Annotated in this window: 105 protein-coding genes and 7 tRNA genes (1 of these 112 running past the window's edge); 79 read left to right on the top strand and 33 right to left on the bottom strand. The window is 71.5% G+C overall.

The features are described 5' to 3' along the window. From ACZ6I3_RS30780 to ACZ6I3_RS30765, 4 genes are all read left to right on the top strand, one after another. Nucleotides 1-313, top strand: partial view of a quaternary amine ABC transporter ATP-binding protein gene (locus tag ACZ6I3_RS30780; protein WP_469419028.1) — the final stretch only. 779 nt of this gene lie to the left of the window's left edge; only the last 313 of its 1,092 coding nucleotides appear in the window; its start codon lies beyond the left edge, outside the window; the stop codon is at nt 311-313. After that, complete coding sequence (locus ACZ6I3_RS30775) at nt 306-2,921, top strand: ABC transporter permease/substrate binding protein (RefSeq protein ID WP_469419026.1); 2,616 nt, start codon at nt 306-308, stop codon at nt 2,919-2,921. Before ACZ6I3_RS30780 ends, ACZ6I3_RS30775 begins: the two co-directional genes overlap by 8 nt. 259 nt (nt 2,922-3,180) lie before the next feature. Continuing rightward, complete coding sequence (locus ACZ6I3_RS30770) at nt 3,181-3,750, top strand: helix-turn-helix domain-containing protein (RefSeq protein ID WP_469419025.1); 570 nt, start codon at nt 3,181-3,183, stop codon at nt 3,748-3,750. A gap of 7 nt (nt 3,751-3,757) precedes the next feature. Then, nucleotides 3,758-4,477, top strand: a complete 720-nt coding sequence (locus tag ACZ6I3_RS30765) for a helical backbone metal receptor (RefSeq protein ID WP_469419023.1) — start codon at nt 3,758-3,760, stop codon at nt 4,475-4,477. On the opposite strand, the gene ACZ6I3_RS30760 is transcribed toward ACZ6I3_RS30765, so the two are convergent. Beyond that, nucleotides 4,404-5,540, bottom strand: coding sequence for a TDT family transporter (locus ACZ6I3_RS30760; protein WP_469419021.1), 1,137 nt, complete (start codon nt 5,538-5,540; stop codon nt 4,404-4,406). The genes ACZ6I3_RS30765 and ACZ6I3_RS30760 overlap by 74 nt on opposite strands. Nucleotides 5,541-5,611: 71 nt before the next feature. On the opposite strand from ACZ6I3_RS30760, the gene ACZ6I3_RS30755 reads away from it, so the two are divergent. Continuing rightward, nucleotides 5,612-6,541 (top strand): LysR family transcriptional regulator, encoded by a 930-nt coding sequence (locus ACZ6I3_RS30755; protein ID WP_469419020.1) that lies wholly within the window; start codon nt 5,612-5,614, stop codon nt 6,539-6,541. Nucleotides 6,542-6,964: 423 nt separating this feature from the next. Here the strand turns inward: ACZ6I3_RS30755 and ACZ6I3_RS30750 are convergent, their stop codons facing one another. The 3 genes from ACZ6I3_RS30750 to ACZ6I3_RS30740 all read right to left on the bottom strand — a co-directional run bounded on the left by ACZ6I3_RS30750 (nt 6,965) and on the right by ACZ6I3_RS30740 (nt 9,984). After that, complete coding sequence (locus ACZ6I3_RS30750) at nt 6,965-7,642, bottom strand: gamma-glutamyl-gamma-aminobutyrate hydrolase family protein (RefSeq protein ID WP_469419107.1); 678 nt, start codon at nt 7,640-7,642, stop codon at nt 6,965-6,967. Between the two features lie 45 nt (nt 7,643-7,687). Then, the gene (gene eat / locus ACZ6I3_RS30745; RefSeq protein ID WP_469419019.1) at nt 7,688-9,136 is read right to left on the bottom strand and encodes an ethanolamine permease; all 1,449 of its coding nucleotides are present in this window, start codon (nt 9,134-9,136) and stop codon (nt 7,688-7,690) included. Nucleotides 9,137-9,249: 113 nt separating this feature from the next. Further along, on the bottom strand, nt 9,250-9,984 hold the full coding sequence (locus ACZ6I3_RS30740) for a FadR/GntR family transcriptional regulator (protein ID WP_469419018.1): 735 nt from the start codon (nt 9,982-9,984) through the stop codon (nt 9,250-9,252). Between the two features lie 98 nt (nt 9,985-10,082). Between ACZ6I3_RS30740 and ACZ6I3_RS30735 the strand changes: the two genes are divergently transcribed. The 4 genes from ACZ6I3_RS30735 to ACZ6I3_RS30720 are packed head-to-tail and all read left to right on the top strand — an operon-like array spanning nt 10,083 to nt 14,552. Beyond that, the gene (locus tag ACZ6I3_RS30735; protein WP_469419016.1) at nt 10,083-11,447 is read left to right on the top strand and encodes a glutamine synthetase family protein; all 1,365 of its coding nucleotides are present in this window, start codon (nt 10,083-10,085) and stop codon (nt 11,445-11,447) included. A gap of 8 nt (nt 11,448-11,455) precedes the next feature. After that, nucleotides 11,456-12,829, top strand: a complete 1,374-nt coding sequence (locus tag ACZ6I3_RS30730) for an aldehyde dehydrogenase family protein (protein WP_469419015.1) — start codon at nt 11,456-11,458, stop codon at nt 12,827-12,829. Then, nucleotides 12,826-13,614: a 3-oxoacyl-ACP reductase gene (locus tag ACZ6I3_RS30725; protein ID WP_469419013.1), complete on the top strand. Its 789-nt coding sequence runs from the start codon at nt 12,826-12,828 to the stop codon at nt 13,612-13,614. The genes ACZ6I3_RS30730 and ACZ6I3_RS30725 overlap by 4 nt, the downstream gene beginning before the upstream one ends. 23 nt (nt 13,615-13,637) lie before the next feature. Further along, a complete protein-coding gene (locus ACZ6I3_RS30720) occupies nt 13,638-14,552 on the top strand; it encodes a DUF2510 domain-containing protein (RefSeq protein WP_469419012.1) in 915 nt (304 codons plus the stop codon). 5 nt (nt 14,553-14,557) lie between these two features. On the opposite strand, the gene ACZ6I3_RS30715 is transcribed toward ACZ6I3_RS30720, so the two are convergent. After that, nucleotides 14,558-15,760, bottom strand: coding sequence for an amino acid deaminase/aldolase (locus ACZ6I3_RS30715; RefSeq protein ID WP_469419010.1), 1,203 nt, complete (start codon nt 15,758-15,760; stop codon nt 14,558-14,560). Nucleotides 15,761-16,746: 986 nt separating this feature from the next. Between ACZ6I3_RS30715 and ACZ6I3_RS30710 the strand changes: the two genes are divergently transcribed. Genes ACZ6I3_RS30710 through ACZ6I3_RS30700 form a run of 3 tightly spaced genes read left to right on the top strand, consistent with a single transcriptional unit; the run spans nt 16,747 to nt 20,229 of the window. Continuing rightward, the gene (locus ACZ6I3_RS30710; protein ID WP_469419008.1) at nt 16,747-18,240 is read left to right on the top strand and encodes a hypothetical protein; all 1,494 of its coding nucleotides are present in this window, start codon (nt 16,747-16,749) and stop codon (nt 18,238-18,240) included. Continuing rightward, entirely contained in the window at nt 18,237-19,439 is a 1,203-nt protein-coding gene (mycP, locus tag ACZ6I3_RS30705) for a type VII secretion-associated serine protease mycosin (protein WP_469419006.1), read from the top strand. The genes ACZ6I3_RS30710 and mycP overlap by 4 nt, the downstream gene beginning before the upstream one ends. A 58-nt stretch (nt 19,440-19,497) precedes the next feature. Further along, complete coding sequence (locus ACZ6I3_RS30700) at nt 19,498-20,229, top strand: SseB family protein (protein WP_391106779.1); 732 nt, start codon at nt 19,498-19,500, stop codon at nt 20,227-20,229. 1 nt (nt 20,230) lies between these two features. Here the strand turns inward: ACZ6I3_RS30700 and ACZ6I3_RS30695 are convergent, their stop codons facing one another. Next, a complete protein-coding gene (locus tag ACZ6I3_RS30695; RefSeq protein ID WP_469419005.1) occupies nt 20,231-20,587 on the bottom strand; it encodes a DUF1844 domain-containing protein in 357 nt (118 codons plus the stop codon). A 394-nt stretch (nt 20,588-20,981) separates the two neighbouring features. Between ACZ6I3_RS30695 and infC the strand changes: the two genes are divergently transcribed. From infC to ACZ6I3_RS30645, 10 genes are all read left to right on the top strand, one after another. After that, complete coding sequence (gene infC, locus ACZ6I3_RS30690; protein WP_469419105.1) at nt 20,982-21,650, top strand: translation initiation factor IF-3; 669 nt, start codon at nt 20,982-20,984, stop codon at nt 21,648-21,650. Between the two features lie 109 nt (nt 21,651-21,759). Continuing rightward, complete coding sequence (gene rpmI, locus ACZ6I3_RS30685) at nt 21,760-21,954, top strand: 50S ribosomal protein L35 (protein WP_003989075.1); 195 nt, start codon at nt 21,760-21,762, stop codon at nt 21,952-21,954. Nucleotides 21,955-22,049: 95 nt separating this feature from the next. Further along, a complete protein-coding gene (rplT, locus tag ACZ6I3_RS30680) occupies nt 22,050-22,433 on the top strand; it encodes a 50S ribosomal protein L20 (protein WP_004002577.1) in 384 nt (127 codons plus the stop codon). A 91-nt stretch (nt 22,434-22,524) separates the two neighbouring features. Continuing rightward, nucleotides 22,525-23,385 carry a TrmH family RNA methyltransferase gene (locus tag ACZ6I3_RS30675; RefSeq protein ID WP_469419004.1) on the top strand — a complete coding sequence of 287 codons (861 nt, stop codon included), beginning with the start codon at nt 22,525-22,527 and terminating at the stop codon, nt 23,383-23,385. A 54-nt stretch (nt 23,386-23,439) separates the two neighbouring features. After that, complete coding sequence (locus tag ACZ6I3_RS30670) at nt 23,440-24,591, top strand: sensor histidine kinase (protein WP_469419002.1); 1,152 nt, start codon at nt 23,440-23,442, stop codon at nt 24,589-24,591. Between the two features lie 129 nt (nt 24,592-24,720). After that, a complete protein-coding gene (gene pheS / locus ACZ6I3_RS30665) occupies nt 24,721-25,842 on the top strand; it encodes a phenylalanine--tRNA ligase subunit alpha (RefSeq protein WP_469419001.1) in 1,122 nt (373 codons plus the stop codon). Next, the gene (pheT, locus tag ACZ6I3_RS30660) at nt 25,842-28,355 is read left to right on the top strand and encodes a phenylalanine--tRNA ligase subunit beta (RefSeq protein WP_469418999.1); all 2,514 of its coding nucleotides are present in this window, start codon (nt 25,842-25,844) and stop codon (nt 28,353-28,355) included. The genes pheS and pheT overlap by 1 nt, the downstream gene beginning before the upstream one ends. 130 nt (nt 28,356-28,485) lie before the next feature. Continuing rightward, a complete protein-coding gene (locus ACZ6I3_RS30655) occupies nt 28,486-29,418 on the top strand; it encodes a PP2C family protein-serine/threonine phosphatase (RefSeq protein WP_469418998.1) in 933 nt (310 codons plus the stop codon). Nucleotides 29,419-29,666: 248 nt separating this feature from the next. Continuing rightward, on the top strand, nt 29,667-31,007 hold the full coding sequence (locus tag ACZ6I3_RS30650; RefSeq protein WP_469418996.1) for a transcriptional regulator: 1,341 nt from the start codon (nt 29,667-29,669) through the stop codon (nt 31,005-31,007). Between the two features lie 107 nt (nt 31,008-31,114). Then, entirely contained in the window at nt 31,115-31,660 is a 546-nt protein-coding gene (locus ACZ6I3_RS30645; RefSeq protein WP_391106758.1) for an NUDIX hydrolase, read from the top strand. Nucleotides 31,661-31,672: 12 nt separating this feature from the next. On the opposite strand, the gene ACZ6I3_RS30640 is transcribed toward ACZ6I3_RS30645, so the two are convergent. Beyond that, a complete protein-coding gene (locus tag ACZ6I3_RS30640; protein WP_184597347.1) occupies nt 31,673-31,930 on the bottom strand; it encodes a hypothetical protein in 258 nt (85 codons plus the stop codon). A 218-nt stretch (nt 31,931-32,148) separates the two neighbouring features. Here ACZ6I3_RS30640 and ACZ6I3_RS30635 point away from each other — a divergent pair, with 218 nt between their 5' ends. Next, entirely contained in the window at nt 32,149-32,379 is a 231-nt protein-coding gene (locus ACZ6I3_RS30635) for a hypothetical protein (RefSeq protein ID WP_469418994.1), read from the top strand. A 22-nt stretch (nt 32,380-32,401) separates the two neighbouring features. On the opposite strand, the gene ACZ6I3_RS30630 is transcribed toward ACZ6I3_RS30635, so the two are convergent. Continuing rightward, entirely contained in the window at nt 32,402-33,277 is an 876-nt protein-coding gene (locus tag ACZ6I3_RS30630; RefSeq protein ID WP_391106752.1) for a 3-hydroxybutyryl-CoA dehydrogenase, read from the bottom strand. 180 nt (nt 33,278-33,457) lie between these two features. Here ACZ6I3_RS30630 and ACZ6I3_RS30625 point away from each other — a divergent pair, with 180 nt between their 5' ends. Next, a complete protein-coding gene (locus tag ACZ6I3_RS30625; protein ID WP_469418992.1) occupies nt 33,458-34,687 on the top strand; it encodes a glycoside hydrolase family 10-like protein in 1,230 nt (409 codons plus the stop codon). A gap of 19 nt (nt 34,688-34,706) precedes the next feature. Here ACZ6I3_RS30625 and ACZ6I3_RS30620 read toward each other — a convergent pair whose 3' ends face one another. Then, nucleotides 34,707-34,907 carry a DUF1918 domain-containing protein gene (locus ACZ6I3_RS30620; protein ID WP_382833508.1) on the bottom strand — a complete coding sequence of 67 codons (201 nt, stop codon included), beginning with the start codon at nt 34,905-34,907 and terminating at the stop codon, nt 34,707-34,709. Nucleotides 34,908-35,000: 93 nt separating this feature from the next. Beyond that, nucleotides 35,001-35,918 (bottom strand): DMT family transporter, encoded by a 918-nt coding sequence (locus ACZ6I3_RS30615; protein WP_469418989.1) that lies wholly within the window; start codon nt 35,916-35,918, stop codon nt 35,001-35,003. Here ACZ6I3_RS30615 and ACZ6I3_RS30610 point away from each other — a divergent pair. The 3 genes from ACZ6I3_RS30610 (at nt 35,917) to ACZ6I3_RS30600 (ending at nt 38,501) form a co-directional block, all read left to right on the top strand. Next, entirely contained in the window at nt 35,917-37,353 is a 1,437-nt protein-coding gene (locus tag ACZ6I3_RS30610) for an aminotransferase-like domain-containing protein (RefSeq protein WP_469418988.1), read from the top strand. The two genes, ACZ6I3_RS30615 and ACZ6I3_RS30610, sit on opposite strands and share 2 nt — an antisense overlap. 40 nt (nt 37,354-37,393) lie before the next feature. Further along, nucleotides 37,394-37,834, top strand: coding sequence for a GNAT family N-acetyltransferase (locus ACZ6I3_RS30605; protein ID WP_469418987.1), 441 nt, complete (start codon nt 37,394-37,396; stop codon nt 37,832-37,834). A gap of 73 nt (nt 37,835-37,907) precedes the next feature. Then, nucleotides 37,908-38,501 (top strand): histidine phosphatase family protein, encoded by a 594-nt coding sequence (locus ACZ6I3_RS30600; RefSeq protein WP_469418986.1) that lies wholly within the window; start codon nt 37,908-37,910, stop codon nt 38,499-38,501. On the opposite strand, the gene ACZ6I3_RS30595 is transcribed toward ACZ6I3_RS30600, so the two are convergent. Then, nucleotides 38,483-38,923 carry a DUF6314 family protein gene (locus ACZ6I3_RS30595; protein WP_469418985.1) on the bottom strand — a complete coding sequence of 147 codons (441 nt, stop codon included), beginning with the start codon at nt 38,921-38,923 and terminating at the stop codon, nt 38,483-38,485. The genes ACZ6I3_RS30600 and ACZ6I3_RS30595 overlap by 19 nt on opposite strands. Before the next feature lie 137 nt (nt 38,924-39,060). Here ACZ6I3_RS30595 and ACZ6I3_RS30590 point away from each other — a divergent pair, with 137 nt between their 5' ends. Further along, nucleotides 39,061-41,544: an alpha-L-arabinofuranosidase C-terminal domain-containing protein gene (locus ACZ6I3_RS30590; protein ID WP_469418984.1), complete on the top strand. Its 2,484-nt coding sequence runs from the start codon at nt 39,061-39,063 to the stop codon at nt 41,542-41,544. A 67-nt stretch (nt 41,545-41,611) separates the two neighbouring features. On the opposite strand, the gene ACZ6I3_RS30585 is transcribed toward ACZ6I3_RS30590, so the two are convergent. Next, nucleotides 41,612-41,884, bottom strand: a complete 273-nt coding sequence (locus tag ACZ6I3_RS30585) for a DUF6215 domain-containing protein (RefSeq protein WP_469418983.1) — start codon at nt 41,882-41,884, stop codon at nt 41,612-41,614. Nucleotides 41,885-42,054: 170 nt separating this feature from the next. On the opposite strand from ACZ6I3_RS30585, the gene argC reads away from it, so the two are divergent. The 5 genes from argC to ACZ6I3_RS30560 are packed head-to-tail and all read left to right on the top strand — an operon-like array spanning nt 42,055 to nt 46,888. After that, a complete protein-coding gene (gene argC, locus ACZ6I3_RS30580) occupies nt 42,055-43,083 on the top strand; it encodes an N-acetyl-gamma-glutamyl-phosphate reductase (RefSeq protein ID WP_469418981.1) in 1,029 nt (342 codons plus the stop codon). Beyond that, entirely contained in the window at nt 43,080-44,231 is a 1,152-nt protein-coding gene (argJ, locus tag ACZ6I3_RS30575; RefSeq protein WP_469418979.1) for a bifunctional glutamate N-acetyltransferase/amino-acid acetyltransferase ArgJ, read from the top strand. The genes argC and argJ overlap by 4 nt, the downstream gene beginning before the upstream one ends. Beyond that, on the top strand, nt 44,228-45,136 hold the full coding sequence (argB, locus tag ACZ6I3_RS30570) for an acetylglutamate kinase (protein ID WP_469418978.1): 909 nt from the start codon (nt 44,228-44,230) through the stop codon (nt 45,134-45,136). The genes argJ and argB overlap by 4 nt, the downstream gene beginning before the upstream one ends. Then, a complete protein-coding gene (locus tag ACZ6I3_RS30565; RefSeq protein ID WP_469418976.1) occupies nt 45,133-46,332 on the top strand; it encodes an acetylornithine transaminase in 1,200 nt (399 codons plus the stop codon). The genes argB and ACZ6I3_RS30565 overlap by 4 nt, the downstream gene beginning before the upstream one ends. A gap of 7 nt (nt 46,333-46,339) precedes the next feature. Next, entirely contained in the window at nt 46,340-46,888 is a 549-nt protein-coding gene (locus ACZ6I3_RS30560; RefSeq protein WP_382837845.1) for an arginine repressor, read from the top strand. 163 nt (nt 46,889-47,051) lie between these two features. Here ACZ6I3_RS30560 and ACZ6I3_RS30555 read toward each other — a convergent pair whose 3' ends face one another. From ACZ6I3_RS30555 to ACZ6I3_RS30535, 5 genes are all read right to left on the bottom strand, one after another. Further along, nucleotides 47,052-47,855 (bottom strand): FAD:protein FMN transferase, encoded by an 804-nt coding sequence (locus tag ACZ6I3_RS30555; RefSeq protein WP_469418974.1) that lies wholly within the window; start codon nt 47,853-47,855, stop codon nt 47,052-47,054. Next, nucleotides 47,848-48,939 carry an FMN-binding protein gene (locus ACZ6I3_RS30550; protein WP_469418972.1) on the bottom strand — a complete coding sequence of 364 codons (1,092 nt, stop codon included), beginning with the start codon at nt 48,937-48,939 and terminating at the stop codon, nt 47,848-47,850. The genes ACZ6I3_RS30555 and ACZ6I3_RS30550 overlap by 8 nt, the downstream gene beginning before the upstream one ends. A gap of 40 nt (nt 48,940-48,979) precedes the next feature. Further along, complete coding sequence (locus tag ACZ6I3_RS30545) at nt 48,980-50,362, bottom strand: ferredoxin reductase family protein (protein WP_469418970.1); 1,383 nt, start codon at nt 50,360-50,362, stop codon at nt 48,980-48,982. Between the two features lie 137 nt (nt 50,363-50,499). Continuing rightward, nucleotides 50,500-51,198: a L,D-transpeptidase family protein gene (locus ACZ6I3_RS30540; protein WP_469418968.1), complete on the bottom strand. Its 699-nt coding sequence runs from the start codon at nt 51,196-51,198 to the stop codon at nt 50,500-50,502. A 189-nt stretch (nt 51,199-51,387) separates the two neighbouring features. After that, on the bottom strand, nt 51,388-52,341 hold the full coding sequence (locus ACZ6I3_RS30535) for a hypothetical protein (protein WP_469418967.1): 954 nt from the start codon (nt 52,339-52,341) through the stop codon (nt 51,388-51,390). Between the two features lie 227 nt (nt 52,342-52,568). Between ACZ6I3_RS30535 and ACZ6I3_RS30530 the strand changes: the two genes are divergently transcribed. The 5 genes from ACZ6I3_RS30530 to ACZ6I3_RS30510 all read left to right on the top strand — a co-directional run bounded on the left by ACZ6I3_RS30530 (nt 52,569) and on the right by ACZ6I3_RS30510 (nt 58,590). After that, a complete protein-coding gene (locus ACZ6I3_RS30530; RefSeq protein WP_469418965.1) occupies nt 52,569-53,762 on the top strand; it encodes an argininosuccinate synthase in 1,194 nt (397 codons plus the stop codon). 83 nt (nt 53,763-53,845) lie between these two features. After that, nucleotides 53,846-55,282: an argininosuccinate lyase gene (gene argH, locus ACZ6I3_RS30525; RefSeq protein WP_469418963.1), complete on the top strand. Its 1,437-nt coding sequence runs from the start codon at nt 53,846-53,848 to the stop codon at nt 55,280-55,282. Nucleotides 55,283-55,442: 160 nt separating this feature from the next. Then, nucleotides 55,443-56,414 carry an aldo/keto reductase gene (locus ACZ6I3_RS30520; RefSeq protein WP_469418961.1) on the top strand — a complete coding sequence of 324 codons (972 nt, stop codon included), beginning with the start codon at nt 55,443-55,445 and terminating at the stop codon, nt 56,412-56,414. Nucleotides 56,415-56,506: 92 nt separating this feature from the next. Next, nucleotides 56,507-57,058, top strand: coding sequence for a TetR/AcrR family transcriptional regulator (locus ACZ6I3_RS30515; RefSeq protein WP_469418959.1), 552 nt, complete (start codon nt 56,507-56,509; stop codon nt 57,056-57,058). Further along, nucleotides 57,055-58,590 (top strand): MFS transporter, encoded by a 1,536-nt coding sequence (locus tag ACZ6I3_RS30510; protein WP_469418958.1) that lies wholly within the window; start codon nt 57,055-57,057, stop codon nt 58,588-58,590. Before ACZ6I3_RS30515 ends, ACZ6I3_RS30510 begins: the two co-directional genes overlap by 4 nt. Before the next feature lie 61 nt (nt 58,591-58,651). Here ACZ6I3_RS30510 and ACZ6I3_RS30505 read toward each other — a convergent pair whose 3' ends face one another. Continuing rightward, nucleotides 58,652-59,326, bottom strand: coding sequence for a lysophospholipid acyltransferase family protein (locus tag ACZ6I3_RS30505; RefSeq protein ID WP_469419103.1), 675 nt, complete (start codon nt 59,324-59,326; stop codon nt 58,652-58,654). 386 nt (nt 59,327-59,712) lie between these two features. Between ACZ6I3_RS30505 and ACZ6I3_RS30500 the strand changes: the two genes are divergently transcribed. From ACZ6I3_RS30500 to ACZ6I3_RS30490, 3 genes are all read left to right on the top strand, one after another. Further along, on the top strand, nt 59,713-60,897 hold the full coding sequence (locus tag ACZ6I3_RS30500) for a glycerophosphodiester phosphodiesterase (protein WP_469418956.1): 1,185 nt from the start codon (nt 59,713-59,715) through the stop codon (nt 60,895-60,897). 74 nt (nt 60,898-60,971) lie between these two features. Continuing rightward, the gene (locus ACZ6I3_RS30495; RefSeq protein WP_469418955.1) at nt 60,972-61,466 is read left to right on the top strand and encodes an RNA polymerase sigma factor; all 495 of its coding nucleotides are present in this window, start codon (nt 60,972-60,974) and stop codon (nt 61,464-61,466) included. Between the two features lie 57 nt (nt 61,467-61,523). Then, nucleotides 61,524-62,018 carry a GNAT family N-acetyltransferase gene (locus tag ACZ6I3_RS30490; RefSeq protein ID WP_469419102.1) on the top strand — a complete coding sequence of 165 codons (495 nt, stop codon included), beginning with the start codon at nt 61,524-61,526 and terminating at the stop codon, nt 62,016-62,018. A 77-nt stretch (nt 62,019-62,095) separates the two neighbouring features. Here the strand turns inward: ACZ6I3_RS30490 and ACZ6I3_RS30485 are convergent, their stop codons facing one another. Then, nucleotides 62,096-62,512: a hypothetical protein gene (locus tag ACZ6I3_RS30485; RefSeq protein WP_469418954.1), complete on the bottom strand. Its 417-nt coding sequence runs from the start codon at nt 62,510-62,512 to the stop codon at nt 62,096-62,098. Further along, nucleotides 62,493-62,852 (bottom strand): hypothetical protein, encoded by a 360-nt coding sequence (locus ACZ6I3_RS30480; protein ID WP_469418952.1) that lies wholly within the window; start codon nt 62,850-62,852, stop codon nt 62,493-62,495. Before ACZ6I3_RS30480 ends, ACZ6I3_RS30485 begins: the two co-directional genes overlap by 20 nt. A 69-nt stretch (nt 62,853-62,921) precedes the next feature. On the opposite strand from ACZ6I3_RS30480, the gene ACZ6I3_RS30475 reads away from it, so the two are divergent. From ACZ6I3_RS30475 to ACZ6I3_RS30435, 9 genes are all read left to right on the top strand, one after another. After that, nucleotides 62,922-63,572 carry an HAD family hydrolase gene (locus tag ACZ6I3_RS30475; RefSeq protein ID WP_469418950.1) on the top strand — a complete coding sequence of 217 codons (651 nt, stop codon included), beginning with the start codon at nt 62,922-62,924 and terminating at the stop codon, nt 63,570-63,572. A 380-nt stretch (nt 63,573-63,952) separates the two neighbouring features. Further along, nucleotides 63,953-64,987 (top strand): methionine ABC transporter ATP-binding protein, encoded by a 1,035-nt coding sequence (locus ACZ6I3_RS30470; protein ID WP_469418949.1) that lies wholly within the window; start codon nt 63,953-63,955, stop codon nt 64,985-64,987. Then, the gene (locus ACZ6I3_RS30465; RefSeq protein ID WP_469418948.1) at nt 64,984-65,691 is read left to right on the top strand and encodes a methionine ABC transporter permease; all 708 of its coding nucleotides are present in this window, start codon (nt 64,984-64,986) and stop codon (nt 65,689-65,691) included. The genes ACZ6I3_RS30470 and ACZ6I3_RS30465 overlap by 4 nt, the downstream gene beginning before the upstream one ends. A gap of 80 nt (nt 65,692-65,771) precedes the next feature. Further along, the gene (locus ACZ6I3_RS30460) at nt 65,772-66,590 is read left to right on the top strand and encodes a MetQ/NlpA family ABC transporter substrate-binding protein (protein WP_469418946.1); all 819 of its coding nucleotides are present in this window, start codon (nt 65,772-65,774) and stop codon (nt 66,588-66,590) included. A gap of 141 nt (nt 66,591-66,731) precedes the next feature. Beyond that, nucleotides 66,732-67,364 (top strand): GNAT family N-acetyltransferase, encoded by a 633-nt coding sequence (locus ACZ6I3_RS30455; protein WP_469418945.1) that lies wholly within the window; start codon nt 66,732-66,734, stop codon nt 67,362-67,364. A 136-nt stretch (nt 67,365-67,500) separates the two neighbouring features. After that, nucleotides 67,501-68,721 carry a precorrin-6y C5,15-methyltransferase (decarboxylating) subunit CbiE gene (cbiE, locus tag ACZ6I3_RS30450; protein ID WP_469418943.1) on the top strand — a complete coding sequence of 407 codons (1,221 nt, stop codon included), beginning with the start codon at nt 67,501-67,503 and terminating at the stop codon, nt 68,719-68,721. A 367-nt stretch (nt 68,722-69,088) separates the two neighbouring features. Next, nucleotides 69,089-72,817 (top strand): nicotinate-nucleotide--dimethylbenzimidazole phosphoribosyltransferase, encoded by a 3,729-nt coding sequence (gene cobT / locus ACZ6I3_RS30445; RefSeq protein WP_469418942.1) that lies wholly within the window; start codon nt 69,089-69,091, stop codon nt 72,815-72,817. A 117-nt stretch (nt 72,818-72,934) separates the two neighbouring features. Next, nucleotides 72,935-74,176 (top strand): uroporphyrinogen-III C-methyltransferase, encoded by a 1,242-nt coding sequence (cobA, locus tag ACZ6I3_RS30440; RefSeq protein WP_469418940.1) that lies wholly within the window; start codon nt 72,935-72,937, stop codon nt 74,174-74,176. 64 nt (nt 74,177-74,240) lie between these two features. Continuing rightward, nucleotides 74,241-75,059: a TrmH family RNA methyltransferase gene (locus ACZ6I3_RS30435; RefSeq protein WP_469418939.1), complete on the top strand. Its 819-nt coding sequence runs from the start codon at nt 74,241-74,243 to the stop codon at nt 75,057-75,059. Between the two features lie 43 nt (nt 75,060-75,102). Here ACZ6I3_RS30435 and ACZ6I3_RS30430 read toward each other — a convergent pair whose 3' ends face one another. Then, entirely contained in the window at nt 75,103-76,572 is a 1,470-nt protein-coding gene (locus tag ACZ6I3_RS30430; RefSeq protein WP_469418937.1) for a serine/threonine-protein kinase, read from the bottom strand. Between the two features lie 195 nt (nt 76,573-76,767). Here ACZ6I3_RS30430 and ACZ6I3_RS30425 point away from each other — a divergent pair, with 195 nt between their 5' ends. The 4 genes from ACZ6I3_RS30425 to ACZ6I3_RS30410 all read left to right on the top strand — a co-directional run bounded on the left by ACZ6I3_RS30425 (nt 76,768) and on the right by ACZ6I3_RS30410 (nt 79,062). Next, nucleotides 76,768-77,007, top strand: a complete 240-nt coding sequence (locus ACZ6I3_RS30425) for a hypothetical protein (protein WP_229873124.1) — start codon at nt 76,768-76,770, stop codon at nt 77,005-77,007. 233 nt (nt 77,008-77,240) lie between these two features. After that, complete coding sequence (locus ACZ6I3_RS30420) at nt 77,241-77,438, top strand: hypothetical protein (RefSeq protein ID WP_469418936.1); 198 nt, start codon at nt 77,241-77,243, stop codon at nt 77,436-77,438. Nucleotides 77,439-77,747: 309 nt separating this feature from the next. Further along, nucleotides 77,748-78,683: a phosphotransferase family protein gene (locus ACZ6I3_RS30415; RefSeq protein ID WP_469418935.1), complete on the top strand. Its 936-nt coding sequence runs from the start codon at nt 77,748-77,750 to the stop codon at nt 78,681-78,683. Nucleotides 78,684-78,762: 79 nt separating this feature from the next. Then, entirely contained in the window at nt 78,763-79,062 is a 300-nt protein-coding gene (locus ACZ6I3_RS30410) for a TFIIB-type zinc ribbon-containing protein (RefSeq protein ID WP_193480248.1), read from the top strand. Nucleotides 79,063-79,121: 59 nt separating this feature from the next. Here the strand turns inward: ACZ6I3_RS30410 and ACZ6I3_RS30405 are convergent. The 5 genes from ACZ6I3_RS30405 to ACZ6I3_RS30385 form a co-directional block, all read right to left on the bottom strand. After that, nucleotides 79,122-79,193 (bottom strand) — tRNA-Val (locus tag ACZ6I3_RS30405). Nucleotides 79,194-79,236: 43 nt separating this feature from the next. Beyond that, a tRNA-Val gene (locus ACZ6I3_RS30400) sits at nt 79,237-79,308 on the bottom strand. Between the two features lie 26 nt (nt 79,309-79,334). Further along, nucleotides 79,335-79,406: transfer RNA gene (locus ACZ6I3_RS30395), tRNA-Val, on the bottom strand. 1 nt (nt 79,407) lies between these two features. Continuing rightward, a tRNA-Cys gene (locus ACZ6I3_RS30390) sits at nt 79,408-79,481 on the bottom strand. A 37-nt stretch (nt 79,482-79,518) separates the two neighbouring features. Beyond that, nucleotides 79,519-79,591 (bottom strand) — tRNA-Gly (locus ACZ6I3_RS30385). Nucleotides 79,592-79,768: 177 nt separating this feature from the next. On the opposite strand from ACZ6I3_RS30385, the gene ACZ6I3_RS30380 reads away from it, so the two are divergent. From ACZ6I3_RS30380 to ACZ6I3_RS30370, 3 genes are read left to right on the top strand one after another with little or no spacing between them, the layout of a single operon-like run. After that, a complete protein-coding gene (locus tag ACZ6I3_RS30380; RefSeq protein ID WP_469418933.1) occupies nt 79,769-80,812 on the top strand; it encodes a chorismate-binding protein in 1,044 nt (347 codons plus the stop codon). Continuing rightward, the gene (locus tag ACZ6I3_RS30375; protein ID WP_469418932.1) at nt 80,809-81,630 is read left to right on the top strand and encodes an aminotransferase class IV; all 822 of its coding nucleotides are present in this window, start codon (nt 80,809-80,811) and stop codon (nt 81,628-81,630) included. Before ACZ6I3_RS30380 ends, ACZ6I3_RS30375 begins: the two co-directional genes overlap by 4 nt. 53 nt (nt 81,631-81,683) lie before the next feature. Then, the gene (locus tag ACZ6I3_RS30370; RefSeq protein ID WP_469418931.1) at nt 81,684-82,508 is read left to right on the top strand and encodes a GNAT family N-acetyltransferase; all 825 of its coding nucleotides are present in this window, start codon (nt 81,684-81,686) and stop codon (nt 82,506-82,508) included. 19 nt (nt 82,509-82,527) lie between these two features. Here ACZ6I3_RS30370 and ACZ6I3_RS30365 read toward each other — a convergent pair whose 3' ends face one another. Further along, on the bottom strand, nt 82,528-83,055 hold the full coding sequence (locus tag ACZ6I3_RS30365) for a DsbA family protein (protein WP_469418930.1): 528 nt from the start codon (nt 83,053-83,055) through the stop codon (nt 82,528-82,530). Nucleotides 83,056-83,218: 163 nt separating this feature from the next. Here ACZ6I3_RS30365 and ACZ6I3_RS30360 point away from each other — a divergent pair, with 163 nt between their 5' ends. Together ACZ6I3_RS30360 and ACZ6I3_RS30355 are read left to right on the top strand one after the other, a co-directional pair. Continuing rightward, a complete protein-coding gene (locus ACZ6I3_RS30360; RefSeq protein ID WP_469418929.1) occupies nt 83,219-83,665 on the top strand; it encodes a hypothetical protein in 447 nt (148 codons plus the stop codon). 158 nt (nt 83,666-83,823) lie between these two features. Next, nucleotides 83,824-83,979, top strand: coding sequence for a hypothetical protein (locus ACZ6I3_RS30355; RefSeq protein WP_382837751.1), 156 nt, complete (start codon nt 83,824-83,826; stop codon nt 83,977-83,979). 52 nt (nt 83,980-84,031) lie between these two features. On the opposite strand, the gene ACZ6I3_RS30350 is transcribed toward ACZ6I3_RS30355, so the two are convergent. Both ACZ6I3_RS30350 and ACZ6I3_RS30345 read right to left on the bottom strand, forming a co-directional pair. Further along, nucleotides 84,032-84,592, bottom strand: coding sequence for a CGNR zinc finger domain-containing protein (locus tag ACZ6I3_RS30350; RefSeq protein ID WP_469418928.1), 561 nt, complete (start codon nt 84,590-84,592; stop codon nt 84,032-84,034). 317 nt (nt 84,593-84,909) lie between these two features. Then, on the bottom strand, nt 84,910-85,323 hold the full coding sequence (locus ACZ6I3_RS30345) for an SsgA family sporulation/cell division regulator (RefSeq protein ID WP_004002642.1): 414 nt from the start codon (nt 85,321-85,323) through the stop codon (nt 84,910-84,912). 191 nt (nt 85,324-85,514) lie between these two features. Here ACZ6I3_RS30345 and ACZ6I3_RS30340 point away from each other — a divergent pair, with 191 nt between their 5' ends. From ACZ6I3_RS30340 to ACZ6I3_RS30310, 7 genes are all read left to right on the top strand, one after another. After that, nucleotides 85,515-85,973: a TIGR02611 family protein gene (locus ACZ6I3_RS30340; protein ID WP_469418926.1), complete on the top strand. Its 459-nt coding sequence runs from the start codon at nt 85,515-85,517 to the stop codon at nt 85,971-85,973. A 78-nt stretch (nt 85,974-86,051) separates the two neighbouring features. Further along, a tRNA-Val gene (locus tag ACZ6I3_RS30335) sits at nt 86,052-86,123 on the top strand. Between the two features lie 990 nt (nt 86,124-87,113). After that, entirely contained in the window at nt 87,114-88,403 is a 1,290-nt protein-coding gene (locus ACZ6I3_RS30330) for an ABC transporter substrate-binding protein (RefSeq protein WP_469418925.1), read from the top strand. Then, complete coding sequence (locus ACZ6I3_RS30325) at nt 88,403-89,404, top strand: carbohydrate ABC transporter permease (protein ID WP_469418924.1); 1,002 nt, start codon at nt 88,403-88,405, stop codon at nt 89,402-89,404. The genes ACZ6I3_RS30330 and ACZ6I3_RS30325 overlap by 1 nt, the downstream gene beginning before the upstream one ends. After that, entirely contained in the window at nt 89,401-90,282 is an 882-nt protein-coding gene (locus ACZ6I3_RS30320) for a carbohydrate ABC transporter permease (RefSeq protein ID WP_469418923.1), read from the top strand. Before ACZ6I3_RS30325 ends, ACZ6I3_RS30320 begins: the two co-directional genes overlap by 4 nt. 7 nt (nt 90,283-90,289) lie before the next feature. Further along, nucleotides 90,290-90,880, top strand: coding sequence for a hypothetical protein (locus ACZ6I3_RS30315; RefSeq protein ID WP_469418922.1), 591 nt, complete (start codon nt 90,290-90,292; stop codon nt 90,878-90,880). A 142-nt stretch (nt 90,881-91,022) separates the two neighbouring features. Beyond that, nucleotides 91,023-93,764, top strand: a complete 2,742-nt coding sequence (locus ACZ6I3_RS30310; protein ID WP_469418920.1) for an exo-rhamnogalacturonan lyase family protein — start codon at nt 91,023-91,025, stop codon at nt 93,762-93,764. Between the two features lie 18 nt (nt 93,765-93,782). Here ACZ6I3_RS30310 and ACZ6I3_RS30305 read toward each other — a convergent pair whose 3' ends face one another. Beyond that, the gene (locus ACZ6I3_RS30305; RefSeq protein WP_469418918.1) at nt 93,783-96,191 is read right to left on the bottom strand and encodes an SCO7613 C-terminal domain-containing membrane protein; all 2,409 of its coding nucleotides are present in this window, start codon (nt 96,189-96,191) and stop codon (nt 93,783-93,785) included. 63 nt (nt 96,192-96,254) lie between these two features. Here ACZ6I3_RS30305 and ACZ6I3_RS30300 point away from each other — a divergent pair, with 63 nt between their 5' ends. Together ACZ6I3_RS30300 and ACZ6I3_RS30295 are read left to right on the top strand one after the other, a co-directional pair. After that, on the top strand, nt 96,255-96,701 hold the full coding sequence (locus tag ACZ6I3_RS30300) for an SRPBCC family protein (protein WP_469418917.1): 447 nt from the start codon (nt 96,255-96,257) through the stop codon (nt 96,699-96,701). Between the two features lie 39 nt (nt 96,702-96,740). Next, nucleotides 96,741-96,812, top strand: a tRNA-Val gene (locus ACZ6I3_RS30295). 66 nt (nt 96,813-96,878) lie between these two features. On the opposite strand, the gene ACZ6I3_RS30290 is transcribed toward ACZ6I3_RS30295, so the two are convergent. Further along, entirely contained in the window at nt 96,879-97,607 is a 729-nt protein-coding gene (locus tag ACZ6I3_RS30290) for an exonuclease domain-containing protein (protein WP_469419100.1), read from the bottom strand. A 169-nt stretch (nt 97,608-97,776) separates the two neighbouring features. Between ACZ6I3_RS30290 and ACZ6I3_RS30285 the strand changes: the two genes are divergently transcribed. The 4 genes from ACZ6I3_RS30285 to ACZ6I3_RS30270 all read left to right on the top strand — a co-directional run bounded on the left by ACZ6I3_RS30285 (nt 97,777) and on the right by ACZ6I3_RS30270 (nt 102,284). Further along, nucleotides 97,777-98,343 carry a DUF4365 domain-containing protein gene (locus ACZ6I3_RS30285; RefSeq protein WP_184597254.1) on the top strand — a complete coding sequence of 189 codons (567 nt, stop codon included), beginning with the start codon at nt 97,777-97,779 and terminating at the stop codon, nt 98,341-98,343. Next, nucleotides 98,340-99,587, top strand: coding sequence for a hypothetical protein (locus ACZ6I3_RS30280; RefSeq protein WP_469418915.1), 1,248 nt, complete (start codon nt 98,340-98,342; stop codon nt 99,585-99,587). Before ACZ6I3_RS30285 ends, ACZ6I3_RS30280 begins: the two co-directional genes overlap by 4 nt. A 93-nt stretch (nt 99,588-99,680) precedes the next feature. Beyond that, nucleotides 99,681-101,657 (top strand): threonine--tRNA ligase, encoded by a 1,977-nt coding sequence (thrS, locus tag ACZ6I3_RS30275; RefSeq protein WP_469418914.1) that lies wholly within the window; start codon nt 99,681-99,683, stop codon nt 101,655-101,657. 66 nt (nt 101,658-101,723) lie between these two features. Continuing rightward, a complete protein-coding gene (locus ACZ6I3_RS30270) occupies nt 101,724-102,284 on the top strand; it encodes an HIT family protein (RefSeq protein WP_184597249.1) in 561 nt (186 codons plus the stop codon). A gap of 62 nt (nt 102,285-102,346) precedes the next feature. On the opposite strand, the gene ACZ6I3_RS30265 is transcribed toward ACZ6I3_RS30270, so the two are convergent. After that, nucleotides 102,347-104,014, bottom strand: coding sequence for a hypothetical protein (locus tag ACZ6I3_RS30265; protein WP_469418913.1), 1,668 nt, complete (start codon nt 104,012-104,014; stop codon nt 102,347-102,349). Nucleotides 104,015-104,185: 171 nt separating this feature from the next. Continuing rightward, nucleotides 104,186-106,378, bottom strand: a complete 2,193-nt coding sequence (locus ACZ6I3_RS30260) for an elongation factor G-like protein EF-G2 (protein ID WP_469418911.1) — start codon at nt 106,376-106,378, stop codon at nt 104,186-104,188. A 217-nt stretch (nt 106,379-106,595) separates the two neighbouring features. Here ACZ6I3_RS30260 and pgsA point away from each other — a divergent pair, with 217 nt between their 5' ends. The 7 genes from pgsA (at nt 106,596) to ACZ6I3_RS30225 (ending at nt 112,513) form a co-directional block, all read left to right on the top strand. Then, nucleotides 106,596-107,345, top strand: a complete 750-nt coding sequence (gene pgsA / locus ACZ6I3_RS30255; protein ID WP_469419098.1) for a phosphatidylinositol phosphate synthase — start codon at nt 106,596-106,598, stop codon at nt 107,343-107,345. Then, nucleotides 107,342-108,250 (top strand): phosphatidylinositol mannoside acyltransferase, encoded by a 909-nt coding sequence (locus tag ACZ6I3_RS30250; protein WP_469418909.1) that lies wholly within the window; start codon nt 107,342-107,344, stop codon nt 108,248-108,250. The genes pgsA and ACZ6I3_RS30250 overlap by 4 nt, the downstream gene beginning before the upstream one ends. Continuing rightward, on the top strand, nt 108,247-109,410 hold the full coding sequence (locus ACZ6I3_RS30245; RefSeq protein WP_469418908.1) for a glycosyltransferase family 4 protein: 1,164 nt from the start codon (nt 108,247-108,249) through the stop codon (nt 109,408-109,410). Before ACZ6I3_RS30250 ends, ACZ6I3_RS30245 begins: the two co-directional genes overlap by 4 nt. 97 nt (nt 109,411-109,507) lie before the next feature. After that, nucleotides 109,508-110,053, top strand: coding sequence for a LemA family protein (locus ACZ6I3_RS30240; RefSeq protein WP_184597241.1), 546 nt, complete (start codon nt 109,508-109,510; stop codon nt 110,051-110,053). A gap of 131 nt (nt 110,054-110,184) precedes the next feature. Then, a complete protein-coding gene (pdxS, locus tag ACZ6I3_RS30235) occupies nt 110,185-111,090 on the top strand; it encodes a pyridoxal 5'-phosphate synthase lyase subunit PdxS (protein WP_215122607.1) in 906 nt (301 codons plus the stop codon). Between the two features lie 13 nt (nt 111,091-111,103). After that, a complete protein-coding gene (gene pdxT / locus ACZ6I3_RS30230; protein ID WP_469418905.1) occupies nt 111,104-111,712 on the top strand; it encodes a pyridoxal 5'-phosphate synthase glutaminase subunit PdxT in 609 nt (202 codons plus the stop codon). A 48-nt stretch (nt 111,713-111,760) separates the two neighbouring features. Continuing rightward, nucleotides 111,761-112,513 (top strand): YebC/PmpR family DNA-binding transcriptional regulator, encoded by a 753-nt coding sequence (locus tag ACZ6I3_RS30225; protein ID WP_469418903.1) that lies wholly within the window; start codon nt 111,761-111,763, stop codon nt 112,511-112,513. Nucleotides 112,514-112,646: the final 133 nt, after the last annotated feature.

The raw sequence follows: 112,646 nt of genomic DNA, 5'->3' as shown, positions 1-112,646 counted from the left end.
CGCCTCCTTCACCCAGGACGTCGACCGCTCCCGCGTCCTGACCGCGGGCGAGATCATGGACCCCTCGGTCACCGCCGACGCCCCCGGCTGCCACTGCCGGACCGCCGCGGCCGACACCCCCTTCACCGAGCTGTGCGCGATCAGCGCCGGGCTCTCCCACCCCGTCTCGGTCGTCGACCGGGACAACAAGCAGATCGGCGTCGTCCCCCGGCAGCGTCTGATCGGCTTCCTCGGCGACGAGCAGGACACCACCCCGCAGCCCTGCGACGCCCCGCAGGACAAGGGCGGAGAGAAGGTGACCGCCCGTGCCTAGGATCGAGCTCGGCAGCTGGGTCAACGACGGGGTCGACTGGCTCACCACCCACATGGCGTGGCTGTTCGACTTCTGCAAGACCGTCTTCCTCGGCCTCTACGACGGCATCAACGCCGTCCTCCAGGCACCCGAACCACTGCTCCTCGCGGGCATCTTCGCCGTGATCGCCTTCTGGCTGCGCGGCACGCTGGCCGGTGTCCTCACGTTCGCCGGATTCGCGTTCATCGACTCCCTCGAACTGTGGGAGAACGCGATGATCACCCTGGCGCTCGTCCTCGTGGCGACCGTCATCGCGCTCGTGATCTCCATACCCGTCGGCATCTGGGCGGCCCGCTCGGACCGCGTCAGCGGTCTGGTCCGGCCCGTCCTGGACTTCATGCAGACGCTGCCCGCGATGATCTACCTCATCCCGGCGATCCTGTTCTTCGGCACCGGCGCCCCCGCCGGCATCGTCGCCACGCTGATCTTCGCGCTCGCCCCGGGCGTGCGCATGACCGAGCTGGGCATCCGGCAGGTCGACAAGGAACTGGTCGAGGCCGCCGACGCGTTCGGCACCACGCCCCGCAACATCCTGCTGCGCGTCCAGCTCCCGCTCGCCCTGCCCACCGTCATGGCCGGCATCAACCAGGTCATCATGCTCGGCCTGTCCATGGCCGCGATCGCCGGCATGGTCGGCACCGGCGGCCTCGGCGGCGACGTCAACGAGGCCATCGGCCAGCTCAACGTGGGCCTGGGCTCCGAGGCCGGTGTGGCCATCGTGATCCTCGCGATCTACCTGGACCGCATGACCAGCGCCCTGGGCACCCAGGTCTCCCCGCTCGGCCGCCGCGCCGCCGCCAAGCTGCGCGCCGCCCAGGGGCTGAGGATCTGGTCCTACCGGCCCCGCCCGGTCGTCGCCGTGATCGGCGTCGTCGTCCTCGCGCTCGCCGCGGGCGGCATGGGTGTCTTCGGCAAGAACACCGACTCCACCGCCGTGGCGGGCGGCAAGAACGTCGGCCAGGGCAAGAAGATCAGCATCGGCTACATCCCCTGGGACGAGGGCGTCGCCTCCACCTTCCTGTGGAAGGAGGTCCTGGAGCAGCGCGGCTACGAGGTCGAGGCCAAGCAGTTCGACGCGGGCCCGCTGTACACGTCCCTCTCCCAGGGCGACGTCGACTTCCAGACGGACTCCTGGCTGCCCACCACGCACGCCCAGTACTGGAAGAAGTACGGCAAGCAGCTCGACGACCTCGGCGCCTGGTACGACAAGACGTCGCTGGAGCTCACCGTGCCCGCCTACATGAAGGGCATCGACTCCCTGGCGGACCTCAAGGGCAAGGCCTCCGAGTTCGGCGGCAAGATCACCGGCATCGAGTCCAGCGCCGGCGAGATGGCCCTGCTCAAGAGCAAGGTCCTCAAGGAGTACGGCCTCGACAAGGAGTACGAGGTCGTCGACAGCTCCACGCCGGCGATGCTGGCCGAGCTGAAGCGCGCCTACGCCCAGAAGAAGCCGATCGTCACCACGCTCTGGTCGCCGCACTGGGCGTACAACGACTACGACCTCAAGAAGCTCAAGGACCCCAAGGGCGCCTGGGGCAAGGGCGACGGCGTGCACACCCTGTCCCGCAAGGGCTTCGCGGACGACGACCCGACGGTCGCCGAGTGGCTGAAGAACTTCACGATGAACGAGAAGCAGCTCACCAGCCTCGAAGCCGAGATCAACAAGGCGGGCAAGGGCAACCAGCAGGAGGCCGTGCGTGCCTGGCTGAAGCAGAACCCGGGCTTCGCCGACAAGATGGCCCCGGTCGAGAACGCCGGCGGCAGCACGCCCGCCGAGGCGAAGCAGCCCCTGGACGTGGCGTGGTTCCCCTGGGACGAGGACATCGCCGTCACCTACCTGTGGAAGAACGTCCTGGAGCGGCGCGGCTACAAGATGAACCTGAAGCAGATGGACGTGGGCCCCGTCTACACGGGCCTGGCCTCGGGCGACATCGACCTCAACTTCGACGCCTGGCTGCCCTACGCCCAGAAGAACTACTGGGACAGGAACAAGGACCGGCTCAAGGACCTGGGCACCTGGTACGAACCGACCTCGCTGGAGCTCGCCGTACCGTCGTACGTGAAGGGCGTCGACTCCCTGGAGGACCTCAAGGGCAAGTCCGGCACCTTCAAGGGGAAGATCATCGGCATCGAGCCGGGCACCGGCGAGATGGACCTGCTGAAGAACAAGGTGCTGCCCGGCTACGGCCTGGACAAGGAGTACGAGGTCGTCGACGGCTCCACGCCGGCGATGCTGGCCGAGCTGAAGCGCGCCTACGCCAAGAAGGAGCCGATCGCCGTCACGCTCTGGTCGCCGCACTGGGCGTACAGCGACTACGAGCTGACCAAGCTGAAGGACCCGAAGAAGGCCTTCGGCGAGGGCAACACGATCCGCACCATCTCCCACGAGACGTTCCCCGAGGAGTACCCGCAGCTCACGAAGTGGATCAAGAACTTCAAGATGACCGAGGACGAGCTCGGCACCCTGGAGAGCGAGATCAAGAACCGCGGTCAGGGCCATGAGGAAGAGGCCGTCGCCGCGTGGCTGAAGGAGCACCCCGACATGGTGGAGCGCATGACGCCGCAGTGACCTCGCGGTGAGGCCGGATGCGGGGGGGGACGCGACACGAGCGTCCCGCCCCGCACCCGTTTCCACGAGCGGGATCCGGACAACCCTGTTCCTCCCGTAGGAGGAAATCCGTACGCTGCCCCGAGGGTGACGTCGATGTGACGGGCGCATGAAACGGTTTGCCGAACATGCGTAGGGTGCAGACAACTCAACAGAAGCAGTGCGCCGGGACACCGGCGCACGGGGACCGGATCGACGGGCGAAGGAGGGAGCCGGAGCGATGGGCGACCACAAAGAGCAGTCCCTTCGGGTGGGCGCGGCCGTGCGCCGCCGGCGCCGCGCGCTGGATCTCACCCTCGCCGCCGTGGCCGAGCGCAGCGGCCTGTCCGTCCCGTTCCTGAGCCAGATCGAGAACGACCGGGCGCGCCCCAGCCGAAGCTCCCTGGAGAAGGTCGCCGACGCCCTGCGCACCACCGCCGTGGAACTCCTCGCCGCGGCCGACCCGGCGTGCAGCGTGGACGTCGTCCGCGCAGACGGCGCCGGGCCGCTGCCCCAGCCCCGGACCCGGTCCCTGGTGCGCGGCCACCACCAGATGCACGCCTCCGAGTTCATCGGCGACCATGACGCGGGCCGTGAATTCCAGCACCGCAACGACCAGTTGATGTACGTCGCCGACGGGGCGGTGGAGATCGAGGCGGAGGGCCGCGCCTACCGGCTCGGCCGAGGCGACACGCTGTATCTCACCGGCGGCGTACGGCACCGCTGGCGGGCCACGGAGTCGGACACCCGCGTGATCGTCGTCGCCGTGGCGGAGCACATCGAGGCGGTCCGGGACCGGCCACGCCGGTGAGGGCGCCATGAGGGTCGTCTCGCTGGTCCCCTCGCTGACCGAGGCCGTCGCCCGGTCCGCGCCCGGCGCCCTGGCCGGCGCCACCGACTGGTGCACCCATCCGCCCGGTCTGGACGTCGTACGCGTCGGCGGCACCAAGAACCCCAAGACCGACCGGATCGTCTCCCTCGCCCCCGACCTGGTGATCGCCAACGAGGAGGAGAACCGCGAGCCCGACCTCGCGGCCCTGCGCGCGGCGGGCGTCGAGGTCCTCGTCACGGAGATCCGCGATGTGCCGGGAGCCTTCCGGGAACTGGCCCGGGTCCTGGACGCCTGCGGGGTGGCGGCGCGCCCGCGCTGGCTGGACGAGGCCGAGCAGACCTGGTCGTCCCTGCCGCGGCCGGAGACCCGCCTGACAGCGGTCGTGCCGATCTGGCGCCGCCCGTGGATGGTCCTGGGCCGCGACACCTTCGCGGGCGACGTCCTGGCCCGCCTCGGCGTCGACCACGTGCACGCGGCCCACCCCGACCGCTACCCCCGCATCCCGCTGGAGGAGTTGCGCGCCGCGGCGCCGGACGTCGTGATCCTCCCGGACGAGCCCTACCGCTTCACCGCCGACGACGGCCCCGAGGCCTTCCCCGGCCTGCCCTGCGCGCTCGTCAGCGGACGGCACCTCACCTGGTACGGGCCGTCGCTGGCCGAGGCGCCACGGGTGCTGGACCGGGCCCTGCGAGCAGTTCGCCCCTGAGCAGTCCGCGTACGGTGCCCGCGGCGGCGCTGCCCCATGCGACGACCAGCACCGCGTACAGGACGACCGCCGGCCCTTCGTAGGCCACGAGCCCGGTGTGCCGGCCCAGGGCCTCGGCGCCCGTGACACAGGTGCCGATCGGGAACGTGAACGACCACCACGTCATCGCGAACCGCATCCCGTGCCGCCGGGCGCGCAGCACATGGACCGTGGCGAGGCAGAACCACAGCAGCGCGAACCCCATCACGGGCACGCCGTAGAGCACGGCGAGCACACCGAAGCCCTGGCTGTACGGGGCCGGTACGACTCCGGGGGCGGTGTCCGCGAACGCTCCGACGGCGGTCGTCGACTGCCCGAGCGGTCCCAGCACCAGGAACAGGGTCGGGGTGAGGGCGAGGGGCAGCGGCCCTCCGGTGATCAGCCGCCCGAAGACGAGCGGCAGCATGACGAGCGTGGCGAGCAGACTGAGCCCGAACAGCGCGAAGCAGCCCAGCAGCAGAGTCTCCCGGGCCTGCCCCGGAGGCAGATGAGGAACCAGCAGCGGCCCGACGGCGGCCGACACCATGGGCGCGACCAGCGGCAGCAGCCAGACGGGGGTGGCCTGGCCCGGCTCGACCCGGTGCCGTACGGCCATCAGATACGGCACGGCGACCGCGGCGGCCAGCCCGAGAGCCGTACCGGCGACGAACAGCACGGCGTCGAGCGCGACGGCCGCCCGCACGCCGATCACGTCCCGGCCCACGGTGAGGGCACCGCCGCCCACGGCGAGCAGGGCCATGGCGAGACAGCCGTAGAAGGGGGCCGTCGCCGGGTCGAGGAGATGGGCGCGGGCCTGGTCCCGGTGGTGGGCCCAGTGCAGGGCACGGGCTCCGAGCAGGGTCAGGAGCAGGACGAACGCGAGGATCCAGACACCGGCGAGCACGGGGCGCAGCCCGGGGAGGTGCGAGGGCAGGGCGGCTCCGGCGGTGGCCACGACGGAGGTGCCCATGACGGTGGCGTACCAGTTGGGCCCGAGATGACGGACCGACAGTGGGTACGCGAGGGGCTGGGCTGCGGTGACCATGACTCTCACGGTCGGTGAGCCGGAGCCGTACCGCCAGGGAGTATGCCTCTATGGCGACATAAGCTGGGTTTATGAGCAACACGGATGAGCAGGCCGGTCCGTCCATCGGCGGTTCTCTGGCGCACCGGGTGCCGGATCTCGGCGCGCTGGAGCTGCTGTTGGCGGTGGCGCGGCTCGGCAGCCTCGGCGGGGCCGCGCGGGAGCTCGGCATCACCCAGCCCGCGGCGAGCAGCCGGGTCCGGTCGATGGAGCGGCAGCTCGGCGTGGCGCTGGTCGACCGTTCGCCGCGCGGGTCACGGCTGACGGACGCCGGTGCGCTGGTGACGGACTGGGCGCGGCGGATCGTCGAGGCGGCGGAGGCGTTCGACGTGGGGGCGCAGGCGTTGCGCGACCGCCGTGACTCGCGGTTGCGGGTGGCGGCGAGCATGACGATCGCCGAGTACCTGCTGCCGGGCTGGCTGCTCGCGCTGCGCGCCCAGCGGCCCGACACGGCGGTGTCCCTGCATGCCGGCAACTCGACGGTGGTGGCGGAACGCCTGCTGTCGGACGAGGCGGATCTGGGGTTCGTGGAGGGCTTGTCGGTTCCGACGGGGCTGGACTCGGTGGTCATCGCCCATGACCGGCTGATAGTGGTCACGGCCCCCGGCCATCCCTGGGCGCGTCGCCGACGGCCCCTGGCGGCGGGGGAGTTGGCGTCGACGCCGCTGATCCTGCGCGAGAAGGGGTCGGGGACCCGGCAGGTGCTGGACGCGGCGCTCGGGGGACTGGCCCGGCCGCTGATCGAGTTGTCCTCGACGACGGCGGTCAAGGCGGCGGCGGTGAGTGGGGCGGGGCCGTCGGTGCTGAGTGAACTGGCGGTGGGGGAGGAGCTGGCGATGCGGCGGTTGGTGAGTGTGCCGGTGGAGGGGGTGGCGCTGGCGCGGGATCTGCGGGCGGTGTGGCCCACGGGGCATCGGCCTACCGGTCCGGCCCGGGACCTGCTGTCGCTGACACGGGGATAGTTTTCTCGCCCCCGCCGCCCCTACCCGTCCCATCCTCAGGGGGCTCCGCCCCCTGGACCCCCGCTCGGCCTGAACGGCCTCGTCCTCAAACGCCGGATGGGCTGGGTGGGCCGGCCTGAACGGCCTCGTCCTCGAGCGCCGGAGGGGCCTGGGTGGGCTGAGCGGTCTCGTCGTCGAGTGCCGGAGGGGCCTGGGTGGGCTGAGCGGTCTTGTCCTCGAGTGCCGGAGGGGCCTGGGTGGGGCTGAGCGGTCTCGTCGTCGAGTGCCGGAGGGGCCTGGGTGGGGCTGAGCGGGCTCGTCCGTGGGTGACTGACGGGCTGGGGTGGGGGCAAGTCCGGCTTCTTGTCCGAGCGATTCGGGTGGCGGGTGGGCATAGGCCGGGGGTCCAGGGGGCGGAGCCCCCTGGGGCCGGGGCGTACCGGGTCAGCTCGCTGCCGCCGCTTCCACCAACGCCCGCATCACCCGCACGTCATCCCCCATCTCCGGGTGCCACTGCACACCCAGCACCCACCCCGGGTGGCTCGGCAGCTCCAGTGCCTCGATCGTCCCGTCCGCCGCGTGCGCCGACGGGACCAGTCCCTCGCCCAGCCGGTCCACGGCCTGGTGGTGATACGTCGGTACGAACGTCTCCTCCGGCACGACACCGCCGTACAGACTCCCCGGCACCGGCTTGACCGCATGCCCGCCGAAGACGCCCACGACCTCCGCATGCCCCTCGATGTGCTGGACGAGCGTCCCGCCGAGGGCCACGTTCAGCAGCTGCATGCCCCGGCAGATGCCGAGCAACGGCACCTCCGAAGCCAGCGCCGCGTCGATCAGGGCCAGCTCCCACGCGTCCCGCTCCCGCGCCGGCGGCCCGGTCCGCGGCTCGCGCTCCGCCCCGTAGCGGACCGGCTCGACATCCGGCCCGCCCGCGATGACGACCCCGTCCAGCCGGGCCACGACATCGGCCGCGTGCAGCGGGTCGTCGGGCGGAAGCATCGCGGCCAGACCGCCCGCCCGACGCACCAGCCGCGGGTAGCCGGACGGCAGCAGTGCCGCCTCCAGCTCCCACACGCCCCAGCGCGCACCGGACTCCAGATACGTGCTGATTCCGATCAACGGCCTGGACACGGAAACTCCCTCACAGTCGACGCTCGCTCCACCTCAGTCCCGTGACAACTCTGCCTCGGCCGCCGCCAGCGCCGCGAACTCCTCCTCCGGCGCCTTCGCCACCAGCCGCTTCCTGCTGTACAGGCCGAAGTACCCGACGGCGACGGCGTACACCACCAGCGCGATGACCGCCGCCGTCACATCCACCAGGAACGTGGCCACCAGTGCCGCACAGGCCAGCACCAGGGCGACCGAGGAGGTCACCACCCCGCCCGGCGTGCGGTACGGCCGCGGCAGCTCCGGCTCGCGGCGGCGCAGCACGATGTGCGACAGGGACATCAGCGCGTAGGAGATGGTCGCGCCGAAGACGGCGATGTTCAGCATGCGGGCGCCGTTGCCCGACACCGCGGCCAGCAGGAAGCCGATCGTGCCGGGCACCAGCAGGCCGAGGTACGGGGCCTTGCGGCGGCTGGTGAGGGACAGGAAGCGGGGCAGGTATCCCGCGCGGGACAGAGCGAAGAGCTGGCGCGAGCCCGCGTAGATCAGGGAGAAGAACGAGGCCACCAGGCCGGCCAGGCCCGCGTAGTTCACGATCCGGCTCAGTGTCGTCGCCTCGCCGCCCGGCTGCAGCGCCTCGACCAGCGGGTTGCCCGCCTCCTGGATCGCGGCGGAACCGCGTGCTCCGGCCGCCGCGAAGAACGTGATCACCGCCAGCACCACCAGGATGCCCATCGACCAGCGGATCGCCTTCGGCAGCGTACGGGCGGGGTCCTTGGTCTCCTCCGCCGCCAGCGGCACGCCCTCGACGCCGAGGAAGAACCACATGCCGAACGGGAACGCCGCCCAGATCCCGAGCAGGCCGAACGGCAGCCACGAGCCGGCTCCCGCGGCCGAGGCGTCGACCGGGATGTCGTCCAGCGACGCGAAGGAGAAGTCCGGCAGTGCCGCCAGCGCGAACACGATCAGGGCGGCGACCGCGATGCCGGTGACGACGAAGCTGAACCGCAGCGCCTCGCCCACGCCCCACAGATGGATGCCCAGGAAGATCGCGAAGCAGACCAGGTACATCGGCCAGCCGGACTCCAGGCCGAACAGGCCCAGCGACTCGACGTAGTCCCCGATGAAGATGACGATCGCGGCGGGAGCGAGGACGTACTCGATGAGGATCGCCGTACCGGTCAGGAAGCCGCCCCAGGGGCCCAGCGCGCGCCGGGCGAAACCGTAGCCGCCGCCCGCCGTCGGCAGGATCGAGGACAGCTCGGCGAGGGCGAAGACCATGCAGGCGTACATCGCGCCCATGAGCACCATGGCGATCGCGAGCCCGCCGAAGCCGCCCTCGGCCAGGCCGAAGTTCCAGCCCGAGTAGTCGCCGGAGACGACGTAGGCGACGCCGAGGCCGGTCAGCAGCACCCAGCCGGCGCTGCCGCGGCGGAGCGCCCGGCGCTCCAGATAGTCGTCCGCCTCCGAGGCGGCGGGTGGTGTGCTGGTTGGTTCCAGGGGCATGGGCCGACTCCCTCAATGGAAAGGATCCATACCTTTGCGGTGCCGGGTGGGCGATGGCAAGACCCGTGCGTTAATCGCCCGTAAATCCTCACCCCGCCGGAACACGGCCCGGCTCAGCCCAGGAACCCCCGTAGCAGTGCCGCCGTCCCGCCGCAGTGCTCGCGCATGATCTCCCGCGCCTGATCCGCGTCGCCCTCGATCACGGCCTCCACCAGAGCGGTGTGCTGCCGCTGGGAGTGCTCCAGGTTGCGCACGAGGAGCGGGATGCAGTCGAGCAGGTCGTTCACGCTCGCGCGCACGGCCGCGTACTGGGCCGTGAGCGTGGGGGAGCCGGACAGCTCGGCGAGCGTGAGGTGCAGCAGCGTGTCCAGGCGGCGGTAGTCGGAGAGCGGGGCGTCGTGCGTGCGCGCCAGGGCCTCACGGAGCCGCTCCGCCTGCTTCCCGTCCAGTCCGTGCGCCGCGCACAGCCCGGCCGCGCCGACCTCCAGCACCTCCCGGAAGCGCAGCACGTCCTCTATGTCGACCTCGGCGACCCGGCGCCGCAGCTCGTCCTCGCCGCCCGCGTCCGTACGCGGCAGCACGAACGTTCCGCCGTACCGGCCGCGCCGCGACTCGACGAGGCCCTGGTCTTGGAGCACCTTCAGCACCTCGCGCAGCGTCACCCGGCTGATCCCCAGCCGCTCCGCCAGTTCCCGCTCGGCCGGCAGCCGCTCGCCCCCCGCGACCAGGCCCAGCCGTACGACCTGGAGGATCTGCTCCAGTGCCTCCTCGAAGCCGTTGCCCGCGCGCACCGGCCGCAGCACCGGCGTCAGCCCGTCCCGCATCTCGCCCCCAGCTTCCTCCGGCATGTGGCCGTACCCCCTTCCCAAGCAATGGTTCTCCGCAATACCTTATGGCTCCCGGCGGATCCAAGGCAGCGGATCCAAGGAGCCTAGGAGGCCTTCCCGTGGCAGACCGCACACCCCCGCTGAGCGTCGAGGAGCTGCACGCCCTCGTCGCGGGCGGTGAGATCGACACTGTCGTCCTGGCCTTCCCCGACATGCAGGGGCGGCTCCAGGGCAAGCGGTTCGCCGCCCGCTTCTTCCTCGACGAGGTGCTCCAGCACGGCACCGAGGGCTGCAACTACCTGCTCGCCGTCGACACCGAGATGAACACCGTCGAGGGCTACGCGATGTCCTCCTGGGACCGCGGCTACGGCGACTTCGCGATGCACCCGGACCTGAGCACCCTGCGCCGCGTCCCCTGGAACGAGGGCACGGCCATGCTCCACGCCGACCTCGCCTGGAGCGACGGCTCCCCGGTGGTCGCCGCACCCCGCCAGATACTGCGCCGCCAGCTGGAGCGCCTGGCCGAGCTCGGCTACACCGCCCAGGTCGGCACCGAGCTGGAGTTCATCGTCTTCAAGGACAGCTACGAACAGGCGTGGGACGCCAACTACAGCGGCCTCACCCCGGCCAACCAGTACAACATCGACTACTCCGTCCTCGGCACCGGCCGCATCGAGCCCCTGCTGCGCCGGATCCGCAACGAGATGGCGGCGGCCGGCCTCACCGTCGAGTCCGCCAAGGGCGAGTGCAACCCCGGCCAGCACGAGATCGCCTTCCGCTACGACGAGGCCCTGGTCACCTGCGACCAGCACTCCGTCTACAAGACCGGCGCCAAGGAGATCGCCGCCCAGGAGGGCATGTCGATCACCTTCATGGCCAAGTACAACGAGCGCGAGGGCAACTCCTGCCACATCCACCTCTCGCTCGCGGACGCGGACGGCGGCAACGCCATGGCCGGGGACGGCGAGGGCGGCATGTCGGACGTCATGCGCCACTTCCTCGCCGGCCAGCTCGCCGCCCTCCGGGACTTCTCCCTGCTCTACGCCCCCCACATCAACTCCTACAAGCGGTTCCAGCCCGGCTCCTTCGCCCCGACCGCCGTAGCCTGGGGCAAGGACAACCGCACCTGCGCGCTGCGCGTGGTCGGCCATGGCCGCTCCCTGCGCTTCGAGAACCGGCTGCCCGGCGGCGACGTCAACCCCTACCTCGCCGTCGCCGGACTCGTGGCGGCCGGGCTGCACGGCGTCGAGCAGAAGCTGGAGCTGCCCGAGCCCTGTCCCGGCAACGCCTACACCGCCGACTTCGCCCACGTCCCCACCACCCTGCGCGAGGCCGCCGAGCTCTGGGAGAACAGCCCCGTCGCGAAGGCCGCCTTCGGGGACGAGGTCGTCGCGCACTACCGCAACATGGCGCGGGTCGAACTGGACGCCTTCGACGCCGCGGTGACCGACTGGGAGCTGCGCCGCTCCTTCGAACGTATGTGAGGCCCACCATGTCTTCCGAGCCCCTCCTGGAAGTACTGAACCCCGCGACCGAGGAGGTCGTCGCCGCCATCGCGGCGGCCGGCCCGGCCGACGTCGACGCGGCGGTCACCCTGGCCGCCCGGGCCCAGACCGTCTGGGCCGCCCTCGCCCCCGGCGACCGCGCCCGGCTGCTGCGCCGCTTCGCGGCCACCGTCGACGAGCACCTGGAGGAACTGGCCCGGCTGGAGGTCCGCGAGGCCGGCCACCTCATCGGCAACGCCCGCTGGGAGGCCGGCAACGTCCGTGACCTGCTGGACTACGCGGCCGGGGGAGTGGAGCGGCTCACCGGCCGGCAGATCCCGGTGCCCGGCGGCCTGAACGTCACGATCCTCGAACCGCTCGGCGTCGTCGGCGTGATCGCGCCCTGGAACTTCCCCATGCCGATCGCCGCCTGGGGCACCGCCCCCGCACTCGCGGCCGGCAACGCGGTCATCCTCAAGCCCGCCGAGACCACGCCCCTCACCGCGCTGCGCCTCGCCGAACTCGCCCTGGAGGCCGGCCTGCCCGAGCACCTCTTCCAGGTCCTGCCGGGGCACGGCGCCGTCGCGGGCGAGGCACTCGTCCGGCACCCCGGCGTCGCCAAGGTCGTCTTCACCGGCTCCACCCGCACCGGGACGCGCGTCGCCGCGCTCGGCGCCGAGCAGGCCAAGCCGGTCACTCTCGAACTCGGCGGCAAGAGCCCCAACATCGTCTTCGCCGACGCCGACCTCAAGACCGCCGTCGACCCCTTCTCGTTCCTCGACAACTCCGGCCAGGACTGCTGCGCCCGCACCCGCATCCTGGTCCAGGAGCCGGTGTACGACGAGGTCCGCGAGCTGCTCGCCGAGGCCCTGGCCGCCGTGGTGGTGGGCGACCCGGCCGACGAGAAGACGCAGATGGGCCCGCTGATCTCCCGGCAGCAGCTCGACCGCGTCCGGGGTTACGTGCCCGATGACGCCCCGGCCCTGCGCGGCAGCGCGCCCGGGGGGCCCGGCTTCTGGTTCCCGCCGACCGTGCTCACCGGCGAGAGCCCCGACTCGCCTGCGGCCTGCGAGGAGATCTTCGGCCCCGTCGCCGTACTGCTTCCGTTCACCGACGAGGCGGACGCCGTCCGCCTGGCCAACGACACCCCGTACGGCCTCTCCGGCTCCATCTGGACGAGGGACGTCGGCCGGGCGCTCCGCGTCTCCCAGGCGGTCCGCGCCGGCAACCTGTCCGTCAACTCCCACGCCAGCGTCCGCTACTGGACCCCGTTCGGCGGCTACAAGCAGTCGGGCGTCGGCCGCGAACTCGGCCCCGACGCCCTGGCCGCCTTCACCGAAACCAAGAACGTCTTCATCAGCACGGAAGGCCCCGCACAGTGACCCAGGCTCAGGAGAACATCTGCCGCCGGCTGGTCGGCCGTACCGCCGTCATCACCGGAGCCGGCAGCGGCATCGGCCTCGCCACCGCGCTCCGCCTCGCCTCCGAGGGCGCGCATGTCGTCTGCGGCGACGTCGACGAGGTACGCGGCAAGGCCGCCGCCGAAGAGACCGGCGGCACCTTCGTCAAGGTCGACGTCACCGACCCCGAGCAGGTCGAGGCCCTCTTCCGGACGGCGTACGACACCTACGGCAGCGTCGACATCGCCTTCAACAACGCCGGCATCTCCCCGCCCGACGACGACTCCATCCTGGAGACCGGCCTGGAGGCCTGGAAGCGCGTCCAGGAGGTCAACCTCACCTCCGTCTACCTGTGCTGCAAGGCCGCCATCCCCTACATGCGGCGCCAGGGCAAGGGCTCGATCATCAACACCGCGTCCTTCGTGGCGAGGATGGGCGCCGCCACCAGCCAGATCTCGTACACGGCCTCCAAGGGCGGTGTCCTGGCCATGTCCCGCGAACTGGGCGTCCAGTTCGCCCGCGAGGGCATCCGCGTGAACGCCCTGTGCCCCGGCCCGGTCAACACCCCCCTCCTCCAGGAGCTGTTCGCCAAGGACCCGGAGCGCGCCGCGCGCCGCCTGGTGCACGTCCCGGTCGGCCGGTTCGCCGAGGCCGAGGAGATCGCCGCCGCCGTCGCCTTCCTGGCCAGCGACGACTCCTCCTTCGTGAACGCCACCGACTTCCTCGTCGACGGCGGCATCGCGGGGGCGTACGTCACCCCTCTGTAGGCCTCTGGCTCTAGAGTGCCGGGATGAGCACGACGCCTCCGCCCGGCTGGTATCCCGACCCGCACGGCCCTCATCTGGAACGCTGGTGGGACGGCACGGCCTGGACCGAGCACCGCCGTGCGCCCGGGGGCGGCGCCGGCCCGGTACCCCCGCCCCCGGGCGGCGGCACCGGGCGTGCGAAGACGGTCGCCCTCGTCGCCGCCGGAGCGGTCCTGGTCGCGGCGAGCGTCACCGGAGCCCTGGTCCTCACCAGCGGCGACGACAGTGGCGCGGAGACGAGGACGGTTCCGACGGCCCCCGGCCCCACGGCGTCGGAGCCGTCGGAGCCGACGCCCGAGACGTCCGCCTCCGAGCCGTCCGCCGACGACCCGGCCGTCGTCGAGGACCAGCTCAACGGTGTCACCTTCCCGCTGCTCGACGGCTGGGTCCGCCCGCAGCACGTCGCCGAGCGCGACGTCGTCATGACGACGGACGGCACCTACGACTGCCCCGGCGACGGCACCGTCTGCCGCCACGGCCTCGTCTTCTCCCGCACGGTCACCGCGAACGACGAGAAGTCCCCCGAGGCCCTCGCCAAGGCGGACATCTCCGAGGCGGCCGAAGAGGCCTACGACCGCGACAGGATCGGCCGCAAGCCCTACGGGGGCATGGAATCCCACGAGGTCGTCAAGTCAGGCCCGGTCGCGGTGGCGGGCCGTGCCGGGTACTTCGTGCGCTGGCGTGTGCAGACCGCCAAGGGGCCGGGCGGCTACGTCCAGTCGCTCGTCTTCCCCTCCAGCGTCGGCACCGAGTCACCGGTCCTCGTCCGGTACGTCTTCGACGCGGGCGAGGACGGACCACCCCTCGCCGACATGGACCGCGTCACCAAGGGCATCCGCCCGGTCGGCGACGCGGACACGGGCGGCGGCGTCGGCAGCAGCATCGGCCCCTCGGACTGACGCGGTTACAGGAACGTGTGACCCTCGCCGCGGTAGGTCGGCACGGTCGCCGTCACCGCGTCGCCCTCGATCAGCTGCAGCTGGTCGAACCGCTCGCACAGCTCACCGGCCTTCGCGTGCCGGAACCAGACCTTGTCACCGATCAGCAGATCGTCGGCGGGCGAGCCGAGCAGCGGCGTCTGCACCTCACCGGCCCCCTCCTGCGGGTCGTAGCGCAGCCCCTCGGGCAGGTACGGCACGGGCGACCGGTCGGCCCCCGCGGCCCCGGAAGCGGGATAGCCGCCACCGAGCACGGTCACCACGCCCACCCCCGGCCGCCGTACGACCGGCTGGGCGAACAGGGCCGCCGGACGGCCGCTGAACGACGTGTAGTTGTCGAACAGCCGCGGCACGTACAGCCCCGACCCGGCGGCGATCTCGGTCACCGAGTCCTCCGCCGCCGTGTGCTGCACCGAGCCGGTGCCACCGCCGTTGACGAACTCCAGGCCCGGCACGACGGCCCGCACCGCGCGCACCACCTCCGCACGCCGCTCGGCGAGTTCACGCCTGGCGGCGGCCTGCATCAGCCGTACGGCACGGGACCGCAGCGGGCGCCCCGCCACCGAGTCCCCGACACCGGCGACGTGTCCCTCGTACGCCATGATCCCCACGACCTCGAAACCGGGCCGCCGGGCCACCGACCGGGCCACGTCCGCGACCTGCGCGGGGGAGTGCAGCGGTGAGCGCCGGGCCCCGACGCGCACCCGCCCGCCGAGCAGCCTCAGGGACGTGTCCAACTCCAGGCACACCCGCACCACTTCACGACCGCCGCCCCGCGAGGCGTCGATCAGATCGAGCTGGGCCACGTCGTCGACCATGACGGTGACGGCGGCGGCGAGCTTGGGATCACCGGCGAGCTCGGCGTACGCGACACGGTCGGCCGACGGGTAGGCGAGCAGCACGTCCTCGAACCCCGAGCGGGCCAGCCACAGCGACTCGGCGAGCGTGAAGGACATGATCCCGGCGAAGCCGTCCCGGGCCAGGACGCGTTCCAGCAGCGCCCGGCATCGCACGGACTTGCTGGCGACCCGGACGGGCTTGCCCCCGGCGCGACGGACCAGATCGGCGGCGTTGGCGTCGAAGGCCTCCAGGTCCACGATCGCGAGAGGGGCGTCGAGATGGGCTGTGGCCCGGTCGTAACGGGCCCGGTCGGCGGCGCGCGCAGTCATGAACGCAGCCTGCCAGACTGGATTACCGCAGGGTAGGGGGACGTTCCGGGCAGATGCCCCGGGGTCGTGGACTGGTTCCCGTTCGTGCAGGAACAAGCCGTAGAGTGACGCGCACGTACGGCGGAACGAGCCGGCCGGGAATCCGCGCCGGGATGACGCTCCGTCCGTACGGGTATGTGTGCCCGGGACGATTCCGTGCCGGGCCTCGGGCAGGACGCCACCGGCCCGCGCAGAACGCAGCGGCCCGGGCGCGAGGAAACGGGGGGTGCATGAGCACGGAAGCGCGGCGTGCCTCCTTCCCACCGCGTCCCCCGCACCCCCCGGGAAACAAACCGTCCGACGCAGCCACGGACCACGACGCCCCGTCGGGTGCGGACGGGCCCGAGTCCCCTGACACCGGCCGGCCGCCCGCGACGTGGCGCGAGGACTCGACCTCGGTTTCACCGCGGCCCTCCCCGGCACGAAACCCCGACCGGGCCGAGCCCGCCACCGGGCGTGTGTCGCCGGGTGATGGTGCTCCGGGGCCGCGTGGATCTGCTCCGGCGGAAACGGACGGGCGTGGGCGCTCTGGTGCCGGTGGCTCGGCGGCGGGGTCGTTGCGGCCGCCCTCGGGGCGGGACACCGACGCGGCCGACGGGCGTGTGTCGCCGGGTGGCGGTACGTCGAGGCCGCGTGCGTCGGCTTCGGCTTCCGCGGCGGGGTCTTCGCGGCCGTCCGCGGGGCGGGACACCGACCGGCTCGGGTCTGCCGTTGCCGGGCAGCGTGGTGTGTCGGACGGGCGCGGGTTCTTCGGTGCCGGTGGCCCGGCGACCGATGCCCAGGGGCCCTCCTCGGCGCGTGAGGCGGCCTCGACGGGCTCTGCCGCCGAGGACCGGGCCACGTCCCGCGGGCGTATCAGCACGGGTGGCTCATCGGCGGGAGGCGGCACCGGTCCCGGAACGGCGGCCCGAGGCGACGGCACGGCCGGTCCGCGCGGCCTTTCCGGCATGGGCGGCTCATCGGCAGAGGGCGGCACCGGTGCCGGAACGGCGGCCCGAGGCGGTGGTGCGGCGGGTCCGGGTACCTCCGGCTCCGGTGGCGGCTCGAACGGGCGCCCTCGCTTCCCGAGCCTCGGCGCCACCGCGCCCGAGCGCACCGAGGCCACGACACCGCCCCCGCCGCTCGCCTCCGCCCGCTTCCCGGACACGCCGCCCGGCGTCCGCACCGAGACCCGGCCCGAGTCGAACAGGCCGTCCACCCCGCCCGGCACCCCTCCGCGACCACGTCACCTGCCGGGCTCCTCCGGCCGGCCCGGGCCGCTCCCCACGCCACGCCGTACCGGCGCCCCCGCCGAGAACGCGGCGGAGACCACCCGACGCCTGCGGCCGATTCCCGCGGATCCGGCACCCGCCGAAACCCCCGGCCGTCCCGGCCCCGTACGCCCCGGCACCCCGCCACGCCCCACCCGTGAGCCACAGGCCGGCGCGGGCCTGCTCGCCGGCGCTGATGCCGGTTCCGGTGCCATGCCCGGGCTGCGCATGCCGCCCGCGCCCACCCAGCGGCCCCGCCCCGCGACCCCGGCCCCTCCGCCCCCGGAGTCCGCCCGCGTCTCTCCCGACCCGGCCTTCTCCTGGAGCGCGAGCGCCCCCCTGACCCCCAGCGGGACACTCACCGGCGCCCGGCCCGTCGTGTCGTTCGGTGAGCCCGAGGGATACGACGGCGACGCCCGGCCCCGCCCGCTCGGCCGCCGCGGCGCGTCGCAGGCCGCCGCGGCCGCCGCCTGTCTCGTGCTCGGGCTGGGACTCATCTCGGGTGCGGCCACCGGCAGCTGGCTCGTCGGTGACTCCGGCGAAGAGGGCTCGCGCAGCACCTTCGCCACGGCCGGAAGCCTCTGGCACAGCGCCCCCGTCGACCAGCTGTTCCCACCCACCGTGCAGGGCAAGGGCGCCGGCCCCGGCGGAGCCGACCGCACCTGGACCCGTATCGCCGTCGCCCCCGACAGCGGCTGCGAGGACGCCTTCGACCCCCTGCTGCGCAAGGCCCTCGCCCCCGTCGGCTGCGAGCGGCTCCTGCGCGCCACCTACACCGACGCCACCCAGAGCTACGTGACCACCGTCGGCCTGCTCTTCACCACGGCCGACGCTCCGGGCATGACCTCCCTCGCGAACCGTTTCCGCAAGGAGCGCCTGGACCGCCGCAGCGACCTGATGCCCCTGCCGTACGCCGCCCAGGGCACCTCCGCCGCCCGCTTCGGCGAGGGGCAGCGCGCCTCCTGGACCGTCTCCGTGCTCACCGAGGCCCCCGTCGTCGTCTACGCCGTCTCCGGCTGGGCCGACGGCCGCACGGTCGACGACCCGCAGCCCGCCGAGGACGCCATGGAGCCCAACGCCACCACCGCCCCGGCCCAGGCCGGCCTCGGCAACGAGGCGCAGGGCCTCGCCGACCGCGTCGAACGCGGCCTCCGCAAGAACGTCCGCTCGGCCACGGAGCAGCCGTCGTGAAAGCCGCAAACCGCCCGGCCGGGCGCGCCGCCGCGACCCGGCGGGCCGGAGCCCTCGGCGTCCTGCTCGCCGCGGGCCTCGTCCTCCTCCCCGCCCCCGCCGCCCACGCCGACAGCATCCGCGCCCAGCAGTGGGCCCTGGAGGCCATGCACACCCAGGAGGCCTGGCAGACCACGAAGGGCGACGGCGTCACCGTCGCCGTCCTGGACACCGGCGTCGAGGCCGACCACCCCGACCTGATCGGCAACGTCCTCACCGGCAAGGACCTGGTCGGCTTCGGAGCCGAGCCCGGCGAGCGCGCCTGGGCCCGGCACGGCACCGCCATGGCCGGCATCATCGCCGGCCACGGACACGGCCCGGGCAACGCCGACGGCGTCCTCGGCATCGCCCCCGAGGCGAAGATCCTCCCCGTCCGCGTGATCCTGGAGGACGGCGACCCCTCCCGCGCCAAGGCCCGCAGCACCCGCGGCAACGCCCTCGCCGAGGGCATCCGCTGGGCCGCCGACCACGGCGCCGACGTCATCAACCTCTCCCTCGGCGACGACTCCGCCTCCGCGCACCCCGAACCCACCGAGGACTCGGCCATCCAGTACGCCCTGAAGAAGGGCGTGGTCGTCGTCGCCTCCTCGGGCAACGGCGGAGAGAAGGGCGACCACATCTCCTACCCGGCCGCCTACCCGGGCGTCATCGCCGCCACCGCCGTCGACCGCTCCGGCACCCGCGCCACCTTCTCCACCCGCCGCTGGTACGCCACCGTCAGCGCCCCCGGCGTCGACGTCGTCATCGCCGACCCCGACCACAAGTACTACGAGGGCTGGGGCACCAGCGCCGCCGCCGCCTTCGTCTCCGGCGCCGCCGCCCTGGTCAAGGCCGCCCACCCGGACCTGACCCCGGCCCAGATCAAGTCGCTCCTCGAGGAAACCGCCCGCAACGCCCCCGTCGGGGGCCGCGACGACTCCCGCGGCTTCGGCTTCATCGACCCGGCCGCCGCCATCAAGGCCGCCGACGGGGTCGAGCCGGAGGGCCTGCGCTCGGCGTCGCACGGCGAGAAGTACTTCGGCAGCGGCCCGGACGACGCCGCCTCCGGCGACGACACCGCCGACTGGGCCGCACCCCTCGCGGGCAGCGCCGGCTCCGTCCTGCTGGTGGCGGCCGTGGTCCTGTGGCGCGGCCGCCGTACGCACCGCGACGAGTTCTAGTCCTCGGCCCCGGAACCGCTGCCGAAGCGGTGGCACCCGGCCGATAGGGTCGATGACCGTGGCGAACAAGAACATCCCCGACTCCGGCTTCTCCGACGACGACGGCTCCGCCGACCCCCGGCTGAGCGCGGCGCTCGCCGCCTGGTCGGAGGACCGCGGCGCCGTCGGCCCGGTCCTCGACGCACTCAAGGGCGCCCGGCTCCTCGTCCCCGTCGTGGCCGTGCTCGGCGAGGTCGAGGAGGACGAGCGGGGACTGCGCCACGAGAAGACCAGCGACATGGCCGTACCGACCCTGAAGGCCGGAAACCGCACCGCCCTCCCCGCCTTCACGTCCACGGACTCCCTCGCCCGCTGGGATCCGGCGGCCCGCCCCGTCGCCGTCCCCCTGCACCAGGCCCTCCAGGCCGCCGCCCACGAGAAGGCGGACACGGTCGTGCTGGACATGGCAGGGCCCGTGCCCTTCGAGCTGACGGGATCCGCCCTGTTGTCGCTCGCCGAGGGCCGGACCACCACGGACCCGCTCGCCGACCCGGCGGTCGTGGCCGCGGTGCGCGCCGTGGTCGCCGACGTGCGCGCGGTGGTGCGTGCCTACCTCGGCCCCGGCCGGGCCGACGGCACCCTCGCCCTGGTCTTCGAGCCGGCCGTGCCGCACGACGCCGGCGTCCACGCGGTCGCACGCCGCCTCGCCGCCGACGAGACACTGAGGGCCCGCCTGGTGCGCGGCCTCGACCTGGCAGTCCTGCCGGCCGAGGCGACGCCACCGGGCGAGCCCTTGTACGTACGCGGATGAACTAGCCGTAGACGGGGCCCGTGTACTTCTCGCCCGGCCCCTGGCCCGGCTCGTCCGGGCTCAGCGACGCCTCGCGGAACGCCAGCTGCAGCGACTTCAGACCGTCGCGCAGCGGCGACGCGTGGAAGGAGCTGATCTCGGTCGCGGAGGCGTCCAGCAGGCCGGCCAGCGCGTGCACCAGCTTGCGGGCCTCGTCCAGGTCCTTGTGCTTGTCGCCCTCCTCGGTCAGGCCGAGCTTCACCGCGGCGGCGCTCATCAGGTTGACGGCGACCGTCACGATCACCTCGACCGCCGGGACCTCGGCGATGTCGCGGGCCATGGCGTCGAAGTCGGGGGACTCAGGAGGGGTGTCACTCATGCCCCACACGATAGGCGCAGGGCGGCCCCGTGCCGCACCAGGCCCCACGGCGTCCCAATTAGCCGTTCCTGGCCGTTGCTGGTAACCTCGTGTAACGACCGGTCGGACCCGTATGCCTCACGGCCCGCGAGCCCGACCCACAAGTGGAGGCTTTCGAACTCCCACCTGATCGCCCCCAGGGCGGCGGGTCACCGGTCAGACGATCCCGTCCCAGTGGCGGCGATCCGTCCGAAAGCGCGCCCCGCGGTCACCGCGGCGGTGCTCCGGTAGTTCGAGGAGCCCCGCCTGGGATCGTCCGGGGCATTTTTTCTGCTTCGGCGCGGTTAGGTCTATCGAATAGAGACGTTACGCGGCCGTCCGCCAGACCGTCGCGTGGTGCTACCGAGGAGGATCCATCAGCGCCGAGCCCCGCATCAACGACCGGATTCGCGTTCCCGAGGTGCGACTTGTCGGTCCCAGTGGCGAGCAGGTGGGCATCGTCCCCCTGGCCAAGGCACTGGAGCTTGCGCAGGAGTACGACCTGGACCTGGTCGAGGTCGCGGCGAATGCCCGTCCGCCCGTGTGCAAGCTCATGGACTACGGGAAGTTCAAGTACGAGTCGGCCATGAAGGCCCGTGAGGCGCGCAAGAACCAGGCGCACACGGTCATCAAGGAGATGAAGCTCCGGCCGAAGATCGACCCGCACGACTATGACACCAAGAAGGGTCACGTCGTCCGGTTCCTCAAGCAGGGCGACAAGGTCAAGATCACGATCATGTTCCGTGGTCGCGAGCAGTCCCGGCCCGAGCTGGGCTACCGACTGCTGCAGCGTCTCGCGGAGGACGTCCAGGACCTCGGTTTCGTCGAGTCGAACCCGAAGCAGGACGGCCGAAACATGATCATGGTCCTCGGTCCGCACAAGAAGAAGACCGAGGCGATGGCCGAGGCTCGCCAGGCGCAGGAAGCCCGCAAGGCGGACGCGAAGGCCAACCCCGGCCGCTCGCAGAACGCCGCGGAAGCCGATGCCGACGCCGAGGCCGACGTGGACGTCGAGGCACCGGCCGAGGAGCACGCCGAGGCGTGACCCCTGGGGACGCGAGTCCCGAGGAAGCAACCGAAACAAGACGACGCTCCACCGTGCCCGGTTTCACGACCGGGCACCGGAGCGCCACCGACGAGGAGAGTACGGCGCTATGCCGAAGAACAAGTCGCACAGCGGGTCCAGCAAGCGCTTCAAGGTCACCGGCTCCGGCAAGGTGCTCCGCGAGCGTGCCGGCAAGCGCCACCTGCTCGAGCACAAGTCGTCCCGTGTGACGCGTCGCCTCACCGGCAACGCCGAGATGGCCCCGGGCGACGCCAAGAAGATCAAGAAGCTTCTCGGCAAGTGACGCTTCGGCGCGTGAGCGCCGTACGTCAGGACCGGGACCCAATCGATTTCGGGCCGTGTGAGTACCACCGCGGCCCCGCTACAAGGAGTTAAAAAGTGGCACGCGTCAAGCGGGCAGTGAACGCCCACAAGAAGCGCCGGGCGATCCTCGAGCAGGCTTCCGGCTACCGCGGTCAGCGTTCGCGCCTGTACCGCAAGGCCAAGGAGCAGGTCACCCACTCGCTGGTCTACAACTACAACGACCGCAAGAAGCGCAAGGGTGACTTCCGTCAGCTGTGGATCCAGCGCATCAACGCCGCTGCCCGCGCCAACGGCATCACGTACAACCGCTTCATCCAGGGTCTGAAGGCCGCGAACGTCGAGGTCGACCGCAAGATCCTGGCCGAGCTGGCCGTCAACGACGCCGGTGCGTTCGCCGCGCTCGTCGAGGTCGCTCAGAAGGCGCTGCCGAGCGACGTCAACGCGCCCAAGGCTGCGTGACGCCGCGCCGGCCGCAAGCCGACGTGATTCAAGGACCCGCAGGCCGAACGGCCTGCGGGTCCTGCTGTGCAGCTACGAGAAAGTGAACAGGATGTCCCCCGCCACGCCCGAGCTCATCTCCCCCCGCTCCCCCCGCGTCCTGGCCGCGCGGCGGCTGGCCAAGCGGAACTTCCGGGGGAAGGAGCGGCTGTTCCTCGCGGAGGGACCGCAGGCCGTGCGCGAGGCGGCCGGGCACCGGGCCGGGGACACGGCCACGCTCGTGGAACTGTTCGCGACGCTGGAGGCGGCCGAGCGGTACGCCGACATCCTGGGGGCGGTCCGGGACGCCGGCGCCCGGGTGCACCTCGCCTCCGAGCAGGTCATCGCCGACATCTCGACCACCGTCACCCCGCAGGGACTCGTCGGCGTCTGCCGGTTCCTGGACACGCCCTTCGAGGAGATCCTCGACGCGCGCCCCCGGCTCGTCGCCCTCCTCGCCAACGTCCGCGACCCCGGCAACGCCGGGACCGTACTGCGCTGCGCCGACGCCGCCGGCGCCGAGGCCGTCGTCCTGACCGACGCCTCCGTCGACGTGTACAACCCCAAGGCCGTCCGCGCCTCGGTCGGTTCCCTGTTCCACCTGCCCGTCGCCGTCGGAGTCCCCGTGGAGGAGGCGGTCGACAGGCTGCGGGCCGCCGGTGTCCGGGTCGTCGCCGCCGACGGGGCGGGCGACCGCGACCTCGACGAGGAACTCGACAAGGGCACCATGGGCGGGCCGACCGCCTGGGTCTTCGGGAACGAGGCCTGGGGCCTCCCGGAGGAGACCCGTGCCCTCGCCGACGCCGTCGTGCGTGTCCCGATCCACGGGAAGGCCGAGAGCCTGAACCTCGCCACCGCCGCGGCCGTATGTCTCTATGCGTCCGCGCGTGCACAGCGCGCCGCCGGAGGGTGCCGTTCCGTCACCCGGAACTAGTAGGGTGACCAGCTCAGGGACCCCTCTGTGGAGCGTTAGAGGTGGGGAGCGGGGATGAGCGTCGGCACGAGCAGCGCACCGGGAGCCCGGGACGCCGGGAACCCGCCCGCCGCGTTCGGGCCGCCCGGTGATCTCGCCGGCCTCGGCATAGACCCCGACCAACTGCCCGACGGACTCGTCGTCGCCGACGAGCAGGGCCGCGTCATCTGCTTCAACGCCGCCGCCCAGCGCATCACCGCCGTCCCCGCGCGGGACGCCCTCGGGCAGCGGCTGGAGAAGGCCCTGCCGTTAGAGGACCTGGAGGGGCGCCGCTGGTGGCAGCTGACCGACCCCTACGGCGGCCTCGCCATCCGCGTCGGACAGCCCGAGCGCAACCTCCTGCTCCCCGGCGGCCGTGAGGTGCTGGTCTCCGCGCGCTACGTCCGCAGCCGGCCCACCGGGCCCCTCCGGCGCCTCGTCGTCACCCTGCGCGACACCGAGGCCCGGCGCCGCACCGAGCGCAGCCACGCCGAGCTGATCGCCACCGTCGCCCACGAACTGCGCTCTCCGCTCACCTCGGTCAAGGGCTTCACCGCCACCCTGCTCGCCAAGTGGGAACGCTTCACCGACGACCAGAAGCGGCTGATGCTGGAGACCGTCGACGCCGACGCCGACCGGGTCACCCGGCTCATCGCCGAGCTGCTCGACATCTCGCGGATCGACTCCGGCCGGCTGGAGGTGCGCCGCCAGCCCGTCGACATCGGCGCGGCCGTCGGACGGCACATCCAGGCCTACGTCGCCGCCGGGCAGGCGGCCGACCGGTTCCTGCTGCGCCTCCAGCAGCCGCTGCCCGACCTGTGGGCCGACCCCGACAAGATCGACCAGGTGCTCAGCAACCTGCTGGAAAATGCCGTGCGGCACGGCGAGGGAACTGTCACGATCGACGTCACGGCCACGGCGTCCCTCCGCGAGGGCGAGTTCGCCGAGAACGCAGCCACGTCGGTCACGGTGAGCGACGAGGGGCCCGGCATCCCGGAGGAGTCCATGAACCGCGTCTTCACCCGCTTCTGGCGGGGCAGCAAGCGCGGTGGCACCGGCCTCGGGCTCTACATCGTCAAGGGCATCGTCGAGGCCCACGGCGGCACCATCACGGTCGGCCGCGCGCCCGGCGCCGGCGCCGAGTTCCGATTTACGTTGCCCGTGAGTGCTCCGGCCTATCTCGCCTGAGCCCCGCGGGCGCATTCGTATACCTCCACCCCGTTAGACTCGGCCATTGGCACCTTTGTGTCCCTCCAGACGGCCGTTCGGAGTCGGTGACGGGGACCTTCAGCCAGCCAACCGGAAGCACGGGAAGAGATGTCGGCACCCAATAAGTCGTACGACCCGGTCGAGGTCGAGACACTGAAACCGGAAGAGATCGAGCGCATGCGGGACGAGGCGCTCGCCGCCTTCGCCGCCGCGGACTCCCTCGACGCGCTCCAGGAGGCCAAGGTCGCCCACACCGGCGGCACCTCCCCGCTGGCCCTCGCCAACCGCGAGATCGGCGCCCTGCCCCCGCACGCCAAGGCCGAGGCCGGCAAGCGCGTCGGCCAGGCACGCGGCGCCGTGAACAAGGGACTCGCCGCCCGCCAGGCCGAACTCGAGGCCGAGCGGGACACCCGCGTGCTCGTCGAGGAGGCCGTGGACGTCACGCTGCCCCACGACCGCGTACCGGCCGGCGCCCGGCACCCGCTCACCACGCTGTCGGAGCGCATCGAGGACATCTTCGTGGCCATGGGCTACGAGGTCGCCGAGGGCCCCGAGGTCGAGGCCGAGTGGTTCAACTTCGACGCCCTGAACATCGGTCCGGACCACCCGGCCCGCGGCGAGCAGGACACCTTCTTCGTCAAGGGCCCCAAGGGCGGCACCGAGTCCGGCGTCGTGCTGCGCACGCACACCTCGCCCGTGCAGATCCGCTCCCTGCTCGACCGTGAGCTGCCGGTCTACGTGATCTGTCCCGGTGTCGTCTACCGCACCGACGAGCTGGACGCCACGCACACGCCCGTCTTCCGGCAGGTCGAACTGCTCGCGGTCGACGAGGGCCTCACCATGGCCGACCTCAAGGGCACCCTGGACCACATGGTCCAGTCGCTGTTCGGCGAGGGCATGAAGACCCGGCTGCGGCCGAACTTCTTCCCCTTCACCGAGCCGTCCGCCGAGATGGACATGGTGTGCTACGTGTGCCGCGGCGCCTCCGTCGGCAACCCCGACCGCCCCTGCCGCACCTGCTCGTCCGAGGGCTGGATCGAGCTGGGCGGCTGCGGGATGGTCAACCCCAAGGTGCTCACCGCGTGCGGCGTGGACCCGGAGAAGTACAGCGGCTTCGCCTTCGGGTTCGGCATCGAGCGGATGCTGATGTTCCGCCACAACGTCGAGGACATGCGAGACATGGTCGAGGGTGACGTTCGGTTCACCCGGCCGTTCGGGATGGAGATCTGATGCGGGTCCCGCTTTCTTGGCTGCGGGAGTACGTCGACCTGCCGGCGACCGAAACCGGCCGTGACGTCCAGGCCAAGCTCATTTCGGCCGGTCTCGAGGTCGAGTCCGTCGAACACCTCGGCGCCGACCTCAAGGGCCCCCTGGTCGTCGGCCAGGTGCTGACCATCGAGGAGCTGGAGGGCTTCAAGAAGCCGATCCGCTTCTGCACGGTCGACGTCGGCCAGGCCAACGGCACCGGCGAGCCCCAGGAGATCGTCTGCGGCGCCCGGAACTTCGCCGTCGGCGACAAGGTCGTCGTGGTCCTCCCGGGTGCCACGCTGCCCGGCGGGTTCTCGATCTCCGCGCGCAAGACCTACGGCAAGACCTCCCACGGCATGATCTGCTCCGGCGACGAGCTGGGCATGGGCGACGACGGCAGCCACGGCATCATCGTGCTGCCGCCTGAGACCGAGGTCGGCAAGGACGCCGTCGAGCTGCTGGAGCTGGTCGACGAGGTCCTGGACATCGCCGTCACCGCCAACCGCGGCGACTGCCTGTCCATCCGCGGCGTCGCCCGCGAGACCGCCATCGCCTACGGTCTGCCGCTGCGCGACCCGGCCCTGCTCGACGTGCCCGGCCCGAACGCGTACGGCTACCCGGTCCAGGTCTCGGACCCCACCGGCTGCGACCGCTTCACCGCCCGCACGGTGGCCGGCCTGAGCGCCGAGGCCCGCTCCCCGATCTGGCTGCGGCGCCGGCTGCAGAAGGTCGGCATGCGCCCGATCTCGCTCGCCGTCGACGTCACCAACTACGTGATGATGGAGCTCGGCCAGCCGCTGCACGCCTACGACCGCGGCCTGGTCCAGGGCACCATCGGCGTACGCCGCGCCGAGCAGGGCGAGAAGCTCACCACCCTCGACGGTGTCGAGCGCACGCTGGGCGCCGAGGACCTGGTGATCACCGACGACCGCGGCCCGATCGGGCTCGCCGGTGTCATGGGCGGCGCCAACACGGAGATCGCCGACCACGACGACGTGGAGAACGCCACGGCCGACGTCGTCATCGAGGCCGCGCACTTCGACACGGTGTCGATCGCGCGTACGGCCCGCCGGCACAGGCTGTCCTCCGAGGCGTCCCGGCGCTTCGAGCGCGGCGTCGACCCGCAGGCCGCGGCGGCCGCCGCGCAGCGCACCGTCGACCTGCTGGTGCTGCTCGCGGGCGGCACCGCCGAGGCCGGCGTCACCGAGGTCCTCGCCCCGACCGCGCCGCACACCATCACCGTCCCGGCCGACCACCCGGACAAGGTCGCGGGCGTCGAGTACGGCCGCGAGACCGTCGTCCGCCGTCTCCAGCAGGTCGGCTGCGACGTGTACGGACAGGACGAGCTGATCGTCACCGTGCCGTCCTGGCGGCCCGACCTCACCGACCCGAACGACCTGGCCGAAGAGGTCATCCGCCTGGAGGGCTACGAGAACCTGCCCTCCACGCTGCCCAGGCCGCCGGCCGGCCGTGGCCTGACCCACCGGCAGCGGCTGCACCGCCGCGTCGGCCGGGCCCTGGCCGGTGCCGGGTACGTCGAGGCGCCGAACTACCCGTTCGTCAGCGAGCAGGTCTTCGACCAGCTCGGCCTGGACTCCGACGACCCGGCCCGCCGTGTCGTGAGGCTCAGCAACCCGCTGAGCGACGAGGAGCCCGCGCTGCGCACCTCGCTGCTGCCGGGCCTGCTGGGTGCCCTGCGGCGCAACGACGGCCGGGGCTCGCACGATCTCGCGCTGTTCGAGACCGGCCTGGTCTTCCAGCCGCGCGAGGAGCAGCCGGCCGCCGCCGTGCTGACCATCGACCGCCGCCCGACCGACGAGGAAATCGCCGAGCTGAACGCCGCGCTGCCCGAGCAGCCGCGGCACGCCGCCGTCGTCCTCGCCGGTGCCCGCGAGCAGTCGGGCTGGTGGGGCAAGGGCCGTCCGGCCGACTGGGCCGACGCGGTCGAGTCGGCGCGGAGCGTCGCCCGTGAGGCGGGCGCCGAGCTGATCATCCGCAAGGGGCAGTACGGGCCGTGGCACCCGGGCCGGTGCGCCGAGCTGGCGATCACCGTGGACGGTGCCGAGCGGGTCGTGGGACACGCGGGGGAGTTGCACCCGCGCGTCGTCAAGGCGCTGGGGCTGCCCGCGCGCAGCTGCGCGATGGAGATCGACCTGGACGCGGTGGAGAAGGCCGGCGACGCCGCGCTGACGGCGCCGCGGATCTCCGCCTTCCCGGTGGCCACGCAGGATGTCGCCCTGGTCGTCGACGCGGTGGTTCCGGCGACGGAGGTCGAGGATGCGCTGCGTGCCGGGGCCGGGGAGCTGCTGGAGTCGATCCGGCTGTTCGATGTGTACGAGAACGTCGAGCAGTTGGGTGAGGGACGGAAGTCGCTGGCGTACGCGTTGCGGTTCCGGGCGGCTGACCGGACGCTGACGGTGGATGAGGCGTCGGCGGCTCGTGATGCGGCGGTGGCGCTCGCGGGCGAGCGTGTGGGCGCCGAGTTGCGGAGCTGAGCCGGATCACTCATCCGGGTGGTAAAGGGAGGTAATCCTGCCCTTTCCGGCTTGCTGTCGACAGAATCGGACCGGCCTTCTTGGGCCGGTCCGATTCTGTGTGTCAGGGCCTAATTGGGGGGCCATCGGCATGATCCGCTTCAGGGGTCGGGTGCGCAGCCTCGGTCTCCCCGGTGCAGTCCTCTTCGCGGTCGGTACCGGGTTGATCCTTCATGTGCGGCGCACGCTGGTGCGTGAGCTGCGGCAGCTGCACCGGGTCGCGACCGCCGCGCAGAACGCGGTGCTGCGGCCGCTGCCCTCGCGTATCGGCGGGCTGGACGTCGCCGCCGTTCAGATGTCGGCGGAGCCGGGGGCCGCGATCGGTGGTGACCTGTACGAGGTCGTCGCCACCGAGTACGGCGTGCGGGCCGTGATGGGCGACGTACGCGGGCACGGCATCGGCGCGTTCGGGACCGTCGCCGCCATGCTCGGCTGTTTCCGCGAGGCCGCGTACGACGAGGCGGACCTCGGCGGGGTGCTGCGCCGACTGGAGCGCGCCCTGGAGCGGCAGCTGCGCCGGGAGCATCCGGCGAGCGTCGCCGAGGAGTTCGTGACCCTGCTCCTCGTGGAGATCCGCGCCGACGGCGAGATGGCAGCCCTGAACTGCGGGCACCCGTGGCCGTACCGGCTGAACGGCACCCGCGTCGAACAGCTCGCCCCCGCCGACCCGTACCCGCCGCTGGGAGTGTTTCCGCTGCCGGACGTGCCGGCAACCGTAGGTCTCGGTCATCTCCCGCTCGGCGACGCGCTGTTCCTCTACACGGACGGTGCTCAGGACGCGAGGGATGCCCGTGGCCGGTTCTTCCCCCTGCCGTTCGTGCTGACGAGCGTCGCACGGGAGGAGCCGCTCGCCCCGCAGGCGGTACTCCGCGGTGTCCAGAGCGCGCTGGTCGATCACACCAACGGCACCCCGGCCGACGACATCGCCCTGCTGCTCCTGAGGAACGACGGGTGCGTTCCCTCAGGGGCGCGGGGAACCGCGCGACCGGCCACCGCGCACCCGCTGCCGACAACGAGCCTGTGACCGGCCGGCGATGCCGTCCGCCCCGCCACGGAGTGTCGGGCAGGCGGCTGGGCGGACGGCGGAAGCGGGCCGCCGCACTGTACGAGGGGGAGCCGGCGGCCCGGCCGGCCTCTTGCGAGGCATTTCAGTCAACCGGCCGGCGACTCTGCGCGACAGTGCGCGCACCGTGCGGATTCGAGCACTCCGTTCACACCCCGTGTGAAGGCGGAACCACTAATCTGGCCGCACCGAGCCACCGGGGGGCCCACATGCAGCCCAACACTCTGCTCGACGCGATCCTGGACGAAGCCGGGGTCTCGCACGCGGGGCTGGCCGCACATGTCAACCAGGCGGGACGGGCGCGGGGCCTGTCCCTGAGGTACGAACACACCGCCGTCGCCCGGTGGCTGAAGGGGCAGCGCCCCAGGGGCCAGGTGCCCGACCTGATCTGTGAGGTGCTCGCCGCCCGGCTCCAACGGCACGTCACCCTCGACGACATCGGCCTCGGCATGCCCGGCGAGCCGGCCGCGCCGCACACCGGATCCCTGTCCGGGTTCGTCGAGCGGGCCACCGCCCTGTGGCGCTCCGACCAGCAGCAGCGCCCGCACATCCTGGGCGCGCCCGCGGTCACCGGTACGCCCGCCGTCATGCCGGTGTGGGAGTGGGAGAACCCGCCCGAGGACGTGGACGTCTCCCGCGGCGGCAGACACCGGGTCACCGCGGGCGACCTGGAGATGCTGCGGTCGGCCCGGGCCCACTACGAGCAGATGTACCGCAAGGCCGGGGGCATCGCGACCAGGGCCCGCATCGTCGGCTTCCTCAACGCCGAGGCCGCCCCGCTGCTGCGCGGCGGCTACACCGACGAGACCGGCCGGCAACTCCACCGGGCCACCGGTGGGTTGGTGGCCGTCGCCGGGATCTGCGCCTACGACTCCGACGCCCACGGCCTCGCGCAGCGCTACTTCCACCAGGCGCTGCGGCTCGCGAAGGCCAGCGGGGACCGGGGGCTCGGGGCGTATGTGATCGCCCTCCTCGTCAACCAGTCGCTGTTCATGCGGGAGTACCGGCAGTCCGTCGCCTTCGCGGAGGCCGCGCTGCGGGCCGCCGGCAAGCAGATCACCCCGGCCCTCGCCTCCGACCTGTACGCGATGCAGGCCAAGGCGTACGCGCATCTCGGGGACGGCAGCAGCGCCCTGTCCTGCATCCGGCGGGCCGAGCAGTCCGCCGAGCGCATCCGTCGTGGGTACGAGCCCGACGAGACCGGCTATGTCCAGCCGGGGCTCGTCAACGTCCAGGTGGCGGAGGCGCTGCTCAGTCTCGGGGAGATCGCGGCGGCCGGGGAGCATGCCGCTGCCGCCGTCGACAACCCGGCGCACGACCGCGGCCGGGTGCACCGGCTGGCCATGCTGAGCACCATCGAACTGCGGCAGGGCAACGCCGACAAGGCGGTGGCCATCGCCGTGCAGATGGCCGAACAGGCCCGCGGCATGGAGTCCCAGCGGCTGCGGGACCGGCTGCGCGCGGTGCGCGAGCATCTGGTGCGCAGCGGAAGCGCGGGTACGGCCGAGGCCGCCGAACTCATCGACGGGGCACTGCGCGTACCGTTGTAGATCCGGGGCAGCGGCGTCCCCGTCATCCCGAGCGACTTCCTGTGCGCCTGCTGTCAGTACGTCCCTGCTGCGATATTGCCACTTACTCGACGGAAGGTGGCAGAACCGTGCAGTGGACGAAACACAACGAACAAACTGTGTACTCAAACCGCTGGTTCAGCGTCAATCTCGCGGATGTCGAACTACCGGACGGCCGGCACCTCGACCACTTCCTCATACGGCTGCGGCCTGTCGCGGTGGCCACGGTGGTGAACGAGGCCAACGAGGTGCTGCTGCTCTGGCGGCACCGTTTCATCACGGACAGCTGGGGGTGGGAACTCGCGGCGGGCGTCGTCGAGGACGGCGAGGACATCGCCCGCGCGGCCGCCAGGGAACTGGAGGAGGAGACCGGCTGGCGGCCGGGACCCCTGCACCACCTCATGAGCGTGGAGCCGTCCAACGGGCTCACCGACGCCCGGCACCACGTGTACTGGGCCGACGAGGGCGAGTACGTCGGGCACCCCGTGGACGACTTCGAGTCGGACCGCCGGGAATGGGTTCCCCTCAAGCTCGTCCCCGACATGGTCGCCCGCGGCGAGGTCCCGGCCGCCAACATGGCGGCCGCGTTACTTCTGCTGCACCATCTCAGGCTCGGACAGGACGTGTTGCCCTAGGCCGGCAGGGCCTCAGCGTCCCAGGGCCTGCCAGATCGCCAGGACGAGGGCACCCACGGCGGTGAGGGCGGCGACCGCGGGCAGCGGCCAGCGCGTGTGTTCGAGTGTGTGGATCCGGGTGTTGAGCTCGTCGATCTCCTTGGCGGTCTCCTCGGTGCGGTGGCTGAGCAGAGCCAGCCCGCCTTCGACGCGGGCGTAGGCCACGTCGAGGCGGCGTCGTAACTCTGCGAGTTCTCCATGAACGACGGGATGCTCGGGATCGGCGGCCACGAGTCCGCTCCTTTCCGTAGTCGTTTCACATCCCTGGTATGCGCATGTGGAGTCAACTCGCCTGGTGGGCGCCTGGGGAGAGTGTGCGAGGGGCATATGCGAGCCCGGCGTGCACACGGTGTGTGAATGCCGCGGGCCCGGCACCAATTCCGGTGCCGGGCCCGCAGAATGGCCGAAATCTGACCGTCCGTAATCGGCCTCGGGGGTACCCGGGGCGTATGACGAAGTGGCAGAAGATCGCGGCGTACGCGCTGGCGCTCTACGCGCTGTTGGTCGTCGTGTTCCGGTTCTCCGGCGGCGGGCGGGGGTGGGGCACGGCGCTGCTGCTCGCTCTCGTGGCCACTCCGCTCGCCCTCTGGATGGGCTGGCTGCGTCGTCGCCTCAACGAGCGGGCGGCGGAATGGGGACGCCGCCGGGCCCGGCCGTGGCCGGAGGAGCGGCGGCGTTGAGGTGGCGGCGTCGGCCGGCCGGTCAGTCGTACGTGTAGAAGCCCGAGCCCGACTTGCGGCCCAGACGGCCCGCGTCGACCATGCGCTGGAGCAGCGGGGGAGCGGCGTACAGGGGCTCCTTGTACTCCTCGTACATCGACTGGGCCACCGACGCGACCGTGTCCAGGCCGATGAGGTCGGAGAGCTTCAGCGGGCCCATCGGGTGGGCGCAGCCCATCTCCATGCCGTTGTCGATGTCCTCGCGGCTCGCGATGCCCGTCTCGAACATGCGGATCGCGGAGAGCAGGTACGGGATCAGCAGCGCGTTGACCACGAAGCCGGAGCGGTCCTGGGCGCGGATCGCGTGCTTGCCCAGGAGCTTCTCGGTGAACTGCTCGGCCCGGCCGATGGTGTCCTCGGACGTGGTGAGCGCCGGGATCAGCTCGACGAGCTTCTGCACCGGGGCCGGGTTGAAGAAGTGGATGCCGATGACCCGGTCGGGCCGGGAGGTCGCCACCGCGAGCTTCACCAGCGGGATGGAGGAGGTGTTGGAGGCCAGGATGGCGTCGGGCCGGGTCACGACCTGGTCGAGCACCTGGAAGATCTCGGTCTTGACGTGCTCGTTCTCGACGACGGCCTCGATCACCAGGTCACGGTCGGCGAACTCGCCGAGGTCGGTGGTGAAGTTCAGCCGGTCCAGCGTGGCCTCCCGCTCCTCCTCGGTGATCTTGCCGCGCTCCGCCGCCTTGGCCAGGGAGTTGTACAGCCGGGTCCGGCCGATCTCCAGGGCCTCGCCGGTGGTCTCGGCGACCATGACGTCCAGACCGACCCGGGCGCACACCTCGGCGATTCCCGCGCCCATCTGACCGCAGCCCACGACTCCGACGCGTGCAATGTCTCCCGCTGGGATGTCCGTCACATCGTCCCTTTCGCTGCTGATCCACGTCCGGGCAGGTGCTCCGTGGTCCGGTGCCTGCTCCGTTCGAGCACGTTACTCCCAAGTATCGATGATCGATCGCGGGGGTCGGCTCAGAGTCGGGCATTCTGGGCCCGGAGCGATCCGCGACCGGGCGGATCCGCGGCATTTTGGGGCATGCGGATGGGACGAGTGTCACGCAGGGCGTTCGCGGTGGCGGCGCTGTCGGCTTTCACGATGGTGCCTCCGGCGTCGGCCGCACCCAAGGAGGACGACGAGAAGGACGGCAGGGGAGGCGACAGGGCGGCAGCCGCGATGCGGGGCGTATGGCTGGCGACCGTGGCCAATCGCGACTGGCCGTCCAAGACGGGGCTGAGCGCCTCGAAGCAGCGCGCCGAGCTGCGGGGGCACCTCGACACGGCGGTCAGCAGGCGGCTCAACACCGTGTTCTTCCAGGTCCGGCCCACGGCGGACGCCCTGTGGCCCTCACCGTACGAGCCGTGGTCGCAGTACCTCACCGGCACCCAGGGCAAGGACCCGGGCTGGGACCCGCTGGGCACGGCCGTCAAGGAGGCCCACGCCCGCGGACTGCAGCTGCACGCCTGGTTCAACCCGTACCGGGTCGCCACACACGCCGACCCGTCACGGCTGGCCGCCTCCCACCCCGCGCGCCGCAACCCGGACTGGGTGGTGACGTACGGCGGGAAGCTCTACTACAACCCGGGGCTGCCCGAGGTCCGTCGCTTCGTGCAGGACGCGATGCTCGACGCGGTGCGGAAGTACCCCGTGGACGGCGTCCACTTCGACGACTACTTCTACCCGTACCCGGTGGCGGGCCAGCGCTTCGACGACGACGCGGCCTACGCCGAGCACGGCGGCGGCTTCCCGAGCCGGGCCGCGTGGCGGCGGGACAACATCGACAAGCTGGTGCGGGAGACGGCGGCCCGGATCAAGAAGGTCAGGCCGGGCGCCCGCTTCGGCATCAGCCCCTTCGGCGTGTGGCGCAACGCCGCCACGGACAAGCGCGGCTCGGACACCCGGGCCGGCGTGCAGACCTACGACGACCTGCACGCGGACACCCGCAAGTGGGTGCGCGAGAGCTGGATCGACTACATCGTCCCGCAGCTCTACTGGAACATCGGCTTCGCCGCCGCCGACTACGCCAAGCTGGTGCCCTGGTGGGCGGAGGTCGCGCGCGGCACCTCGACGCAGCTCTACGTGGGGGAGGCGCTGTACAAGGCCGGTGACCCGGCGCAGCCCGCGGCCTGGCAGAACCCGGCCGAGCTGTCCCGGCACCTGGCGCTCGCCGAGGACTACGCACAGGTGCGCGGGCACGTCTTCTTCGCCGCCAAGGACGTGGCGACCGATCGGATCGGGGCGATGGCGAAGGTGGTCTCCGACCACTACGAGTAGAGGTCGCCCCCGGCCCGCATCACGGCCCGGTGGTGGTCTCCCGGTGCCGGATCTCGGTGTCGGGTCCCGGTGAGCACACTCCCTCGTGCCCGTCCTCGAACCGGACGCGGTACGGGGGCGTGCCCTCCTGGCCGAGCACTTCGACGATCTCGCCGACCTTGTCGTGCTGACCGACCACCCTGCCGTGCTGGACAAGCTGGTCGCCCACGGTTGCGCGCATCTGGGGCCTCCTCGCGAGGTGCGGAGCAGCGGTCCGTGGCCTTCGAGTCTACGGCTGGGGGCGCTGCTCGGCAGGGTGCCGGGCGCGTGCCGTTCAGCCGCGCGCCCGCTGTGTGACGGCGATGCAGACCAGCACCGCCGCTGCCGTCAGCGGGGCGGCCACCGGCAGGTGCTCGCCCAGCAGCAGCACCGACCACACCAGTGTGAGCAGGGGCTGGGCGAGCTGCAACTGGCTGGCCTTCGGGATGCCGATGGCCGCCATGCCCCGGTACCAGACGACCAGGCCCACGAACTGCGAGCCGGCCGCGACCCACAGCACCCCGGTGACGCTGTGCAGGGTGAGCTGTACGGGTTCCTGTGCCAGGGCGAGCGCGGCCATGGGCACGGTCAGCGGCAGGCACAGCACCAGCGCCCAGCCGATGACGTGCCAGCCCGGCATGATCCGGGCCAGCCGGCCGCCCTCGGTGTAGCCCGCCGCGCACACCAGCAGCGCCGCGAAGAGGTACAGGTCGGCCGTGCTCAGGGCGCCGCCGCTCTGCTGCACGGTGAAGGCCAGCACCGCCGCCGCGCCCGCGAGGGACGCCGCCCAGAAGGTGCGCGAGGGCCGGGTGCCGACGCGCAGGGCGGAGCAGAGGGCCGTGGTGAGGGGGAGCAGGCCGACCACGACGGCGGCGTGCGCGGTGGTCGAGGTCTGCAGCGCCAGCGTGGTCAGCAGCGGGAAGCCGAGCACCACCCCGGCCCCGACGACCGCGAGACCCGGCCAGTGCCGCCGGTCGGGCAGCGGGACACGCAGCGCGAGCAGACAGCCGCCCGCGATCACCGCGGCCAGGACACTCCGGACGGCGACCAGCGACCAGGGTCCGAAGCCCTCAAGGCCCCAGGCGGTCGCGGGGAAGGTGAGGGAGAAGGCGATGACGCCGAGGGCGGCCTGGAGGGTGCCGAGGCCGGAGCGGTCCCGATCAGCGGCGACCGCTATCCGGGGTGCGGTAGTAGCGCTACTCTGTACTCTCATGCAAGAGCGTAGCAGCGTCGTTGAACTGGCGGAACAGCTCCGGAGGGAGCTCGACCGCTACTCGCCGGGTGGAAAGCTGCCGTCGAGTCGGGCCCTCGTCGAGCGGTTCCGGGTGAGCCCCGTGACCGTGTCCCGGGCCCTGGCGCAGCTCGCCGCCGAGGGCCTGGTGGTCTCCCGCCCCGGCGCGGGCGCCTTCCGCGCCGATGCCCGGACGGCACCGGCGCCCGCCGGGGACACCTCCTGGCAGGAGGTCGCGCTCAGCGCGGACGGCGCCGCCGACCTCGTCCCGCGCTCCGTGGACGCCTCCGGGGTGCTGGCGACGCTGGCCACCCCGCCGCCGGGCGTGATCGAGTTCAACGGCGGCTATCTGCACCCGTCGCTGCAACCGGAGCGGGCGATGGCCGCCGCCCTCTCGCGCGCCGGACGCCGTCCCGGAGCCTGGGGGCGCCCGCCCATGGAGGGGCTGCCGGAGCTGCGCGAGTGGTTCGCGCGAGGCATCGGCGGGTCCTTCACCGCAGCCGAGGTGCTGGTCACCGCGGGCGGACAGTCCGCGCTCACCACCGCCCTGCGCGCCCTCGCCCCGCCCGGCGCCCCCGTCCTGGTCGAGTCGCCGACCTACCCCGGCATGCTCGCCATCGCCCGTGCGGCGGGCCTGCGCCCGGTGCCCGTACCGGTGGACGCCGACGGTGTGAAACCGGCGCTGCTCGCCGACGCCTTCCGGGCCAGCGGCGCCCCGGTCTTCGTCTGCCAGCCCCTCTTCCAGAACCCCACCGGCGCGACGCTCGCCCCCGGGCGGCGCCACGAGGTGCTGCGCATCGCCCGCGAGGCGGGCGCCTTCGTCGTCGAGGACGACTTCGTACGACGGTTGGTGCACGAGGACGCCGGGCCCCTGCCGCGCCCGCTGGCCGCCGACGACCCCGACGGCGTCGTCGTCCATGTCTGCTCGCTGACCAAGGCGACCTCGCCGAGCTTCCGGGTGAGCGCCCTGGCCGCGCGCGGGCCGGTCCTGGAGCGGCTGCGGGCCATCCAGGTCGTCGACACCTTCTTCGTGCCCAGGCCCCTTCAGGAGGCCGCGCTGGAACTCGTCGGCTCGCCCGCCTGGCCGCGTCATCTGCGGTCCGTCTCCGCCGAGTTGAAGGCGCGCCGGGACGCGATGACCACCGCGCTCGGGCTGCGCCTGCCGGAACTCGCCCTGCCGCACGTCCCGTCCGGCGGCTACCACCTGTGGCCGCGGCTGCCCGACGGAGTGGAGGAGTCCGCCCTGACGGCCGCCGCCCTCCGCGCGGGTGTCGCGATCACTCCCGGGCGCCCCTACTTCAGTGCCGAGCCGCCGGCCGCGCACGTCCGGCTGAGCTTCGCGGCGGTCGCGGGGACCGGGGAGATCGCGGAGGGCGTACGGCGGCTGCGTGCGGCCTGCGACGAGGTGCTGGGATAAGGGTTCGACTCCTGGGAGGAGGGCCTGCGAGCATCCCGTCATGACCGCTACGCCGAGCCTGCCCGAGGGCTACGAGATCTCCGCCGACCCCGGCCGCCTCGATGCCGAGCGCGTGCACGGCTGGCTGTCCACCGACGCGTACTGGGCGCTGGGCCGGACCCGCGAGAAGCAGGACCGGGCGATCGAGGGCTCGCTCAACTTCGGCGTGTACGAGACGGTCTCGGGGAAGCAGGTGGCGTACGCCCGGGTCATCACGGACCGGGCGACCTTCGCGTGGCTGTGCGATGTGTACGTCGACCCGTCGGTGCGCGGCAAGGGCGTCGGCACCGCGTTCCTGGCGGCCGTACGGGACGAACTGCGGCGGTACGGGGTGCGCCGGGTCCTGCTCGCCACGCACGACGCGCACGGCGTCTACGAGAAGCTGGGGTTCGCGGAGTTGGAGCACCCCGAGCACTGGATGGCGATCGTCTTCGGCCAGTGAGGGCCGGCGCACCCTGGGTAACTCCCAGGTAACACCTCTTGACCTGCGCACTTGCGGCACCCACGATCGCCGCATGCCACTTCGGGTCACGTTCGTCGCCGCCGCCCGCAGTTCCCCGCTGCTGGCCGAACGATTCGCGGACGACCGGCCGCTGGACCAGGCCGGCTGGGGTGAGGTGGAGCGCGCCGCCCAGGGCCTGCTGCCGTTCGCCGCGGCCGAGCTGCGCTACTGCTCGCCGACCCCGCGCAGCCGTGCGACGGGGGAGGGGCTCGGGTACGCGCCGCTGGTGCAGCTCGCTCTGCGGGACTGCGACATGGGCCGCTGGCGCGGACTGACCCTGGGCGAGGCGATGGCCCGGGAGCCGGAGGCCGTGGACGCCTGGCTCGCCGACCCGCGTGCCACACCCCACGGCGGTGAGTCGCTGATGGACTTCATCACCCGGATCGGCGGCTGGCTCGACACCCGGCCCGTCGACGACGGCTGCCGGGTGGTGGCGGTTGCCGAGCCGTCCGTGATCCGCGCCGCCCTGGTCTACGCCCTGAAGGCGCCGCCCTCGACGTACTGGAACATCGATGTCCGCCCGCTGTCGACGACGTCGGTGACAGGCCGGGGCGGGCGCTGGAACCTGCGCTTCGACGGGGTGTCCGCTCAGCCCTCGCGCGCGTAGTCGGTACGCAGCTCCAGGTCCTTGGCCGGGCCGCGCACCCGCCACACCGTCCGCCAGTGGTCCGCGTCCAGGACCGTGAACTCACCGCGGTAGAGGTCCGCCGCGCAGGGGTGGTCGGCGACATACCGCCCGGACGTCAGGTCCAGGTCGTGGAACGGCCGGCCGTCCGAGAAGCGCACGTCCGCGGTGCCGTCCGGGCCCGGCAGGAACCGCAGCGTCCGCTCGGCGGGCCGGGCGACGTCCTGCCAGACGAAGGTGCCGGACTCGAGGTGCAGCAGGCCGCCGTCCTTCTCCGTACGGAACTCGGTGGTTCCGGCGAACTCCCCCTGCGCACCGCTCGCGAGATCCCGCACCGACCGCGTCACGCCCCAGCGCCCGGCCAGATACGCGAGTACGTCCGGCACTGGCCAGAACTCGCCCATTGCGTCCCGCTCTCCGTCCCAGCCGTTGCTGCGCGACCCATTGACGCGCGTCAGCCCCCTCCCTATCTTGCCGTTCGAAGTGCTGACCAATGTCTGATATTTCGAACACTCCTCTACCAGAGAGCCGCGGAGTATCCATGCCACGCACCGCCCGCACCCGATGGAGACTCGGTCTCACGACCACCGCCCTCCTGACGGCAGCAGCCCTCGTACCGGCCCCCGCGTACGCCGAGGACGTCACCGACTACGCGATCACCGTCGACCCGTCCGCCCGGGGCGCGGCGATCGACGACACGATGTACGGCGTCTTCTTCGAGGACATCAACCGGGCCGCCGACGGCGGTCTGTACGCCGAACTCGTGCAGAACCGATCCTTCGAGTACTCCACCGCAGACAACGGTTCCTACACGCCCCTGACCTCCTGGGCGGCCGGCGGCACGTCCGAGGTCGTGAACGACTCGGGCCGCCTGAACGCGCGCAACCGCAACTACCTCTCCCTGGGCGCCGGCGCGTCCGTCACGAACGCCGGCTACAACACCGGCATCCGGGTCGACAAGGGCAAGCGGTACGACTTCTCGGTGTGGGCCCGCGCCGAGAGCGGCAGCACGCTCACCGTCTCGCTGAAGGACACCGCGGGCACCCTGGCCACCGCACGCCAGGTCGCCGTGAAGGGCGGCTGGGCCAAGTACAAGGCCACGTTCACCGCGACCCGCACCAGCAACCGCGGCCGCCTCGCCGTGGCCTCGACGCACGCCGCCGCGCTCGACGAGGTGTCGCTGTTCCCGCGAGAGACGTACAAGAACCAGCCGAACGGCCTGCGCAAGGACCTCGCCGAGAAGATCGCCGCCCTCGAGCCGGGCTTCGTGCGCTTCCCCGGCGGCTGCCTGGTCAACACCGGCTCCATGGAGGACTACAGCGAGGCGTCCAACTGGCAGCGCAAGCGCAGCTACCAGTGGAAGGACACCGTCGGCCCGGTCGAGGAGCGGGCCACCAACTCCAACTTCTGGGGCTACAACCAGAGCTACGGCCTCGGCTACTACGAGTACTTCCGCCTCTCCGAGGACATCGGCGCCATGCCGCTGCCCGTGGTCCCCGCGCTGGTGACCGGCTGCGGCCAGAACAAGGCCACCGACAACGAGGCACTGCTCAAGCGGCACATCCAGGACACCCTGGACCTCATCGAGTTCGCCAACGGACCGGCGACCTCCACGTGGGGCAAGGTGCGCGCCAAGATGGGCCACCCCAAGCCGTTCCACCTGACCCACATCGGGGTCGGCAACGAGGAGAACCTCCCCAAGGAGTTCTTCGCCCGCTTCGAGCGGTTCCGGGCCGCCATCAAGGCGAAGTACCCGGACATCACCGTCATCTCCAACTCGGGCCCGGACGACGCCGGCACGACCTTCGACACCGCCTGGCAGCTCAACCGCGAGGGCAAGGTCGACATGGTCGACGAGCACTACTACAACAGCCCGAACTGGTTCCTGCAGAACAACGACCGCTACGACTCCTACGACCGCGAGGGCCCCAAGGTCTTCCTCGGCGAGTACGCCTCCCAGGGCAACGCCTGGAAGAACGGTCTCTCCGAAGCCGCGTTCATGACCGGCCTGGAGCGCAACGCTGACATCGTCAAGCTCGCCTCGTACGCCCCGCTGCTCGCGAACGAGGACTACGTCCAGTGGCGGCCGGACATGATCTGGTTCAACAACCGGGCCTCCTGGAACTCGGCCAACTACGAGGTCCAGAAGCTGTTCATGACCAACGTCGGCGACCGCGTGGTCCCCTCGAAGGCCACCACCACACCGGACGTCAGCGGCCCCATCACCGGTGGCGTCGGCCTGTCCACGTGGGCCACCAGCGCCGCGTACGACGACGTGAAGGTCACCTCGGCGGACGGCTCGACCCTGCTGAGCGACGACTTCTCGGGTGACGCCTCGAAGTGGAAGACCAGCGGCCGGGGCAGCTGGAGCATCCAGGACGGGCAGTACGTCCAGACGGACACCGCGACCGAGAACACCATGGTCACGGCGGGCGACCCGGCCTGGAAGGACTACGACCTGCATGTGAAGGCCACCAAGAAGTCCGGCAAGGAGGGCTTCCTGGTCGCCTTCGGCGTCAAGGACACCGGCAACTACTACTGGTGGAACCTGGGCGGCTGGAACAACACCCAGGGCGCGATCGAGCAGGCCGTGGACGGCGGCAAGGGCACGCTGATGACGAAGCCGGGCTCGGTGGAGACCGGCCGCGCCTACGACATCGACATCAAGGTGCGCGGCCGCCAGGTCACGCTGCTCCTCGACGGCAAGGAGTGGGGCAGCTTCACCGACGACAAGCCGGCCGAGCCGTTCCGCCAGGTCGTCACCAAGGACGCCAAGACCGGTGACCTGATCGTCAAGGTCGTCAACGCCCAGTCCGCCGAAGCCCGTACGGCCGTCGACCTGGGTGGCGCGAAGGTCGCCTCCACCGCCCGTGTCACCACGCTGGCCGCCGAGCCGGACGCGGTCAACACCGAGACGGACACGCCGGTCACTCCGGTGACGTCCACCCTCAGGGGCGTCTCCGGGAAGTTCACGTACACCTTCCCGGCGGACTCCGTCACGTTCCTGAGGATCAAGCAGAGGTAGGACCCGCCGGTGCGGGCCGCTGTCCCCCGGGCAGCGGCCCACACCCGGCCGTCGCATCCCGGGCGGGTCACCGGGCGGGGGCCCACCCCCGGACGGTCGGCAGCACCTTCTCCGCGACCCGGAGGAGCACCGCGTCGTACCGCCGGACGGCCCAGCATCTGTCGCTGCCGCTCGCGGTCTTCGCGGGGGTGCCCAGCGGAGCCGCCAGGTCGGAACGGTTCAGCGCCTCGCACAGCTCCGATTCCGGAGAGGTGCTTGCCCTTCGGCTCACCATCACCGTCGCGAGCTCCTGCCCCCATGCCTTGGCGCCGCTGATGCGCGTGCCGCCCTCTTCGGTCATGTCCCCCACCCGCCAAGATCCCCTGACAAGTGCCGGGGGACCTTAACCTGTGGTCATGGTCCCGACAACGCAGGTTTCCGGGACCGCCGGACAGGGCCCGCGGACCATGGCCCGGTATTGCATAAACGTGCAGAGAAACGTATAGTCATGCCCTCTAAGGAGGAGGTTCCATGGCGGTACGTGCGGCAGTGGCCGGAGCGAGTGGATACGCGGGCGGGGAACTGCTGCGTCTGCTGCTGGCCCACCCCGAGGTGGAGATCGGCGCCCTCACCGGCAACTCCAACGCGGGGCAGAAACTCGGTGCGCTCCAACCGCACCTGCTGCCCCTGGCCGGGCGAGTGCTCCAGGAGACCACCCCCGAGGTCCTCGCCGGTCACGACATCGTCTTCCTCGCACTGCCCCACGGGCAGTCCGCCGCCGTCGCCGAGCAGCTCGGCCCGGACGTGCTGGTGGTCGACATGGGCGCCGACTTCCGGCTGACGGACGCCGCCGCCTGGGAGAAGTTCTACGGGTCGCCGCACGCCGGAACCTGGCCCTACGGCCTTCCCGAACTGCCGGGTGCCCGCGCTGTGCTGGAGGGGTCCAAGCGCATCGCGGTGCCCGGTTGCTACCCGACCGCCGTTTCCCTGGCCCTCTTCCCGGCCTACGCCGCCGGACTCGCGGGGAACGAGGCCGTGATCGTCGCCGCCTCCGGCACCTCCGGCGCGGGCAAGGCGCCCAAGCCCCATCTGCTGGGCAGCGAGGTCATGGGGTCGATGACCCCGTACGGCGTCGGCGGCGGGCACCGGCACACGCCCGAGATCACCCAGAACCTCAGCGCGGCCGCCGGCGAGCCGGTCACTGTGTCGTTCACGCCCACCCTGGCACCGATGCCGCGCGGCATCCTCGCCACCTGCAGCGCCGCCGCGAAGGAGGGCGTCACGGCCGAGTCCGTGCGCGCCGCCTACGAGAAGGCCTACGCCGACGAGCCCTTCGTGCACCTGCTCCCCGAGGGGCAGTGGCCCGTCACGGCGTCCGTCTACGGTTCGAACGCCGTTCAGGTGCAGGTCGCGTACGACGCGGCCGCCGGACGGATCATCGTGATCAGCGCCATCGACAATCTGACCAAGGGCACCGCGGGCGGTGCCGTCCAGAGCATGAACATCGCCCTCGGTCTCGACGAGACCACGGGACTGACGACGATCGGAGTCGCGCCGTGAGTGTGACGGCAGCACAGGGATTCACGGCGGCCGGTATCGCCGCCGGGATCAAGGAGAACGGCAACCCCGACCTGGCTCTCGTGGTCAACACCGGTCCCCGCCGCGCCGCCGCCGGCGTGTTCACCGCCAACCGTGTGAAGGCCGCGCCGGTCCTGTGGTCCGAGCAGGTGCTGAAGAGCGGTCAGGTGTCCGCCGTCGTCCTCAACTCCGGCGGCGCCAACGCCTGTACGGGCCCGAAGGGCTTCCAGGACGCGCACACCACCGCCGAGAAGGTGGCCGAGGTGCTCGGCCGGGGCGCGATCGAGGTCGCCGTCTGCTCGACCGGCCTCATCGGCCTCCTCCTGCCGATGGACAAGCTGCTCCCGGGCGTCGAGACGGCCGCAGCCCAGCTCTCCGAGCACGGCGGTGAGAAGGCCGCGATCGCCATCAAGACCACCGACACCGTCCACAAGACGTCCGTCGTCACCAAGGACGGCTGGACCGTCGGCGGCATGGCCAAGGGCGCGGGCATGCTCGCCCCCGGCCTCGCCACCATGCTCGTCGTCCTCACCACCGACGCGGACCTGGACGACGAGGTCCTGGACAGGGCCCTGCGGGCGGCCACCCGGACGACCTTCGACCGGGTCGACTCCGACGGCTGCATGTCCACCAACGACACCGTGCTGCTGCTCGCCTCCGGCGCCGCCGAAGTCACCCCCGGGTACGAGGAGTTCGCCGAGGCCGTACGGCAGGTCTGCGACGACCTCGGCCAGCAGCTCATCCGGGACGCCGAGGGCGCCAGCAAGGACATCAAGGTCGAGGTGATCAACGCCGCGACCGAGGACGACGCCGTCGAGGTGGGCCGCTCCATCGCCCGCAACAACCTCCTCAAGTGCGCCATCCACGGCGAGGACCCCAACTGGGGCCGCGTGCTCTCCGCGATCGGCACGACGTCCGCCGCCTTCGAGCCGGACCAGCTCAACGTCGCCATCAACGGCGTCTGGGTCTGCAAGAACGGCGGTGTCGGCGAGGACCGCGACAAGGTCGACATGCGCTACCGCGAGGTGCACATTGTCGCCGACCTGTCCGCCGGGTCCGAGACCGCCACCATCTGGACCAACGACCTCACGGCCGACTACGTCCACGAGAACAGCGCCTACTCGTCATGAGCGTCACGCGTAAGCACACCGCCCTGCCCAAGGCGCAGATCCTCATCGAGGCGCTGCCCTGGCTGGTCCGGCACAACGGCAAGACCGTCGTCATCAAGTTCGGCGGCAACGCCATGGTCGACGAGGACCTGAAGGCCGCCTTCGCCCAGGACGTGGTGTTCCTGCACCACGCCGGCCTCAAGCCGGTCGTCGTGCACGGCGGCGGCCCGCAGATCAGCGCGGCCCTCGACCAGCACGGCATCGTCAGCGAGTTCAAGGCGGGCCTGAGGGTGACCACCGAGGACGCCATGGACGTCGTCCGCATGGTGCTGGCCGGTCAGGTCCAGCGGGAGCTGGTGGGGCTGCTCAACGAACACGGCCCGCTGGCCGTCGGCCTCACCGGCGAGGACGCCCACACCATCTCCGCCACCAAGCACCAGCCCGAGATCGACGGCGAACTCGTCGACATCGGCCGGGTCGGCGAGATCACCGCGATCGACACGGGCGCCATCGAGGCCCTGCTCGCCGACGGCCGCATCCCGGTCGTCTCCTCGATCGCCCGCTCCCAGGACGACGGGCATGTCTACAACGTCAATGCTGATACGGCGGCTGCGGCACTCGCTGCTGCTCTGGGCGCCGAAACCCTCATGGTCCTCACGGACGTCGAGGGGCTCTACGAGGACTGGCCGAACAGCGACGAGGTGATCAGCCGCCTCACCGCCTCCGAGCTGGAGCGGCTGCTGCCGGACCTGTCCTCCGGCATGGTGCCGAAGATGGAGGGCTGTCTGCACGCCGTACGGGGCGGCGTCACCACCGCCCGTGTCATCGACGGCCGGGTCCAGCACTCGATCCTGCTGGAGATCTTCACCGACGAGGGAATCGGCACGATGGTCGTGCCCGACGAGCAAGAGGGGGATGCCGTATGACCGCCCATCAGGAGTACGCCGAGCGGTGGCAGGGCGCGCTCATGAACAACTACGGCACCCCGCTGCTGCCCCTGGCACGCGGCGAGGGCACCCGCGTCTGGGACGCCGACGGCGCCTCCTACCTCGACTTCGTCGGCGGCATCGCGACCAATGCCCTCGGCCACGCCCACCCGGCGATCGTCGAGGCCGTGACCCGGCAGATCGGCTCCCTCGGCCACATCTCCAACTTCTTCATGGCCGAGCCCACCGTCGCCCTCGCCGAGCGGCTGCTCCGGCTCTTCGGCCGGGACGGCAGGGTCTTCTTCTGCAACTCCGGCGCCGAGGCCAACGAGGCCGCTTTCAAGATCGGCCGGCTGACCGGGCGCACCCATGTGGTGGCCACCGAGGGCGCCTTCCACGGGCGGACCATGGGCGCCCTGGCCATGACCGGCCAGCCCGGCAAGCGGGAGCCGTTCCTGCCGCTGCCCGGCGACGTCACCCACGTCCCCTTCGGCGACGCGCAGGCCCTGGCCGCCGCGGTGACCGAGGAGACCGCGCTCGTCATCATCGAGCCGATCCAGGGCGAGCTCGGCGTCGTCGTCCCGCCCGCCGGCTATCTCAAGGCCGCCCGCGCCATCACCGCCTCGACCGGGGCGCTCCTCGTCCTCGACGAGGTGCAGACCGGCATCGGCCGGACCGGGCACTGGTTCGAGTACCAGGCCCACGAGGGTGTACTGCCCGACATCGTCACCCTCGCCAAGCAGCTCGGCGGCGGGCTGCCGCTGGGCGCGACCGTCGCCTTCGGGCGGGCCGCGGAACTGCTCCAGCCCGGGCACCACGGCACGACGTTCGGCGGCAACCCCGTCGCCTGCGCGGCCGGGCTCGCCGTCCTCGACACCATCGAGAACGAGGGGTTGCTGGAGAACGTCAAGCGGCAGAGCGCGGCGTTGCGGGACGGGATCGAAGGCCTCGGCCACGAGTTGATCGATTTTGTCCGGGGCGCGGGCCTACTCCTGGGTATCGTGCTCACCGAGCCTCTCGCGCCCCAGGTGCGCCAGGCGGCTCAGGAGGCCGGATTCCTGGTGAACGTGCCCGCCCCGGACGTCGTCAGGCTGATGCCGCCGCTGAACCTCGGCGACGACGAGGTGGACGCCTTCCTCGGGGCGCTGCCCGGCATCCTCCAGGCAGTGCGCGGGGACGGACGATCCGGAGAATGAGACGACGATGAGCCAGGCGCAGGAGCACGAGCACGAGCAGGGGGCGAACGGGCCCGCCGTGCCGCAGACCCGCACCGCACGCCACCGCCGGATCGTGGACATCCTCAACCGGCAGCCGGTGCGCTCGCAGAGTCAGCTGGCGAAGCTGCTCGCCGACGACGGGCTGAGCGTCACGCAGGCGACGCTCAGCCGGGACCTGGACGAGCTGAACGCGGTGAAGATCCGCAACACCGACGGTGACCTGATCTACGCGGTGCCGAGCGAGGGCGGTTTCCGTACGCCCCGGGCGCCGCTGGGCGGGTCGGCGAAGGAGGAGCGGATGCGGCGGCTGTCGCAGGAACTGCTCATCTCCGCGGAGGCCTCGGCGAATCTCGTGGTGTTGCGTACGCCGCCGGGGGCCGCGCAGTTCCTGGCCTCGGCGATCGACCAGGCCGAGCTGCATTACATCCTGGGGACGATCGCCGGCGACGACACGTTGCTGCTGATCAGCCGGGAGCCGGACGGGGGTCAGGCGCTGGCGGAGCACTTGCTGAGGCTGGCGCAGAACGGGCACTGAGGGTTTGTGCCGGGTGCGGGTGGTGTGTGGCTGATCGCGCAGTTCCCCGCGCCCCTGGGTCGGCCCCGCTGCGGGCATGCGTGCCGCTAAGGGCGGCACCCGTCCCAAGGAGAGCGGCACCCCGCTCCGCCGGGCTGCGCAACGCCCCGCCCCCAGCCCCCACTCACCCCAGCCGCCCCGCCAACCCCCCAGTACAGCGCACCTCGTCACCAGCCGTGATCAACAGCGCCTCGACATCCGGCAGGGACTCCAGCCACGCCAAGCCCTCCCGCGACCCCATCGCGAACGCCGCCGTGGCCCAGCAGTCCGCCCAGGTCAGCCGAGGCCCGACCACGGTCACCGCGACCAGGTCGGTCACGGCCGAATGCCCCGTACGCGGGTCGAGGATGTGCGCGCCCCGCTCCGCCGTACCGGACGTGGCCACGGACAGCTCGTCCACCCCGGCCGCCGAGACGACGGCCGCGAGACCCCCCGGCCGCAACGGGTCCGACACACCCACCCGCCACGGCCGCTGCGCCCCCGGCGCCCCGAGCAACTGCACATCGCCGCCGCCGTTGACGCTCACCCCGCACACCCCCGGCACCGCCGACAACGCCCGGGCGGCCCGCTCGACCGCCCAGCCCTTGACGATGCCGGTCGGGTCGAGGCGGCCCTGGTACGACGTGCTGAACCAGCCGTCGCTCAGCCGCTCCGCCTCGGCCGCCAGTTCCAGGACCTCGGCGACCTCGGGATCGCACTCGACGACGGTCAGTTCACCGCGTTGCAGCCGGGCGATCTGGCTGTCCTCGCGGTAGGTGCTGAACACCTCGTCGACGCGGTGCAGTCCGGCGACGGCCTCGTCCAGGGCCGCGCGCACGGCGGCCGGTTCCCCGCCGCGGACGTCGAGGGAGAAGACGGTCCCCATCGTCTCTTCCACATGACGTACCGCGGCGGGAGCCTGTGTGGGGTCGGCCACCGTGTCAGCCACCGGCCTGGTCCAGCGCCGACTGGAGGGACTGCTTGTAGCCCGCGCTGGTGTAGGTGGCTCCGGAGACGGCGTCGATCTGCGCGTTCCCGGCCGCCACGGCGGCCTGGTTGAGGCGGGGGACGGAGGAGGAGGTGATCTGGTCGCTGCGTCCGCCCTTGGGCGCCTGGACCGCCTCGGCCTTGGTGATCTTCCCGCCCGCGACGGTGATACGGACCTGGACGGGACCGTACTGCGTCTGCGCGGCTGTGCCCGTGACCGTCTTGGCCTGGGCACTGCCCGCCCCGGAGCCCGCCCCGGAGCCCGCCCCGGCACCCTGCCCGGAGTCCTGCGCGGCGCCGCCGCCTCCCCCTGCCGGAGCCTTGTCCAGCGCGGACTGGAGCGACTTCTTGTAGCCCGCGCTGGTGTAGGTGGCTCCGGAGACGGCGTCGACCTGCGCGTTCCCGGCCGCGACCGCCGCCTGGTTGAGGCGGGGCACCGAGCTGGCGGTGATCTGGTCGCTGCGTCCGCCCTTGGGGGCCTGGATCGCCTCGGCCTTGGTGATCTTCCCGCCGGCCACGGTGACCCGGACCTGGACCGGGCCGTACTCCGTCTGCACGGCATCGCCGGTGAGGGTCTGGGCGTTGCCCGAGCCCTGCGCGGCGCCGCCGGCGGCCTTGGCCTTGTCCAGGGCCGACTGGAGGGACTTCTTGTAGCCGGCGCTGGTGTACGTCGCCCCGGAGACGGCGTCGATCTCCGCGCTCTGCGCGGCGACCGCCGCCTGGTTGAGGCGGGGCACCGAGCTGGCGGTGATCTGGTCGCTGCGTCCGCCCTTGGGGGCCTGGACCGCCTCGGCCTGAGTGATCTTTCCGCCGCTCATGGTCAGACGGACCTGGACCGGGCCGTACTCCGTCTGCTGCGCGTCACCGGTGACGGCGCCGTTCACGCCGCCCTGCGGCGCCTGCCCGGCCGCCGCCGGAGGAGCCTGCCCGGCGGCCTGGGCGGAGCCCGGGTCGGAGGCCGGCTTCATGGACAGCAGCAGCACGATCCCGGAGACGGTGGCTGCGCCGGCGAGCACGGCACGCCGGACGGGGTGACTCTTCCTCATCGTTTCTCAAGCTCCTGAAGGGCCGTTGATGTCCCGTCGCTCACATCTCGAACGACTCGTGATGGATACGGCGGGCGGGGACTCCCGCGCCGCGCAGTGCTTCGTAGACCGACTGCGCGAAGCCGGGCGGCCCGCACATGAAGACGTCGTGGTTGTCGACGTCGGGGATCTTCCGCTGGAGGGACTCCGCGGAGATGTCGGGGCGTTCCCCGTCGGGGCTGTTGACCGCGTACATCAGCCGCGCGCCGCGCTCGTCGGCGATCTTGGCCAGCTCGCCCCACAGGGCCAGGTCCTGGGTGGTGTTGGCCCGGTAGAGAAGGGTGATGTCGCCGGACGCGCCCGGCAGCGTCTCGAACAGCGCCCGCATCGGGGTGATGCCGACACCGCCCGCGACGAGCAGTACCTTGCCGCGGCTGCGGCGCTGCGCGGTCATCGCGCCGTAGGGCCCCTCGGCCCACACCTTGGTACCGGGCTCGAGATCACGCAGCCGGGAGGTGTGGTCGCCGATCGCCTTGACGGTGATCCGCAGCATGTCCGGGCGGGGCGCCGCCGACAGGGAGTACGGGTGCGAACTGAAGCGCATGCCGGGTGCCTTGAACCGCCAGCGGAAGAACTGCCCGGCCTCCGCGCCCATCCGGTGCAGCTTGCGCCCGCCGATCAGCACGGACACGATGCCCGGGGTCTCCTCGATGACCGCCTCGACCCGCATGCGGTGCCGCAGGTTCAGCCGGATCGGGGTGATGATCCGGTACCAGAGCACCAGCGCGGTCACCACGCCGTACAGCCCGTACCAGAAGGTCTTCGCGGCCGGCTCGACGGCGAACTCGTTGCCGGTCGTGATCTGGTGCCAGAACGTCATGTACACCGACGCGTAGGTGAGCAGGTGCACGTGGTACCAGGTGTCGTACCCGATCAGGCGGCGGACCCCGCCGATCGACAGGATCCCGATGACGAACAGCAGACCCGTGCCGATGGCGGCCTTGCCCATGTCCGGCAGCTGGTTGATGGAGTCGGTCGTCTGCTGGACGATGTCGCCGAGCCCCTTGCCCGCCTGCATCGCGTAGCCCCACATGGTGAGGAAGACATGGGCGAGGACAAGGCAGAGCGTGTAGCGGCCGCTCATGGCGTGCCAGCGGGCGACCCGGTCGGTGCCCACCCGGCGCTCCAGCGCGGGCACCCGGGCCATCTGGAGCACCACCAGCGCCATGAGGTAACCGGCGAGCAGGCCGGTGATCCGGCCCGCGGCCAGGATCTTGCTCGCGTTGTCCGCGAGGGACGGTGTGTTGTCCCACCACAGCCACAGCACGGCCGCGGCTCCCGCCCACAGGGCGATCAGCAGCGGGACGGCCGGGGAGCGGCGCGGGCGGATGCGGCGCATCGTCTGGCGACGGGCGGCACGGCCGCCTGCGAGCGTGGTGGTCACGGTTCCTCCGTGGGGACTTGACCCTTGGCCCACAGATACGTGGCGGGGCGCGGGAGTGTTCAGCCGTGCACCGACGTCATGTGCGGACGGGATTGACCGTCGGTAACAGGCATGCGTGCCCGCGCGGCGTTCCCGCCTCAGTAGCGCGTGACGGCGGTGGTCCCGCTCGTCGTCCCGACCGCGATGTGGGGACGCTTCGCCGGATCGGCCCAGGTGAGGATCCGCCGCATCGCTTCCTTCGGCACGGAGACGCAGCCGGCCGTCGCTCCCCGCCCGTGCACATGCAGGAAGATGCCCGCGCCACGTCCCCGAACGGGACGCTCGTAGTTGAAGTCGATGACGAGCGCGTGCGCGTACTGCGCCCGGTAGGTGATCAGCCGCTCGGACTCGGCGGCCCGGCAGTCGGCCGCGCGGGGCTCGGTCCAGCGGTTGTAGGAGCGGGAGTCGTTGTCCTGGCACCACCAGGAGTCCCGGTGCACCCGGCGGTAGGTGTACGCCGTTCCGCGCGGCGCCGCCTTGATGCCGAAGGCGTACGGCAGTCCGTACAGGCCCGTGGGTGTCGTGTTTGTGCCCTGCTCACGGGCGGCGCCTTCGACGAGCCCGTTCGCTCCGAAGCGCGCGGGCGCGGAGCCGGTCCTCACCCACCGCCCGCCCCTGAGGTCCCACCAGGTGACCGTGCCCTTGGTGGAGGCCCGCTTCGGGGCGACCGCGGTGATCAGCTGGGTGCCGCCGCCGGTGTCCGCCATCCGCTCCGGCAGGGGCGCCGCCCGGTGGGGCGGCCCGGCGCCGAGCATCAGGAGGGCGGAGACGGCGAGGGCGACGGCACCGGGGCGCATGTCTCAGACCGTAGAGGGAGGCAGCGGCGACGGCAGCCCGGGTGGTCCGTCCAGGCTGGTCGCGAAAATGGCGAGCGACGGGCTGAGGGGTTACGGGATCCGGTCACCTCTGCCGGATCCCGAGCTCAGACGCCTGCCCGTGGCCGCCCCGGCCGGCGCTCACTCGGGGCGGCCACGGTGCCTGTCACCTCACTGGTTGACCTGGCAGCCGGCGGCGAAGGCCTCGAGGCCTTCGGGCTTCTCGGCGGCGCGGCCGATGGCGGTCTCGATGCGGTTGAGGGCGGCGGTGCGCTTGTCCTCCAGCGGGCCGAGGATGGCGTTCTGGACGAAGTTGGGTCCGCCCTGGCCGACCGTGTCGACGAGGCGCTTGTTCGCCTCCGCGATCTGGGTGTCCAGCTGCGCCAGGTTGCGGTCGACCTCCGCCTGGGCAGAGGCCGGGATCGCGGGCAGCTCGCCCGTGACGTCCGGGCAGCTGATAGCACCGGCACCGGCGTTCCCCGCCTCGCCCGCACCCGCACCCGCGTCCTCGCCGGCACCCGCACCGGCCTCGGCACCCGCACCCGCTTCGGCGCCGGCCTCGGCGCCCGCTTCCGCTCCGGCTCCGGCCTCGGCACCCGCACCGGCCTCTGCACCGGCCTCCTCGCCGGCGCCCGCCTCGCCTCCCGCGGCCTCGCCCGCCCCGGCGCCGCCGTCTGCGTTGACCTGGCAGCCGGCGGCGAAGGCCTCAAGGCCTTCCGGCTTCTCGGCGGCGCGGCCGATGGCGGTCTCGATGCGGTTGAGGGCGGCGGTGCGCTTGTCCTCCAGCGGGCCGAGGATGGCGTTCTGGACGAAGTTGGGTCCGCCCTGGCCGACCGTGTCGACGAGGCGCTTGTTCGCCTCCTGGATCTGGGTGTTCAGCTGGGCGAGGTTGCTGTCGACCTCCGCCTGCGCCGAAGCGGGCACCGCGGGCAGCTGCCCGGTGACGTCCGGGCACGAGATGGTGCCGGGGCCCGCCAGCGTCCGGGCGTTCGTCCCGCCGCTCGCGGGCGTCTCCTCCCCGGCGAGGGCGAAGCCGGCGATCACCGTGCCGGACAGTGCCACCGCGGCGGCGCCGCCGATGAACGCGACGCGACGCTTGTTGTACTTCGGAAGAGCCCTGGACATGCGGATGCCTCACTAGGGGTCGGGGGACGGGGGTGTCCTCGGTGTGCGAAACGCGGCGCCTGCGTTCGGCGAGAGGTACGGGTAAGCGGTTTCCCGCGTTCAAAGGATCTTCAAATTCTTCTCGGCCTGACCAAAAGCCGCCCCCACCCCGGAATCGGATTGACGAATCATGCAGTCCTCTGCATACTCATGCAGGTCAGTGATTGCAGTATGGAGGGGAAGAACCCGTGACCGAGCGCGTCGTACTCGCCTACTCAGGCGGTCTTGACACCTCCGTCGCCATCGGCTGGATCGCCGAGGAGACGGGCGCCGAGGTCATCGCGGTCGCGGTCGACGTCGGCCAGGGCGGCGAGGACCTGGACGTCATCCGCAAGCGCGCGCTCGCCTGCGGGGCCGTCGAGGCCGAGGTGGCGGACGCCAGGGACGAGTTCGCCGAGGAGTACTGCCTCCCGGCGATCAAGGCCAACGCCCTCTACATGGACCGCTACCCGCTCGTCTCCGCCCTGTCCCGGCCGACGATCGTCAAGCACCTCGTGGCCGCCGCCCGGAAGCACGGCGCCACCACCGTCGCCCACGGCTGCACCGGCAAGGGCAACGACCAGGTCCGCTTCGAGGCCGGCATCGTCGCCCTCGCCCCCGACCTGAAGTGCATCGCCCCGGTGCGCGACTACGCCATGACCCGGGACAAGGCCATCGCCTTCTGCGAGGCCAAGGGCCTGCCGATCGCGACCTCCAAGAAGTCGCCGTACTCCATCGACCAGAACGTCTTCGGCCGCGCCATCGAGACCGGCTTCCTCGAGGACATCTGGAACGCGCCGATCGAGGACATCTACGAGTACACCGAGAACCCGGCTCTCACCCGGGAGCCCGACGAGGTGGTCATCTCCTTCAAGGAGGGCGTCCCGGTCGCGATCGACGGCAGGCCCGTCACCGTCCTCCAGGCGATCCAGCAGCTCAACGAGCGCGCCGGCGCCCAGGGCATCGGCCGGATCGACATGGTCGAGGACCGGCTCGTCGGCATCAAGTCGCGCGAGGTCTACGAGGCTCCGGGCGCGATCGCCCTGATCACCGCCCACCAGGAGCTGGAGAGCGTCACCGTCGAGCGTGAACTCGCCCGCTACAAGCGCGGCGTCGAGCAGCGCTGGAGCGAGCTGGTCTACGACGGCCAGTGGTTCTCCCCGCTCAAGCGCGCCCTGGACGGCTTCGTCGACGAGGCGAACCAGCACGTCACCGGGGACGTCCGGATGACCCTGCACGGCGGCCGCGCGGTCGTCACCGGCCGGCGTTCGCAGCAGTCGCTGTACGACTTCGACCTCGCGACCTACGACACCGGCGACACCTTCGACCAGTCCGCGGCCAAGGGTTTCATCGACATCTACAGCCTGTCGTCGAAGATCGCGGCGAAGCGCGACCTGGCGTAGGCGTTCACGGGACCCGGCCCGGGCGTATAAAGGTCTGCGTCCAAAGGTCCGCGTCACATCCACACCCTCTAGGAGCAACGCAAGTGAGCAGCAACAGCGGTGACGTCCGGCTCTGGGGCGGCCGTTTCGCCGACGGTCCCGCCGAGGCCCTGGCGAAGCTGTCCGCGTCCGTCCACTTCGACTGGCGGCTCGCGCCGTACGACATCGCCGGCTCGCGTGCCCACGCGCGCGTGCTGCACAAGGCCGGGCTGCTCACGGACGACGAGCTGGCGAGGATGCTCGAAGGCCTGGACCGGCTCGAAGCGGACGTCGCCGACGGCTCCTTCGTCGGCACCATCGCCGACGAGGACGTGCACACCGCGCTGGAGCGCGGCCTGCTGGAGCGGCTCGGCCCCGACCTCGGCGGCAAGCTGCGCGCGGGCCGCTCCCGCAACGACCAGGTCGCGACCCTCTTCCGGATGTACCTGCGCGACCACGCCCGGGTCGTCGGCGGCCTGATCGCCGAGCTCCAGGACGCCCTGATCGGCCTCGCCGAGGCGCACCCCGACGTGGCGATGCCCGGCCGTACGCACCTCCAGCACGCCCAGCCGGTCCTGTTCGCGCACCACGTCCTGGCCCACGTCCAGTCCCTCTCCCGGGACGCGGAGCGGCTGCGCCAGTGGGACGCCCGCACGGCGGTCTCGCCCTATGGTTCGGGTGCCCTGGCGGGCTCCTCCCTCGGCCTGGACCCGGAGGCGGTGGCGAAGGACCTCGGGTTCGAGCACGGCTCCGCGGGCAACTCCATCGACGGCACGGCCTCCCGTGACTTCGTCGCCGAGTTCGCCTTCATCACGGCGATGATCGGGGTCAACCTCTCCCGGATCGCCGAGGAGGTCATCATCTGGAACACGAAGGAGTTCTCCTTCGTGACCCTGCACGACGCGTTCTCCACGGGCTCGTCGATCATGCCGCAGAAGAAGAACCCGGACATCGCGGAGCTGGCCCGCGGCAAGTCGGGCCGCCTGATCGGCAACCTGACGGGCCTTCTGGCCACCCTCAAGGCCCTCCCCCTCGCGTACAACCGCGACCTCCAGGAGGACAAGGAGCCGGTCTTCGACTCCATCGACCAGCTGGAGATCCTGCTGCCGGCCTTCACCGGCATGATGGCCACGCTCACGGTCCATCGCGAGCGCATGGAGGAACTGGCCCCCGCCGGGTTCTCCCTCGCCACGGACATCGCCGAGTGGCTGGTCAAGCAGGGCGTCCCGTTCCGCGTCGCCCACGAGGTCGCCGGCGAGTGCGTGAAGGTCGCCGAGGCGGAGAACAAGGAACTGGACGCCCTGACCGACGAGCAGTTCGCCAAGATCTCGTCCCACCTGACCCCCGAGGTCCGCACGGTCCTCAACGTCCCCGGCGCCCTGGCCTCCCGCAACGGCAGGGGCGGCACGGCCCCGAGCGCGGTCGCCGTCCAGCTGGCAGAGGTGAAGGCGGACGTGGAGTCCCAGCACGAATGGGCAACAGCACGGCAGCAGGCCTCTTAGGGGCGCGGGGCTGTATCGATTTGCGGCTCCGCCGCGTGGGCGCGACAAGCCACAGGCATCCCGCACTCGCAAAACACCGCAGGTCCCGAGCTCTGAGGCGAAGGTCATCGCGGGTTACGTTGGTCGAAGCCGAACCGGAGCCGACCGAACGGAGCCCCCGATGCCCTTCGCCCGCCTGGCCACAGCAACCACCCCCACCTGCCACATCGGCCTGGGCCTCGCCGCCGTAGGGCGCCCCGGCTACATCAACCTCGGCCGAGACGAAGACCTCGGAGAAGACCGCAGCGTCGAAACGCTGCGCACCCGCACCCACGAACTCCTCGACGCCGCCTACGCCCAGGGCGTCCGCTACTTCGACGCGGCCCGCTCCTACGGCCGCTCGGAGGAGTTCCTCGCCGACTGGCTCAAGGCGAGGCCCGCCTTCGACGACATCGTCGTGGGCAGCAAGTGGGGCTACACCTACACCGCCGACTGGTCCACCGACGCCGACCGCCACGAGGTCAAGGACCACACCTTGCCCACCTACGAACGGCAGCGCGCGGAGAGTCACGACCTGCTCGGCGACCGGCTCGACCTCTACCAGATCCACTCGGTGACCCCGGACAGCCCGGCCCTCACCGACAAGGAACTGCACGCGAAGCTCGCGGAGGCCGCGGCCCAGGGCCTGACCATCGGCTTCTCCACCAGCGGCCCGGCCCAGGCGGACGCCATCCGCGCCGCCCTCGCCGTGACGGTCGACGGCGAACCCCTCTTCCGTACCGTCCAGTCCACGTACAACGCACTGGAGACCTCCGCCGCGCCCGCCCTCGCCGAGGCGCACGACGCCGGGCTCACCGTGATCGTCAAGGAGGGCATGGCCAACGGCCGGCTCGCGGGCCCGCACGCCCCGGCCGTCCTGAAGGAGATCGCCGAGGAAGCGGACCTGGGCTGCGACGCCGTCGCTCTCGCCGCGATCCTGCGACAGCCCTGGGCCGGTGTGGTCCTCTCCGGGGCGGCCACCACCAACCAGCTCGCCTCGAACCTGCACGCCGCCGTCGTCGACCTCGACGACGACCAGCTGACGCGCCTCGCCACGCTGGCCGAGGAACCGCACACGTACTGGGAGCGGCGCGGACAGCTGCCCTGGCACTGAGCACTGATTTACACCTCTCCGTAAACCGCCAGCTGTGAGCCACGCATGCCCAGTATGAGACATCAGTGTCTCATCTGGGCTATGCTCGTCTCATGGCTGTCGATCCTGACCACGTGCTGCGCACCGCCGCGGCCCTGCTGACCCGCAAATCCACCGCGACCATGGACGAGGTCGCCAAGGCCGCCGGGATCAGCCGCGCCACGCTGCACCGCCACTTCGCCGGGCGGGACGCCCTCGTCCGAGCCCTGGAGTCGCTGGGCATCGCGGAGTGCGAGGCCGCGCTGGACGCGGCCCGGCTCGACGAGGGCACGGCGAGTGACGCCGTACGCCGGCTGGTCGCGGCCATCGAGCCCGTCGCCGGACTGCTCGCGTTCCTCTACTCCGAGAACCAGCTGTTCGAGGGCGAGGAGCTGAACGCGGGCTGGAGCCTGATAGACGACCGGATCTCCGCCCTGTTCCGGCGCGGCCAGCTCGCCGGCGAGTTCCGTATCGACCTCACCCCGGCCTGGCTCACCGAGGCGCTCTACGGCCTGATGGCCTCCGGCGCCTGGATGGTGCACAGCGGCAAGGGCGCCCCCAAGGACTTCCAGCACATGATCGTCGAGCTGCTGCTCGGCGGCGCACTACGGAGAGAGGAACCATGACCAGCACCTTGCAGGCGGCGGAAGCGACCGAGGCGGTGAAGCGCCCGGGCCGCTGGCTCGCACTCGGCGTCCTCGTGCTCGCCGTGCTGCTGGTGGCCGTCGACGCGACCGTGCTCGGTCTCGCGACCCCCTACATCAGCGAGGACCTGAAGCCCTCCGGCACGCAGCTGCTGTGGATCGGTGACGTCTACTCGTTCGTCATCGCCGGTCTGCTCGTCTCCATGGGCAGCCTCGGTGACCGGATCGGCCGCAAGCGGATCCTGCTGATCGGTGCCACGGCGTTCGGCGCGATATCCGTGTTCAACGCCTATGCCACCACCCCCGAGATGCTGATCGTCGCGCGGGCCCTGCTGGGCGTCGCAGGCGCCACCCTGATGCCGGCCACGCTCGCGCTGATCCGCAACCTCTTCCACGACCCGCGCGAACGCAGTCTCGCCGTCGGCATCTGGGGCGCCACCGCCTCCGCCGGTACGGCCGTGGGCCCGATCGTCGGCGGGTTCCTGCTGGAGCACTTCTGGTGGGGCTCGGTCTTCCTGATCAACCTGCCCGTGATGGCGGTCCTGGTCCTCGTCGGGATCAAGCTGCTGCCCGAGTCGCGGACCGCGAACGCCGGACCCTGGGACCTGGTCAGTGTCGTGCTGTCGCTGGTCGGCATGGTCGGCGTCGTGTACGCGATCAAGGAGGCCGCCACCCACGGCTTCGCCTGGGCCACCCTGGCCGCCGGCCTGCTGGGCGCGGCCGCGCTGTACGGGTTCGTACGCCGTCAGCTCACGCTCCCCGCCCCGCTGCTGGACATGCGGCTGTTCCGCCACCGAGGCTTCAGCGGGGCCGTGCTGGCGGACCTGCTGACCATCCTCGGCCTGTCCGGGCTGGTGTTCTTCCTCTCCCAGTACCTGCAACTCGTCCAGGGCAGGCGCCCGTTCGAGGCGGGGCTGGCCGAGCTGCCCGCCGCGATCGGCGCGGTGGTGGCCGGTCTGGCAGCGGGGCGTGCGGCCCGCCGCTTCTCGGTGCGGGCCGTCGTCGCCGGGGGTCTCGCGGCGATCGGCCTGGCGCTGGCCGCGCTCACGGTGATCGACCAGTCCACTGGCTATCCGCTGCTCGGGACCGCGCTGCTGGTCGTCGGTGTCGGTGCCGGTTTCTCCTTCACCGTGACGGCCGACGTGATCCTCTCCAGTGTGCCGAAGGAGCAGGCGGGCTCCGCGTCGGCCGTCTCCGAGACGGCGTACGAACTCGGCGCGGCCCTCGGCATCGCCGTGCTCGGCTCCATCGTGACCGGCGTCTACCGCGACTTCACCGGCCCGGCGGGCACCCCGGCCGCGGCCCACGAGTCACTCGGCGGCGCCGTCGAGGCGGCCGCGAGCATGCCCGCACACACCTCGGCGGTGATGCTGGACGCGGCCCGCACGTCCTTCGTCGACGGCCTGGCCCTCGCGGCGGGCGTCGGCGCGGCGGTCCTGCTGGCCGCGGCGGTGGCGGCGTGGTTCCTGCTACGGGGGCAGCGGCTGGAGAGCGGCGGGACGGACCACGCGTAGTCGTACGGCGGTGGGGGCGCGGGGCACTGCGTGACCAGCCCCACCCACCCGCACCCGAAAACTAGGCGGCTTCCTTGGCCTTGCTCGCGTACATGTCCACGTACTCCTGCCCGGACAGCCGCATGACCTCGCTCATCACCGAGTCGGTCACGGCCCGCAGCACATAGCGGTCCCGGTCCATACCCTCGTACCGGGAGAACTCCATCGCCTCACCGAACCGCACGGTGACCTTGCCCGGCCGGGGGAGACCCGCGCCCCCCGGCTGGAGCCGGTCCGTGCCGATCATCGCGAACGGCACCACCGGCGCGCCCGTCATCAGCGTGAGCCGGGCGATACCGGTACGCCCCCGGTACAGCCGGCCGTCGGGCGATCGCGTGCCCTCCGGGTAGATACCGAAGACCCGGCCCTCGTCCAGCACCCGGCGCCCGGTCATCAGCGCGGCGACCCCGCCCCGGCCGCCGTCGCGGTCGACCGGGATCATGCCGACGCCGGTGAAGAACCAGGCCATGAGCCGACCCTTGAAGCCCTTCCCGGTCACGTACTCGTCCTTGCCGATGAAGAAGACCTGCCGGTCGCAGACCAGCGGCAGGATCATCGAGTCGATGAACGTCAGGTGGTTGCCGGCAAGGATGACCGGACCGTCGCCGGGAATGTGCTCCGCACCTTCCACCTGTGGGCGGAACATCAGGCGCATGACCGGACCGAGCACTGCCTTGATGAGCGCGAAGCGGGACAACGGACCCTCCGGTGTCAAGGAAATCTGTATGAGTATGTGCAGGTGGGGACGATACTCGTGGCCCCGGGGGTCGCGCACATCGGGCACGACGACTTAACCGAGGCCTTACGCACTGTTGACGCGCGTTTACCTGCGGTGGCGCGTCGTCGACGGTGTGTAACCCGGCCGCCATGATGTGACGGACGTCGCCTCGGACGCACCGGACGCGTTCCCAGAACCGCCACGCCGAATCGAGCGGGGTGCGACGATTCGTCAGTTCACCGTCCCCACCAGCCACTACGACATCCGGCGTCACCCGCGTGTTCCGCCCGGGGTCTCCCACTCGTCATGTACGCGCCCCTACGATCAGCCCGCACTGACGAGTCGACGGCAGGGAGGGCGCTCACATGGGAACGCAGGAGTCGAACGAAGAAACGAGCGGGACCGGACGGCGGGCCCTGCTCGGCGCGGCGGTGCTCACCGCCGGCGGGGCGGTCCTCGGCATGGCCGGCACGGCGCGGGCGGACGGCTCCCGGCACGGCGGCGGACACGGTGGCGGACGCGGCGGCCTGGGGAGCCTGCCCAAGCCGACGATCGTCGGCCACCGCGGGGCCAGTGGCTATCGCCCGGAGCACACCCTGGGCTCGTACCAGCTGGCCCTCGACCTGGGCGCCGACATCGTCGAGGCGGGCGACCTGGTGCCGACGAAGGACGGGCACCTGGTCTGCCGGCACGAGCCGGAGATCGGCGGCACCACGAACGTCGCGGACCACCCCGAGTTCGCCGACCGCAAGAAGACCAAGCAGCTCGACGGCGTCGCCACCACCGGCTGGTTCACCGAGGACTTCACGCTCGCCGAGCTGAAGACGCTCCGCGCGATCGAGCGCATCCCGGCCAACCGCCCGCACAACACCCTCTACAACGGCCACTGGGAGATCCCCACCTTCGAAGAGGTCCTGAAGTGGCAGGACGAGCAGACCCGCAAGCGCGGCAAGCAGGTCTGGATCTACCCCGAGATCAAGCACCCCACCTACTTCCGCAAGCAGGGCCTGCCGCTGGAGGAGCGGGTCGCCAAGGTGCTGCGCAAGTACCGCAAGGACCGGCGGACCTCCCCGGTCATCATCCAGTCCTTCGAGCCGACCAGCATCGAGCGCCTCAACAAGCTCGTCGACAACCCCCTGGTCGTCCTGCTGTCGTCGGCGGACAGCCGCCCCTGGGACTTCGTCGAGACGGGCGACAAGCGCACCGTCGCCGACCTGGTCAAGCCGGCCGGCCTCAGGGAGATCGCCTCCTACGCGCAGGGCATCGGCCCGACCCTCGACCTGGTCATCCCGCGCGACGCCAAGGGCAATCTCACGCAGCCGACGACGCTCGTCGCGGACGCGCACAAGGTGGGGCTGATCCTGCACCCGTGGACCCTGCGCAACGAGAACCCCTTCCTGCCCGCGAACTTCCGCAAGGGCGCGGACGCCGACGCCTACGGCGACGTCTTCGGCGCGTACAAGGCGTACTTCGCGACCGGCATCGACGGCGTCTTCACCGACCAGCCCGACACGGGCCTGCTGGCTCGCGAGGACTTCGTCAACGGCTGAGCTCACACCACCCGGTCGAGTGAGCTTCGGCCGCCCGGGCAACCCGTCGCCCGGGCGGCCGCGTCGCTCCGCATATGACACCCGACCTGGTCGCCGCCCTGAGCCCGCTGCTCACCGCTGAGGCCTCCGCGGAGGCATATGCCGCGGGAACCGAGCCCGGTGACCTGGAACAGGCGGTCTGGCTCCGCCTGCTGGAGCGCCTCGACGCCGACGACCCGCCGCTCGACCCCCAGGGATGGCTCCGCCGCGCCGTCCGCTCGGAGGCCCGCCGCACCCGCCGCACGCGCCGCCTCGAACGGCCGTACGCCGGTGAACCGGTCGACGACGGCGGCCGTGATCCCGAACAGCTCGCCCTCGCCGCGGCCCGTGGCCGTGCCCTGCGGGCGGCCGTACGTCGCCTCCCGGGCCGCTGCCCCCGGCTGATGGAGGCCCTGCTCTCCCCGCAGGACCTGACATACCGGGAAATCGCAGGGGAGTTGGGTATGTCACAGGGGAGTCTTGGCCCGGAACGTTCCAGATGCCTGGGATGTCTGCGCAGATTGCTCGCGCCGGAGGTTGCGGCCCACTGAGGACGGGGATAGGAGTGGGGGACAACAGGTGATCAGATGAGCGGGAGGCGTGCGCACATGGGCATGAGCGTGACCATCTCTGCGGCGACCGAGCAGGACGCGGAGCAGATCTTCAGGCTGCAGTACCTGTGCTTCCAGCGGGAAGCGGCGCTGTACGGGAACTACCGCATCGACCCGCTCGTCCAAACCCTCGACTCGGTCCGCGACGAGGTCACCCGGGACTGCGTCTTCGTGGCCCGGCTCGGCGACGAGGTCGTCGGCTCGGTCCGCGGCTCGGTCACCGAGGAGGCCGCCGCGATCGGCAAGCTCTGCGTCCACCCGCGCCTCCAGGGCCACGGCATCGGAGCCCGCCTCCTCCGAGCGGCCGAATCGGCCCTCGCCGACCAGCACGGCGCCAAGCGCTTCCGCCTCCACACCGGCCACCGCAACGAGGGCAACCTCCGCCTCTACCGCAAGGTCGGCTACGAGACGGTGGGTACGTCCCAGGGCGCGGACGGCATCCTCATGATCGTCCTGGAGAAGCCGGCGGGAACGTACGCAGCGACGGCTTGAGAGTTCAGGGGCGCGGGGAACTGCGCGAACAACCACACACAACCCGCACTCGCCGACGCCCCCGAGCCGCCCTCTCTCTACCGCGTACGTGACCGCCGCAGCCAGTAGATGGCGGACAGCGGCAACAACACCGGGATGAACAGGTACCCCATCCCGAAGTCCGACCACACAGTCGCGTCAGGGAATGCCGACGGCTCGACCAACGTCCAGGTCCCCACCGTCAGCACACCCACCAGCTCCGCGACACAACACACCAGCGCCACCCGCCGGGCGGTCTCCCCACCCCGCACCAACGAGTACGTGATGAACCCGTACACCACACCGGCCACCGCCGACAGCGAGTACGCGAGCGGCGCCCGGTCGAACTCCGTCGCGATCTGAAACGCCGACCGCGACACCGCCCCGACGACCATCACGCCGTACAGCCACACCAGCAGCGTCCCCGGCCCACTGATCAGCCGCTGCCGAGCCACCTCAGCCTCCCCAGATGTCATAGAGCCGCACCTCCAGCACCGCCAGCACCACACCGCCGGCGGCGACCGTCACCGAGCCCCAGCGCGTGCGCTCGGCCAGCGACATGAACCCCGCAGCCGGGACGCACGCGAACGCCCCCAGCAGATACGCCACGAAGATCGTCGTGCCCTGCTCCGGCTCCTCGCCCTGCGCCAGCAGCACGATCCCCACCACCAGCTGGACCAGCGACAGCAGGGTGACCACGGCCATCCCGATGAAGTGCCAGTCCTTCGTCGGCTGGTCACGGTAGGCCGCCCAGCCGCACCAGGCGGCGAGCAGCAGCGCGGCGACGCCGGTCACCAGCGTCAGAGCAGCAAGCATGCTGCGACCTTATTACGGCCGAAAAGGCCCGATGCTTCCGGCCCTGGCCCGCACCGTAGGGTCGAGGGCATGAAGATCCACGCCCAAGCCCTGCTGTTCGACAACGACGGGACCCTGGTCTCCTCCCTCGACTCGGTGGACCGCTGCTGGACGCGGTGGGCCGCGGAGTACGGGATCACGGCCGAGGACTTCGCACGGGTCGAACTGCACGGCCGGCCGGCCGTCGAGATAGCCGCCGACCTGCTGCCCGCCGAGATCGTGCCGGGAGCCCTCGCGCGGATCGAGGACCTGGAGGTGGAGGACGTACCCAACGGCGGTGTGCACCTCCTGCCCGGGACGCGCGCGTTCCTCGACTCCCTGCCCGCCGAGCGCTGGGCCGTCGTCACCTCCGCCACCCGGCGGCTCGCCGAGGCGCGGCTCGACGCCGTCGGCATCCTCCCCAAGACGCTCGTCGCCGCCGACGACATCACCCGCGGCAAGCCCGACCCCGAGCCCTATCTGCTCGCCGCCCGCACCCTCGGCGTCGACCCGGCGCACTGCGTCGTCTTCGAGGACGCCCCCGCGGGCCTGACGTCCGGCCGGGCCGCCGGTATGACCACCGTGGCGTTGACCACAACCCACCGGGCCCACGAGCTCGAAGCCGACCTGGTCGTCGAGAACCTGTCGGCCCTGTCCGCACTGGTCACCGAGCAAGGGGTGGAAATCTCCCTCCGCGGCTGACGCGTGCCCGCCCCTGTTCACCGCTGTCCAGCATCCGGACAGCGGCGTGACTGTCAGGACCGTACGCGTGTTTTACTGGCGACCATGACCACGACGAGCGACCGCATCCCCGCGACCGAGGCGACCATGACGCCCGGTGCTCGTTGTATGTGTCGAATGTGCGCCTTCTAGAGGGCCCCCGCACCACCCCCCTGAGCTCGCGCCCCGAAGCGAGACAGCGGCAGGTCCGCACGCCCTGAGCGGTGCGAGAAGCCAAGCCGCCCCGCGCGCATGTTCTCCCCGGTTCCCCGCCTCAGCGAGAACCGTGTCGCGTCCCTGAACGAATGCCTCTGTGCCCGGGCACACCCACGCCCGCGCACTCGACAGTGACGGAAACCCACGTGATCACCACAACGGACCTGACCAAGGTCTACCGTTCACGCGGCCGCGAGGTCACCGCCCTGGACGGCGTCGACCTGCACGTCCGCGAAGGCGAGGTGTACGGCGTCATCGGCCAGTCCGGCGCCGGCAAGTCCTCGCTCATCCGCTGCGTCAACCTGCTGGAACGCCCCACCTCCGGCACCGTGACCGTCGCCGGACAGGACCTCACCGCCCTGGCCGGCCGCGGCCCGCGCGCCGGAAAGGAACTGCGGGAGGCACGCAGCCGGATCGGCATGGTCTTCCAGCACTTCAACCTGCTGTCCTCCCGGACCGTCCAGGACAACGTCGAACTGCCGCTGGAGATCCTCGGCAAGTCCGGCAGGGAACGCTCCCGCAAGGCGCTGGAACTGCTCGACCTGGTCGGCCTCGCCGACAAGGCGGGCGCCTACCCCGCGCAGCTCTCCGGCGGCCAGAAGCAGCGCGTCGGCATCGCCCGCGCCCTCGCCGGCGACCCCAAGGTGCTGCTGTCCGACGAGGCCACCAGCGCCCTCGACCCGGAGACCACCCGCTCCATCCTGGCGCTGCTGCGCGACCTGAACCGGCAGCTCGGCCTGACCGTCCTGCTCATCACCCACGAGATGGACGTCGTGAAGTCGGTCTGCGACTCCGCCGCGCTCATGGAGAACGGCCGCGTCGTCGAGTCGGGCACCGTCAGCGAACTGCTCGCGACCCCCGGCTCCGAACTGGCCTCCGCGCTGTTCCCGCTCGGCGGCGAGGCCTCCGGCGACGACCGCACCGTCGTCGACGTCACCTTCCAGGGCGAGAGCGCGACCCAGCCCGTCATCTCGCAGCTCGCCCGTACCTACAACATCGACATATCGATCCTCGGTGCGGCCATCGACACCGTCGGCGGCCTCCAGGTCGGCCGCATGCGCATCGAACTGCCCGGCCGCTACGAGGACAACGTCGTACCGATCGGGTTCCTGCGCGAGCAGGGCCTGCAGATCGACGTCCTGGGCCATGAGTCCGAACTGGTGAAGGAGGGTGTCAAGTGACCTGGTCAGAGATGCAGCCGCTGCTGGAACAGGCCTGTTGGGACACGCTCTACATGGTCGGCTGGTCCACGCTCATCGCCGTGGTCGGCGGACTGCCGCTCGGGATCCTGCTGGTCCTGACCGACCGCGGCGGCCTGCTCCAGAACCTCGCCGCCAACAAGGTCATCGGGCAGATCGTGAACGTCGCCCGCTCCCTGCCGTTCATCATCCTGATGGTCGCGCTGATGGGCTTCACCCGCTCGATCACCGGGACGACCATCGGCGTCGAGGCCGCCATCGTGCCGCTCGCCGTCGGCGCCATCCCCTTCTTCGCGCGCCTGGTCGAGACAGCTGTCCGCGAAGTGGACCACGGGCTCGTCGAGGCCGTGCAGTCCATGGGCGGCAACACCTGGACCATCGTCCGCAAGGTCCTCGTACCCGAGTCCCTGCCGTCGCTGATCTCCAGCACCACCACCACGATCGTCGCCCTCATCGGCTACTCGGCCATGGCGGGCACGGTCGGCGCCGGCGGCCTCGGCGACATCGCCATCCGCTACGGCTACCAGCGCTTCGAGACCCAGCTGATGTGGATCACCGTCGCGATCCTCGCCGTCGTCATCTCGGCCATCCAGTTCGCCGGCGACTACGCGGCCCGCTCCCTGCACCGCCGCGGCGCCCACTCCGGCCCCGCGCCGAAGCTGCGGCTGCTCAAGGCCGCCTCCTGAACTCCCCGTTCACTCACGAATTCCCCGTTCACCCACGACGGGGCGCACCACCCGCAAGGCCATAAGGAAAGGCACTTTTCGTGCGTAACACCGCCAAGATCACCACCGCCGTCCTCGCCGCCGGAGCCCTCACCCTCGGGCTCAGCGCCTGCGGCGCGGGCGACTCCGGCTCCGACGGACCCCTGATCGTCGCCGCCAGCCCCACCCCGCACGCCGAGATCCTCACCTACGTCAAGGACAACCTGGCGAAGAAGGAGGGCCTCGACCTGGAGGTCAAGGAGTTCACCGACTACGTCACGCCGAACACGGCGACGCAGGACGGCTCCGTGGGCGCCAATTACTTCCAGAACCAGCCGTACCTCGACGACTTCAACAAGAAGAACGGCACCGACATCGTGCCCGTCGTCACGGTCCACCTGGAGCCGCTCGGCCTCTACTCCCACAAGGTCAAGAAGGCCGACGCCCTGAAGAGCGGTGCGACGGTCGCCATCCCCAACGACACCGTCAACGAGGCCAGGGCCCTCAAGCTCCTCGCCGCGAACGGGCTCATCACCCTCAAGGCGGGCATCGGCAACGAGGCGACGCCTTCGGACATCACCAAGAACCCGAAGAACCTCAAGTTCAAGGAGCTGGAGGCGGCTCAGACCCCGCGCTCCCTCGACGACGTGGACGCCGCCGTCGTCAACGGCAACTACGCCCTCTCGTCCGACCTCAAGCCGGCGAAGGACGCCCTCGTCCTGGAGTCCCCGAAGGACAACCCGTACGGCAACTTCCTCGCCGTGAAGAAGGGCGAGGAGAAGGACCCGCGGGTGAAGAAGCTGGCGAAGCTTCTCACCTCGCCCGAGGTGAAGAAGTTCATTCAGGACAAGTACGCCGGCGCCGTGCTCGCCTCCTTCTGAGGCCTCGCCCGGCACCCGCGCCGCACGGGGTCCTCCCTCACCGGGTGGGGGAGGACCCCGTGGTGCGCGGAAGTGCATTCATGCTGCATGCTGGGCAGTTGAGCAGGCCCTGAAGGTTCACCGAAGGTTACGGAGCGGCGCATGACGAGCACCTTTCCCAACGTCTCCATCAGCACGGAGCGGTTGGTGCTGCGTCCCCTTGACGAAGACGACGTCGCCGCCCTGGCCGCGATGATGAACGACGAGCAGGTGGCGGCCTGGACCTCCGTCCCGCAGCCCTTCACGGAGGACGGCGCCCGCACCTGGATCACCGAGTACGCCCCCGCCGAGCGCACCGAGGGCCGCGGCCTCGACTTCGCGGTCACCGAGTTCCTCACCCAGCGCCTGGTCGGTGTCATCCAGCTCGGCAAGACCAACTGGCGCGTACGCTCCACCGAACTGTCGTACATCACCGCCCCCTGGGCCCGAGGTGAGGGCTACGCCTCCGAGGCCGCCCTCGTCACCGCCCGGTGGCTCTTCTCGGACCAGAAGTTCGAACGCATCGAACTGCGCACGGCGGCCGACAACACCGCCTCCCAGCAGGTCGCCCAGAAGATCGGCTGTATCAGCGAGGGCGTGCTGCGCAACGCGTGTATAGCCCGCAGCCGTGCCGAGGACGGCACGTGGACCGACGTACGCACCGACTTCATCGTCTGGAGCCTGCTCCCCGAGGACCTGGAGGGCGTCGGCGGCCGGCTGCCCGGCGGCCTCACCTCCTTCGGCGACTGGAACTGACCGGAACGGCCACCGTGCGCGAGCGCACCGCCGTCCCCTCCACCGGCTCCACCGGGTACTCTCACCAAGCCCGACCACGGGCCGCCCGCGACACGACACGCAGACGACCTGCGACATCCTCTGGAGACTGACGACGATGGCCGACCGGGTCACGGTGATCGGCTGGGACGGTTCGCCGCTGACCGACGCGGCACGCGCCGCCCTGGGAGCCGCCACGCTCGTGGCGGGTGCCGCCCACCACCTGGCTCTCCCCGAGGTACCCGCCCGCGCCGAGCGCATCCGCCTCGGCAGCGTCGCCCTCGCCGCCCGCCGCATCGCCGGCCACCGCGGCACGGCCGTCGTGCTGGCCGACGGCGACCCCGGCTATTTCGGCGTCGTGAAGACCCTGCGCGCCCCCGAGTTCGGCCTTGAGGTCGAGGTCGTCCCCGCCGTCTCCTCCGTCGCCGCCGCCTTCGCCCGCGCCGGCATGCCCTGGGACGACGCACAGGTGGTCGTCGCACACCGCCGCACCCTGCGCCGCGCGGTGAACGTGTGCCGAGCCCACACCAAGGTGGCCGTCCTCACCTCACCCGGCGCCGGCCCGGCCGAACTGGGCCTGCTCCTCGAAGGAGTCCACCGCTCCTTCGTCATCTGCGAGGAACTCGGCACCGAACGTGAGCGCGTCACGATCGTCTCCTCCGACCGGGCCGCCGACCACGCCTGGCGCGACCCCAACGTCGTCATCGTCCTCGGCGGCCCGGCCGGACCCGGCACCGCGGGGGAGACCGGCGGCTGGATCGCCGGCCGCGACCCGTCCGCCGGGCCCCGAGGCTGGTCCCTGCCCGCCGAGGCGTACGGCACCCACCTCGGCGAGGGCGAGACCCAGCCGCTGCGCGCCTCCCAACTCGCCCGCCTCGGACCCCGCGTCGGCGACCTCGTGTGGGACATCGGCTGCGGCAGCGGCGCCTTCGCCGTCGAGGCCGCCCGCGCCGGCGCCGCCGTCATCGCAGTCGACAGCGACCGGGCCGCCTGCGCCCGCACCGACGCCACCGCCCGCCGCCTCGGTGTCCAGCTCCAGATCGTGCACGGAACCGCCCCGCACATCCTGGAGAACCTCCCCGAACCGGACGTCGTACGCGTCGGCGCCGGGGGAGCGGCGGTCGTCTCGGCGGTCGCCGACCGCCGTCCGCAGCGCATCGTCACGCACGCCGGCACCCGCGACGCCGCCGAACTCATCGGCCGCGACCTGACGGAGCACGGCTACGGCGTCGAGTGCGCCCTGCTGCAGTCCGTCGAGCTCGACACCCGGGCCTGGACGGAGAAGGAGCGGAGCGTCGCGTTCCTGCTCAGCGGCGTGCTGCCGAGGCGCAGCGCCTGATCCCGCCAACGTCCCCGTGATCGGGTTGTCGTACTGCGCGCGGTAGGCTGGCCGATCGTTGCACCGCACGCGGGCGCCCGGCACTTCGTCGGTCAATGTCCGGAAAACCCGCCCGTTTTGGGGTGTGTGTGGTACTGCAGAACCGGAGGACGCGCAACGTGGCGCAGTCCACAGCGGAACCGTCGCGGATCAAGCTGCCGCGAGGGTGGCACGGCCGCGACAATGCCAGTGAATGGCTTTGTCGCCTTTTTGGGGCGGGCCGCTCGTGCCGCTGGGGACGCACGCTCGTTCTTCACAGCGGGGCGGTCGGTGCGCCGTCCCGGGCGAGCTGGTCGTAGGAGCACTAACCGATGGGCGAGGGGTACGCATGACCGACACCGGCCAGGTCCCGGGCGAGGGACTGCCGGAGAACGCAGGCATGGTGGAGCAGCCGGGCGCCCCCGCGCACGGTTCGTACACCTACCTCTCCGAACCCGAGACCACCGCCGAGGACGACGACCTGCTGCTGTTGCCGGGCTCCCAGGGCGCCTGGGGCAACGAGGTCGCCCCGCCCGCGCCGGAGCCGGTCGCCGAGACCGTGCACGAGCCGGGCCCGCACGAGATCTCCGGCCGCGACAGCGGCTCGGTCGACCTCGGCGGCGTCCGGCTGCCCGATCCTCCGCCGATCCCGCCCATCACTCCGCGCCGCCCGCTGCACCTCGGCCCGCCGCTGCCCGACAGCTCCGCCAGCCCGGTCCGCTCCCTCGCCGACCGCGGCCCGGCACACGCGCCGCTGCGCCAGCCCGCGCCGTCGCCGGCAGGACCCGAGTACCTCGACGCCCCGCGCGCCCCGGAGATGCCCTCGTCCCCGGCGGCGCCCTGGGACGCGCAGGTCACCCACCAGGCCCCGGTCAGCGCCGGGGCGGCCCCTGCGGAAACGGTTGTTCCGGAATCGCAGCCGATGCCCGCGGCCGTCGCGACCAGTGTGGCGACGGAGGCGGAGCAGAACGTCCCTGCCGAGCAGCACGCGCAGTCCGAGCAGCCCGTGCAGCCCGTGCAGGTGGCTGAGGCCGTTTCCGCGCCTGAACCGGTTCCGGGGGAGGTGCCGGTCGTGGACGTTTCCGCTCAGGGCGGTGCGCCGGTGCTTGCCGCTGGTTCTCCCGAGGCATCCGCGCCGGTTGCCTTCGGCGACTCCGCAGACTCCGCCGATGCCGGCGATCAGGTTCCGGCGGCTGTCGGGGAGCAGGACGTCGTCTCTTCTCCCGTTGCTGAGCCCCTGCCGGTCGCTGAGGCCGCCCCGGCCCCGGAAGCGGTCCCGGTCCCGGAGGCTGCGACCGCGCCCGAGGCTTCCGCCGAAGCGCCCGAGGCGGTGGCGCAGGAGCCGGCCGAGGCCGTCGGCCCCGAGCCTGCCGCACCCGGCCCGGACGCGACCGCCCCCGAGGCCGTCGCACAGGAGCCGGAGGCCCTCGGCGGCGAGATCCCCGCGCCGGTCGCCGAGCCGATCGCCCCGCAGGCCGCCCCCGCTCCTGCCCCCGAGGCGACGTCTCCACAGCTCGCCACTCCCACCCCTGAAGCGCCGGCCCCGGTGCCCCCTGCCCCGGCCGCCGACGCACCGGAGGCACCAGCCGCACCGGTTCAGCCCGCCCCGGTTCCTGCCCAGGTCACCGAGGCACCCGTGCCCGACGCGCCCGCCGAGGCCCCCGCACCGCCCCAGGCCCCCGAGGTAACGGAGCCCGCCCTCGTGGCTGAGGAAGTGGCTCCCGAGCCCGCCCCCGTGGTCGAGGCACCCGAGCCTGCCCTCGTGGCTGAGGAAGTGGCTCCCGAGCCCGCCCCCGTGGTCGAGGCACCCGAGCCTGCCCTCGTGGCTGAGGAAGTGGCTCCCGAGCCCGCCCCCGTGGTCGAAGCACCCCAGCCCGCCCCCGTGGCCGAGGAAGTCGCTCCCGACCCGGCCCCCGCGGCCGAGGAGGTCACTCCCGACCCCGCCCCCGCGGCCGAGGAAGTCACTCCCGACCCCGCCCCCGAGCCGGTGACCCCCGAGCCCGAGACCGTGGACGTCCCCCCGGCACCCGCCGAGGACGTCACCGTCGTACTCCCCGAGCCGATCGCGGACGAGAAGGCGGACGAGCAGACGGACGAGCAGAGCATGCAGCCGATCCAGGGCCCGCAGCAGTCGCAGCCCGCCGCCCCCCAGCCGGTACAGCCCGAGGAGCCGGAGCGGCCGGCCCCCGTCGCCGCCGTCCCCGCACCCCGTGACGGCGACGCCGAACTCGTCCAGAACGCCGACGACCTGGACACCCGGGCCGCCGACCAGGAAGACTTGGCCGACCAGGCACGTCACGACGAAGAAAGCACGGCCGCAGTGGCAGAGGCACGACAGTCCACCGGCCCCGCCGCCCCCGCGTACGACGCCGCCGAGCGCGAGGCCGTACTGAAGGTCATGCGTGAACGCCGCGACATCCGCAACGGCTTCCGCAGCGACCCGATCCCGCACGAGGTGCTGCTCCGTGTCCTGGAGGCCGCCCACCACGCGCCCTCCGTCGGCCACTCGCAGCCCTGGGACTTCGTCGTCATCCGCTCCGCCGACACCCGGCGCGCGATGCACGAACTGGCCATGCGCCAGCGTGAGGCGTACGCGAAGTCCCTCCCCAAGGGCCGGGCGAAGCAGTTCAAGGAACTGAAGATCGAGGCCATCCTCGACACCCCGGTGAACATCGTCGTCACCGCCGACCCGACCCGCGGCGGCCGCCACACCCTCGGCCGTCACACCCAGCCCCAGATGGCGCCGTACTCGGCCGCCCTGGCCGTGGAGAACCTCTGGCTCGCCGCCCGCGCCGAAGGCCTCGGCGTCGGCTGGGTCAGCTTCTTCGACGAGCGTGAGATGGTCCGCGCCCTCGGCCTGCCCGAGCACCTCGAAGTCATCGCCTATCTGTGCGTCGGTTACGTCGACGAGTTCCCGGACGAGCCCGAGCTGTTGCAGGCGGGCTGGTCCAAGCGCCGCCCGCTGTCCTGGGTCGTGCACGAGGAGACGTACGGCCGCCGCGCACTGCCCGGAGAGGAACCGCACGACCTGCTCGCCGAGACCGTCGCGCAGATCCGCCCGCTGGACGCCAAGGCGCTCGGCGAGGCGTGGGAGCGCCAGAAGCGTATGACCAAGCCGGCCGGTGCGCTGGGCATGCTGGAGATCATCTCCGCGCAGCTGTCCGGCCTGTCCCGCCAGTGCCCGCCGCCCATCCCGGAGCCCGCGGCCGTCGCGATCTTCGCCGGTGACCACGGCGTGCACGCGCAGGGGGTGACCCCCTGGCCGCAGGAGGTCACGGCCCAGATGGTGGCCAACTTCCTCGGCGGCGGCGCCGTCTGCAACGCCTTCGCCACCCAGGTGGGCGCCGAGGTCTGCATCGTCGACGTGGGCGTCGCCGCCGACCTCCCGGCCACCCCGGGACTGCTGCCCCGCAAGGTCCGGGCCGGTACGTCCGACCTGACCACCGGGCCCGCGATGACCCGCGAGGAGGCCAAGCAGGCCATCGAGGTCGGTATCGAGACCGCCCGCGACCTGGTCGCCGCCGGCAACAAGGCCCTGCTCACCGGCGAGATGGGCATCGCCAACACGACCGCGTCCGCCGCCCTGATCTCCGTCTTCACGGGTGCCGAACCGGCCGAGGTCACGGGCCGGGGCACCGGCATCAACGACGAGACCCTCGCCCGCAAGACCGAGGTCGTCCGCCGCGCGCTGGAACTCCACCAGCCGGACCCGGCCGACCCGATCGGCGTGCTCGCCGCGATCGGCGGCTTCGAGCACGCAGCCATCGTCGGCCTCCTCCTCGGCGGCGCCTCCCTGCGTACGCCGGTGATCCTGGACGGCGTCAGCGCCGGTGCCGCCGCCCTGGTGGCCCGCGCCATCGCCCCCGAGGTCCTGGCCGCCTGCATCGCCGGTCACCGCAGCGCCGAGCCGGGCCATGTCGCGGCCCTCAACAAGCTGGGCCTGCGCCCCTTGGTCGACCTCGACCTGCGCCTGGGCGAGGGCACGGGCGCCCTCCTGGCCCTGCCGCTGGTGCAGAGCACGGCCCGGGCGATGCACGAGGTGGCGACGTTCGACTCGGCGGGAGTCACTGAGAAGTAGGTGCCGAGGGCCGGCTCCGGTGCCCAGCCACTGGACCACCGGAGCCGTCCCCACTCCTGCCCATTAAAATCCGCACGTCAGGGCTACCGCACCGCCGTCTACAGGAGCCGCACCCCCATGGCCGAACACCCCGCCTACCCCGTAGGCCTCCGCCTCACCGGCCGCCGCGTGGTCGTTCTCGGCGGCGGCCAGGTCGCCCAGCGCCGCCTCCCGGCGCTGATCGCGGCAGGTGCGGACATCTTCCTCGTGTCCCCCAGCGCCACCCCCTCCGTCGAAGCCATGGCGGACGCCGGCGAGATCACCTGGCAGCGGCGCCGCTACGAGGAAGGCGACCTCGAGAACGCCTGGTACGCCCTCATCGCCACCGGTGACACGGAGGCGAACACCCGCGCCTCCGCCGAAGCGGAGAGCCGCCGCGTCTGGTGCGTCCGTTCCGACGACGCCGACGAGGCGACGGCCTGGACTCCGGCCACCGGCCACAGCGAGGGCGTCACGGTCGCCGTCCTGACCACGGACGCCAAGGGCCGCGACCCCCGCCACACCGCCGCCATCCGCGACGCGGTCGTGGAGGGCCTGCGCGACGGCACGCTCGTCGCCCCGCACCACCGCACCCGTACACCCGGGGTCGCCCTGGTCGGCGGCGGCCCCGGCGACCCGGACCTGATCACGGTCCGCGGCCGTCGTCTGCTCGCCGAGGCGGACGTCGTCATCGCGGACCGCCTCGGCCCGCGCGACCTCCTCGCCGAACTCCCGCCCCACGTCGAGGTGATCGACGCGGCGAAGATCCCCTACGGGCGCTTCATGGCCCAGGAGGCCATCAACAGCGCGCTGATCGAGCACGCGAAGCAGGGCAAGTCGGTCGTCCGCCTCAAGGGCGGCGACCCGTACGTCTTCGGCCGCGGCATGGAGGAACTCCAGGCCCTCGCCGAGGTCGGCATCCCGTGCACCGTCGTCCCCGGGATCTCCAGCTCCATCTCGGTCCCGAGCGCGGCCGGCATCCCGGTCACCCACCGCGGCGTCGCCCATGAGTTCACCGTGGTCAGCGGCCATGTCGCGCCCGACGACGAGCGGTCCCTGGTCGACTGGCCGTCCCTGGCCCGGCTGACCGGCACGCTGGTGATCCTCATGGGCGTCGACAAGATCGGAAAGATCGCCGAGACGCTCGTCGCGCACGGAAAGCCGGCCGACACCCCCGTCGCCCTCGTCCAGGAGGGCACCACGGCCGCTCAGCGCCGGGTCGACGCCACCCTCGCGACGGTCGCGGAGAGAGTACGGGCCGAGGACGTGAAGCCCCCGGCGGTCATCGTCATCGGCGAGGTCGTGAAGGTCGGCCCCACGGCCGCGGCGCCCCACGAGTAACCCCGGGTAACCCAAACCGTACCGAGCCGTTGGCACCGCACCCAGGACAAGGCAGTATCACCCTGTGGCCGATCTCATCACCGTCGAGGATCCCGACGACCCGCGCCTCTCCGACTACACCGGCCTGACCGACGTGGAACTGCGCCGCAAGCGCGAACCCGCCGAGGGCCTGTTCATCGCCGAGGGCGAGAAGGTCATCAGAAGGGCCAAGGAAGCGGGCTACGAGATGCGGTCCATGCTGCTCTCGGCCAAGTGGGTCGACGTCATGCGCGACGTCATCGACGAGCTTCCGGCCCCCGTCTACGCGGTCAGCCCGGAGCTGGCCGAGCAGGTCACCGGCTACCACGTGCACCGCGGCGCGCTCGCCTCCATGCAGCGCAAGCCCCTGCCCACGGCGGCCGACCTCCTGAAAACCACCCGCCGCGTCGTCGTCATGGAGTCGGTCAACGACCACACCAACATCGGCGCGATCTTCCGCTCGGCCGCCGCCCTGGGCATGGACGCGGTCCTGCTCTCCCCGGACTGCGCCGACCCCCTCTACCGCCGCAGCGTGAAGGTCTCCATGGGCGCGGTCTTCTCCGTCCCGTACGCCCGTCTGGACACCTGGCCCAAGGGCCTGGAGTCGGTCCGCGAGGCCGGCTTCACGCTGCTCGCCCTCACCCCGGACGAGAAGGCCCGGCCCCTCGACGAGGCCGCCCCGCACACCATGGACCGCGTGGCCCTGATGCTCGGCGCCGAGGGCGACGGCCTGTCCACCCAGGCCCTGGTCGCCGCCGACGAGTGGGTCCGCATCCCCATGTCCCACGGCGTCGACTCCCTCAACGTGGGCGCGGCGGCAGCCGTGGCCTTCTACGCCGTGGCCACCGGTCGTCCTCAGGTCTAGGGGGCTTCGGCAAGGCCCCCGGCCGCACCCCCGTCCCGGCCCGTCAGCCGCGCGTCGTACCGTCCGGCCGCGCGGGTACGCCGTCCAGCGACTGCGAACGGTGGACCTGCTGTTCCCGTACGCCTCCGTCGCCGCCGAGACCCCTCGCCGGGCCCTGACAGCCCTGCACCAGGGCGATGCCGATCGCCACCAGCAGCGTGACCACGACGAACACGAAGAGCCGCTGCCGCAGCAACCGCGGATTGGCGGGCCGCAGCCCGGTTCCCGTCCTGGGCGGACGCCCGGTACCGCTGTGCGGGGCGGGGCGGCTGCCGCTGCCCGACCGGGTTCCGTTGCGCCCGGTGGGCGTCGGCCGCGCCCCGGAACGCGCCGGTGCGCCTCGGCCACGCGCCGGAGTCCTGCCGCGGTTCGCGCCGCCCCCCGACCGGTTCCCGTTCCCGCTTCCCGCAGGCCGCGCTCCGCCCCGGGCACCCGCTCCGCCCTGCGAAGCCGTACCGTCCGCGGACGGAACCCCGTCCCGGGCAGGGGAGGAGCCCCGCGGTGGGGGAGTGCCCCGGCCCCGCTGCGCGCCGGCCGCCCCCGCACCCTGCTGCCCCTGCGGACGCCTGGCCCGGTCGGGGTAGGTGTCGACCGGCCGCTCGGTCTCCGCGCCGCGCGGCGCGGGCGGCCGTACCCCGGCGAGGTCCTGCGCCTCCCGGGCCGCGATCTCCTTGAGCCGCAGCGACAGTTGGAGCGTGCTCGGCCGCTCCTCCGGATCCTTCGCCAGGCACGCCCGGACGAGTGGGGCCAGCGCGTCGGGCACGCCGTGCAGCTGCGCCTCCTCGTGCACGACGCGGTACAGCATCACCTCGGAACTGCCGTGCCCGAACGGTGAGTCGCCCATCGAGGAGTACGCGAGCGTGGCCCCCAGCGAGAACACGTCCGTGGCCGGTGTCACGGCTGCCCCGCGCACCTGCTCCGGTGCGAGGAAGCCCGGCGAGCCGACCGCGGTGCCGACGTGGGTGAGCGTCGAGGCGCCGGTGGCCCAGGCGATGCCGAAGTCGATGATCCGCGGCCCCTTCGGGGACAGCAGGATGTTGGACGGCTTCAGGTCCCGGTGCACGACCCCGGCCTCGTGCACGGCGACCAGGCCCTCCGAGAGGGCGGCCCCGACGGCCGCTACGTCGGCGGCGCCGAGCGGCCCCTCGGCGGCGATCTTGTCGTGCAGGGAGGGGCCCGGTACGTACTGTGTGGCGAACCAGGGCCGGTCCGCGTCCAGGTCCGCGGCCACGAGCCGGGCCGTACAGCCACCGCGGATCCGCCGGGCCGCCGAGACCTCGCGCGCGAAGCGTGAGCGGAACTCCTGATCCTCCGCCAGATCGGGGCGGATGACCTTGAGCGCGACCCGTTGCCCCTTCTTGTCGGAGCCCAGGTAGACCACGCCCATCCCGCCCGCGCCGAGCCGTCTGTGAAGCCTGAACGAGCCGACGACGCGCGGGTCCTCGCGCCTCAGGCGCATCATCGCCATGTTCATCCCCGCTGCCCGGTCCTGTGACGAGCCACAGCTTACGTTTCCACGGCCGCCCACGCGCAGAGGCCGCGCCCTCTCGGGTCGATGGATTGTCAGTGGTGGGTGGGAGACTTGAAGTGTGGTCAGGGGGCGTGCGAACAGGCCGTGTTCGCGCGAGGGGCGACCCCAACCACCTGCCACAGAAGGGGGATTGGACCCGTGAAGGGTGACCGCGTGGAGATAGTCGTGGACGCCGGTGACACGACGCGCACGTATGAGGTGGTGGCGAGCAGGGCGGGCCGCAGGGTGGAGACTGCGGTACGCCGAGGTGTCGTAGAAGTGAGCGAAGTCACCCGAAGTGGGGCAGTCGTGCGTACGGCCCGCTTCATGGCGAACCGGGTGCTGGCGCTGGTGGAACAGCCGGTTCCGCGCGAGGAAAGCTCAGACAAAGCAGGGTGATCCGGGCACCCCTTCGGGGAAGACCCTGAGACCTGCCTCTCCGTCTCCACCCAGGGGAGTACATCGCGGGGAGCGGCTCATCCTCCGGGAGGCCCGGCAATCGGTACGAGGGCATGACGCCCGGGGAGGGCCGGACGCCTAGATTTGAGGTCAAGCGGCGGGTGTAGCACTCGTCCCCCGAGGTCAGACACCCGCCGCTGCCAAACGACAACTGAACGGTCAGGAGAGGGACCATGGCCCACACGGCACCGCGGACGCTCGACCGCACGCGGGAGCGCATCGCGCTCCGGCCCCGCCGCACGGGCCGCCGCCACCCCCTGGTGGCGACGCTGATGGCCCTTCCCCTGGCGGTCCTGCTCCTCCTCGTCTTCGACGGGTGGGAGACAGTGGCCACACAGGCGTCGTCCGTGGGAGAGATGCTGGGGCGCTGAGAAGCGACCCCAGGCCCGGAAGAGCGGTCCGGGCGGGGACATCCACCCATGAAACCCCGTGGGGACGGGGGTGCGGCGGACGGCAAAAAATGCCGGCGCAGCTGGGGAGCTGCGCCGGCATTGCTTTTCCCCGAGCCGCCCTGGCTGCCCCAGCTGCGGGCATGCGTGCCGCTGGGTGCGGCACGGGTGGGCGATGGGGTCCCCCCGCCACGCCGGGCTGCGCCACCCACCCGCCCCCAGCAACAACGCCGAGCACGTGATGCCAACAGCCCTCTACGGCCGTGCCCCACCTCCCCGTACCCTCACCCCGTGACCCCCGCCCCCCTCCTGGCCGACCTGACCGCCAAGGCCCGAGCAACCGCCCATGCCCGCTCGTCGTCCTGCCCCTGCGGCGCAGCCACCCTCGCGGACGGCCACGACGCGACGGTCGTCCGCCACGCCGGCGTCGTCGCGAAGGCCCACCCCCCGGAATCCGACGCCACCGAACTGGCCAGCCGCCTCACGCTGGCCACCCGCCACCCCGAGATCCTCCTGGCGCCGCTCACTCCCGCCCCGGCCGACCTGCACGGCCGCCTCGTGACGTTCTGGCCGTACGGAACCCCCGTGGACCCGGACGAACCGGACGCCGCGCCCTGGGAAGCGGCCGCCACACTCCTCGCCCGGCTCCACCGCACTCCCGCCCCCGACGCCCTCCCCCTCATGCGAGGCCCCGCCAAGGCGGCCCGGGCCGTCGACAAGCTCCGGAACGCCGGCCCGCATCCCGCGGCCGCCCCCGTCCTGCGGGCCTGGGACACCCTCCCCGCCTGGGCCCGTGCCGAGGCCCCGATGCCGCACACCCGCACCCTCTGCCACGGCGACCTCCACCTCGGCCAGCTCATACGCCACCCCGCCCCGGAGGGTCCCTGGCTGCTGATAGACGTCGACGACCTCGGTGTCGGCGTCCCGGCCTGGGATCTCGCCCGCCCCGCCGCCTGGTACGCCTGCGGACTGCTCCTGCCCGAGGAATGGGCCCGGTTCCTCGCCGCCTACCGGGAGGCCGGCGGCCCGGCCGTACCCGCCGACGGCGACCCCTGGCCCGCTCTCGACGTCCCCGCTCGCGCCCTCACCGCGCAGACCGCGGCCCGGGCCGTCGCCAAGGCGGCCGCGGCCGGCCGTGACCTGGACGAGGTCGAGCAGTTGGTCGTGGACGCCTGTGACCGAATGGCTGCCCTCCCGCCGCAGTTGGCGCAGGAGCACGCGAAGTAGGGTGCAACCGACCACAGCGGGACAGAGTCTGTCCTGGCGAGACACGAAGCAGGACCGACCGGCGAGGAGTTGAACCACCATGCAGTGTCCGAAATGCCGTGCGCCCATGCACACGTACAACCGCAACGGTGTCCAGATCGAGCAGTGCAGCGGCTGCCGCGGAATCTTTCTCGACTACGGCGAGCTGGAGTCGCTGACCCGCCTGGAGTCCCAGTGGTCCCAGGGCGCGCCGCCGCCCCCGCCCGCCCCGCAGGCCTACCCCGCCCCTCCGGCTCCCGCCTGGGGCGCCCCGCACGGCGGCCACGGTCATCACGGCGGCCACGGCCACCACGGTCACCACCGCAACAAGGGCTTCGGGCACATGCTGTTCTCGTCGTGACACAGTCGCCACAGGGCAAGAGCCCCCGGCCGCGAACGGCCGGGGGCTCTTGTGTGGTGTGGACGATACTGGGATTGAACCAGTGACCTCTTCCGTGTCAGGGAAGCGCTCTCCCGCTGAGCTAATCGTCCTCGGGACCATGACCGCTGAGTGCGGCGGATCATGGGCACTGCGTGCGCGATACTGGGATTGAACCAGTGACCTCTTCCGTGTCAGGGAAGCGCTCTCCCGCTGAGCTAATCGCGCGGGTTCGGATCTTGGAGCAGATCCAGTGGACGATACTGGGATTGAACCAGTGACCTCTTCCGTGTCAGGGAAGCGCTCTCCCGCTGAGCTAATCGTCCTTGGAGGTGGAGACGGGATTTGAACCCGTGTAGACGGCTTTGCAGGCCGTTGCCTCGCCTCTCGGCCACTCCACCAGGAGTGCAGGGGGCCGGGAAGTCCCCTGTTCCTGCGAGCGGACGACCAGGTTCGAACTGGCGACCTCAACCTTGGCAAGGTTGCGCTCTACCAACTGAGCTACGTCCGCTTGTCGTTTCCGGTTCGCTCTCGCGGCCCGGCGACGTGTTGAACTCTAGCGGATTCCGGGGCCAGCACAAAAACGCGTTTGTGCAGCGTGCTGCGCTTCCCCTGCTCAGGGATGTCGCGGGGCCTCGGAAGGGACATCCCCCGGTCACCCCCAGGACACCGCCATAGACTCGACTGTGTGTCCGACCTCCCTCCCCTGGCCCGCTTCGGCGACCGCGTCGCCACCGGGCTCCTCGACGTCACCGACGATCCCGAAGCCCTGGACTCCAGCGGCTTCTGGGCCGTCTGCGCCGACTTCGAGGGCCGTCTGACCTGCGCCCGCTTCAGGGACGTACGGGAGCAGCCCGTGCCCGCTCCCGTGCCCGGCGCATGGCGCGCGCCGGCGGCGGACCACTGGACGTCCTCCCTCGACCACGCCGCGTACACGGCAGCCGTACGGCGGATCCGCGAGCACATCGCGGCCGGCGAGGTCTACCAGGCGAATCTGTGCCGGGTGCTGTCCGCGCCCGTCGCGCCCGGCGCCGACGTGGACGCCCTCACCGCGCTGCTGGCCCGCGGCAACCCGGCGCCGTACGCGGGAACGATCCGCTTGCCCGGGCACGGTGTGGAGATCGCCACCGCGTCACCCGAACTGTTCCTGCGGCGCGACGGACGGGTCGTCGAGTCCGGGCCCATCAAGGGCACCGGCCGCACCGAGGCGGACCTGCTGGAGAAGGACTACGCCGAGAACGTGATGATCGTGGACCTGGTCCGCAACGACATCGGGCGGGTCTGTGCCACGGGCAGTGTGACGGTGCCCGATCTGTGTGCCGTCGAGAAGCACCCGGGGCTGGTCCATCTCGTGTCGACCGTCCGCGGTGAGCTGGGGGAGGGGGCCGGCTGGGCCGAGCTGCTCGGGGCAGCCTTTCCCCCCGGATCTGTCACCGGCGCGCCCAAGTCGAGCGCCCTGCGGATCATCGAGGCGCTGGAGACGGCGCCCCGGGGGCCGTACTGCGGCGGAATCGGCTGGGTCGACGCCGACCGGCGGGTCGGTGAGCTGGCCGTCGGCATCCGCACCTTCTGGATCGACCGGGCCGACGGCGTGCTGCGTTTCGGTACCGGCGCGGGGATCACCTGGGGCTCGGATCCCGAGGGGGAGTGGCGGGAGACCGAGCTGAAGGCCGCCCGGCTGCTCGCGATAGCGTCGGGAGGGTATGAGGTGAATGGAGAGGACCTGACGTGAAGATCTGGCTCGACGGCGGGCTGCAGGACAGCGAGTCCGCCCGCGTCTCCGTCTTCGACCACGGGCTGACCGTGGGCGACGGCATCTTCGAGACGGTGAAAGCCGTGGACGGCAGGCCGTTCGCGCTCACCCGGCACCTCGACCGGCTGACCCGCTCGGCGCGCGGCCTCGGGCTGCCCGACCCCGACCACGACGAGGTGCGCCGCGCCTGTGCCGCCGTCCTGGAGGCCAACCCGGCGCCGCTCGGCCGCCTCCGGATCACCTACACCGGCGGCCACGGCCCGCTCGGTTCCGACCGTGGCGAGCACGGTCCGACGCTCGTCGTCGCCCTCGGCGCGACCAGCCGCCGCCCCGACTCCACCGCCGTGATCACGGTCCCCTGGACCCGCAACGAGCGTGGCGCGCTCACCGGCCTGAAGACCACCTCGTACGCCGAGAACGTCGTGGCCCTGGCCCGAGCCCGCGAACGGGACGCCTCCGAGGCGCTGTTCGGGAACACCGTGGGCCGGCTCTGCGAGGGCACCGGGTCCAACGTCTTCGTCGTCCTCGACGGCGAGATCCACACGCCGCCGCTCGCCTCGGGCTGCCTCGCGGGCATCACGCGCGCGTTGGCGATCGCATGGACCGGCGCCCGGGAGACCGACCTGCCGCTGGATGTGCTGGAGCGGGCCGACGAGATCTTCCTGACGTCCACGCTGCGGGACGTGCAGGCCGTGCACCGCGTCGACGACCGTGAGCTGCCGGGCGCGCCGGGCCCGGTGACCGCCAAGGCCATGCGGATCTTCGACGAGCGCTCCGGGCACGACCTCGATCCCTGACAGCCCCCCTTATTCGGCTGAACCGGGGCCTGGTTGCGGGTAGAACACCCCTGATGACCACGACCCTGCGGCCGACCGAGCCGCTTCAGCAGAACGCCGACGGGACGCGCTCACGCCGCTTCCAGGTGTGTGTGAACAGCCGTCCCGTAGGAGCGATACACCTCGGCACGCATCCCGTGTTCGGCGACGCGGTGGCCCGGATCATGAAGCTGCGCATCGAGGAACCGGACCGCAGACGCGGCCGGGGCACGGTGGCCGCGCTCGCCGCCGAGGAGGTGGCGCGCGGCTGGGGGTGCCGGCGCATCGAGGCGACGGTGCCCGCCGACGCCGAGGCGGCGCTCCGGCTCGCCACCGCGCTCGGCTACGTCGTGCGCAACCGCGGCATGGAGAAGCCGCTCGGTGACACCCCGCCGGAACTGCCCGCGGGCAGCCGGGGCCGGCCCATGACCGAGGCGGAGTTCGGCCCCTGGCTGGAGCAGGGCAAGGAGGACTACGCGCGGAGCTGGATCCAGCGGGGCGTGCCGGAGGCCGAGGCCCGGGCCAAGTCCGAGCGGGACCACGCCACCCTGCTGCCCGACGGCCTCACCACCACCGGCACGCTCATCAGCGTGCTGGAACACCAGGGGACAGCGGTGGGCGCGCTGTGGCTGGCGGTGCGCGAGAACGACTCCTTCGTCTTCGACGTCGAGATCCACGCCGCCCACCGGGGGAAAGGACACGGCCGCACCCTCATGCTGCTGGGCGAGGCCCAGACGATCGCCGAGGGCAGGCGGACCATCGGCCTCAACGTCTTCACCGGCAACACCCCGGCCGAACGGCTCTACGCGTCCCTCGGCTACGAGAACCGGCGATACGCCATGTACAAGCCGCTCTTGTAGGGGTCCGGCGGGGGCCGGGTCAGCCCTGCTCCTGCCCGGCCAGCAGCCGGTCCGCGATCTCCTCGATCCGCTCGCGCAGCCCCTCCTGGCTCTTGCCGCCGTCGAGCCGCTCGCCGTCGATGACGTAGGTCGGGGTGCCGGTCACGCCGATCGCCTTGCCCTCGGCCTGGTCGGCGTCCACGATCAGGATGTGCCGGCCGTCGATCAGCGCGGTGTCGAACTCCTCGGCGTCCAGGCCCAGTTCCCCGGCCAATTCGACCAGGAAGGGTTCTCCCTTACGGGCCAGCTCCTCCACCCGTCCCAGCAGGGCCTCGGCGTACGGCCATCCCCGGCCCTGCTCCCACGCCTCCTCAGCGGCCTGGGCGGCGGCGAAGGCGTGCTTGTTCTTCTCCAGGGGGAAGTGCCGCAGCCGCAGCTCCAGACGATCGCCGTAGCGGGCGCGCAGCGATCGGAGGTCGTCCAGCGCGGTGCGGCAGTCCGGGCACTGGAGGTCGCACCAGATCTCGAGGACGGGGGCGGTGGACGGGGCAGGGGTGGAGTCGCTCATGCCGACAGTCTTCCAGCCCGTACATCTGCGCCGGCACCTGCGGAGGAGGCGACCCGGAGATCTCCCTGATGTAGGGGCGATCCATGGCCCGCCGGGGTGCGGCGGGTGCAGGATGGAAGGGACGAAGTGCCCCTGCCCGACCGCGCCACGCCTGGAGGACCGGATGATTGCCGAGACCGTCTGCTCCGCCGTGTCCGCGGCAGGCCTGGGCATTGCGGCCATCACGGCGTACCGCAAGCGTTTCCTCGCGGCGGCCCGTATCGCGGCGTACTCGCTCGTGCCGATCGGCCTGGTCATGACGGGAGTCGTCGAATGGCTGGCCGACACCGCGTTCAGCCCGACCGCCTGGGCGGGCTTCGGGGTGCTGGGCCTCGCGTGGGCGCTGTTCGCGACCACCCGCGTCGTGGAGCGCCGCCGCGGCGGCACCCGCAAGGAGCGCAGAGCCGCCCGCGCGGCGGACCGGACCGAGGCGGTGGCCCCGGCGGCGTCGGCGCCCTCCCTGGGACAGGGCGGGCAGGGCTCCCGCCCGGCGTCCCGGCCCGCGGCGGCGTCCCGGGGAGAGGACGACTTCAGCGACATCGAGGCCATCCTCAAGAAGCACGGCATATGACGGCCGGCCCCCGCGCCGGACTGAATCGTCACAGTGAGGCCGAGGACGCGCGGAAGTGATCACAACCTGAACCGGACCTCACGCAATCGGCGCACCCTCGGACGGAACGAGGGCGCTGATCGCGCCTGGTGGGGCGGCTGCGTCATCATCGCCGCGAGATGCTGGACACGACGAGACAGAGCGACCCCGCGCCGCCGCAGGACGAGCCCCGTGGTTGTCTCTTCGCCCTTTCCCAGCCACCGCTGATGATCTTCCTTGCGGTGATCGGGTGTCTGCTGCTCATGGCCTCGTTGCACGATCTGCTGATGCTGTGAGCCGTACCCGCGGTACCCGGCGCCACCCGCCGGGGCCGCGTCGGCATCGATATCAGCCCGCGGCCTCCCTGCGGCGCGCCCGGTACGCGGCCACGTGCAGGCGGTTACCGCAGGTGCGGCTGTCGCAGTACCGCCGGGAGCGGTTGCGGGAGAGATCGACGAAGGCACGGCGGCAGTCGGGCGCCTCGCACCGCCGCAGCCGCTCCTGCTCCCCGGCGACCACGAAGAACGCCAGTGCCATCCCGCAGTCGGCCGCCAGGTGGTCGGCGACGGAGGCACCCGGTGCGAAGTAGTGCACATGCCAGTCGTAGCCGTCGTGGTCCGTGAGCCGGGGAGTGGTGCCGGCGGCCGCGACCAGCTCGTTGATCAGTCCGGCGGCGGCCCGGGCGTCGGGGGCGGCGAAGACGGCGGCGAACCGGCCGCGGATCTTCCGCACCGCGGAAAGGTCGAACTCCGAGAGCGCGCCGACGTCGCTGATCTCGTGGTTGCCCACGAAATCCGTGAGCGTCGCCACGTCCGGCAGCCCGTCCGCCGCCGTGTCGTCCTCCGGTGCGGTGTTCACCAGATCGACCACGGTGTCGAGGGCGCACCGGGTGTCGTGGGTGATCAGCACGATTCGCTCCCTGGCCTGGGGGTCGGGCAGGCGCCCGCCGATGCTGGCCGATGGTAATGGCTCCGCATCCACCGGACCGCCCTCATGCCCGCACATGGCTTCGATGAGAACGCCGCCGGGCCCGCCATGGTTCCCGCCTACCGACAGTGACGACGAGCGCTCCCGTCACCTCCCGTATCCCCCCGCCGGCGTGCATGAACCGGCGCCGACTCCGCGTGATCCGCGGTGCCGGCGCCGGTGTATCCCGTATGCGGTTGTCCGAGCCCGAGCCGTCTCCCCGAGTCGACGGCGCCGGGCGGCCTTGTGAGGGCCTCGCCCTAGCTTTCCGCCAGGATGTGCGAGAGCTCCTGATCGAGGTCGAAGTGCCGGTGCTCCGTGCCGGGCGGCACGGCGGCGTCGGTCCGCTTCAGGAAGGACTCCAGGGCCCGTGCCGGGGCCTCGAGCAGGGCCTCGCCCTCCGGTGAGCTCAGGGCGATGCACACGACGCCCTGGCCGTGACTGCGCGACGGCCAGACGCGGACGTCGCCGGTGCCGGTAGGGCGATGAAGTCCCTCGGCGAGGAGGTCGCGGGCGAACACCCACTCGACGGTCTCCTCGGCTCCGGTGTGGAAGGTGGCGTGCACGGCGTAGGGGTCGGCCGTGTCGTACCGCAGGCCTGCGGGGACAGGCAGGGAGGACTCGCTCGACACAACGAGGCGCAGGTGCAGCTCGCAGCTGACCGTGGTGTTCATAAGCGCCAGGGCCTTTCGCTCAGTGTGCGCTCGGGGATTCGCACGTCGGCGAAATCGACATGCCACCTACGGTGCCGTTGTAAACCCCTCTGAGTGTTTTGCGTGCCTTTACGTAACTCTTCCGGCCGAGAGATCGTTCGCGTCGTGCGTCCATTCCGGTGACTGGTTTCGCTCGGGTAGTGTTTGGCCGTATGAATACGGGGAGTAACGAGCCGGGCGAGGTGGCCGTGGCATCGGACGAGACCGGGACGGACGGGGTGCGCAGCGAGCAAGAGCAGGGGCTTGGCTCGCGGGCGCCGGAATTCATCAAAGCGCGCCGGGCGCTGCACGTGAGCTGGCAGGTCGGGGTTTTCATCATCGGGCTCGCGGTCGTCGTGGCCGGCATCATCATGCTGCCCCTGCCGGGGCCGGGCTGGGTCGTGATTTTCGGCGGCATGGCGATCTGGGCGACCGAGTTCGTGTGGGCCCAGCTGGTGCTCCGCTGGACCAAGCGGAAGGTCACCGAGGCGGCGCAGCGTGCCCTGGACCCCAAGGTGCGGCGGCGGAACATCATCCTGACGACCGTCGGGCTGGTGATCGTGGCCGTACTGGTCGGTATCTACGTGTGGAAGTTCGGCATAGTCATGCCGTGGAAGATCAAGGACCAGTGAGTCGCGCCGGGGTGCCGGTGTCGGTCTCGCGCTGGTCACAGGCACCCCCTGACATGGGGTAATGTTCTTCCTGCGTCCGGGCGATTAGCTCAGTGGGAGAGCGCTTCGTTCACACCGAAGAGGTCACTGGTTCGAACCCAGTATCGCCCACCCGGATCAACGGCCCACCTGCGATTGAGCAGGTGGGCCGCTTCGTTGTGGGCGGGTGCGAGGGTTCGACGGCTGAGCGCGATGTGCCCGAGGGTGCCCCGCAGGAGCACGCCCGCCCGGGCTTGCCCGGCCGCGTGCTGTCCGAGCCCCCGTGCCGTCCGGCCGAGCCGCCTGTGCCGCCCGCGTCCCCGGGTCGTTGATCCGCGCGGCCTGTGGTCCCGGGTCGTCGGGCTGTGGCGCCCGTGTCCCCGGGTTGTCGGTCCGTGCCGCCTGTGGCCCCCGGGTCGTCGGTCGTGCTGTCTCTGGCCCCGCGCCGCCGGGCCGTGGCGCCCGCGTCCCCGGGCCGTCGAGCTGCGGCGCCTGTGCCCCCGGGTCGTCGGTCCGTGCCGCCTGTGGCCACCAGGTCGTCGGGCTGTGGCGCCCCCGCCCCCGGGCCGTCGAGCTGCGGCGCCCGCGCCCCCGGGGCGTCGGTCGCGCCGTCTCTCGCCCCGCGCCGCCGGGCCGTGGCGCCGGCGCCCTCGGGCCGTCCGGCCGGGGCCGCCCGCCCGCGCCCCGTGTCGTCCGGGCCCATTCGCCCTGATTCCGCCCGCCGACTCCCGGTGAACCCTGTCGTCGCCCCGCGTCGCGACCCCCCGCTCCCACCACCCGCCACACGCCCCGACGGCACCCCCACCCAAGCGCCACATGGCCGGAACCAGACCCCGCCCCGCCGCACCCGACCCTCCACCCCACCGTCGACTTTCGGTCGCCCCCGAAACCCGCACGACCGGCCCACCCTCGTTCGCCCCTTCGGCCGCACGTGCCTCACCAGCAACGTCCCCCCACCCGGCCCTCGCCCCCGCCTCCTCGCCCCGCTCCGCCCCCGACCCGCGCCGTAAGAAATTCTTGTCCGAATCATTGACGCACTCTCAGCCCCTCCGTACCTTGTGCCAGCAAGCGCTTACTTGAAACGATTCATGCGAGCGGGACGACGTGCGGGGAGGTCCAACCGTGGTGAACGGCAGGAATGTTGAGAGACGTACGGTCCTGAAGGCGGCCGGGGCCACGGCGGTCACGCTGGGCCTGGCCGCGACGACCGGCTGCGGTGGTGACGGAGGGACCTCCGCCGACGGAACGGTGACGATTCGTTATGCGTGGTGGGGAGCGGAGGACCGCGCCCAGAGAATCAACAAGACCATCGCGCTCTTCGAGAAGAAGTACCCGAAGATCAAGGTGAAAACGGACTTCCAGCCCTATCTCGACTTCTGGAAGAAGTTCAACACCCAGGCCTCCGGGGGAAATCCGCCGGACGTCTTCCAGAATGCCATCGGCTTCCTCCGTAAATACGACGCGAAGAACGTGCTGCTCGATCTCAGCGAGCAGGCCAAGGCGGGCAACCTCCGGATGGAGGGATTCCGGGCCGGTCTGGAGAAGTTCGGCGAGGTCGACGGCAAGCTCCTGGGCGTTCCGGTCGGTTCCAACTCGATGTCTCTGGTCATAGACAAGCCCGTCTACACCCGGGCCGGCGTCAAGCCCGAGCAGGGCTGGACCTGGGACGACTTCGACGCGGCGATGAAGAAGATCCGCGACAAGACGGGCCGCGCCGGGGACAGCGGCATGTACGGCGTCATGTACCTCTACGACCTGTACCTGCGTCAGAACGGCAAGGCGTTCTTCACGGAGGACGGACTCGGCTTCACCGAGTCGGATCTGACGGACTGGTGGACGAAGGCCGAGAAGGGCGTGAAGGACGGCATCTACACCGACGCCAAGAAGGTCGCCCAGATCAAGCCCAAGTCGGCGGTCGCCGCCGAGCTGGCCGGAGGCGAGTTCACCTGGGACAACTTCACCGTCCGCTACACCGCCGAGGGCAAGAGCGAGTACGGCCTGGCCCCCATCCCGACCACGGACGGCAAGAAGACCGGCCAGTACCTCGGCTCGCTCATGCTGAGCGCCTCCAAGCGCACCCAGCACCCCAAGGAGGTCGCCCAGTTCATCGACTTCATGACGCACGACCCCGAGGTCGCCAAGATCATGGGCTACGACCGCGGTGTGCCCGCGACACAGGCCCAGTACGACGCGTACCAGCCGACCGACGAGGTCAACAAGGCGATCGCCGCCTATGAGGAGTCCCTCGTCGAGGCCGGTGTCCTGGAGCCCATCACACCGCACCCGAACGGCGCGGACATCTGTGAGTCCGCGTTCCTGCGCATCGCCGAGGAACTCGCCCTGGGCAAGAGGTCGGTGGACGAGGCCGTCAAGCAGTTCTTCACCGAGTCGAAGACGGCTCTCGGCACCTGATGGGAACCGCCGTGACACACGCCCCTGCGATGGAGGGCCTGTCCCAGGACTCCGAGCCGCGGCACGGTCCGGTGAAGCCCGCGCGCCCCGCCGCCCTCAAGCGGCGGCGGCGCCGGGAGAACCTGGCCGGCTATCTCTTCATGTCCCCGTGGATCGCCGGGTTCCTGCTGCTCACCGCGGGTCCGATGGTCGCCTCGCTCTACTTCGCGTTCACCGACTACAACCTCTTCGACGCGCCCAAGTGGATCGGCCTCGACAACTTCACCACGATGTTCGAGGACCCGCGCTGGCGCCACTCGGTGCAGGTCACGCTCTGGTACGTCGTCGTCGGTACGCCCCTGAAACTGATCGCCGCCCTCGGGGTGGCGCTGCTCCTCGCCCAGAGCCGGCGCGGGCAGGCCTTCTACCGGGCCGCCTTCTACGCGCCGTCGCTGATCGGGGCGAGCGTCTCCGTCGCGATCGTGTGGAAGGCGATCTTCTCGGACGACGCCATCGTGGACCGGGTGCAGAAAAGCTTCGGGATCGACGTCGGCGGCTGGACCGGCGACCCCGACATGATCATCTACAGCCTGGTGGCGCTCACCGTCTGGCAGTTCGGCGCTCCCATGGTCATCTTCCTGGCCGGCCTCAAGCAGGTCCCGCGCGAGCTGTACGAGGCCGCCGAGGTCGACGGGGCGGGCAAGCTGCGCCGGTTCTGGAACATCACGCTGCCGATGATCTCCCCGGTGCTCTTCTTCAACGTCCTGCTGGAGACCATCCACTCGTTCCAGATCTTCAGCTCGGCGTACATCGTCGGCGGCGGCGCCGGAGGCAACGCCTGCGGTCCGGCCGACGGCTCGATGGTCTACACCTGCTACCTCTATGTCCAGGGCTTCGAGAACAGCCGGATGGGTCTGGCCTCCGCCATGGCCTGGATGCTGCTCGTCGCGGTCGCCCTGGTGACGGCGGTGCTGTTCTGGTCCCAGAAGCGCTGGGTGCACTACGAGGAGGGCGCCTCATGAGCGCACCGGCCACCGATGTCACCCCGCGAGCGGGCGGGCTCCGGCACAAGCTGCCCGGTTCCGTCGCCTGGCACATCGGGTCCCTGCTGATCCTCGCGGTGATCCTCTACCCGGTGATCTGGGTCCTCGGCGGTTCGTTCAAGAAGAGCGAGGACGTCGTCGGCAGCCTGGATCTCTTCCCGGGCGATCCGGTCATCTCCAACTACACCAGCCTCGCCGACGGCATCGCCGACATCCCGATCTCCACGTTCTTCTTCAACTCGCTGTTCCTCGCGGTCGGTTCGGTGATCGGGATCCTGGTGTCCTGCTCGCTGACGGCGTACGCCTTCGCGAGGATCAGGTTCGCGGGCCGCAATCTGCTGTTCGCGCTGATGATCGGCACCCTCCTGTTGCCGTACCACGTGCTGCTGATCCCGCAGTACGTGCTGTTCCGCAACATGGAGATGATCAACACGTACACCCCGCTGCTGCTGGGGAAGTACCTGGCCACCGAGGCGTTCTTCGTCTTCCTGATGGTGCAGTTCATGCGCAACCTGCCCAAGGAACTCGACGAGGCGGCCAGGCTCGACGGCTGCGGGCACCTGCGGATCTACTGGTCGATCATGCTGCCGCTGTGCCGCCCGGCCCTGATCACCAGTGCGATCTTCACGTTCATCAACGCCTGGAACGACTTCATGGGCCCGCTGATCTACCTCAACGAGCCCGACAAGTACACGGTCTCGCTCGGACTGAAGATGTTCGTCGACCAGGAAGGGCTGGCCAACTACGGCGGCATGATCGCCATGTCGCTCGTCGCGCTGCTGCCGGTTCTCGCATTCTTCCTGGCCTTCCAGCGGTATCTGATCGACGGCATGGCCACGTCGGGTCTGAAGGGCTGAGGCGGGCATGGCCGGGACCCGAGTGAGGGCGCGGGGTGAGTCGGTGCTCGCCGAGCGGTTCGCGGTGTTCGCCGAGTGTCTGCTGACCGGGGTGTGGATCGCGGTGGCCTCGCTGGGGGTCGTGACGTATCCGGCCGCGTTCGCCGCGGGTGCGCGGCATCTGCGGCGCCGTACCGCGCACGAGGGCGGTGGGTGGCGGGAGTTCGTCGCCGACTTCCGCAGGGCCCTGCGCGGCGGGTGGCTCGCCGGGCTCGCCGGGTGGGCGGCGGTGGCCGCGGTATGGGTGGACGTCCAGGCGGCCCGGGCGGGGATTCCCGGCGGGCCGCTCGTCGGAGCGGTCGGGGTCGTGGCGCTGATCGCCCTCGTCGTGGCGGGGCTGCGCGCGTCGGCGGTCTGGGAGCCGGAGGCCCGGTGGCGGACGCTGCTCGCGGCTGCCTGGCGCAGGACGGTCCTCGACCCCGCCGGGTCCTTCCTGATCATCGCCGGGCTGGCCGTGGTGGCCCTGTCCGCCTGGTTCGTCGCGCCGCTGGCGGTCCCCGTCCTCGGGGCCGTCGCGGCGGCGGCCGTCGCCGTGGAGGAGCGGTACCGGCACCGCTGACCGGCGGTGCCCGCACCCCCGGCCGGCGTCCCGGGCGCCGCGCCACACCCTGTCATGCCCCTGACCAGCGCACGGAATCGCTTCCCGCACGGACCTTCCCCGCACGGACCTTCCCGCACGGACAAGGAAAGGCAGCATCTCTATGTCTCCCATCCCCCGCAGGTCCCTCCTCAAGGCGGCAGCCGTCGCCGGAGCCGCCGCCCAGTTCAGCTGGGCCCTGGGGGCGCAGAACGCGCAGGCCGCCCCCGGCGCCCAGCCCGCCGACGCCGACCCGGTGACCCTCGACTGGCTGGAGGACGGCGGACTCGGCGCGGCCCCCGGCTCCACCGTCGGCGTCCCCTGGCCCAAGGGCGCCTACGAGAAGGAGCAGACCTTCGCGCTCACGGACGCGGACGGCAAGGCCGTTCCCGTGCAGTCCTGGCCGATCGCCTACTGGCCCGACGGCTCCCTCAAGTGGACCGCGCACGCGGTCGGCTCGGGCAAGGGCAAACTCACCCTCGCCGCCGGCACCCCCGCCGCCCCCGAGAAGAAGGTCACCGTCGACAAGAGCGGCGGCACCATCGACATCTCGACCGGCGTCATCACCGCGAAGATCGGCAAGTCCGGGTCCACCCTCGTCAAGTCGGTCACCCGGGGCTCGACGGAGATCGCGAAGAACGGCCGGCTCGTGCTGATCCGCCAGCCCGAGATCGAGGACGAGGACCAGGGCGCGGTCAAGACCGAGCGCTTCGACGGCGCCATCTCCAAGGTCGAGGTCGAGCAGGCGGGCCCGGTCCGCGCCGTCGTCCGGATCGACGGCAAGCACCGCAAGGGCGGCCGCAGCTGGCTGCCCTTCTCCATCCGGCTCTACTTCTACGCGGGCGCCGACTCCTTCCGCATGGTCCACACCCTCACCTTCGACGGCACCCAGGAGCCCGCGAAGGCGAGCGGCGACTTCATCCGCGGGCTCGGCGTCCGCTTCCAGGTCCCGATGCGGGACGAGGCGTACGACCGTCACGTCCGTATCGGCGGCGACGGCACGGGCCTGCTCCGCGAGGCCGTCAAGGGCATCACCGGACTGCGCCGCGACCCCGGGGCGGCCGTGCGTACGGCCCAGTTCGAGGGCAAGAAGCTGCCCGACCCGGCCACCTGGGACCAGCGGGTCACCACCCGCCTCCAGTACATCCCCGAATGGGGCGACTACACCCTCTCCCAGCTCTCCGCCGACGGCTACACGGTCCGCAAGCGGACGAAGAAGGGCCACGGCTGGATCGGCGCGGGCGGCGGCCGCCGGGCGAGCGGCTTCGGGTACGTCGGCGGCGCGAGCGGCGGATTCGCCTTCGGCCTGCGGGACTTCTGGGAGAAGTTCCCCGCCCAGCTCGACATCCGCGACGCCCAGACCGACACCGCCGAGGTCACCCTCTGGCTCTGGTCACCCGAGGCACAGCCCATGGACCTGCGCTTCTACCACGACGGCATGGGCCAGGACACCTACCCCGAGCAGCTCGAAGGCCTCAACATCACCTACGAGGACTACGAGCCCGAGTTCGGCACCCCCTACGGCATCGCCCGCACCAGCGAACTCCTCTTCTGGGCCCACGACTCCACCCCGGGCGCCGAGGCGATGGCCCGGCAGGTGGCGGCCGTACGCACTCCGCCGCAGCTCGCCGCCCCGCCCCAGCAGCTCATCAAGGCGGGCGTCTTCGGCAAGCTGTTCTCCGCGCCGGACCGCTCCACCAGCGCCAAGGCCAAGATCGAGGACCACCTGGACTTCCTCTTCACCTACTACAAGGACCAGGTGGAGCAGCGCCGCTGGTACGGCTTCTGGGACTACGGCGACATCATGCACAGCTACGACCCGAGCCGTCACCAGTGGTGCTACGACGTCGGCGGCTACGCCTGGGACAACTCCGAGCTCTCGCCCGACCTGTGGCTCTGGTTCGCCTACATGCGCTCCGGCCGCGCCGACATCTTCCGCTTCGCCGAGGCCATGACCCGGCACACCGGCGAGGTCGACGTCTACCACCTCGGCAAGTGGGCGGGCCTCGGCACCCGGCACGGTGTCCAGCACTACGCCGACAGCGCCAAGCAGCAGCGCATCGCCAACACCACCTATCGCCGCTACTACTACTTCCTCACGGCGGACGAACGCGTCGGCGACCTCATGCACGCCAACGTCGACTCCGACGAGACGTTCCTCGTCCTCGACCCCATCCGCAAGATCCGCACCGAGCCGTACACCCCCGACCGCAACGCCCTGTCCATCGGCTTCGGCACCGACTGGAGCGGTCTGGTCTCCGCCTGGCTCACCGAGTGGGAGCGGCGCGGGCCCAAGTGGGAGAAGGCCAAGGCCAGGGTCCTGTCCACCATGGAGACCATCGCCGCCCAGCCCAACGGCTTCGTCCAGGGCAACGCGCTGTACGACCTGGACACCGGGAAGTTCGCCGTGGCCAAGGAGGCCAAGGTCGGGGTCTCGCACCTGTCGGCCATGTTCGGCCTGGTCGAGCTGTGCGCCGAGCTGATCGACCAGGTCGACATGCCGAAGTTCAAGGAGGCGTGGCTCGACTACTGCCGCTACTTCAACGCCACCAAGGCCGAGCAGAAGGCCCGCTACGGCTCCGACTTCGGTTCCCTGCTGCTCTTCCAGGGCCACTCACGGCAGGACGCCTACGCCGCCGTCCAGGCGGGCGACGACAAGCTGGCCGCCCGGGCCTGGCGGCAGTTCTACAACAGCGCCGACACCTGGGACTACAAGGAGTCCACCGACTGGTCCACGAAGAAGATCGAGGGCCCGACCGGCCTGGTCCCCGGCAGCGAGGCGGCCTGGGTGTCCACCAACGCCACGGCCCTGTACGGCCTGGCGGCGATCCAGAACCTGGCGCTGGTCGGGGACAAGATGCCCTAGCCGTTCCGTAGGAGACGGCTAGCTCATCCTTCCGAGGACATCCCGTACTCGCCGGACGTCCCTGATCCGCTGCTCGTACGTCGCCCCGAGGGCGAGCAGCAGGAGTCCGGCGAGGGCGGGAGGCGCCCAGCGGGGGAGTGCGCCCGTCACCTGCACGACGTACGGGGCGAGTTCGTGCAGCGTGACCAGGGCCAGCGCCGAGCCGCCGAGCACCAGCGGCGCCTGGAGGTGGTGCCGGGCTCCCAGCAGGGTGACCAGCAGGGCCGCCGTGCCCAGCAGCAGCGGCCGCGTCCAGTGCGGGTCGGCCCAGGCCGCGACGAGGCTCGGCAGGAGAGTGGCGGCGAGCCCGGGGCCGTACGCCGTCCAGGAGGACGCCCCCGGGTCGCGGTGCCGGCGCAGGGCGCCGACGAGCAGCGCGGGCACGGTCACCGGGAGCGTGTAGGCCTCGGGTGTGCCGACGTCCCAGGCGGCCAGGCGTACCCACGCGGCCAGCACGAACAGGGCCGTGGCCGCGTAGCCGACGGGACGGCGGTCGGGACGCAGCGCCGTGCCCGCGGCGATCACTCCGCACAGCGCCAGCACCAGGGCGAGCAGCGGCGGATCCGTGACGGCGAGGCCCACGGCCAGCAGGCCGGTGGCGGCTCCCGCGATCTCGACCGGCACGGTCGCCCGGTGCTCACCGAGACGCGACGCGAGCAGCGCTGCGGCCACGGGAACGGCCAGGACCAGCAGGGCGGTTCCGCCCGGCGGCCAGTCCGCGGCGGCACCGGTCGCCGAGGCCAGGGCGGCGGCGTACCCGAGGGCGGCCGGAGCCGTGACGGGGGCGACGCTCGCCTGCCATGAGGCCGCGGCGAACAGCGACACCAGCACGGACAGCGCCACGAGGGTCGCGGTCTGAGAGGCGAGAGCCGTCAGGGCGAGGCTGACGGAGGTGACCAGGGCGAGGACGAGAGCGGTGAGTCGCGCGACCGGCACCGTGGCCCGGCGCACGTACAGCGCGGCCGCCGTCATGACCCCCAGGACCGACATCCCCGCGACGTACGGAATCCCGAGAACCGCAGGGAGTATCAGCGCCGTGGCCCAGAGCAGGCCCAGCGCACCCAGCCGGGCCCGGGCACGCCACCGCTCCATGCGGATCGCCAGGGCGAGCACGGCCGCGACGGCGACCAGCACGACGGGAGCCGTCACCGAGTCCGGGGGCCAGGGCGCCTCGACGGTCACCGCGGTGCGGGCGTCCGAAGGAGCACCGCTCCACACGCGGCCCACCCAGCCGGCCGGTCCCAGCAGCACCACGGTGACGACGGGCAGGGTCCACAGCAGCGCCAGCGCCTGTACGACACCGGAGGCCCAGGCGAACCCCTGCCGTATCGCGTCGGGCAGCCGCCCGGCCGTCATCGCCGCCAACAGGGCGATACCGAACGCCAGATGGGCCGGAACCGCCCACTCCGACGGCAGTCCGGAGCGAGCGACCCCACCGAACGCGCCCACGGTGAGCAGACCCGAGGCGATCGCGAGACCAAGAGGGTGCCGGGTGCCCGGGCCCCGCCAGGCCGCGCCCAGCGCGATCGCCGCCGCGAGCAGGAGAAGCCCTCCGGCCCGGGCGGCGTTGCCCGGATCGTCCGCCGCCGCCGACAGCCAGCCGGCGGCCAGGACGCCCCAGCCGCCCATCCCGTACGCACCCACGACAGCGGCGATCCGCACCGGACCGGCCGTCACCCGCAGCGCCGCCACCGTGTCGGGCCCGGCCGTCACCAGCAGCGCGGCCGTGATCATGTACGGACCCGCGTCGGCGGCCAGGGCCCACAGCAGCAGCGGGAACTGGGCCGCGGCCACGGCGGAGGGCAGGGACAGCCGCAGGGCGGCCGTCGCCGGAAGCAGGCCGTACGCCGACCAGATCACCGCGAGCACCGCTGACGCGGCAGCGGCGTACCCCGTCCCGTCCGTCCCGGTGAGGGCGGCCTCGTGCAGCGCGTACGCGTCCAGGACGGTCAGGGCGAGCCCCAGTCCCGCCACGGACTCGGCCGTCGAGCGCAGCCCCCGCTTCAGCAGGAGCGCGGGCCCGGCGAGCGCGGCCAGCGTGACCGCGCCGAGCACCAGCGCCCGCCCGGTGATGCCCATATGACCCCAGCTGACCAGCGTGAACACCGCCGCCGCCAGCGTGAGCAGCACACCGCCCAGAACCAGGAGGACGTTCTGCACGCTGGGCGCGGCGGTCTCCGGGCGAGGCGGTGCCGTGCTTGACCAGGCCACCGGCAACGGCTGCCGTTCCCGTTGCAGGACCGAGACCAGCCAGGCGCGGCGGGTCAGCAACTGGGCCCTGCGGGCGTCCAGTTGCCGGAGCTCGGCATCGAGGAGCCGCAACTCCTCGGCCGGGGGCGGAAGGTGTGTCATGCCTGGCAGTGTGGTCCGCGTCACCTCGCACGGCATGAGTGCGGATACTCAGCCGCGTACTCATACAAGCTCCCCACCAGGGGTGGGCAGACTGCGTGCATGGACTGGAACCACTACCGCTTCCGCAGCCTGTGGCCCCTCACCGCGCCGCCCGCCACCGTGTACGAGGTCCTGGAACGGGCCGAGGACTACCCCCGCTGGTGGCGCCAGGTCCGGCAGGTGACCCGGCTCGACGAGACCACCGGCAGGATCCGGATCCGCTCCGTCCTGCCCTACGACATGACCTTCACGGCGCGGGAGGTGCGGCGCGATCCCGCGGCCGGTGTGCTGGAGACCGCCCTGTCCGGGGACATCGAGGGCTGGGCGCGCTGGACGGTCACGCCGTTCGGGCCGGGCAGTCTCGCGCGGTACGACCAGGTCGTGAGCGTGACCAAGCCGCTGCTGAGGAGGCTCGCCGTACCGGGACGGCCCGTCTTCCGCGCCAACCACACGCTGATGATGCGGTCCGGGCGGCGCGGACTGGCCAGGCACCTCGAAGCGGTTTGAAGGAAACGTGCCGGGGCCTGTATTGTTCAGTCCGTTCCCGGGCGATTAGCTCAGTGGGAGAGCGCTTCGTTCACACCGAAGAGGTCACTGGTTCGAACCCAGTATCGCCCACCGGAAACAGCCGGTCCGTCTCAGACGGACCGGTTTTTTCATGCCCGGAAGCTTCGGACCGGATGCTCAGGCCGCTGCCGGCAGGTCTGGACGCAGGGGCCAGGCCGGGTCGACCGACTCCTCGACACCGCTGCGCGCGAACCACGCCTGGAGTCCCCGGGCCTGGGCCGCGTGCCACACCGCCTGCAGCGTGTGCAGTTCGCCGGGGGCGAGCCGCTCCAGCCGGGACGCGAACCGGCGGCCCACCGCCCGGGTGACCTCCAGCGCCGCCACGGCATCGGCCGCCGCGTCGTGCGCGCCCTCCAGCGTGACGCCGTAGTGCGCGCACAGGTCGGTCAGCGTGCGACGGCCCTTGCGGTAGCGGTCCAGGTGCTTGTCCAGGACCCTCGGGTCGAGCACGAGCAGCGGCGCCGGCTCGAACCAGCGGTCCAGGGCCGAGGCGCGATGGCGACGCAACTCCCGGTCCAGCAGGGTCAGATCGAACGGCGCGTTCATCACCACGACCGGGCGGCCGGCGTGGGCCTGCTCGGCCAGCGCCTCCGCTATCTCGTACATCACCGGCGCCGGCCACCGGCCGTTGCGCTGCAGGTGTTCCTCCGTCAGCCCGTGCACCGCCGTCGCCTCGGCGGGCACCGGCACCCCCGGATTCACCAGCCAGCGGCTGACCCGCGGCCGGACGCCCGGGGCGTCCTGGATGACGACGGCCGCCGACACGATCCGGTCGGTCTCGACGTCCACGCCCGTCGTCTCCGTGTCGAAGGCGGCCAGCGCCCCCTCGTACCAGCACGTCGTCATAGCCACACAACCCCTCGTTCACCTTCGGCAGTTGACGCACCGTCCGCTGCCCGATTCGGTGATACCCGGGCTGTTTGCGTACTACGCCGGAAGGAGACAACAGGAGTACGGGTTGTTGCAGTTCAGCGGCCCGCCACGGGGACTCACTTGTTCTGGAAGGCTGTTGGCCATGGCCATTGCGCAGCCCGAACGGGGCGGGCTGCTGCCCGAGCGCACGGCTCCCTCCCGCGGCACTCTCGCCACCACCGCCTGCATGGAGACACTGCAGGTGGGCTATCTGCACGCCGTCGCGGCGGCCGCCGGCTGCTCGCTGTCCCAGCCGTTTCCCGACAACGGCATCGACTGGCACGTCAGCCACAGCGCCCCCGGGCACACGGTCGACGACGAGGTCACCATCAAGGTGCAGCTCAAGGCCACCTACCAGGTGCCGCCCAACCCGCCCGGGCGCACCTTCTCCTTCACGCTCGACAACGCGCACCTGGCGAAACTCGCCCGGACACCCGTGTCGGTGCACAAGATCCTGGTGGTGATGCTGGTGCCGCGCTCCCAGGACGACTGGCTGCGCGCCGGACACGACCGCCTCGACCTCAGGCACTGCTGCTACTGGACCAACCTCGCCGGCCAGCCGATCACCGGCCGCAGCCGCACCACCGTGCGCATACCGACCGCACGCATCTTCGACGACCGGGCCCTGTGCGAGATCATGACGCGGGTCGGGACGGGAGGGAAACCGTGACGCACCGCCCGACCGAGGAGCCACTGAGGGCCGTGCGGCCCCATCCCCATCCCACCGACTCCTGGAGCGGCCCTCCGCCCGAGCCCCACGACGTCGACCCGGCCGTGCTGAGCGCCCTGCTGCGTCGGCACGGCTGGCTGCGGCGCGGCGGCGCCCCCGGACGCTACGGCCGCTGGACCCCGCCCGGCCCCGGCGGCAGCGGCACGAGCCTGCTGGTGCCGGAGACCCGCGCCTTCCCCGACAGCGACGACCTGCTCGGCGAGGCCCTGCTCGCCCTGTCCCGCAGCGGCTCGCCCTCCGCCCGCGAGGTGCTTGTCTCCCTCGCCGTGCCCAGTGACGAGATCCGCTGGTGGCACGACGTCCCGGCCGGGCCCGCCGGTGCGGCGTCCTGGATCGTCGAGGACCGGCTGCGCACCGCGGCCCGCCGGATGCTCCTCGCGGCGGCACTCGCCGCACGCGCCCGGGCCGGCTATCACGGCGCCCGCCACCGGCGCTCCGCCGCGGCGTCCCTGGAGAACGTCCTCGTCGGCTCCGCCGCCGACGGCCGGCTCACCGCCTTCGTGCCCGTCACCGGCGGCCGCCCGGTGGCCGTACGCCTCCACCAGGCGCTGCACGCCGCCCGTGAGGCCATCGACTACCAGCGCGCCGCGGGCGGCATGGACGCCTTCGACGCCGCGGTCGAGGCAGGGGTGAGCCATGAGCTCACCGAGGCCCTTGTCGCTCTCGTCCGGGGCACCGAAGGCGCCCGGATCGCCGTCGCGTGGGCCCCGGCGGCCGGTGTGCCCGAGGGCTGCGCGTCCTCCGCCGAGCCCGTCGAGTTCTCGCCCGGCGACCTGCCGGTCCTGCGCGAGGCGGGCGCCCGCTATCTGCGCGAGGAACCCGCCGTGCCGGTGCGGATCACCGGAGCGGTGGTGCGGCTGCGCAGGTCGGGGCCGCGCGGCGAGGGCTCCGTACGGCTGCGGGTCCTGGCCGGGGCCGAGATCCCGAACGTCCGGATCACCCTCGACGAGGAGGGCTACCGGATCGCCGGGCACGCCCACCTCGTCGGACTGCCGGTGCGGGTGCAGGGCCGGCTGGAGAGCCGGGGCGGCTTCCGGCGCCTCACCGGCGCCCACGGCGTCGTACCGGTGCAGGTCGACGACGCCGAGCGGGACCGGCTGATGAAGGCCCTCCAGGAGAACGCCGGGATGGCGGCCTTCTTCGAGGAGGCCTGCGGAGGGGACGAGGGGGACTGCGGGGACTGATTTCGCGGAGTGCGTCCGTGCGTCGGTATCCTCTGGGGGCATTGCCGTGCAATGCCCCTACAGGTAGTGGGCCCCTTCAGTCAGGAGAGACCGGTGTCAGACGTCCGTGTGATCATCCAGCGCGATTCCGAGCGGGAAGAACGCGTGGTGACGACGGGCACTACGGCCGCCGAGCTCTTCGCCGGCGAGCGCTCGATCATCGCCGCGCGTGTGGCCGGCGAGCTCCGGGACCTGTCGTACGCCCTGTCCGAGGGCGACGAGGTCGAGGGCGTCGAGATCTCCTCCGAGGACGGCCTCAACATCCTGCGCCACTCCACCGCGCACGTCATGGCGCAGGCCGTGCAGGAACTCTTCCCCGAGGCCAAGCTCGGCATCGGCCCGCCCGTCAAGGACGGCTTCTACTACGACTTCGACGTCGAGAAGCCGTTCACGCCCGAGGATCTCAAGGCCATCGAGAAGAAGATGCAGGAGATCCAGAAGCGCGGGCAGAAGTTCGCCCGCCGCGCGATCACCGACGAGGCCGCCCGCGAGGAGCTGGCCGGCGAGCCGTACAAGCTGGAGCTGATCGGCCTCAAGGGCTCGGCGTCCAGTGACGACGGCGCGGACGTCGAGGTCGGTGCCGGCGAGCTGACGATCTACGACAACCTGGACGCCAAGACCGGCGAGCTGTGCTGGAAGGACCTCTGCCGCGGTCCCCACCTGCCCTCCACCCGGAACATCCCGGCGTTCAAGCTGATGCGCAACGCGGCCGCCTACTGGCGCGGCAGCGAGAAGAACCCCATGCTCCAGCGCATCTACGGCACCGCCTGGCCCACCAAGGACGAGCTGAAGGCGCACCTGGAGTTCCTCGCCGAGGCCGAGAAGCGCGACCACCGCAAGCTCGGCAGCGAGCTTGACCTGTTCTCCGTCCCGGAGCAGATCGGCTCCGGCCTCGCCGTCTTCCACCCCAAGGGCGGCATCATCCGCCGGGTCATGGAGGACTACTCGCGGCGCCGCCACGAGGAGGAGGGCTACGAGTTCGTCTACACCCCGCACGCCACCAAGGGGAAGCTCTTCGAGACCTCGGGCCACCTGGACTGGTACGCCGACGGCATGTACCCGCCCATGCAGCTCGACGAGGGCGTGGACTACTACCTCAAGCCCATGAACTGCCCGATGCACAACCTGATCTTCGACGCGCGCGGCCGGTCCTACCGTGAACTGCCGCTGCGCCTCTTCGAGTTCGGGACCGTGTACCGCTACGAGAAGTCGGGCGTCGTGCACGGCCTGACCCGGGCCCGCGGCTTCACGCAGGACGACGCGCACATCTACTGCACCCGCGAGCAGATGTCGGAGGAGCTCGACAAGACGCTCACCTTCGTCCTCGGCCTGCTGCGCGACTACGGCCTGACCGACTTCTACCTGGAGCTCTCCACCAAGGACCCGGAGAAGTTCGTCGGCTCGGACGAGGCCTGGGAAGAGGCCACGGAGACGCTGCGCCAGGTCGCCGAGAAGCAGGGCCTGCCCCTCGTGCCCGACCCGGGCGGCGCCGCCTTCTACGGCCCGAAGATCTCCGTCCAGACCAAGGACGCCATCGGCCGGACCTGGCAGATGTCGACGATCCAGCTCGACTTCAACCTGCCGGAGCGCTTCGACCTGGAGTACACCGGGGCGGACGGCGCCAAGCAGCGCCCCGTCATGATCCACCGCGCGCTGTTCGGCTCGATCGAGCGCTTCTTCGCGGTGCTCCTGGAGCACTATGCGGGCGCCTTCCCGGCGTGGCTGGCCCCGGTCCAGGCGGTCGGCATCCCGATCGGCGACGCGCACGTCGAGTACCTGGAGAAGTTCGCTGCGGCGGCCAAGCGGCAGGGTCTGCGCGTCGAGGTCGACTCCTCCTCGGACCGGATGCAGAAGAAGATCCGCAACGCCCAGAAGCAGAAGGTGCCCTTCATGGTCATCGCGGGCGACGAGGACATGTCCCACGGGTCCGTGTCCTTCCGCTACCGCGACGGCTCGCAGGAGAACGGCATCCCCTTCGACGAGGCCATCGCGAAGATCCAGAAGGTCGTCGAGGAGCGGGCGCAGGTCTGATCACACGGCATACGGGCCCCCGGGGAGATCCCGGGGGCCTTTGCCGTCCCCCCAGCTCGACGCCATATGCTGCACTGCATGACGAGTGAGCCGGAGCAGCAGCTGGGAGTGGGGACGCAGGACGCGTTCCAGCGTCTGTGGACGCCCCATCGGATGGCCTACATCCAGGGCGAGAACAAGCCGACCGGCCCGGGCGCCGGCGACGGCTGCCCCTTCTGCTCGATCCCGGCCAAATCCGACGAGGACGGGCTGGTCGTCCGGCGCGGCGAGCAGGTCTACGCCGTGCTCAACCTCTACCCGTACAACGGCGGCCACCTGATGACCGTGCCGTACCGGCACGTCGCCGACTACACGGACCTCACGGCGGGGGAGACCGCCGAACTCGGCGAACTCACCAAGCAGGCGATGACGGCCCTGCGCACGGCCTCCGGCGCGCACGGCTTCAACATCGGCATGAACCAGGGCACGGTGGCGGGCGCGGGCATCGCGGCGCACCTGCACCAGCACATCGTGCCGCGCTGGGGCGGGGACACGAACTTCATGCCGGTGGTGGGACATACGCGGGTGCTGCCGCAGCTGCTGGCGGACACGAGGAAGATGCTGGCGGAGGCCTGGCCGACGAGCTGACTCCGGCGGGGCCGGCTTTCGTTCTTCGACACCGGCCCCGGCCGCCCGAGGCTCACGAGCCCCTACGCGTCGTAGACATCCGCCTTCTTCGGCGAAGCCTCCTGCACAGCCCCACTCAGCGCCGACGACCTGGAACCGAACTTCTCCACGTCCACGCCGTTCTCCCGCAGCACCTTCAGCGCCGCCGCATGCACCACACGCAGCACAGGCGTGGCCGCCCGCAACGCGTCGTCGGCCATGAAGCGGTGCCGCCACGGCTGGTCGGCCCACGCATGCCGCAGACCGAACGGCTCCGGGAGCGTCAGACTGCCGCCGAGCCACTTCAGCAGCGGCGGGTACCAGGTCAGCGGGGCGCGCGCGGCCAGCCGTACCACCTCGTCGGCGTCGATCAGGGGGAGCTTCACGGTGCGGGTCTCCCAGAACCGGAGAGCCTTCTGCACCGCCTTCTCCTTGGCCGCCGGCTTCTCGTTGAACAGCGGGTTGACCGGCCCCAGGGCGTGTCCGGTGACCTCGATGCGCAGGGTGTCGTGGAGCACGGTCACCGTGATCAGCATCGTGATCACCAGATGGCCGTCCCAGAGGGTCCACTGCACGCCGAGGTAGTGCCGGTCGCCGCTGCCGAACTGCTGCTTGTTGCAGATGTCCTGTATCGCGTGCGTCCGGACCGTGTACGCGTCGACGTCCGTGCCGCTCGGCCGGGACACATCCGTCGCCTTCTCGCCGATCGGCGTGACGACCCAGTGCGTGATGGACGGCTTGGGGAAGCCGCCGGTGTTGATGGACGTGCGCTCCAGCATGCCCAGGCCGCCCTGGATCGCCACGATGACGTCCCAGCTGCGGAAGGGGTGGAACTCCTTGTCCGGGTCGGCCGAGACCAGTTCCTCGGCCAGTTGCCAGCTGCCCCACCGGGTGCCCATGCCGAGTATGCCCTTGGGGCCGGCGTAGAAGACCGAGTTGGACCGCTGCTCGGCGCCGAGGCGGGCCAGCTCCTTGCGGACCTGCTCGGCCGCGTCGCCCGGGTTGCCCGGAACGGCCTCGGGGATCTTGGCGCCCACCCCGCCGCCCGACAGCAGGCTCGACCAGCGCTCCCGCAGGTCACGGGCCGTTCGCTCGCAGATCTGCTTGGCCCAGAACCAGCCGACGACCGGCATGATGATCGCCGCGCGCGCGTACCAGGCCCAGAATCCCGTGAAGGGCATCTTGACCAGGAACAGCACGGCGAGCGCGCCCACCGCGACCAGCAGGGTCGTGGCGAGGGCGCCGGCGCGCTTGTCCTCGCGCTTGGCCATGGTGGTGCGCAGCGTGAACACCAGCAGCCACACGAGGAAGCCGGGCAGGAAGAGCACCCCGCAGATGACCGTGATCGCCGAGAGCCAGTTGTCGCGGTCGCGGCGGATGCGGTGGGCCGCCAGGCAGTGCTCCACGACGACCTGGGGTTCGATGCCGAAGGACTGGATGACGGGGGAGCGCCCGGCACCCAGCATCCGGTCGATGATGGCGCGGGAGAAGGCCTCGCCGAACCTGGGACGGAAGATCTTCGCCCAGGGGCGCGGCGGTTTCACCTTCGACTGGTGCCACTCGTTGTCGGCGTTGAGGATCTTGGTGACCTCGTCGTCCCGGTACGCCGCCGCGGCCAGTGCGTAGGTCGCCGCCGTCTGCCCAGCCGAACCCGCCAGAGGCACCTGGGCCCCTGGGCTGAAGTCGAATCCGTCTGTCACTGCCGCCCCCATCGCTGCCGCATCCGCATCTGCGGCCTTCCCGACTTCCGCGCTCCGCACACCTGTTGATCAGGTCATCAGCGTATCCGCACGCACCGACATCCGTCGGCGGGCGGCCGTCAAGCCGCCCGCCGGTGCGGAGGGAAGCCCTCACGAGGGCCATTTGGTGGCGCCCGGCGCGAACTACGAGGCCTCGCGCGCCTCTTCACGCACCCGTTCCGCTACCTGCGGCGGCATCGGTTCGTGGCGCGCGTACCGGCGGCTGAACCGGGCCGTGCCGTGCGACAGTGACCGCAGGTCGACCGAGTACCGGCCGATCTCGATCTCGGGCACCTCGGCCCGGATCACCGTGCGTCCGCCGGGCGTCTGCTCGGTACCGAGCACCCGGCCGCGCCGCCCCGACAGGTCGCTCATCACCGCGCCCACGAAGTCGTCGCCGACCAGCACCGACACCTCGGCCACCGGCTCCAGCAGATGGATCCGCGCGTCGGACGCCGCCTCCCGCAACGCGAGCGCGCCGGCCGTCTGGAAGGCGGCGTCGGAGGAGTCCACCGAGTGCGCCTTGCCGTCCAGCAGGGTCACGCGTACGTCGATGAGCGGATGCCCGGCGGCGACTCCCCTGGCGGCCTGGGACCGTACTCCCTTCTCCACGGACGGGATGAACTGCCGTGGCACCGCGCCGCCGACGACCTTGTCCACGAACTCGATGCCGGAGCCGCCCGGCAGCGGCTCGACCTCGATCTCGCAGATGGCGAACTGCCCGTGCCCGCCGGACTGTTTGACGTGCCGGCCACGTCCGCCCGACTTGATCGCGAAGGTCTCGCGCAGGGACACCTTGTGCGGCACGACGTCCACCTGGACGCCGTACCGGCTGCGCAGCCGCTCCAGGGCCACGTCGGCGTGCGCCTCGCCCAGGCACCACAGGACCACCTGGTGGGTGTCCTGGTTCTGTTCGAGCCGCATCGTCGGGTCCTCGGCCACCAGCCGGGCCAGGCCCTGCGAGAGCTTGTCCTCGTCCGGCTTGCTGTGCGCCTGGATGGCCAGCGGCAGCAGCGGGTCGGGCATCTGCCACGGCTCCATGAGCAGCGGGTCTTCCTTGGCGGACAGGGTGTCGCCGGTCTCGGCGCGGCTCAGCTTGGCCACGCAGGCCAGGTCGCCCGCGATGACGTGCGACACCGGCCGCTGCTGCTTGCCGAACGGTGTGGACAGGGCGCCGATCCGCTCGTCGACGTCGTGGTCCTCGTGGCCGCGGTCGGACAGTCCGTGCCCGGAGACGTGGACCGTCTGGTCGGCCCGCAGGGTGCCGGAGAAGAGGCGGATCAGCGACAGCCGGCCGACGTACGGGTCGGAGGAGGTCTTCACGACCTCCGCGACCAGCGGTGCGTCCGGGTCGCAGGGCCTGAGCTCGCGCGGCTTGCCGTCGATCGTGGTCACCCGCACCGTCTCGTGCTCCAGCGGTGTCGGGAAGCCCCGTGTGATCAGCTCCAGCACCTCCACTGTGCCGAGCCCCTGCCGGCCGCCGTCGGACGCGGGGGCGGCGGCCAGGACGGGGAAGAAGACCCCGCGCGCGACGGCCCGCTCCAGGTCCTCGATCAGCGTCCCGACATCGATCTGTTCCCCGCCGAGATAGCGGTCCATGAGGGTCTCGTCCTCGCTCTCCGAGATGATCCCCTCGATCAGCCGGTTACGGGCCTCCTCGATCAGCGGCAGCTCGTCCTCGCCCGGCTCCGACTCCTTGCGCTCGCCGGTCGAGTAGTCGAACAGCTTCTGCGACAGCAGCCCGATCAGGCCGGTCACGGGCGCGTGCCCGTCGGGTGCCTGCGGGCCGTGCAGGGGCAGGTAGAGCGGCAGGACCGCGTCGGGATCGTCCGCGCCGAAGGCCTCCGCGCAGATCCGCGTCATCTCCTCGAAGTCGGAGCGCGCCGACTCCAGGTGTGTGACGACGATGGCCCGGGGCATGCCCACGGCCGCGCACTCCTCCCACACCATGCGGGTCGAGCCGTCCACGCCGTCCGAGGCCGAGACGACGAAGAGGGCCGCGTCCGCCGCTCGCAGACCGGCCCTGAGCTCACCGACGAAGTCGGCGTATCCGGGGGTGTCGAGAACATTGACCTTGATGCCGTCCCACTCGACGGGCACCAGGGAGAGCTGTACCGAGCGCTGCTGCCTGTGCTCGATCTCGTCGTAGTCGGAGACGGTGCCGCCGTCCTCCACACGGCCCGCCCGGTTCACCGCCCCCGCTGTGAGCGCGAGGGCTTCCACCAACGTGGTCTTGCCCGATCCGGAGTGGCCGACCAGCACCACATTCCGTACGGACTGAGGGTGGTCGGCCGCTAGCGCCCTGCCGGCGGCCCCAGGGTGTGTTTTGTCGCCCATGATCCTGCCTCCCGTGCACGGTGAGGTCACTGTGGGCGCGGACACGCGGGATCCGCGTGCATGGCGGCTCCGGCGACGCCCGCGGTTATTCGAGCTTTCCACTCCCGTCACGGTGCGTCCATACGAAGGACGCGATCGCGCCGCCCACCAGCGGCTCGCCGGATCCCCCGAAGGCGTCCGGGTGCCCGCCCCTCACCCACACGCGCGCGTGGCTACGATGGGCCAGCCGGTGGCCAGCAGGGGCCATGCGGCGACACCGACCCTCGGGAAGGCCATGCTGAACAAGTACGCGCGTGCATTCTTCACGCGTGTCCTCACACCGTTCGCCGCGTTTCTCATCCGGCTGGGCGTCAGCCCCGACGCCGTCACGCTGATCGGCACCGCCGGTGTGGTCGCGGGCGCGCTGGTCTTCTACCCCATGGGCGAGTTCTTCTGGGGCACGGTCGTGATCACACTCTTCGTCTTCTCGGACCTCGTCGACGGAAACATGGCGCGCCAGCTCGGCCGCTCCAGCCGCTGGGGCGCCTTCCTGGACTCCACGCTCGACCGGGTCGCCGACGGCGCGATCTTCGCCGGCTTCATCCTCTGGTACGCCGGGGGCGGCGACGACCTCGTGCTGTGCGCCGTCTCGATCTTCTGCCTGGCCAGCGGCCAGGTGGTGTCGTACACCAAGGCCCGCGGTGAGTCGATCGGTCTGCCGGTCGCCGTCAACGGGCTCGTCGAGCGCGCCGAGCGGCTGGTGATCTCGCTGGTCGCGGCCGGGCTCGCGGGCCTGCATGCGTTCGGTGTGCCCGGCATCCAGTACCTGCTGCCCGTCGCCCTGTGGATCGTCGCCGTGGGCAGCCTCGTCACGCTGATCCAGCGGGTCGTCACGGTCCGCCGGGAGTCCGCCGAGGCCGAGGCGGCCGCGCAGGACAATGAGGGCGAGCAGCATAACGCCTCTCACGGGAGCGAGGCGGCCACGTGAGCGCACAGGACCGGTTGACGGACGCGCTGTACGGCCTCGGCTGGAGCACCGTCAGGAAGCTCCCCGAGCCGGTCGCCGTACGGCTCGGGCAAACCATCGCCGACCTCGCGTGGAAACAGCGCGGCAAGGGCGTCCAGCGCCTGGAGAGCAACTACGCGCGCGTGGTGCCCGACGCCGGCCCCGAGCGGCTGGCCCAGCTCTCCCGTGCGGGCATGCGCTCCTACCTGCGCTACTGGATGGAGTCCTTCCGCCTCCCCGCCTGGAGCAAGGAGCGGATCAAGGGCGGTTTCGACCCCAAGGACATCCACTACCTCACCGAGGGCATGGCCGCCGGCAAGGGCGTCATACTCGCCCTGCCGCACCTGGGCAACTGGGACCTGGCCGGCGCCTGGGTCACCACGAAGCTCGGGATCCCGTTCACGACGGTGGCCGAGCGCCTTAAGCCGGAGACGCTCTACGACCGGTTCGTCGCCTACCGCGAGAGCCTCGGCATGGAGGTCCTGCCGCACAGCGGCGGCACCGCCTTCGGCACCCTGGCCCGGCGGCTGCGCGACGGCGGCCTGGTCTGCCTGGTCGCCGACCGTGACCTGTCCGCCTCCGGTGTCGAGGTCGACTTCTTCGGCGACACCACCCGGATGCCGGCCGGACCCGCCCTGCTCGCCCAGCAGACGGGCGCCCTGTTGCTGCCCGTCACCCTCTGGTACGACGACTCGCCCGTGATGCGGGGCCGCCTCCACCCACCGGTCGAGGTGCCCGAGTCGGGCACCCGCGCCGAGAAGACGTCCGTGATGACACAGGCGCTGGCCGACGCCTTCGCCTCGGGGATCGCCGACCACCCGGAGGACTGGCACATGCTCCAGCGCCTGTGGCTCGCGGACCTCGATCCAGCGAAGGGATCCACGTGAGGATCGGCATCGTCTGCCCGTACTCCTGGGACGTACCGGGCGGCGTCCAGTTCCACATCCGGGACCTGGCCGAATACTTCATCCGCCTCGGCCACGAGGTGTCCGTCCTCGCCCCGGCGGACGACGACACTCCGCTGCCGCCGTACGTCGTCTCGGCCGGGCGCGCGGTGCCGGTGCCGTACAACGGCTCGGTGGCCCGGCTGAACTTCGGCTTCCTCTCGGCGGCCCGGGTCCGCCGGTGGCTGCACGACGGCGAGTTCGACGTGATCCACATCCACGAACCGACCTCGCCCTCGCTGGGCCTGCTGACCTGCTGGGCGGCCCAGGGCCCGATCGTCGCCACGTTCCACACGTCCAACCCGCGCTCCCGGGCCATGATCGCCGCGTACTCGATCCTCCAGGCCGCCCTGGAGAAGATCAGCGCGCGGATCGCGGTGAGCGAGTACGCCCGGCGCACGCTGGTGGAGCACCTCGGCGGGGACGCGGTGGTGATCCCCAACGGCGTGGACGTCGACTTCTTCGCCGAGGCCGAGCCCAAGGCCGAGTGGCAGGGCGACACGATCGGCTTCGTCGGGCGCATCGACGAGCCCCGCAAGGGACTGCCGGTCCTCATGAAGGCCCTGCCGAAGATCCTCGCCGCCCGACCGCAGACCCGGCTGCTGGTCGCCGGGCGCGGCGACGAGGTGGAGGCGGTGGAGACCCTCCCGGCCGAGCTGCGCTCCCGCGTCGAGTTCCTCGGCATGGTCAGCGACGAGGACAAGGCGCGCTTCCTGCGCAGCGTCGACCTGTACATCGCGCCCAACACCGGCGGCGAGAGCTTCGGCATCATCCTGGTCGAGGCCATGTCCGCCGGCGCCCCCGTCCTCGCCTCCGACCTGGACGCCTTCGCGCAGGTCCTGGATCGGGGGGCGGCCGGCGAGCTGTTCCCGAACGAGGACGCCGACGCCCTCGCCGACGCGGCCGTCCGGCTGCTGGGGGACCCGGAGCGGCTGGCGGAGCTGCGGGAGCGGGGGAGTACCCATGTACGGCGCTTCGACTGGTCGACCGTCGGCGCGGACATCCTCTCCGTCTACGAGACGGTGACGGCGGGCGCGGCGGCGGTGGCCGAGGACGACCGGGTGACGGGGCTGCGGGCCAGGCTGGGGTTCGCCCGGGACTGAGGCCGGACGGACTGATTCCTGTCGGGCCGGGCCGAAGGGCGGCTCGGCCAGGGCAGGGTGAACCGAGAGGCCGGCCGGGCCGCTAGCCTTGCCGCCCGTGACCACCACTCTCATCTGGATCGCCGTCGCCCTGGTCGCGATCGGGCTGTATCTGAGCTGGACCGCCGGCCGTCTCGACCGCCTCCACGCCCGGATCGACGCCGCCCGGGCCGCCCTGGACGCGCAGTTGCTGCGCCGGGCCTCGGTGGCGCAGGAACTGGCCACGTCGGGGGTCCTGGACCCGGCCGCCTCGATCGTGCTCTACGAGGCCGCGCACGCGGCCAGGCAGGCCGAGGAGGAGCAGCGTGAAGTCGCCGAGAGCGAACTGAGCCAGGCACTGCGGGCCGTCTTCGCGGATGCCCAGCAGCTGGAGGCGGTGCGAGAGGCGCCCGGGGGGGAGGAGGCCGCGACCGAGCTCGTACAGGCGGTGCGGCGCGTCCCCATGGCACGCCGCTTCCACAACGACGCCGTACGCGCCGCTCGCGCGCTGCGCCGCCACCGCAAGGTCCGCTGGTTCCGGCTGGCCGGCCACGCGCCGTTCCCGATGGCCTTCGAGATGGACGACGAGCCACCGGCCGCACTGGCGGACCGCTCGGGCTCCTGACGGCGGGACGTCCCCGCCGCCGCGGGGCGAAAACGATCCACCGGCTACCCATTGGCCCTTGCTGTGGCCTGCTCCTCTCACGTTTCCTCGGTGCTGCACAAAACCCCTCTTTCCCAGCAGCGAGGTCACCCGTGTCCATCTCCGAAAACCAGGCTCCCGAGACCGGCACCGCCCGTGTGAAGCGCGGCATGGCCGAGCAGCTCAAGGGCGGCGTCATCATGGACGTCGTCACGCCGGAGCAGGCGAAGATCGCCGAGGACGCGGGCGCCGTCGCCGTCATGGCCCTGGAGCGGGTCCCGGCCGACATCCGCAAGGACGGCGGCGTGGCCCGCATGTCCGACCCGGACATGATCGAGGGCATCATCGAGGCCGTCTCCATCCCGGTGATGGCCAAGTCCCGCATCGGCCACTTCGTCGAGGCCCAGGTCCTGCAGTCCCTCGGCGTCGACTACATCGACGAGTCCGAGGTCCTCACCCCGGCCGACGAGGTCAACCACAGCGACAAGTTCGCCTTCACCACCCCCTTCGTCTGCGGCGCCACCAACCTGGGCGAGGCCCTGCGCCGCATCGCCGAGGGCGCCGCGATGATCCGCTCCAAGGGCGAGGCCGGCACCGGCAACGTCGTCGAGGCCGTCCGCCACCTGCGCCAGATCAAGAACGAGATCGCCCGCCTGCGCGGCTACGACAACAACGAGCTGTACGCCGCCGCCAAGGACCTGCGCGCCCCGTACGAGCTGGTCAAGGAGGTCTCCGAGCTGGGCAAGCTCCCGGTCGTGCTGTTCTCCGCCGGCGGCGTCGCCACCCCGGCCGACGCGGCCCTGATGCGCCAGCTCGGCGCCGAGGGCGTCTTCGTCGGCTCCGGCATCTTCAAGTCCGGCGACCCGGCCAAGCGCGCCGCCGCCATCGTGAAGGCCACCACCTTCTACGACGACCCGAAGATCGTCGCCGACGCGTCCCGCAACCTCGGCGAGGCCATGGTCGGCATCAACTGCGACACCCTCCCCGAGACCGAGCGCTACGCCAACCGCGGCTGGTAAGGCACAGGAACCCATGAGCGACACCCCCGTCATAGGCGTCCTGGCCCTCCAGGGCGACGTACGGGAGCACCTCGTCGCCCTGGCCGCGGCCGATGCCGTGGCCAGGCCGGTGCGGCGCCCCGAAGAGCTCGCCGAGGTGGACGGCCTCGTCATCCCCGGAGGCGAGTCCACCACCATCTCGAAGCTGGCCGTCCTGTTCGGCCTGATGGACCCGCTCCGCGCGCGCGTGCGGGACGGCCTGCCCGTCTACGGCACCTGCGCCGGCATGATCATGCTCGCCGACAAGATCCTCGACCCGCGCTCGGGCCAGGAGACCATCGGCGGCATCGACATGATCGTGCGCCGCAACGCCTTCGGCCGGCAGAACGAGTCCTTCGAGGCGGCCGTCGACGTCGAGGGCGTCGAGGGCGCCCCGGTGGAGGGCGTCTTCATCCGCGCCCCCTGGGTCGAGTCCGTCGGCGCCGAGGCCGAGGTGCTCGCCGAGCACGAAGGCCACATCGTCGCGGTCCGTCAGGGCAATGTTCTGGCCACGTCGTTCCACCCGGAACTGACCGGCGACCACCGCGTGCACGGCCTGTTCGTCGAGATGGTGCGCGCGAACCGTACAGCCGAGTCCTTGTAGGATTCCTGCGTTCGTTGCTGAGATGGGTTACGCGAAGGAGACAGGCAGATGTCCGGCCACTCTAAATGGGCTACGACGAAGCACAAGAAGGCCGTGATCGATGCCAAGCGCGGCAAGCTCTTCGCGAAGCTGATCAAGAACATCGAGGTGGCCGCCCGGATGGGCGGCGTCGACATCGAGGGCAACCCCACTCTCTACGACGCCATCCAGAAGGCGAAGAAGCAGTCGGTTCCGAACAAGAACATCGACTCCGCGGTCAAGCGCGGTGGCGGTCTCGAGGCCGGTGGCGCCGACTACGAGACGATCATGTACGAGGGCTACGGCCCGAACGGCGTCGCCGTGCTCATCGAGTGCCTCACCGACAACCGCAACCGTGCCGCCTCCGACGTCCGTGTCGCCATGACCCGTAACGGCGGCTCCATGGCCGACCCGGGCTCGGTGTCCTACATGTTCAGCCGCAAGGGCGTCGTCATCGTCCCCAAGGGCGAGCTGGCCGAGGACGATGTCCTCACCGCCGTACTGGACGCGGGCGCCGAGGAGGTCAACGACCTCGGCGAGTCCTTCGAGGTCATCAGCGAGGCCACCGACCTGGTCGCGGTCCGCACCGCCCTCCAGGAAGCCGGCATCGACTACGACTCCGCCGACTCCAGCTTCGTGCCGTCCGTCCAGGTCGAGCTGGACGAGGAGGGCGCCAAGAAGATCTTCAAGCTGATCGACGCGCTCGAGGACAGCGACGACGTGCAGAACGTCTTCGCCAACTTCGACGTCAGCGACGAGGTCATGGAGAAGGTCGACGCGTAGCGCTGCCGCGGGCTGAACGGTTTCCGGCGGGGGGGGGGGGGGGGGGCCCCCGGCCCATAGGAGGTGTTGGTGAACAACAAGAGACTGTAGAAGAATAGAAGACCACAAAGAGGGGAGGGGGGGGGGGGTGATT

It is taken from the genome of Streptomyces sp. NPDC041940 (genome assembly GCF_055589465.1).
This window is presented reverse-complemented; position numbering and strand designations above follow the sequence as displayed.

Coding starts and splice junctions, on each gene's coding strand:
- ACZ6I3_RS30485 (WP_469418954.1), bottom strand. CDS start 62,512: ATGACATCTGGGGAGGCTGAGGTGGCTCGGCAGCGGCTGATCAGTGGG.
- ACZ6I3_RS30475 (WP_469418950.1), top strand. CDS start 62,922: ATGAAGATCCACGCCCAAGCCCTGCTGTTCGACAACGACGGGACCCTG.
- ACZ6I3_RS30520 (WP_469418961.1), top strand. CDS start 55,443: ATGCCCTTCGCCCGCCTGGCCACAGCAACCACCCCCACCTGCCACATC.
- ACZ6I3_RS30560 (WP_382837845.1), top strand. CDS start 46,340: ATGAGCCAGGCGCAGGAGCACGAGCACGAGCAGGGGGCGAACGGGCCC.
- ACZ6I3_RS30720 (WP_469419012.1), top strand. CDS start 13,638: ATGAGCACGACGCCTCCGCCCGGCTGGTATCCCGACCCGCACGGCCCT.
- ACZ6I3_RS30540 (WP_469418968.1), bottom strand. CDS start 51,198: ATGCGCCCCGGTGCCGTCGCCCTCGCCGTCTCCGCCCTCCTGATGCTC.
- ACZ6I3_RS30355 (WP_382837751.1), top strand. CDS start 83,824: ATGCTGGACACGACGAGACAGAGCGACCCCGCGCCGCCGCAGGACGAG.
- ACZ6I3_RS30410 (WP_193480248.1), top strand. CDS start 78,763: ATGCAGTGTCCGAAATGCCGTGCGCCCATGCACACGTACAACCGCAAC.
- ACZ6I3_RS30320 (WP_469418923.1), top strand. CDS start 89,401: ATGAGCGCACCGGCCACCGATGTCACCCCGCGAGCGGGCGGGCTCCGG.
- ACZ6I3_RS30420 (WP_469418936.1), top strand. CDS start 77,241: ATGGCCCACACGGCACCGCGGACGCTCGACCGCACGCGGGAGCGCATC.
- ACZ6I3_RS30760 (WP_469419021.1), bottom strand. CDS start 5,540: ATGGTCACCGCAGCCCAGCCCCTCGCGTACCCACTGTCGGTCCGTCAT.
- ACZ6I3_RS30605 (WP_469418987.1), top strand. CDS start 37,394: ATGACCGCTACGCCGAGCCTGCCCGAGGGCTACGAGATCTCCGCCGAC.
- ACZ6I3_RS30585 (WP_469418983.1), bottom strand. CDS start 41,884: ATGACCGAAGAGGGCGGCACGCGCATCAGCGGCGCCAAGGCATGGGGG.
- ACZ6I3_RS30290 (WP_469419100.1), bottom strand. CDS start 97,607: ATGACGACGTGCTGGTACGAGGGGGCGCTGGCCGCCTTCGACACGGAG.
- ACZ6I3_RS30600 (WP_469418986.1), top strand. CDS start 37,908: ATGCCACTTCGGGTCACGTTCGTCGCCGCCGCCCGCAGTTCCCCGCTG.
- ACZ6I3_RS30715 (WP_469419010.1), bottom strand. CDS start 15,760: ATGACTGCGCGCGCCGCCGACCGGGCCCGTTACGACCGGGCCACAGCC.
- ACZ6I3_RS30730 (WP_469419015.1), top strand. CDS start 11,456: ATGTCTTCCGAGCCCCTCCTGGAAGTACTGAACCCCGCGACCGAGGAG.
- eat (WP_469419019.1), bottom strand. CDS start 9,136: ATGCCCCTGGAACCAACCAGCACACCACCCGCCGCCTCGGAGGCGGAC.
- ACZ6I3_RS30340 (WP_469418926.1), top strand. CDS start 85,515: ATGAATACGGGGAGTAACGAGCCGGGCGAGGTGGCCGTGGCATCGGAC.
- argB (WP_469418978.1), top strand. CDS start 44,228: ATGAGCGTCACGCGTAAGCACACCGCCCTGCCCAAGGCGCAGATCCTC.
- ACZ6I3_RS30610 (WP_469418988.1), top strand. CDS start 35,917: ATGCAAGAGCGTAGCAGCGTCGTTGAACTGGCGGAACAGCTCCGGAGG.
- ACZ6I3_RS30620 (WP_382833508.1), bottom strand. CDS start 34,907: ATGCGCGCAACCGTGGGCGACCAGCTTGTCCAGCACGGCAGGGTGGTC.
- ACZ6I3_RS30345 (WP_004002642.1), bottom strand. CDS start 85,323: ATGAACACCACGGTCAGCTGCGAGCTGCACCTGCGCCTCGTTGTGTCG.
- ACZ6I3_RS30325 (WP_469418924.1), top strand. CDS start 88,403: ATGGGAACCGCCGTGACACACGCCCCTGCGATGGAGGGCCTGTCCCAG.
- ACZ6I3_RS30755 (WP_469419020.1), top strand. CDS start 5,612: ATGAGCAACACGGATGAGCAGGCCGGTCCGTCCATCGGCGGTTCTCTG.
- ACZ6I3_RS30500 (WP_469418956.1), top strand. CDS start 59,713: ATGGGAACGCAGGAGTCGAACGAAGAAACGAGCGGGACCGGACGGCGG.
- ACZ6I3_RS30670 (WP_469419002.1), top strand. CDS start 23,440: ATGAGCGTCGGCACGAGCAGCGCACCGGGAGCCCGGGACGCCGGGAAC.
- ACZ6I3_RS30535 (WP_469418967.1), bottom strand. CDS start 52,341: ATGTCCAGGGCTCTTCCGAAGTACAACAAGCGTCGCGTCGCGTTCATC.
- ACZ6I3_RS30590 (WP_469418984.1), top strand. CDS start 39,061: ATGCCACGCACCGCCCGCACCCGATGGAGACTCGGTCTCACGACCACC.
- argC (WP_469418981.1), top strand. CDS start 42,055: ATGGCGGTACGTGCGGCAGTGGCCGGAGCGAGTGGATACGCGGGCGGG.
- ACZ6I3_RS30270 (WP_184597249.1), top strand. CDS start 101,724: ATGCTGCACTGCATGACGAGTGAGCCGGAGCAGCAGCTGGGAGTGGGG.
- pheS (WP_469419001.1), top strand. CDS start 24,721: ATGTCGGCACCCAATAAGTCGTACGACCCGGTCGAGGTCGAGACACTG.
- ACZ6I3_RS30430 (WP_469418937.1), bottom strand. CDS start 76,572: ATGAACATGGCGATGATGCGCCTGAGGCGCGAGGACCCGCGCGTCGTC.
- cbiE (WP_469418943.1), top strand. CDS start 67,501: ATGGCCGACCGGGTCACGGTGATCGGCTGGGACGGTTCGCCGCTGACC.
- ACZ6I3_RS30495 (WP_469418955.1), top strand. CDS start 60,972: ATGACACCCGACCTGGTCGCCGCCCTGAGCCCGCTGCTCACCGCTGAG.
- ACZ6I3_RS30490 (WP_469419102.1), top strand. CDS start 61,524: ATGGGCATGAGCGTGACCATCTCTGCGGCGACCGAGCAGGACGCGGAG.
- ACZ6I3_RS30650 (WP_469418996.1), top strand. CDS start 29,667: ATGCAGCCCAACACTCTGCTCGACGCGATCCTGGACGAAGCCGGGGTC.
- ACZ6I3_RS30310 (WP_469418920.1), top strand. CDS start 91,023: ATGTCTCCCATCCCCCGCAGGTCCCTCCTCAAGGCGGCAGCCGTCGCC.
- ACZ6I3_RS30770 (WP_469419025.1), top strand. CDS start 3,181: ATGGGCGACCACAAAGAGCAGTCCCTTCGGGTGGGCGCGGCCGTGCGC.
- ACZ6I3_RS30550 (WP_469418972.1), bottom strand. CDS start 48,939: ATGAGGAAGAGTCACCCCGTCCGGCGTGCCGTGCTCGCCGGCGCAGCC.
- ACZ6I3_RS30315 (WP_469418922.1), top strand. CDS start 90,290: ATGGCCGGGACCCGAGTGAGGGCGCGGGGTGAGTCGGTGCTCGCCGAG.
- ACZ6I3_RS30515 (WP_469418959.1), top strand. CDS start 56,507: ATGGCTGTCGATCCTGACCACGTGCTGCGCACCGCCGCGGCCCTGCTG.
- ACZ6I3_RS30740 (WP_469419018.1), bottom strand. CDS start 9,984: ATGCCGGAGGAAGCTGGGGGCGAGATGCGGGACGGGCTGACGCCGGTG.
- ACZ6I3_RS30360 (WP_469418929.1), top strand. CDS start 83,219: ATGATTGCCGAGACCGTCTGCTCCGCCGTGTCCGCGGCAGGCCTGGGC.
- ACZ6I3_RS30765 (WP_469419023.1), top strand. CDS start 3,758: ATGAGGGTCGTCTCGCTGGTCCCCTCGCTGACCGAGGCCGTCGCCCGG.
- pheT (WP_469418999.1), top strand. CDS start 25,842: ATGCGGGTCCCGCTTTCTTGGCTGCGGGAGTACGTCGACCTGCCGGCG.
- ACZ6I3_RS30285 (WP_184597254.1), top strand. CDS start 97,777: ATGGCCATTGCGCAGCCCGAACGGGGCGGGCTGCTGCCCGAGCGCACG.
- pgsA (WP_469419098.1), top strand. CDS start 106,596: ATGGGCCAGCCGGTGGCCAGCAGGGGCCATGCGGCGACACCGACCCTC.
- ACZ6I3_RS30510 (WP_469418958.1), top strand. CDS start 57,055: ATGACCAGCACCTTGCAGGCGGCGGAAGCGACCGAGGCGGTGAAGCGC.
- ACZ6I3_RS30370 (WP_469418931.1), top strand. CDS start 81,684: ATGACCACGACCCTGCGGCCGACCGAGCCGCTTCAGCAGAACGCCGAC.
- ACZ6I3_RS30615 (WP_469418989.1), bottom strand. CDS start 35,918: ATGAGAGTACAGAGTAGCGCTACTACCGCACCCCGGATAGCGGTCGCC.
- ACZ6I3_RS30595 (WP_469418985.1), bottom strand. CDS start 38,923: ATGGGCGAGTTCTGGCCAGTGCCGGACGTACTCGCGTATCTGGCCGGG.
- ACZ6I3_RS30625 (WP_469418992.1), top strand. CDS start 33,458: ATGGGACGAGTGTCACGCAGGGCGTTCGCGGTGGCGGCGCTGTCGGCT.
- ACZ6I3_RS30300 (WP_469418917.1), top strand. CDS start 96,255: ATGGACTGGAACCACTACCGCTTCCGCAGCCTGTGGCCCCTCACCGCG.
- ACZ6I3_RS30655 (WP_469418998.1), top strand. CDS start 28,486: ATGATCCGCTTCAGGGGTCGGGTGCGCAGCCTCGGTCTCCCCGGTGCA.
- ACZ6I3_RS30480 (WP_469418952.1), bottom strand. CDS start 62,852: ATGCTTGCTGCTCTGACGCTGGTGACCGGCGTCGCCGCGCTGCTGCTC.
- ACZ6I3_RS30265 (WP_469418913.1), bottom strand. CDS start 104,014: ATGGGGGCGGCAGTGACAGACGGATTCGACTTCAGCCCAGGGGCCCAG.
- ACZ6I3_RS30675 (WP_469419004.1), top strand. CDS start 22,525: ATGTCCCCCGCCACGCCCGAGCTCATCTCCCCCCGCTCCCCCCGCGTC.
- ACZ6I3_RS30305 (WP_469418918.1), bottom strand. CDS start 96,191: ATGCCGTGCGAGGTGACGCGGACCACACTGCCAGGCATGACACACCTT.
- ACZ6I3_RS30260 (WP_469418911.1), bottom strand. CDS start 106,378: ATGGGCGACAAAACACACCCTGGGGCCGCCGGCAGGGCGCTAGCGGCC.
- ACZ6I3_RS30565 (WP_469418976.1), top strand. CDS start 45,133: ATGACCGCCCATCAGGAGTACGCCGAGCGGTGGCAGGGCGCGCTCATG.
- ACZ6I3_RS30365 (WP_469418930.1), bottom strand. CDS start 83,055: ATGAGCGACTCCACCCCTGCCCCGTCCACCGCCCCCGTCCTCGAGATC.
- cobA (WP_469418940.1), top strand. CDS start 72,935: ATGGCCGAACACCCCGCCTACCCCGTAGGCCTCCGCCTCACCGGCCGC.
- ACZ6I3_RS30710 (WP_469419008.1), top strand. CDS start 16,747: ATGGGCGGCTCATCGGCAGAGGGCGGCACCGGTGCCGGAACGGCGGCC.
- cobT (WP_469418942.1), top strand. CDS start 69,089: ATGACCGACACCGGCCAGGTCCCGGGCGAGGGACTGCCGGAGAACGCA.
- ACZ6I3_RS30225 (WP_469418903.1), top strand. CDS start 111,761: ATGTCCGGCCACTCTAAATGGGCTACGACGAAGCACAAGAAGGCCGTG.
- pdxT (WP_469418905.1), top strand. CDS start 111,104: ATGAGCGACACCCCCGTCATAGGCGTCCTGGCCCTCCAGGGCGACGTA.
- rpmI (WP_003989075.1), top strand. CDS start 21,760: ATGCCGAAGAACAAGTCGCACAGCGGGTCCAGCAAGCGCTTCAAGGTC.
- ACZ6I3_RS30695 (WP_469419005.1), bottom strand. CDS start 20,587: ATGAGTGACACCCCTCCTGAGTCCCCCGACTTCGACGCCATGGCCCGC.
- ACZ6I3_RS30455 (WP_469418945.1), top strand. CDS start 66,732: ATGACGAGCACCTTTCCCAACGTCTCCATCAGCACGGAGCGGTTGGTG.
- ACZ6I3_RS30635 (WP_469418994.1), top strand. CDS start 32,149: ATGACGAAGTGGCAGAAGATCGCGGCGTACGCGCTGGCGCTCTACGCG.